Here is a 115,343-nt window from a genome sequence, read left to right as displayed (position 1 = left end):
GCTTCCTCGACCGGGCGGCGAAATCTGCCAAGGCGCGCAGCCTCAAGCTCGGCATCGAGCCTTGCAACCGCTACGAGACGCATCTGATCAACCGAGGCATCGACGCGGCGCGGATCATCGAGCGCGTCGGCGCCGACAACATCTTCATCCATCTCGACACCTACCACATGCATATCGAGGAAGAGAGCTTTGCCTCAGGGTTCGAGGCGGCGGCGCCCTATCTCGGCTATGTGCATGTGTCGGAGGCCAATCGCGGCGTGCCGGGGCGCGGCATGCTCAACTGGGCGGCCTGCATGAAGGCGATCGCCGACATCGGCTATGAGGGCGCGATCACGCTCGAAAGCATGAACCATGTCGATGTTGACATCGCCGGCGGGCTGGCGGTCTGGCGGCCGGTAGCGGAGGATCCGCGCGACGTGATCGAGGTCGGTCTGCCGTTCCTGCGCGAGGAAGCGAAGAAGGCCGGGCTCACGCTCGGGTAAGCCAGCGTCTCACTTCGCTGGAACACCCCTCATCCGTCTCGGCGCTGCGCGCCGATCCACCTTCCCCCACAAGGGGGGAAGGAAGAATCAGACGGGTAGTGCTGACCCGGATCTTCGATCGTCACTCTGCGTCAAGCGTGGTGCCGCGCTGCCTCGCGGATCGTCTGCAGGAGGATGGTGAAGGCGGGCGAGGGCGCAGTGTCGGTGCGCATGGTCAAGCCCACCGGCCCTTTGGTCTCTTCCGTGTCCACCGGCAGGGCGACAAAGGCACCGCTGGTGATCTCATTGGCGACGACGCCGGCCGAGATGATCCATACCGCATTGCTCTGCCGCATGAAGGAGCGGCCGAAGGAATCGGAAACGGTTTCGATCTCCGTGGCCGGCGCGGTCATGCCATTGGTGATGAAGAGCCAGTCGACGAAAGGCCGGATGACGGATTCCCGTGTCGGCATCAGGACGGGAAACTCGTCCAGCCGCGCGAAGATGTCCGCACCCGGTTCTGTCAATGGATGACCGTCACGCACGACGAACAGCACCTGTTCGGAATAGAGGTGCTCGAAGAAGAAGCCAGTCATATGCTCCGGCATCGCGAGGCGGCCGACGACGAGGTCGAGCGCGCCGACGCGCAACTGCTCGAGCAGCACCGCGTTCTCGCCGGTGACGATCTTGAGCGCGGCGCCGGTGTTCTCTTCGAGGAACAGGTTCATGGCAAGCGGCATCACACGCGCCGATACGGTCGGCAGCGCGCCGATGCGGATCGGGTCGCGGTTGACGGCGCCGTCCTGGCGCACGGAATCGACGCCGCGCTTCAGCGCCGATATCGCCGAACCGGCATGTCCAAGAAAGATTTCGCCGAGGCGCGTGACACGGATGCCGCGCCCGTCGCGCTCGACCACGGCGACGCCGAGCGCTTCTTCCAGCTCGCGCAAAGTCTTGGTCACGGCAGGCGCGCTGACATGCAGGAAGTCGGCGGCGCGCGCGACGCTGCCTTGCCGCGCGACTTCAAGAAACGCCTGCAGATGGCGGAAGCGGATCCGGCTTTCGGCCATGGTTCGATAACCTCAGAGTTAATGAAACGCCGCAAAATATCATTTTACCGAACCAAACAGCTCGTGCAATGTGGCTTTGGAGGATCGAAACCGTGCCATTCGTCAGCATAGGCGGCGTCGCGCTGCATCACCGCCATATCGAGGCGACCGGCACGTCGCGACCGATCGTCTTCATCAATTCGCTGGGCACCGATTTTCGGATCTGGGACGACGTCCTCGCAAAATTGACGGGCGAAATGTCGATGCTGGTCTACGACAAGCGCGGTCACGGGCTGTCTGATATCGGCGCCGGCGTGCGCTCGATCGACGATCATGTCGATGATCTGGTCGCCCTCATCGACCATTTCGGTTTCGGCAAGGTCGTGCTCTTCGGCCTCTCCGTCGGCGGTATGATCGCGCAGCGGCTTTATACCCGCCATCCGAAATGTGTAGAAGCGCTGATCCTCAGCGACACGGCGCATAAGATCGGCACCGCTGAAAGCTGGAACACGCGCATCGCAACCGTGGAGCGCGACGGCATCGAGGCGATCGCCGACGGCATCATGAAGGTGTGGTTCACGCCGGATTTCCATGCCGCGCGCGCGGCTGAACTCGCGGGCTGCCGCAACATGCTGCTCAGGCAGGCGCTGCCCGGTTACATCGGCACCTGCATGGCGGTGCGCGATGCCGATTTCACCGACAGCGCGCGGCGCATCGCGGTGCCGACGCTTTGCATCGTCGGCGATCAGGACGGCTCGACGCCGCCGGATCTCGTCCGCTCGCTGGCCGATCTGATTCCCGGCGCGCGCTTCGAAGTGATCCGCAATGCCGCGCACATCCCGTGCATCGAGCAGCCCGAAGCGCTCGTCACTTTGATCCGCGATTTCGTCGCCTCGTTGCCTGAGGGAAAGCCTGCTCATGGATGATGTCACGAAGAACCGCTACCGGACCGGTCTCGAAGTCCGCCGCTCCGTGCTGGGCAGTCCGCATGTCGACCGCGCCGAGGACGCCGCGACCGATTTCGACCGGCCGTTCCAGCAACTGATCACCGAGGCTGCCTGGGGAACGGTGTGGGCGCGGCCTGACTGGTCGAAGCGCGAGCGCTCGATCGTGACGCTGGCGCTGCTTGCGGCGCTCGGTCATGACGAGGAAGTCGCCATGCATGTGCGCGCCACCGCCAATACGGGTGCTACAAGAGACGACATCTGCGAGGCCTTCCTGCATGTCGCGATCTATGCCGGCGTGCCGGCGGCCAACCGCGCCTTCAAGATCGCCAAGGAGGTGTTCGCGCAAATGGATGGAGCCAAGACTGCCCATGGCTGAATCCGGCTCGAACCGCGCTCCGGAAACCGGCGCCTTCTTCCAGCGCGATCGCCAATGGCACCCGCCGGCATTCACGCCGGGCTACAAAAGTTCGGTTCTGCGATCGCCGCGCAAAGCGTTGCTGTCATTCGACAACACGTTGTCGGAGTTGACCGGTCCGGTATTCGGACACGCGATGCTCGGCGAGTTCGACAACGACCTGATCCACAATTTCGCCAAGCCCGGCGAGAGCGCCATCGGCGAGCGCATCATCGTCCATGGACGTGTGCTGGACGAGCGCGGCAAGGGCGTGCCGGGCGTGCTGCTCGAGTTCTGGCAAGCCAATGCCGGCGGGCGCTACCGCCACAAGAAGGACGGCTATCTTGCCCCGCTCGATCCTAATTTCGGCGGCTGCGGCCGCGCGATTACCGGCGAGGACGGCGGCTACGCGTTTCGCACCGTCAGGCCCGGGCCCTATCCGTGGCCGAACGGCCCGAACGACTGGCGGCCGGCACATATCCATTTTTCGGTGTTCGGCCACGGCTTCGCGCAGCGGCTGATCACGCAGATGTATTTTGAGGGCGATCCGCTGATCTGGCGCTGTCCGATCGTCGGTGGCATTTCCGACAAGGCTGCGGTCGAGGCACTGATCGCCGCGCTCGACATGCACTCGACCATCCCGATGGACGCGCTCGCCTACAAGTTCGACATCGTGCTGCGCGGGCGGCGCTCGACACTGTTCGAGAACAGGCCGGAGGGCAATTGATGGCGCAGTCGCTCGACCGGCTGAAGGAGAGCCCTTCGCAGACCGCCGGACCCTATGTGCATATCGGGCTGACGCCGAATTTCTGCGGCATCGGCGGTGTCTATGCGAGTGACCTCGGCTCGACGATGGTCAACGACCAGACCAAAGGCGAGCGGATCGAGCTGCGCATCCGCGTGCTCGACGGCACCGGCACACCGCTAAAGGATGCGCTGGTCGAGATCTGGCAGGCGGATGCCGCCGGGCTCTACAATTCGCCCGCAGAATTGCGCGGCACGGCCGATCCGAATTTCCTGGGATGGGGCCGGCAGCCGACCGACATGGAAACGGGCGTCTGCCTGTTCCAGACAATCAAGCCCGGCCGCGTGCCATTCCGCGACGGGCGCCTGATGGCGCCGCATATCACGTTGTGGATCGTGGCGCGCGGCATCAATGTCGGCCTCAACACCAGGCTCTACTTCTCCGACGAGGACAAGGCCAATGCCGAGGATCCGATCCTTGCGCGGATCGAGCATCGCCTGCGCGTACCGACGCTGATCGCGGAGCGCCAAGGCGACACCTACGTCTTCGACGTCCATCTGCAGGGCGAAAAGGAGACGGTCTTCTTCGACAGCTGACCGGCCACGATATGACCGTATCGCCTTTCGATCATCCGCTGCTTTCCGGCCTGCTCGGCGACGAGGAGGCGGCGAGGCATTTTTCGGTGGAAGCCGACATCGATGCGATGCTCACCTTCGAGCGGGCGCTGGCGGAGGCGGAAGCGGAGCGCGGCGTGATCCCTCGTGATGCCGAAGCGGCGATCATCGAGGCGCTGGCGTCGTTCCGGCCGGACACGGCGAAGCTGCGCGCCGGGGTAACCAAGGATGGCGTCGTGGTGCCGGAGCTGGTGCGCCAGATCAAGGCGATCGTCGGCGAGCAGTATCGCGAATTCGTTCATTTCGGCGCGACCAGCCAGGATGCCTTCGACACGTCGTTGGTCCTGCGCCTGCGGGAGGCAGTCGAGCATATCGGGCTGCTGCTCAGTGAAAACATCGTGCGTCTCACGGGGCTCGAAGAGGAGTTCGGGGGTAGAACGCTGATGGCGATGACGCGCATGCAGCCGGCAATCCCGATCACTGCGGCGGACCGCATCGTGTCCTGGCGCGCGCCGCTCGGACGTCATCAGGAACGTTTGAAAGAGCTCTCCGTCCGGTTGCTGGCGGTGCAGTTCGGCGGTGCCGCCGGCACGCTGGAAAAGCTCGGCGACAGCGCGGCGGCCGTACGCGCGGCGCTCGCCGCCAAACTCGGTCTTGCCGACGCGCCGCAATGGCACAGCCAGCGCGATGCGCTTGCCGAGTTCGCCGGCTGGCTGTCGCTCGTCACCGGCGGCCTCGGTAAATTCGGTCAGGATGTCGCGCTGATGGCGCACGCTGGAATCGACATCGAGCTGTCCGGCGGTGGCGGCTCGTCGGCCATGCCGCACAAGCAGAACCCGGTGAAGGCGGAAGCACTGGTGGCGCTCGCGCGCTTCAACGCCGTGCAGCTTTCCGGCATGCACCAGGCGCTGGTGCATGAGCAGGAGCGCTCGGGTGCGGCCTGGACGCTGGAGTGGCTGATCCTGCCGCAGATGGTCGTTGCGACAGCCTGCGCGCTCAGGCTTGCCGCTGAGCTGGCCGCGCAGATCGAGAGCCTCGGCCACTGATGCACGCGCAGGTCCTCATCGTCGGATCAGGCCCGTCCGGTCTGCTGCTCGGCCAGCTGCTTGCCTCCATCGGTGTCGAGACAATCATCCTCGAACGATCCAGCCGGGAACATGTGCTCGGGCGCGTTCGCGCGGGCGTGCTCGAACAGGGCACGGTCGACCTGCTCGGCGAAGCCGGCGCTGCGGACAGGCTGCATGCCCAGGGCCTGCAGCATGCGGGCATCTCGCTCGCCTTCGACGGCCGCGCGCATCGCATCGATATGACCGCGCTCACCGGCGGCAAGCATGTCACCGTCTATGGCCAGACCGAAGTGACGCTCGATCTGATGCAGAAGCGCGAAGCCTCCGGGCTCGTGACCGTTTTCGAAACGTCGAGTGTCGAGTTGCATGATTTCGACGGAGCCACGCCCTTCGTCACCTACGACAAGGACGGCGCCACGCATCGCATCGATTGCGACTTCATCGCCGGCTGCGACGGCTATCACGGCGTCAGCCGCCGATCGGTGCCGGCGGGCGCGCTGAAGACTTTCGAGCGGCAGTATCCGTTCGGCTGGCTGGGCGTGCTGGCCGAGGTGCCACCGGCCGACCGTGAGCTGGTCTATGCCAATCACGAACGGGGCTTTGCGCTGTGCTCGATGCGCTCGCCGCAGCGCAGCCGCTACTATGTGCAGGTTCCCGCCGACGAGCGCGTCGAGGCCTGGTCCGACGACCGCTTCTGGGACGAGTTGCGTCGCCGCCTGCCGCCGCAGACGGCGGCGGCCGTCACCACCGGGCCATCGTTTGAGAAGTCGATCGCGCCGCTGCGCTCCTTCGTCGCCGAGCCGATGCGCTTCGGCCGGCTGTTCCTTGTCGGCGATGCCGGCCATATCGTGCCGCCGACCGGCGCCAAAGGGCTCAACCTCGCTGCCAGCGACGTGCGCTATCTGTTTGCCGGGCTTCGCGAATTCTATCGCGAGAAATCAGACACCGGCCTCGACGCCTACTCGGCCAAGGCGCTGGCGCGTGTCTGGAAAGCGGTGCGCTTTTCGTGGTGGATGACGACGATGCTGCACCGTTTTCCGGAGACGGGCGAGTTCGGCCAGCGCATCCAGGAAGCCGAGTTGGATTACCTCGTGCATTCGAAAGCCGCGTCGACCGCGCTGGCGGAAAATTACGTCGGGCTGCCTTACTAGAGCAATTCCAGGAAAAGTGTGAGCGGTTTTCCGTCCGGAATTGCGTCAAAACAAAGAGATAGAGCGGTTCGCCGTTTCCGTGAAACGGTGAAACGCTTTAGATTGGGGTGCGTGGTCTTGCGCTCAGCTGAGTTCCTGGGCGAGTCCGATGAGGAGCCCTTCAGGCCCGCGGATGTAGCAGAGCCGATATGCGTCTTGATACCGGACCACTTCGCCCACGAGCTGCGCGCCGTGCTTGCGGAGCCTTTCGAGCGTCTCGTCGATGTCGTCCACGGTGAACATCACGCGGAGGTAGCCTAGCGCATTCACGGGGGCGTTGCGGTGATCCGCGACGACAGGCGGCCTGAGGAAGCGCGATAGCTCGAGCCGGCTGTGGCCGTCCGGCGTGCGCATCATGGCAATCTCGACGTGCTGGTCGCCCAGTCCAGTGACACGTCCGGCCCATTCTCCTTCGATCGTGGCCCGCCCTTCGAGCTCGAGGCCGAGCTCGCGAAAGAAATCGATCGCCTCTGCGAGGTCGTCGACGACGATTCCTACATTGTCCATCCGTTTGAGCGCCATGCGCCCAACCTACAAGGTGCCGTCAAGTCTAACAACGGCATTTCCGACTTGGGCCTCAATCTCGGCGCATCCTGGCGTTCGCCTGTCGATCTCAAACCCGCTCCAGCGCGATGGCAATGCCCTGGCCGACGCCGATGCACATGGTGGCCAAGGCCAGCTTGCCGCGGCGCTCGCGCAGCTCGAGCGCCGCCGTGCCGGTGATGCGCGCGCCGGACATGCCGAGCGGGTGTCCGAGCGCGATGGCGCCGCCATTGGGGTTGATATGCTCCGCATTCTCGGAAATTCCGAGCTGGCGGAGCACGGCAATGCCTTGGGAGGCGAAAGCTTCGTTCAATTCGATGACATCGAATAGCTCGGGTGTCAGACCGAGACGCGCGCAGAGCTTCTTCGTGGCCGGTGCCGGGCCGATGCCCATGATGCGCGGCGACACACCGGCGACGGCGCCGCCGAGGATGCGGGCGATCGGCGTCAGGCCATGCTTCTTCGCCGCCGCTTCCGAGGCGACGATCAGCGCTGCGGAACCGTCATTGACGCCCGACGCATTGCCTGCAGTCACCGTGCCGCCCTGGCGGAACGGAGTCGGCAATTTGGCCAGCGTCTCGATGGTCGTTCCGGCACGAGGATGCTCGTCTTTCGAGACAATGATTGCATCGCCCTTCTTCTGCGGGATGGTCACCGGCGTGATTTCCTTCGCCAGCCGGCCATTGGCCTGCGCGGCCACCGCCTTGTCCTGGCTGCGGACGGCGAAAGCGTCTTGGTCGGCTCTGCTGACGGAAAAATCCTCGGCGACGTTCTCGCCGGTCTCCGGCATGGAATCGACGCCATATTGCTTCTTCATCAGCGGGTTGATGAAACGCCAGCCGATGGTGGTGTCGTAGATCTCGGCATTACGCGAGAAAGCGGTGTCGGCCTTCGGCATGACGAAGGGCGCACGGCTCATCGATTCGATGCCGCCGGCGATCATCAGCTCGGCTTCGCCCGATTTGATGGCGCGCGCGGCGATGGTGACGGCATCCATGCCCGAGCCGCACAGACGATTGACTGTCGAGCCAGGGATGTCCTGGGGAAGGCCGGCAAGCAGCAGGGCCATGCGCGCGACGTTGCGGTTGTCCTCGCCTGCCTGGTTGGCGCAGCCATAGACGACGTCATCGACGGCGGCCCAGTCGACGCCCCGATTGCGCTCCAAGAGCGCTCTCAACGGGATGGCGCCGAGATCGTCGGCGCGCACGGAAGACAGCGAACCGCCAAAGCGACCGATCGGGGTACGGATGTAATCGCAGATGAAGGCTTCGGTCATTTATGCTTTCCCCTTGGCGATACCCGCATGCGCCGCCTTGGTGCGGGCCTGCAGGTCGCGCAATGTCTTCAGCTCGAGTTCCGTCGGCGCCGGCGTCTCGTCAAGGGCCTCCGCGAACTTGACCGTCCAGCCACAGGTTTCCTGCACCTGCTCACGGGTGACGCCAGGATGCAGCGACACGACGGTGAATTCCTTGGTCACCGGGTCCGGCTTCCAGATGGCGAGGTCGGTGATCAGAAGTGTCGGGCCGGCCGTGTCGATGCCGAGGCGCTCGCGGTGGTCGCTGCCCTCGCCATGGCCGAAGGAGGTGAAGAAGTCGATCTTCTCGACCATGCCGCGCTTCGACTGGGCCATGGTGATGTAGACCTGCCTGGACGAGGTGGCAATTTCCGGCGCGCCGCCACCGCCGGGCAGCCGCGTCTTGGGATGCGCATAGTCGCCGATGACCGTGGTGTTGATGTTGCCGAATTTGTCGAGCTGGGCGGCGCCCAGGAAGCCGATCGAGATGCGGCCGCCCTGCAGCCAGTAGCGGAACATTTCCGGCACCGCGACGGTGGTCACCGCCGTCTCGCACAATTCGCCGTCGCCGATAGACAGCGGCAGGACGTCGGGCGCGGTGCCGATGGTGCCGCTCTCGTAGATCAGCGTGATGTCGGGCGCATGGGTCAGCCGCGCAACATTGCAGGCGGCCGATGGCGCGCCGATGCCGACGAAGCAGACGTCGTCGCTTTTCAACGCGCGGCTGGCGGCAATCGTCATCATCTCGTTCGGGGTGAAACCCGGATCGTCAGCGTCGCTCATGCGGCTTTCCTCAGATGCTCGACGCGGCCGGCAAAGTCGTCGGCGCTGCTCTCAATGACGTTCTTCTTAATCCACGCCTGGAAGCGGTCGCGGTCCGCGGCGATCTCATCCCATTCGAGATAGGCAGCGTTGTCGCGCTCGTAATAGCCATGCGTGTAGGAGGGGTGCGAGCCGCCCGGAACGACCGAGATCGCCGCGATCGTCCAGCTTGGCAGCACGGTGAGGTTGGGGTGGAGGTCATCGAAATTGTCGACCACTTCCTCGACCGTCACGACAGCGCGCCTGGCCGCCAGCACGGCCTCCTTCTGGATGCCGATAATGCCCTCGACCAGCACGTTGCCTTTGCGGTCCGCCTTCTGCGCGTGGATGAAGGTGACGTCCGGGCGGATCGCCGGGACGGCGGCCAGCACTTCGCCGGTGAACGGGCAAGTGACGGATTTGATGTTCGGATTGACCGCGGCAAGACCGGCGCCGCGATAGCCGCGAAACACTGCGCATGGCAGGCCGGCGGCACCCGCCTCATAAGCATTGGCCATGCCGGCGTGGCTATGCTCTTCCACGTCTATCAATCGCGGAAAACCGTTCTCGATCGCGTCGCGGGCGCGCCTGAGCAGACCGACGCCCGGGTTGCCGACATAGGAGAAGACGATCTTCTTCGCCATGCCCAAGCCGATCATCTGGTCGTAGATCAGGTCGGGCGTCATGCGGATCAGCGTTAGGTCGCGAAAGCCCTGGCGGATCGCTTCATGCGCGGCGGCGGTCGGGATCAGATGGGTAAAGCCCTCGAAGGCGACCGTATCGCCGTCATGGAGATTCTCCGCGACCGCCTCTTTCAGCGACAGGAACTTGACCATCTCCAGGCTCCGTAGACTAAGAAAGTTCGCATTGCGAACATATGTTTTATATGGGATACTTCTTAATCTGGCCTGAACTTGGAGTCAACTTGATGGAAGCGGTCGCGGAAGAAGAGACCGGCTCGCGCGACCATGTCGGTTCGTTGGAGCGCGGCCTGGCAGTGATGGAAGTCCTCGCCCGCCATCCGTCCGGCATGACGCTGACCGAGATGGCGGAGGAGGCGGGTCTGACCCGCGCGGGCGCCCGGCGCTTTCTGCTGACATTGGTTGCCACAGGCTACGCGACCCAATCCGGCCGGCTGTTTTCGCTGTCGCCACGTCTTTTGACTGTAGCACGGACCTGGCTCGGCGGTGCATCGCTCTGGACCTTCGCGGCGCCCATCATGCGCGAGGTGGCTGGGAAATTCGACGAGGCCTGCAACGCGGCGGTGCTGTCGGGCGAGGATGTCGTCTACGTCGCGCGTATTCCCGGACGGCGCATCTTGAGCGTGGCGCTCGATGTCGGCACGAGACTGCCGGCCTATTGCACGTCGATGGGACGGGTGCTGCTTTCGGGTCTGGCGGCGGATGAATTGAAGACCTTCCTGGCGCAAGCGACCATCGACCGGCGCACGCCGAAGACGATCACCGGCCGCGCCGCGCTCGGCAAGGCCATCGACAAGGCGAGGGCGGACGGCTTTGCCATCGTCGACGAGGAACTGGAACTTGGTCTGCGCTCGATCGCGGTGCCGATCGTCGATCGCGCCGGCCGCACCGTCGCGGCGATCAATATCTCGACCCAATCGGCGCGGTTCTCGGTCGAGGCGATGGAGCGCGACATCCTGCCGGTGCTGCGGAAGGCCAAGCAGCGCGTCGAGGAATTCTTCTTCGTTTGAGTGGTCGGCCAATTGTCTGAGTTGGCCATCATTGCTGCCGATCACCTATCTCAGTGGTAATCAAAACAATCGGATATGACAGCGCCAGCCCCCTCTCCGTCTCGGCTTCGCCGAGCCACCTCTCCCCCATTTCATGGGGGCGAGGAAACGCCAATCTCTGAGGCTGCGACCTTAAAAAGCTTGAGTTCCTCGCCCCCACAAAGTGGGGGAGAGGTGGCTCGGCGAAGCCGAGACGGAGAGGGGGGCACCCTATGCGACTGCTCCGCAGCGCGTAGAAAAAGGCAGGGTGAGAGGCAGCTTGATGGTGGAAAGGAATCCCGTTGACCTGGTGTCAAAACTCCAATATTGAACAGGACTATACAGGTTCATTGAACAGGTATTGATATGGCCCGTCGCGTGATGCAGCTTACTCCCGGCACGGGCAAGCCCGAGCAGATCGCGACGGTTCTGGAGCATGAGATACGCTCCGGCCTGCTCGGCTTCGGCGACCGCCTGCAGAGCGAAAACGAGCTCGTCCAGCGCTTCTCCGTCAGCCGCAACACAGTCCGCAAGGGGCTCGAAGAACTGTCGAGCCGGGGGCTCATCACCACCAAGGTCGGCATCGGCTCCTTCGTGACCTTCGACGGCAAGCCGGTCGATGATGCGATCGGCTGGTCGCGCGCGCTTGCCAATGCGGGCGCCAATGCTGAGACCCGCACGTTGCGGCTGGAAATCATCGAGGACGCGGAACTGGCGGCCAGGCTCGGGGTCGAGAGTTCGTCCTTCATCGCCGTCGACCGCGCTCGCACCAATGCCGACGACGGCCATGCCATCTCGATCGAGCGCAGCCGCCTGCCGCTGTCACCCGAGTTGGAGGACATACCGCTGCGCGGCTTGCGCGAAGGCACGCTTCACCAGACGCTGCGCGGAGCAGGGCTTGTTCCCGACCACGGCGAAGAGTGGGTCGACATCGAGATGCTGAGCGCCGCCGATGCCGCGATCCTCGGCTGCGCGCCCGGCACGCCGTTCCTGCGCACGCGACGCCTGACACGCGCCGCCGACGGCCGCGCCATCGAATTCGTCACCAGCCTGCTCAACCCAGCGCATTTCGCGCTGCATCTGGAGTTCTGAGCGTGGCCGAGGAGGCGAGTGATAGGGCGATGGGTGCGCTGATTGGCGGGGCGCTTGGCGACGCGCTGGGCATGCCGACGCAGCTTCTGTCGCCGGCCCGCATCGCAGAGCTCTACGGCCACGTCGCGGATTTCGTCGCGCCTGCCGCCGATCACCCGGTGTCGAAGGGGCTGCCGGCCGGCGCGATCACCGACGACACAGAGCAGGCGCTGCTGCTCGGCCGCATCCTCGTGGAATCCGGAGAGCGTTTCGATCATGCGCGCTGGGTCAACGCGCTGCTCGACTGGGAGCGCGACGTCAAGGCACGCGGCAGCTACGACCTGCTCGGACCGTCGACCAAGCGTGCCATCGACGCCATCAACAGCGGCGTGCCGGCCGAGGAGGCCGGGCGTGGCGGCGACACCAATGGCGCGGCGATGCGCATCGCGCCGGTCGGCATCATGATGCCGCCGGAGCCACTCGCAGCCCTTGTCGCCAAAGTGGCGGAAACCTGCCGGGCCACGCACAACACCTCGATAGCCATCGCATCGGCCGCCGCAGTCGCTGCCGCGGTCAGTCTCGGTGTCTCGGGTGGCGACTGGCGGGCCGCATCCGGCCATGCAGTCATGGCGGCAAGACTTGGCGCCGCGCTCGGCCATTGGGTCACCGGCGGCGACATTGCCGCGCGCATTGTCTGGGCGCAGGAGCTCGTTCGCGGCAAGACGGAGAAAGAAGCAATCAAGCTGATTATCGACCTGGTCGGCACCGGCGTCGCCAGCCAGGAATCGGTGCCGGCGGCATTCGCCGTGCTGGAGGTCGCGCAAGGCGATGCATGGCGGGCCGCCGTCATTGCGGCCAATCTCGGAGGCGACACCGATACGATCGGCGCCATCGCCGCCGGCATGGCGGGGGCCTGTTCAGGTCTATCGTGCCTGCCACAGGACCGCATCGCGAGGCTGCAGGGCATCGACCTCGCCGAGGTTCGCGCGCTGGCTGCTGATCTGGTCGCGGCACGCGACTCCAAGTCCGGCCCAGGCAAGGAGGACGCCGCATGAGTGGTCGGCTCGTCCATGTCGGCAGCGCCGTGGTCGACTATGTCTACCGTATCGATGCCTTGCCGGCGGCCGGCACGGAAAAGACCGCGACAACTTACGCGCGGGTCGCCGGCGGCGGCTTCAACATGATGGTCGCGGCAAGCCGCACCTGCATGAAGGTGGTGTTCGGCGGCCAGCTCGGCACCGGGCCGGACGGCGACTTCCTGCGCGCCGCTTTGGCGACCGAAGGCATCGAGACGCTGACCCCGCCATCGCCTTTGATGGACAGCGGCAACTGCGTCGCGATGATCAGCAGCGACGCCGAACGCACCTTTGTCTCCTGGCCGGGCGCCGAGAGCGTGCTCACGCCGGACATGATGGCGCCTGTCCAAGTCGTTGCGGGGGACTGGGTTTTCGCCTCGGGCTACACACTGAGCTACCCTGGCAGCCGTGATGTGCTCGCCGCCTGGATCGAGGCGCTGCCGGCCGACATTCCTTTCGTCTTCGACCCTACACCGGTGATCGCCGACATTCCGCGGCCGATCCTGGACAGGGTGCTGGCGCGCACGACCTGGCTGAGCTGCAACACCAACGAGGCCGCCGAAATCGCCGGCGCGGGCGATGCCCAGACCGTCGCTATCCGATTGCTTGCCGAGCATTGCCCCAAGGCCGAAGGCGTCGTCATCCGCGCCGGCGCGCGCGGCTGCCTTGTGCGCATTGCCGATGGCGGCACCCGCGCGGTGCCCGGTTTCGACGTCGAAGCCGTCGACACGAACGGGGCCGGCGACACGCATATCGGCGCCTTCGTCCGCGGCCTTTCGCGCGGTCTGCGCCCTTGCGACGCGGCACGCTATGCCAATGCGGCTGCCGCGCTTTCGGTTACCCGCCATGGCGGATCCTCGGCGCCGACCGACACGGAAATCCAGGAATTCCTGAGCCGGCACGGCCAAGCAACGACCGCGCATGGCCGGGAGGAGGCGACTGCGACTTAACAAGCCCATCAACCGGGCAAACAATGAGAGGAACAAAACATGCGCATGCCCAGACTGACCGCTTTCGTGGCGGCGACCGCCGTCTTCGTCTCAGCCTTCACGCCGGCAGCACAAGCAGCCGAGGAAGTGCATGTGCTCAACTGGAAGGGCTACGGCGCCGACGAGCCTTGGGCGGTCGCCAATTTCGAGAAGGCGAGCGGCTTCAAGGTGGTCAACGACTTCTTCAATTCCGAACAGGAGATGCTGACCAAGATCCGCACCAATCCCGGCCTCTACGACGTCGTCATGATCAATGCCGCCTTCAACGACCAGGCGATGGCCGGCAAGCTGATCCAGCCGATCGATGTCTCGAAGCTCTCCAATTATGCCGACATCGCCAAGGACAAGGCCGGCTCGCCGATGCTCAACCATGACGGCAAGGTCTATGGCGTGCCGTGGGTCTGGGGCCTGACTGCCCTTGCCATCAACGACAAGTCCTTCGACAAGCCGCCGACAAGTATCGCCGAAATGTGGGACCCGGCGCATAAGGGCCGTGTCATCATCCGTGACGACGCCGTCGAGGCGGTGCAGTTCGGCGCGCTCGCATCGGGACAGAACATCAACGACATCAAGGACATGGACGCGGTCAAGGCGAAGCTCACCTCGCTGATGCCGCAGATCAAGACCTTCTGGAGCTCGGAGAACGACTGGAACCAGATGGTCGCCTCCAATCAGATCGACATCGGCACCTATTGGAGCGGCTCGGCCGATCGCGCCAAGACGCATTTCAAGCTGCCGGTCTCGCTGGTCATCCCGCAGGAAGGCTCGGTTGCCTGGCTTGACGCCTTCTCGATTCCCGTCGGCTCCAAGAACGTCGCCGGCGCCGAGGCCTTCATCAACTACATGATCGACCCGAAGTTCTATGTCGAATGGGTCACCAAGGTGGGCGCACCGGTTTCGGCCAATATCAAGGCGGTCGATGCCCTGCCGGAGGACGCCTTCAACCGCAAGGTCATGGGCAGCCCCGAGGTCGCCAAGCGCATCCAGTTCCAGGCGCCGATCACCGACGATCAGCGCGAGAAGTATCTTGCGCTGTGGCAGGAGCTGAAGGTCAACGTGAAGTAGCAGGTGTCTTCGGGACGAGAGGCAAAAATGGCTGACCAGCTTGCGGTCGCTTCGCGGCGCGGACTACGGCCGGCCCTGCCGCTTCTGCTTCCAGCCTATCTGTGGCTGACGGTGGCGATCTTCCTGCCGCTGTCGGCCATGGTCTTTTTCTCCTTCATGACCGACCTGCCGCTGGCCGGGAAGGAATGGGCCTTCACGCTCGGCAATTACGCTGCTTTCTTTTCGCAAAGCATCTATTCGACACTGCTGCTCGCATCGCTGCGGCTTGGCCTCGAGGTCACGCTGTGGTGCGTCGTCATCGGCTATCCGGCGGCCTATGTGCTGGCCAAGGTGCTCAAAGGGCGCAGCCGCGAGGCGATCTTCCTGCTTGTCATCCTGCCCTTCTGGTCGAACGGACTGGTGCGCATCTTCTCCTGGGCCATGGTGCTGCGCGAGGGCGGCATCCTCGACACCGCGCTCAACGCCGTGCTGCCGTTCAAGATCAACATCGACCTGATGTATTCCTATCCGGCGGTCATCATCGGCCTGGTGCACTCCTATGTGCCCTACATGGTGCTGACCTGCTACCTGACGCTGCAGGCCATCGACGACTCGCTGATCGAGGCCGGGCGCTCGCTCGGCGCCTCGCGGCGGCAAGTGCTGTGGCGGGTGATCATTCCGCTGTCGATGCCGGGTCTGATCGCGGGTGCGGCGCTGATCTTCGTGCCGGTCGTCGGCTCCTTCATGGAGCCGCGCATCCTCGGCGGCCGCACTGGCACCTTCTACGGCACCGTCATCGAGGACCAGTTCGTCGCCGTCTTCAACTGGCCGCTGGGTGCGGCGCTCTCCTTCATCCTGCTCGCCGTCGTGCTGATCATCCTGGCGCTGGCTGCGCCGGTCCTGCGGAGGGCCGGTTGATGGCGACGACGCGCATCCTCGAATGGCTCGGGCGCTTCTACATCGTGCTGCTGCTCAGCTTCCTCTACCTGCCGATCGTCATCATGGCGGCGATGTCGTTCAATGCTTCGCCCTTCTACCAGCTGCCGTTCGAGTGGACGACGGACTGGTATTCATCGCTCTGGCAGAACGACCAGCTGATCGTTGCGACCTGGAACAGCATCGAGATCGCCGTCATCACAACGATCATCTCAACGATGCTGGGCTCGATGGCGTCGCTGGCGCTTTACCGCTACGAATTCCGCGGCAAGAGGTTCCTGCAGGCGCTGCTCTTCCCGCCGATCGCCATTCCGTGGCTGATCACGGGCACGGCGATGCTGATCTTCTTCTTCGGCGTCGGCATCGGCCGCGGGCTTGTCGCCATCCTGCTCGGCCATGTCGCGCTGGCGCTGCCTTACGTGATCGTCGTCGTCTCCGCCCGGCTGCAGACCTTCGCGCCGGAGCTGGAAGAAGCGGCGCGCTCGCTCGGCGCCAACCAGTGGCAGGTGACCATGCGTGTGACCTTGCCCTGGATCATGCCCGGCGTGATTGCCGGCGGGCTGTTCGCCTTCGCGGTATCGTTCGACCAGTTCGTCGTCTCGTATTTCCTGTCGACGCCCGGCCAGACGACGCTTCCGGTCGAAATCTATGCCGCGATCCGCAAGGGTTTCACGCCCGAGATCAACGCGGTCTCGACAATCATCATCGTGGTGTCGATGGCACTGATGCTGCTCACGGCACGCTTCTTCAAATTCGGCGGAGAAAAATAATGGCAGGCGTCCAGGTGGCGAACGTCTCCCGCAGCTTCGGCGCCCACAAGGCGCTGGACGACGTGTCGATCGATTTCGCCGATGGCGGTTTCTACGCACTGCTCGGGCCGTCGGGCAGCGGCAAGACCACACTGCTCAGGCAGATCGCCGGCTTCGACTTTCCCGACGCCGGCCGGATCGCCATCGGCGGCGAAAGCGTCGAGCGCGTGCCGGTCGAGAAGCGCTGCATCGGCATGGTGTTCCAGAACTACGCGCTGTTTCCCAATATGAGCGTCGCCGACAATGTCGCCTTCGGCCTTTCGGTGCGCGGTGAGCCGAAGGCGGCGATCGCAGCGGAAGTGCAGCGCGCGCTCGACCTCGTCCAGCTTGGCAAGCTCGGCGGGCGCCGGCCGCATCAGCTCTCCGGCGGCCAGCGCCAGCGCGTGGCCTTGGCGCGCGCCATCGTCACCAAGCCGCGCGTGCTCTTGCTCGACGAACCGCTCGGCGCGCTCGACAAGGCGCTGCGCGTCGATATGCAGATCGAGCTGAAGCGCATCCAGCGCGAGATCGGCATCACCACCATCTTCGTCACCCACGACCAGGAAGAGGCGCTGACGATGAGCGACCGCATCGGCATCCTGCGCGACGGCAGGCTGGTGCAGGAAGGGCCGCCGGAAGAGATCTACGACCGGCCGCAAAGCGAGTTCGCTGCGACCTTTCTCGGCGACGCCAATATCTTTCGTGGCGACGCGACCGGCAACGGGATCATGCTGCAGGATGGCACGACGATCAATGCCGCCTCAGGTGCATCGGTACCGGCCGGCGCCAAGGCGAGCTGCGCCGTTCGGCCGGAGCGCATCCAGATTTCGACAGGCGCGGCAAAGCCCGGTTCAGCCGATGCCAACACGCTGAAAGGGCAGGTCTCGAAACGCATCTTCGCCGGCAACAGCAGCACCTATTTTGTCGATCGCGATGGGCAGACGCTGAAGGTAATCGTGCAGAACACCGGCGCCGAAAGATTGGTCGAAGGCCAGGACGTGGTGTTGCGCTGGTCGCCGGACAGCACGGTGCTGATCGGGGTCTGAGGCCACCGATCCTCGGAGCCGAGCCGAGATCGCTCAAATCTCCGGGATGCTCTCGCGGAAGATGACCTGCAGCCGCGGCTGGTGGAGCTCGTAGGGCAGTCTCCGGACCGCGTGGGTCAGAGTGTTCAGCGCCTCTCTGGCCTCGACGCGCGGGTTCTGGTCGATCACCGCATCCAGCGTGCCGTCAAGCAGAAGTTCCTTCGTGCCATCCGTCACCTCATGGCCGAGGAAGATGATCTCCTTCGCGCGTCCGCGCTCCCTCAGCGCGCGAGCGATGCCGGTGTTGCCGGCGCCGACATTGTAGATGGCGGCGAGATCGGGGTGGCGCTCGAGCAGCGCGGAGGCTTCCGAATAGGCCTTCTCGCGGTCGTCGAGCATTTCGCGCATCTCGACGATCTCGAGATTGGGAGATTCCTCGGCGAGAATGTGGCGAAAGCCCATCTCGCGCTCCTCATGGCCGCGATAGGCGAGCGAGCCGGCGAACAGCGCGACCTTGCCCGGGCGGCCGGCGCCCATGAAGCGGTTGAGCAAATAGCCCGCAAGCCGCCCAGCAGCGCGGTTGTCGATGCCGATATAGGCGACCCTGGGCACGTGCAGGATGTCGGAGGCGATGGTGACGACCTTGATGTCGCTGGCCGACAGCGAGCGGATCGCCTCGCGTACCGTCGGATGGTCCAGCGCGATGACGCCGACGCCTTGCGTCTGGCCATGCAGGTCCTGCAGCAGGCGGGCGAGCCGGTCGGGGTTGAAACCTTCGATGGTCGTCACGCGGACATCCAGATCGGGCCGCGCCAACGCCTGCGCCTCGATATGCCGGTGCAGTAGCTTGATGAAGGAGTTGGTGCCGGCCGGCAGCGCGAAGTCGAGCCTGATCGTCTGGCCCGGCACGGCTCGCGGCGGCGCGCCGTTGGGCGTTTCGGCTATGTAGCCCAGGCGTTGCGCCATCTCGATGACGATCTCGCGCGTGCGGGCCCGCACCCCCGGCCGGTTGTTGAGCACACGGTCGACCGTGGCCGGAGAAACGCCGGCTTCCCGGGCTATGTCTGTCAGGGTTGACCGCACGTCGAGCACCTCATCGCAAGCATCAAAATCACGCAGCTTCCAATCCGTTTCGGAAAACCGCTCAGCCGCAGCAGCGATTCTGATGTGAAATGATGTAACCGCCCTTGGCCCGCACGCAAGCCGGCGCGTTACATAGGGCAAAGAAGGTCGGGGAAAGTCGGCCGGATCGACACAAAAGTCCCTCAAATCCAAGCAGTGGGTGCGACGTGGGAAGCTCGGTGAACTGCATTTTCTCCCTCATTTGCGATCTTATGACGTGTTTTGAGTATTTATGATGTTGACAGGCTTCACGCACTGTCGTCAATATCCCTCACGAGGGCCATGGAGGAACAGGCCCCGAGGGAGGAATTCGATGTCTCAATTGATCCGCATGTCGCGGCGCCGCCTGCTGGCGTCCGGAGGAAAGGCCGCGGTGTTCGTCGCCGCGACTGGTATTGCACCGCAGTTCATTCGTCCCGGCCGCGCCTTCGCGGCGGATGCGCTGGCGCCCGGCATGATCGGCGGGCCGACCGGCTTCGACGGCGCCGAGCGCTACCAGTATGGCCCCGACACGCCGGAAGGGCGCGCTATCGAGGCGGCCAAGGCCTTGAAGGCGGCCGGCAAGGCGCCGGCAAAGATCGTCCTCGGCCTGTCCGACGGTTCGATCGGCCAGTTGACCAAGCCTTTCCCGGCCGGCGCGCCTTCGATCAAGGACCTGTGGGAGAAGGAAACCGGCATCCAGATCGAGATCGTCGGCCTGCCGAACGGCCAGGAATTCACCAAGACGATGCAGGACATCTCCACCAAAGGTGGGGCCTACGACATCTACTCGACCGAGTGGAACCGCCTCGGCGATCTCGCCGAAACCGGCGGCATCGCCAAGCTCGACGACTTCGTCGCCCAGCACAGGCCGGAATGGGACGACCCGAAGCAGGGCTACGTCAACGGCGCCAAGGGCGTGTCGCTGCTCAACCAGTATCGCGGCTCGACCTATGGCGTGTCGCTCGACGGCGACTTCCAGACCTGGGTCTACCGCACGGACCTGTTCGGCGATGCCGCCGAGCAAAAGGCCTTCAAGGACAAATACGGTTACGACCTTGCGCCGCCAAAGACCTGGAAGCAGCACGGCGAGGTCGCGGCCTTTTTTCAGCGGCCAGACAAGGGCCTGTTCGGCTCGACCGACCTGCGCAACCAGGGCTGGGGCTACACCAACTGGTACCAGCGCTATGTCTCGATGGCGTCGCCCAACCAGTTCCTGTTCGGCGACGACGGCAAGCCGCTGATCAATTCCGAGCAAGGCATCGCGGCGACCAAGGAATACATCGATTCCCTGGCGCATCATTCGCCCGACGCGATTTCGTGGGGCTGGCCGGAGCAGTATGGCAATTTCGCCAAGGGCGGTGCGGCGATGACCTGCGCCTTTTCCAACTTGCCGAAATTCCTCGACAATGCCGGCAACAAGGATTCCGCCGTCACCGGCAAGATCGGCTCAATGCTGCCGCCGGGACGCGAGGTCGACGGCAAGCTAATCAGCCGCTCCGTCCTGTGGTTCTCGCTGACTGGCATGGTGTCGTCGCAGTCGAAGAATCCGGAAACCGCATACCTGTTGCTGCAGTGGCTCGGCTCGGCCCGGATCTATGCCTGGATGAGCGCGAACCCCGGCGGCTATCTCGATCCGTTCCGGCTCTCGGACTTTGCTGATCCGCTGGTCCGCCAGACCTACCATGCCTACCACATGGACGTGGTGCGCGAGACGGTGGCGCGCACGGTGCCGACGATCAACTATCCCGGCGCCACCGCCTTCCACAACGCGCTCGACGAGAACCTGATGGCCTCCCTGACCAAGGCCAAGACGCCCGAGCAGGCGATGGCCGACACCGAGCGCGAGTGGAAAAAGATCGCGCGGCGCATCGGCGAAGACAAGCTCAACGAAGCCATCAAAACCAACAAGGAGGCCTGGCCGACCGTTCTCGATCCGATCAGCTGATCCGTCTCCCTGGATCAAAAAAGGAGGGGAGGGGCGACTGCTCCTCCCCTTCGCCAGCAGCGCCACCAGCAAAGCAGCCAGATGAAGCGTTCCGTTCCCTTCGAGATATTCCGCTACGCCGCGATCTTTGCGGCGCTGGCGGTGACGCTGGTGCCGATCCTGTGGATGGTGTCGATGGCCTTCAAGCCGATCGGCGAATGGTCGGCGACCGGCGCCGACCTGACCTGGTGGCCGAAGCATCCGACGCTTGCCAATTTCCAGTTCGTCTTCGGCCACTCCGCCAACGACCTGATCGTCGCGCTCGACCACACGGCGCTGAAGCCGATCCTGTCGTCGCTGCTTTCGGCAGTGTTCGGGACCGCCATTGCCATGTCGGCAGGCACCGCAGCGGCCTACGGCCTGTCGCGCTTCGGTTCCGGCCAGAACCTGCCGCTGGCGCTGATCCAGCTCAGGCTGTTTCCGCCGATGGCCGTGATGATCCCGGTGATGATCATGTGGGCATTCCTCAATCTCAACGACACATGGTGGGGGCTGGCGCTGATCTACGGCATCGTCACGCTGCCTTTCGCCTTCTGGCTGATGAAGACCTTCTTCGACGACATGCCGCGCGAGATCGAGGAGGCGGCACTCGTCGAGGGCTGCTCGCGGCTGCGCGTCTTCACCCGCATCACCTTGCCGATGATGCGCGGGCCGCTGGCAAGTGCTGCGCTCTTCGTGTTCATCCTCAACTGGTCGGATTATCTGATCGCGCTGCTGCTCACCACGCGCGAATGGGTGACGATCCCCGTCTACATGGCGTCGCTGTCGTCCTCGATGACCGGGCAGCTCTATGGCGCCAAGGCGGCGCTCGGCCTGATCGCGGCGGTGCCGCCGGTCATCATGGGCATCGCCATCCAGCGCCACCTGGTGCGCGGGCTGACCTTCGGAGCGCTCAAGCAATGAGCGCTGTGACGGCGACGATTTCGGAGGACAAGATGGGCACCGCGCGCGCCAGGCCGGCCATGCGGGACGAGGGCGCGCGGCTGGGTTTTCGGCTGACCCTGCCGGCGCAGCTCCTGGTGCTGTTCATCTCGGCGTTTCCGCTGCTCATGCAGCTCTACATCAGCGTCACCGACTGGTCGCCGCTTTCGGGCGTCGGCTGGTGGAGCGCCTGGGAGATGTGGAACAGTTTTGCCAACTACACCGACCTTGCCGCCGACACCCGCTTCTGGAGCGCCCTGCAGCGCACGGCGGTCGTCATGCTGGTCTGCGTGCCGGCGGAGTTCCTGCTGGGCTTGGCGCTGGCGACACTGTTCGCGGACGATTTTCCCGGCAAACGCATCTTCTATTCGATCCTGCTGATGCCGATGATGGTCGTGCCCGCGGTCGCCGGCTACATGTTCTTCATGCTGTTCCAGTCCGGTGGCCCGGTGAACGACATCCTGTCCACCATCACAGGTACACGCGTCACCATTGCCTGGCTGTCGGACCCGACACTGGCGTTGATCGCGGTGATGGTCGCCGATATCTGGCAGTGGACGCCGCTAATGTTCCTCATCCTGCTTGCCGGCCTTGTCGGCGTGCCGGAGGACCAGATCAAGGCGGCGACGTTGCTCGGCGCCAATCCATGGCAGCGTTTCGTCACCATCGTGCTGCCGAAGATGAAGACGATCATCATCATCGCGCTGGCGATACGTGTGATCGAGAATTTCAAGATCTTCGACACGCTCTACATCATGACCGGCGGCGGCCCCGGTGTCGCCACCGAGACGATCTCCGTCTACATCTACAAGGTCACTACACAGGACCTGATCTGGGGCTATGTGGCTGCCATCGCTCTCGCCATCCTGATCGTGCTTTCGATCGTCGCGGTCTACGCCATGAAGCGCATGGCGAAGACCCGGGAGATGCCGGCATGAGCGCGATCCATCTTCAAAACCTGGTCAAAAAGTTCGGCGACTTCACCGCGCTGAAGACGATGGACCTCGAAATCGCCGATGGCGAGTTCATGGCGCTGCTCGGGCCTTCAGGCTGCGGGAAGTCGACAACGATGAACATGATCGCCGGCATGGAGGAGCCGACCGGCGGAAAGATCCTGTTCGGCGAGCGCGACATGGCGGGCGTGCCGATGGGACGGCGCGGCGTCGGCTTCGTCTTCCAGAACTATGCGATCTTCACCCATATGACGGTGCGGCAGAACCTTGCCTACGGACCGAAGATGCGCGGCGCTGCCAAGGCCGAGATCGACCGCCGTGTCGGCGCGATTGCCGAGATGCTGCAGCTTTCGCCACTGCTCGACCGCAAGGCGGACCGGCTCTCGGTCAACATCCTGCAGCGCGTGGCGATCGGCCGTTCGGCGATCATGGAGCCGGCGATCTTCCTGCTGGACGAGCCTTTGTCCAATGTCGATGCGGCCTTCCGGGCGGTGATGCGCACCGAGCTCAAGCAGCTGCAGCGCCAGTTCAGGCAGACGATGGTCTATGTCACGCACGATCAGCTCGAAGCGATGACCATGGCCGACCGCATTGCGGTGATGGACCATGGCGTGCTGCAGCAGGTCGGCACGCCGCTTGAAGTCTACAACAATCCGGCCAATGTCTTCGTCGCCCGCTTCATCGGCGCGCCGGGCATGAACCTTCTCAAGGGGAGGCCTGCCGAAAGCGATCGCGGGCTGGTCATCGATCTCGGACCGCTCGGCGTCACGCCGCCCTTACCGGAAATGCTCGCTCCTGCGGTGAGGGCGGTGCGCGGCGAGGTGCTTTACGGCTTCCGTCCGGAACAGGTGGCGCTTGCCGAGCGCGGGCTTTCGATGCCGGTGACTTTCGTCGAGCGGATCGGCGCGCGCACCATCGTCCATCTCGGCGAAGGCGAGAGCGCGGTGAAGGCGGTGTTCGAGAACGATATCGGGCTGTCGATCGGGCAGACGGCGATCGTCGCGCCGCCGGCTTCGTCGGTGCGCGTCTTCGACGCCACCACTGGCCTCGCAATGAAGGCGGGCTGAGACATGGCCGATATCGTTTTCCGCAACGTCACCAAGCGCTACGGCGCAACACTTGCCGTCGACGACGCTTCCTTCACCGTCAACGACAACGAGTTCTTCTGCTTCTTCGGCCCGCCGCTTTCCGGCAAGTCGACGATCCTGCGCCTGGTGCTCGGATTGGAAATGCCGGATCAGGGCGAGATACTGATCGGCGGCAAGCCGGTCACCAGTGTCTCGCCGGCCGAGCGCAACGTCGCCATGGTGTTCCAGAATCTGGCGCTATTCCCGCATATGAGCGCTCGAGACAATGTCCGCTTCCCGCTGGTCGAGCGGAAGGTCGCGGAAGCCGAGATCGAAAAGCGCCTCGCCGACGTCGCGGCCAAGCTGCACATCGGCCACATCCTGCACAAGCCGCCGGCGCAGCTCTCCGGCGGCGAGCGGCAGCGCGTGGCGATCGCGCGCGCCCTGGTCCGCGACCCGGCCGCCTATCTGATGGACGATCCGATCTCGGCACTCGATGCGCGGCTGCGCGAGGAGACGCGCGTCGAGCTGAAGCGCATCCAGCGCGAGCTCGGCAAGACGCTGATCTATGTCACGCACGACCAGGAAGAGGCGATGTCGGTTGCCGACCGCATGGCCATCCTGGAGAACGGCCGCATCCGCCAGATCGGCGCGCCGGCGGAGATCTACGATCGGCCGGCAAGCGCCTATGTGGCGCGCATGCTCGGCTCGCCGATGATGAACATCCTGCCGTCGGTGCGTGGCGCGGGCGGGATCGAAGCGGCCGAAGGCGCAATCCGCATTGCCGATGCCAAGGCGCCGGCCGAGGCGATCGAGATCGGGCTCAGGCCGGAAGACATCAAGGTTAGGCCCTGGACAGACAACGGAACGGCGGAAGGCCGCCCGGCGCGGGTGTTCGAGGTCGAGCCGCTCGGCGGCTATACCGTGGTGACTTTAGAAGCCGGGCAGGCGCGGCTCAGGGCCCTGCTGCGCGGCCAGCCCGACATCAGGCCGGACGCGATGGTGGCGATATCCTGCGAGCCGGGTCGCGTGCATTACTTCGGCCAGGATGGAGGCGCGCTGTGACGGCGGCCGCCAGGGCAGAATTTCGGGAGGAAGAGATGGCAAGCAAAGGCTTCGAACCGGACGTCAAGGTTCGCACCAGGGATTACAAAATCGGCTGCGTCGGCGCCGGCATGATCATGGCTGAGTGCCATCTCGCGGCTTACAAGGAGGCCGGCTTTCCGGTGGTGGCCATCGCCTCGCGCACCAAGGCGAATGCCCAGAAGGTCGCCACCCGCTGGGGCATACCGACGGTGCACGACACGCCGGAACAGCTGATCGAAGATCCCAACGTCGACATCATCGACCTGGCCTTTCCGCCGGACCAGCAGCCGGCGCTGATCCGCCACGCGCTGAAGCAGAAGCACATCAAGGCGATCCTGGCGCAGAAGCCACTGGCGCTGTCGGTGGAGGAAGCCGTCAAGCTGCGCGACGAGGCAGCCAAGTCCGGCAAGATCCTCTCGGTCAACCAGAACATGCGCTACGACCAGTCGATGCGTGTGCTCAAGCAGATCATCGACAGCGGCGCGCTCGGCGACATCGTCTTCGCGCAGATCGACATGCACGCGATCCCGCACTGGCAGACTTTCCTCGAAGGCTACGACCGGCTGACGCTCGCCAATATGAGCGTGCATCACCTCGACGTGCTGCGCTTCTTGTTCGGCGACCCTGACGAGATCACGACGCTGACGCGCAAGGACCCGCGCACGCGCTTCGACCATTCCGACGGCATCACGGTGTCGACGCTGCGCTTCCCGTCGGGCGTGCTCGCGGTCTCGCTGGAGGATGTGTGGTCCGGTCCGCGCCAGGAAGGTTATCGCGACGACCAGCACATCAACTGGCGTGTCGACGGCACCAAGGGTGTCGCCAAGGGCACGATCGGTTGGCCCACGGGCGCGGCCTCGACGCTGACCTATGCCTCGGCCGAGACGACCGGCGGCGAATGGGTGAGCCCAAGCTGGGAGACGATGTGGTTCCCGCATGCCTTCATCGGCGTGATGGAGCAGCTCCAGCATGCCGTGAAGACCGGCGCGCCGCCCGCGCTTTCCGTCGCCGACAACGTCAAGACCATGGCGCTGGTCGAGGCGGGCTACCGCTCGATGGCATCGGGCCGCACGGTCAAGCTCTCCGAGATCGCCATCTGACCATTGGCAGCCAAAACAACCTAATCAACTGAATCGCTTACAGGGAGGAATTCACATCATGATGCAGGCAGGTATTTTCACGGGCTATTTTCCGTACGGCCTCGAAGAGACGGCGCAAAAGATCCGCGGCCTCGGTTTCAACACGGTGCAGCTCGACCTGCACTTCAAGGACGTCGATCTCTCGGCCGGCCAGATCACCAAGGATAAGGCGAAGAAGGTGCGCGACACCTTCCGCGACCACAATCTGCCGGTGTGCTGCGTGTCGGGCTACACCAACATCATCCATCCGGACAAAGCCGAGCGCGAGAAGCGCGTTGGTTATCTCAAGGAGATCATCCGCAATGCGCGTCATTTTGGCTCGCCTTACGTGATCTCGGAGACCGGCACCTACAACACCGAGTCCGACTGGGTGCATCACCCGAAGAACAAGACCGAAGAAGGCTTTGAAGAATGCCGCAAGGTGATCGCTGACCTTGCCCAGACGGCTTACGACCATGGCGCGGTCTTCCTGCTCGAAACCTATGTCAACAACGTCGTCGGCTCGGTCGAGGAGACGGTGAAGATGTTCGCGCAGGTCGACCATCCCGGCCTCGGCCTGCTGATGGACCCGACCAACTATTTCGAGACCCACAACATCGACCGAATGGACCAGATCCTGAACCAGGTCTTCGACACGCTGACCGACAAGATCAAGATTGCGCACGCCAAGGACGTCAAGCGCTCCGGCGGCGACAAGTCCGAGAAGCACGCCGACATCGGCGACGAGGATGCGCTGGAGAGCCACACTTTCCGCGGCGTCGGCGAGATCGAGCTCCCGGCGCCCGGCCTCGGCTCGCTGAACTACGACCTCTACCTCCAGCGACTAGCTGAGAAGCACCCGAACATCCCGGTCATCATCGAGCATCTGTCGGAAGACGACGTGCCGCGCGCCAAGAAGTTCCTCGACGGGAAGTTCCGCGCCAACGGCCTGTGATGGCTCCAAAACAAAGGGAGGAAACGAGATGTTGAAATTCGCATTGAAACTGGCGGCCGCGGCGACCGTGCTTGCCGGCGTTGCGTTCGGCTCGACCGCGCAGGCCGCGGACGGCCAGAAGACGTTCTACCTTTTGTCGCATGGCGGCCCGTCCGACGCTTTCTGGATCGACTGGAATGCCGGCGCGACCAAGGCCTGCGACCAGCTCAAGGTCACCTGCAAGATCTCCTTCAGCGGCGGCGACATGGCGGCGCAGAAGGAGGCCTTCAATTCGGCGCTTGCCGCCAAGCCCGACGGCATCGCCACCACCTCGGCGCAGCCCGGCCTGTGGACCGAGGAAGTGAAGGCGGCCAAGGCCGCCGGCATCCCGATCGTGTTCTTCAACACGGACGACCCGGCGACCGGACGCCAGGCATATGTCGGCGCCGACCTCAAGGAAGCCGGCGCCATCTGGGCGAAATATCTTGTCGACCACAAGATGGTGAAGCAGGGCGACAAGGTGTTCCTGCCGGTCGAGGTCCCCGGCGCCAGCTACCAGCAGCTCGAGACCGAAGGCATCGCCGGCGTCTTCGATCCGCTCGGCATCAAGTATGACGTGGTCGACTGCGGTACCGACCCGGCCGGCATCATCGCCAAGATGACCGACTATATGGTCGCCAACAATCCGCCGGCCATCATCGCGCTTGGCGATTCTGTGGCCGCCAGCGTCAAGCGGGTGTTCGATGGCGCCGGTATCCCGGCCGGCAAGATCCCGGTCGTCGGCTGGGGCAATTCGAAGGAGACGGCGCAGGCGGTCAAGGACGGGTTCGTCAACGCCGCCGCCTGGCAGTATCCTTCGGCGCAGGGCTTCATGCCGGTCGCGCTGCTCGGTCTCGCGGCTTCCGGCGAGCCGATCGGCTACGACATCCACACATTCGGCCTCTACGACGCGTCCAGCGTCGAACCGATCCTGAAGCTCTACGACAAGAAGTAAGCAAATCGGTGCCCGCCGCGCGAGCGGCGGGCGCTATGAACAAGCATGGTTCAGCAAGTCATGGTTCAGCAAGTCGGGGCAATAACTGTGGAAGACGGCGCAGGAAGGGCCAAGGGCAGGTCGAGGCTGATGCGCTCGCCGCAATTCTCCTCCTTCGTCATTCTCGTCGTGCTGCTCGTGGTGTTCGGGGTCGCCGACGGCAATTTCCTGTCGCCGCTCAACATCTCGAACATGATGGCGTTCCTGCCGGAGCTCGGCATCATTGCGCTTGGCATGACGCTGCTGCTGACCGCCGGCGAATTCGACCTCTCGGTCGGCGCGGTGTTCGGCCTGGCGCCTGTCGTGGTGATGCTCCTGGCGCAGAACGCCGGGGTCGACATCGGCGTGGCGCTGCTGGCCGGGCTTTTGCTCTGCATCTCGATCGGCACGATCAACGGCGTGATCGTCACCAAGATCGGCATCTCGTCCTTCCTGGTGACGCTGTCGATGCTGCTTATCGTGCGCGGTGCGGCGCTCTACATCACACAAGGGTTTCCGTTGAAGTCCTGGGACCAGCCGGGTTTCTTCGTCACGCTGCTCGCCGGCAGCTTCAACATCGGCGCGTTCCGTTTCTACACCTCGCTGTGGTGGTTCATCGGCCTGTCGCTGCTCGCCGTCTACGTGCTGCGCTACGCCAAGCTCGGCAACTGGATTAGCGCCATCGGCTCCAACCGCAACGCGGCAGTGGCGCGCGGCGTGCCGGCCGATGCCGTCAAGATCTGGCTGTTCATCGCGACTTCCGTGCTTGCCGGGCTCGCCGGCATGATCAGCGCCTTCCGCATCTCGGCGGCTTCGCCTGTCGCGGGCACAGGCTATGAGCTGGAAGTGATCGCCATGGTGGTGGTCGGCGGCACGGCGCTGACCGGCGGGCGCGGCACCATCCTCGGCACCATCGTCGGCGCGCTGATGCTGCGCGCGATCCGAAACGGCATCGTGCTCGTCGGCGTGCCGGGCCTCGCTTACAACATCTTCGTCGGGGTCATCATCCTCGCCATGCTCATCCTGCACGCGCTGCTGCAGAAAAACGCCGCAAGGAGCTGACGATGATGCAGGAAGTGCTCCGGCTGCAGGGCCTACAAAAATCCTTCGGCAGCGTGCGCGCGCTGAAGAACGCCTCGCTGACGCTCAAGGAGGGCGAGGTGGTGGCGCTGCTTGGCGACAACGGCGCCGGCAAGTCGACGCTGATCAAGGCGATCTCAGGCGTCTTCCCGATTGATCGCGGCGATATCTATGTGCGCGGCGAAAAGGTCTCCATCCGCTCGACGCGCGAGGCGATGGATCTTGGCATCGAGACCATCCACCAGGACACCTCACTCGCGCCGGATCTCAGCATCGCGCGCAACCTGTTTCTCGGCCGCGAGCCGGTCAATCTCAAATGGCTGGGCGTCTTCGCGCCGCTCGATCTCGCCAAGCTGCGCGATGCGGCCTCGGCGCTGCTGAAGCGGGTCGGCATCTCGAAGAAGCTCGACGCCGACGCATTGGTCTCGACGCTGTCCGGCGGCGAGCGCCAGTCGATCGCGATCTCGCGGGCCATGCAGTTCGCCGCCAAGGTGATCATCCTCGACGAGCCGACCAACAATCTCGGCGTCGAGGAGACGCATGGCGTGCTGCGCTTCGTCAAGGAGATGCGCGACGCCGGGCATTCGGTGCTCTTGATCACGCACAACATCCATCACGTGTTCGAGGTCGCCGACCGCATCATCGTCATGCGCCGCGGCGAGATCGTCGCCGAGCAGACGGTTGCCGACACCGACCTCCTGACGGTGGAAAGCCTGATAACCGGCGCCGATCTGTCGGCCCTGATGAAAAGGGCGCAGTGACGGCATGGTGAAGCTCTACGGACAGACGCTTTCGCGCCGGCAGGTTGCCGAGCGGTCCGGCATGCTGTCGCAATTCGCCGGAGTGCGGCTGATGACGCTTGGCGACGGCGTCGAGCGCGGCATCCGCATGCTCGAGTTCCGCACCGGCTCCGGCCTGCGCTTCACGGCGCTGGTCGACCGCGCGCTCGACATCGCCGATTGCGAGTATAAGGGCCAGGCGATCGGCTGGCATTCGCCAAGCGGTTTTCGCAACCCGGGCCTGCATGATTATGAGGGCGAGGACGGCTTTGCCTGGGGGCGGTCCTTTTCCGGCCTGCTGGTCACCTGCGGCCTCGACCACATTCTCGGCCGCAGCGAGGTGCCGGCCGAGAACTACAATTATCCGGGCCGCGAGACGGTGACGCATTCGCTGCATGGGCGTATCGGCACCATTCCGGCGCGGCTCACGGGCTATGGCGAGGCCTGGGACGGCGACCGCTGCGTCTTGTGGGCCGAAGGCATCGTCCAGCAGGCCAGCGTGTTCGGCGAGGACCTGCATCTCATCCGCCGGATCGAGGCCGATGTCGGCGGCAGCGAGATCCGGCTCTCGGACCGCGTCGTCAATCATGGCTTCCATCGCACGCCGCATATGTATTTCTACCACGTCAATGTCGGGCATCCGCTGCTGGACGAAGGCTCGCGCTACCTGGCGCCGATCCGCGACGTGGTCTGGGCCGCGCATGCCGGCGAGCGCTACGAAGCCCAGAAGGTCGGCTACCGCACAGTTCCCGAGCCGCAGATCGGCTTCAGCGAACAGGTCTGGCAGCATGAGCTTGGCGCCGACGCAAAGGGCGAAGTGCCGGTCGCCGTGGTCAACGACCGTCTCGGGCTTGGCTTCGAGGTCGTCACCCGCAAGGACCAGTTGCCTTGTTGTTACGAGTGGCAGAATTTCCAGGCCGGACAATATGCGCTTGGCATCGAGCCCTCGACACACCATGTGCTCGGCAATCTTGCCGCGCGCGAGCGTGGCGAGATGATCTGGCTGGAGCACGACGAAACCCGCACCTATGACGCGGTGTTCCGCATCCTCGACGGCAAGGAGGCGATCGCCGGCGCCGAAGACAGGATCGCGGCCATCGCCCGCCAGCCCAAGCAGGATTATCCTCGGCCCTCGGGTAATTTCCCAAGACTGGCGGGCAGGCCATGAGCGTGACAATTATCCATAGCAAGCCCTCCGGCCGGCGGACCGGATTGCCAGCGCTGCGTGAAGATTGGAGGTCGATGTGACGATGGCAAAGAAGCGCGACTACAGCCTCGTCGGCGAAAGCACGCGCCGGGCGATCGAGACCGGACTTGCCTCGGCCGAGTGGTACCACACTGACGTGGCGCGCAAGACCATGAAGGAGTTGATGCAGCGCACCGACGGGCCGGCGATCCGCGACACCATCATCTGGTTCGCCGCGATCCTGGGCTCGGCCGCTGGCATCGTCTGGTTCTGGGGCAGCTGGTGGGTCGTGCCGTTCCTGTTCGTCTATGGCGTGCTCTATGGTTCGTCGAGCGACTCGCGCTGGCACGAATGCGGTCATGGCACGGCGTTCCGCACGCGCTGGATGAGCGATGTCGTCTATCACATCGCCTCGTTCATGCTGATGCGCAATCCGGTCCAGTGGCGCTGGAGCCATGCACGCCACCACACCGACACCATCATCGTCGGCCGCGACGCCGAGATCGCCGTGATGCGTCCGCCGGACCTCATCAAGGCGGCATTGGCTTTCACCGGCATCCTCGACTTCCGCTATTCGCTGCCGACGCTGGTGCGCCAGGCCTTCGGCAAATTGTCGGACGACGAGAAGAGCTACGTCCCGGAGATGGAGCAGCACAAGGCGGTGATCGCGGCGCGCTGGCACATGGTCGTGTATGCCGCGACGATCGCTGTCGCGATCGCGCTTGGATCATGGATACCGCTGGTGCTGATCGGTCTGCCGCGCCTCTACGGCACCTGGCACATGGTGACGACCGGCCTCTTGCAGCATATCGGGCTGGCCGACAACGTCACCGATCACCGGCTGAACACGCGCACCGTCTACATGAACCCGATCAGCCGCTTCATCTACTGGAACATGAACTACCATGTGGAGCATCACATGTTCCCGATGGTGCCCTATCATGCGCTGCCGAAGCTGCATGAATTGATCAAGCACGACCTGCCGGTGCCGAACCCGTCGATGTGGCACGCCTATCGCGAGGTGTGGCCGGTGCTGCTCAGGCAGCTGAAATACGAGGACTATTATCTCAAGCGCGAATTGCCGCCGACGGCCAAGCCCTATCGCGGCGAGTTCCACGATCTCGACATAACGGCCGCGGCCGCTGAATAGGCGTCGCGTGCCAATCCAGAGAGATGATGGCCGGAGAAAGAAGATGGCGGAGTGGATTGAAGCGTGCGCGGTCGATGACGTGGATGAAGAGGACGTGATCCGCTTCGACCATGGCGGCCGCACTTTCGCGATCTACCGCTCGCCGGACGACGAGTTCTTCGCGACCGACGGCTTCTGCACGCATGAAAAGGCGCATCTGGCCGACGGGCTGGTGATGGACGACATCATCGAGTGCCCCAAACACAATGGCCGCTTCAACTACAAGACCGGCCAGGCCAAGGGCGCGCCGGTCTGCGTCAATCTCAAGACCTATCCGGTCAAGGTCGAGGCCGGTAAGGTGATGATCGATATCGGCTGAAAGCCGTCCGACAGACAAAACAGGGATTTGCCGATGAGCCGAAAGAGACCGACCGTTGCCGATCTGCGCGCCATGAAGGGCAAGCGGCAATTGACCATGCTGCGTGTGCTGACGCTGGAAGAAGCCGAGGCCGCCGAGCGGGCAGGGGTGGATATCGTCTCGGTGCCGCCGGAGCTGGTGCTCAATCCGCAATATCGCGATGCGGCGCCCAGCCTCTTCACCATGCCGGGCGACAACTTCTTCGAGATCGGCACGGCCGACGATTTCATCCGCTGGTCGTTCCGGCTCTACAAGGCCGGCGCCGACGCCGTCTATTGCAGCGCCGGCTACGCCACGATCAAGCGCATGGCCGACGATGCCATCCCGGTTATCGGCCATGTCGGCCTAATCCCATCCCGTGCGACCTGGACTGGTGGCTTCAAGGCGGTCGGCAAGACCGCGGATGCCGCCATGCAGGTGTTCGAGGCGGTCAAGCAACTGGAGGCCGCAGGGGCCATTGGCGCCGAGATCGAGGTGGTTCCGGTGGAGGTGGCGAAAGCGATCTCCGAGCGCACCTCGCTGATCATGCTGTCGATGGGCGCGGGCACGGGCTGCGACGCGCAATATCTGTTTGCCGAGGATATTCTCGGCACCAATCGCGGTCACATGCCGCGCCATTCGAAAGTCTATCGCAACTTCGCCGCCGAATATGACCGGCTGCAACAAGAGCGCATCGCGGCGTTTTCCGAATATGTCGCCGACGTCAACAGCGGCGCCTATCCGGAAGACAGGCATATCGTGCACATGGATCCGGACGAGCTCACCTTCTTCATGAAGAAGATGGGCGCAAAGCCCTGAGCGGCCAGCGTTGAGCTGTCGCTAGGCTCGCCAGGTCCCATCGGCGAGCGCGGCGTGGAGCGCGTCGGCATTGGCGCCGAGCGGCCTGTCTTCCTTGAGCGTCGCGACATGAGCGCGGACGGCCGCGTGGATTACCCCGGTCGCCGGCGCCAGCACCAGACCTTCGCGCAGGTCGATGGCCTGGGCCGCCGCCATCAACTCCAAGGCGACCAGACGCCGCCACAGCGCGATCATCTCTGCGCATTTGGCGATAGCCAGCGGTGTCTGCGTGGCGTGATCTTCAACGCCCTCGGAAACCGGCAAGAAGTCGAGCATCACCGGATTGGCCTTGTGACGGATCGCGGCCAGGATTGCCGTCACCGTTTTCTGCAGCGGCACGAAGCCCGCGGAGGCGCCGCCGACCGGCGACAGATATTTGGGCAGGCCATTGCGGCCCGAGCCGGTCAGTTGGATGAAGCGGGCGGCGCAGGCTGCCGCACACTGGGCGATCGCGAGGCCAAGCGTCTCAAAAGCAAGCGCCAGCGACGTGGTGTGGAAGTTGCCTGTCGACAGCACGAGCGCGTCTTCTGCAAGCACTAGCGGGTTGTCGGCGGCCGCGTTGAGCTCGATCTCGACCGCGAGTCTGGCATGGTCGATCGCCTGGATCAGCGCGCCGTGGATCGAGGGCATGCAGCGGATCGAGAGCGGATCCTGAATGGTGGTTGGCGCGAGTTCCTTGTCGCGAGCGAGCAACTCGCGCAGCGCCTTTGCGGCCAGCAGCTGGCATGCCGCGGGGCGCGAGACATGCAGGCGCGCGTCGAGAATGGTGCGGTTCGCGCCAAGCGCTTCCATGGTCAGCGCGCCGGCCTGTTGCTGCTGCTCCATTGTCGACAGCGCGTCCACAAGCGCCAGCGCGCCGGTGCCGGTGGAGACCGCCGAGGCGTTGATCAGCGACAGCCCGTCCTTTGGCGCCAGGCTGACCGGAGCAAGACGCGCCATCATCAGCGCCTTGGCAGAAGGCATGCGACGGCTCTGGTAATCGGCATCGCCTTCGCCGATCAGCGTGTGTGCGATCGGCGTCATCATCACGAGGTCGCCGGCGCCAATCGAGCCGAGCGACGGCATGACTGGATGAACGCCGGCATTGAGCGCCTCCACGAGCGCGGTGAAGACGTGCGGCGAGAGGCCGGAGCCGCCTGCCGAAAGCATGGCGACGCGGGCAAACATCGCCGCTCGTACGATCTGGATTGGCAGGGCTTCCCCTACAGCTGCGCCGCGTCCATCGAGTAACTGGCGCTGGAAAGCGCCGACATCGCCTTCCACCGCTGTGCCGAGATTGGCGCCGAGACCGGTGTTCAGCCCATAGATCTGCTGCCCGCCCGCGGCCGCTTCATCGAGCACATTGCGCGCCTTGGCCAGGTGCTCCATGACGGTAGGCGTGACCTCGACCTTGACCGCATTGCGCGCAACGGCGGCCACATCTTCGATGCTGACGCCGGCGCCGGTGAGAACGAGCGGGCTCATGCGAAGCGCAGCCGCTGGCCGATGCCGTTTTCGCCGGCCTTGGCGAGCATGGCCTTGCCGAGCGCGATGTCGGACAGCGAGAGACCGCGATGCCAGAACAGGATCGTCTCGCCATCGCTTTGCCGGCCTGCCTTGAGGCCGGCGGCGATCTGGCCGAGCTCGGCGTGCAGTGTCTCCTCGCTCAGCCGTCCCGTCTCGACATGAGCGCGCAGCGAGCCGAACTTGCCGCCCTTGCACTGACCCCAGTCGTCAACGACGATCTTCTGCATGATGTCGGTGAGCGACAGCTCGACCGCGCTCATCGTGCCGTAAGGCACCACCAGCGCGCCGCGCTTGATCCATTCGGTCTTGAGCAGCGGCTGCGGTTCCGGCAGCCGCGAGGCCTCGACGACGATGTCCGCGCCTTCGACGCAGCTTTTCCAGTCGGCCACGGCCGCGACCGGCTTGCCGAGGTCGGCGGCGAGCTTCGCGGCAAAGCCGTCGCGGCTTTCCGGCCGGCGCGAATGGACGCGGATCTCGTCGAAGTCGAAGAGGTGGTCGAGCAGGCGCACGTTCCAGTAGGCGGTGCCGCGCGCGCCGATATGGCCGAGCACCTTCGAGTTCTTCTTCGCCAGATGCTTGGCGCCGATGGCGGTGACCGCGCCGGTGCGCATGTCGGTGATGACGGTGGCGTCAAGGATGGCGCGCGGCGTGCCGGTGCGCGGATCGAAAAGATTGAGGATGCCGAATTCCGACGGCAGGCCGTGCATATAGTTGTCGACATAATCGCCGACGATCTTCACGCCGGCAGCGTCGAGCGGCGCCACATAGCCGCGCAGCACGTTGAAGTGGCCGTGGAAGGAGGGGTCGGGCTCAAGATGGACGCGCGGCTCGATCACCGTTTGGCCGTTGCCCTGCGCGACGAGCCCTGCTTCGACGGCTTCGATGATCTCGGCGTCGGTCATGGCAAGCGCTTCGATGTCGAGAGCATTGAGGTAGTCGATATAGATGGGCTTCATGCATTTTCCTCGGCCATCCCGCGCTCATCCATAACAGGCGATCGGCCCGCACGGAAGTTTGTTGGATAAGCTCTGGACTGGATCGGGCTTATGCTGTTCAACCACCGCGTCATGACCTGCATCCCCGACAACGAGGCCGTGTTCAAACCGGCAAATGCCGGAGCCGAGGTTTCGGGCCATTCGACGAACAATTGACGCCGAGCCGGACGCATTTTGCGGACGTAAATTGCGCCGGCCTCGCCGTCGTCGAGCAGGCTCTTGCGCTGACCACGCGATCGCTGCGACGGATTGCCAAAAGCCTAGGAGTTTCCGACTATTGCGCCAGTTTCGGCAATCGATGCGTCCACTTGTCCTTTAGCAGTACAAGCCTGGCTGTTGAACGCGGATTCATTTGACGAGCCTGTGTTGAGCCGATTAGCTTTCGTCCGGGATGCAGGCCCGGCCAAAGGCCTGTGCGCAGGGGCGAAAGACACAAGCGATGAATGCGATCGGCTGGCCGAACTGGAGGCGCCTCAATCAGGAAGGCATCGTCTTTGCCATCGCCATCTTGCTGTTTGCCGCCGCGGCCATCGGCCTGCCGGGGTTCCTGACCGCCGACAATCTGGTGGCCATCGTCCGCTCGGTTTCCGTCCTGGGCATTCTCGCGCTCGGCATGGCCGTCGTCATCATCGGTCGCGGCATCGACCTGTCGGCCGTGGCGATCATGGCGATGTCGGTCGCCTGGTACCTGCAACTGGTCAACACCGGCACCTCGGACGGGCTCGCCTTTGGCTATGTGCTGGCAGGCGTTTTAGCCATCGGCCTGCTCAACGGCTTTCTCGTCGCCTATGCCGACGTGCCGGCGATCTTCGTGACCTTAGCCACCGGCTCCTTCGTGTTCGGCTATGTGCGTTCTCAACTGATCACGCAGGATGCCGTGCCGGTGCCTGGGGGTCACTGGGTCGAGCTGCTCGGCGGCGTCCGCTTCCTCGATATTCCGGTCGAGGTGTTCGTCTTCGCCGGACTTGCCTTGCTGTTCTTCCTGTTCCTGCGCTACACCAAATGGGGCCGCTTCATCTATTTCGCCGGCGACAATCCGGTCGCCGCCCGCAACATCGGCGTTCCGGTGCGGCCCATGCTGGTGCTGCGCTATATGCTGTCGGCTTTCGTGGCCCTGATCGCCGGTCTGCTGACCGCGGCCAGCCTGCATTCGATCAACACGCGCATCGTCAACTCGACGCTGCTCTACGATATCGTGCTGGTGGCGGTGATCGGCGGCATCGGGCTGTCGGGCGGCAGGGGCGGGGTGCGCAACGTGCTGGTGGGGGCGGCGCTGATCGGCATCCTGCTCAACGCCATGACCATCATCGACATTCCGCTGCTCTACCAGAACCTGATCAAGGCGGCGATCCTGCTCGGCGCCATCATCGTCGACGGCATCATCAATCCACGCGACGAACAGACCGCGCAGCAAGGCGACATTTAGAGCAGATGGGCCAGCCCATCTTGCTCTCGGGTACCCGGGGTGATCGCGACGATCGGCCGGCAATGAAAACCGAACCAGAGGACGTGACATGAAATTATTCAGGACATTGATGGCGGCGGCCACGGCGCTCGCCGTTACCGCCTTCGCGGCGCCGAGCTTCGCCGCCGACGATCCGGGTCCCGCTGCCTATGCCAAGTCGCTCAACGGAAAGCGCGTCATGCTGGTGCCGCTGGCGATGGGCTTCGACCTGGCGCAGGGCTGGGCGCACTATTTGAAGAAGGAAGTCGAAGCCTGGGGCGGCACGTTCGAGACCCGTGATCCGAACTGGGTCGTCGATGCCGGCGCGCAGGCGATCACCGACGCCATCGCTTCAGACACCAGGCCCGACGTGCTGATCATCCACGCGCCCGACCTCAACTCCTATTCGAAGCTGATGAAGAAGGCTCAGGCCGCCGGCACCTATGTGCTGCTCGTCGACAATCCGGCCAACTTCCCCGCCGACGCCTTTGTCGGCAGCGACTGGGACAAGCTCGGCCAGCTCGAGGCCGAAGCGGCGATCAAGGGCTGCGGCGAGAATTCGTCGAAGAAGATCGGGCTGGTGCAGGGCGACCAGGCGAACTCGTCCAGCCTCTACCAATATGCCGGCATCATGAAGGTGCTGGAGAAGCATCCCGACTTCCAGGTCGTCGCCAAGCCGGATTCCAACTGGGATGCGACGACGTCGCGCAACGTGACGACGACGATGCTGCAGCAGCATCCCGACATCTGCTCGATCATCGACTTCTGGGACGGCGACGCCACCGGCGCCTCGGCAGCGATCCGCGACGCCAAGCTCGATGGCAAGGTGTTCCTGGTCACCACCGGCGGCGGCGAGAAGGCGGCCGATTGCGACAAGCTTCAGGACGGCACCTACGGCGCCGTTGTGATGACCGATCTTGCCCGCCAGTCGGGCGACATGAACGCCATCATCAAGTTCCTGCTGCAGAGCGGGCAGCCGGCCGGCACCTCGCACACCTACATTTACACGCTGGAGAAGGCGACGACCAAGGCTGACCTCAAGCCCGACAGCTGCTGGGACCTGAAGGCGCTGCAGGCCGAAGCGGCGGCGAAGTAAGACATACGCGACTGATATCAACGAGGTGGCCGGATTGTTCCGGCCGCCTCTTTCTCTTGAATGACAGCAGCAGCCGATGAATTTTCGTGAACGCCTCCAGGCCTGGCGCTACAATCTTGTGCCCGATCATCTGGTCGGCGAGATCCTGACCAAGCGCTGGACCGACAACGCCATACCCTTCCTGGCGCTGGTGGCGACGCTTGGCGTGTTCGGCTCGATCATTCCAGGGTTCTTCAAGCTCACCTCGCTGCAGGAATCGACGCGGCAGCTCGGTGAGTTCTCCCTGGTCGTCATCGGCATGACCGTGGTGATGCTCGGCGGCGGCATCGATCTTTCGGTCGGCTCGATCTTCGCGCTGTCCTGCTTTTCCGCCGTCTATGTCTTCTTCATCCTCGAACAGTCGGTGTGGCTGGCGCTGGCCGCGGCGCTGGCTACAGGGCTCGTCTTCGGCGCCATCAACGGTTACCTCGTCGGGTATCTGAGACTGCGCGCCTTCCTCACCACGCTGGTCACCTTCATCTTCGGACGGGCGCTGTTCGACATCCTCGTCACCACCTATGCCGCCGACGTGCAGCTTTCCCAGGCCAGCTCCGATGTGCTCGACTTCATCGGCGACGGCACTTTCTGGGGCCTGTCGGTCTCGGTCTGGCTGGCCATTATCCTCGCCATCGTCACGCACATCGCGCTGACGCGATCGCGTCCTGGCTGGCACGTGCTGGCGGTCGGCGGTTCCCGACGCTCGGCGCACAATGCCGGCATCCGGGTGCGCCGCACGGTGTTCATGACCTATGTCTTCTCAGGCTTCTGCGCCTCGATCGGCGGTTTCCTCATTGCCTGCCGCTTAAGCGGCGCAGGGCCGGGGACCGGGCTTAATCTGGAGATCATGGCGCTGACGGCGGCGGTGGTCGGCGGCGTCAGCCTCGGCGGCGGGCGTGGGTCGGTGATCAAGGGGCTGATGGGCGCCATCATCGTCTTGACCATGACCAACGGGCTGATCCGGCTGGGCTACGGCACCGGTACCAACCAGATGGTGCTCGGCATCATGCTGGCGGTGGCCGTCACCATCGACATCCGCTGGCTGAAGAACCGCCACAAGGTGCTGAACGAGGTCTATGTCGCGCCGGTCTATCTCAAGATGGGCGAAACGCAGTCGGCCGCGCCCGGTTCCGGCACATCCTACGAGCTCGACAATCGGCTGTCGGCCGCGGACCATATCGGGCTTGGCGAGCTCGAAGGACCAGAGGACGTCATCCTCGACCGCGACGACCATCTCTATTGCGGCACCCGCCATGGTGAGATCGTCCGCTTCTTCGCGCCGGACTATGTCAAGTCGGAAGTGTTCGCGCATATCGGCGGCTTTCCGCTGGGGCTCGCTTTCGACCGGGACGGCAACCTCATCAGCTGCGTCGGCGCCATGGGGCTCTATTCCGTCTCGCCGGACCGGGAGGTGAAGCGCCTGTCGGCCGAGACGTCGCGCTCCTGGACCTCGATCGTCGACGACGCGCGGCTGCGCGACCCCAATGACTGCGACATCGCGCCGGACGGCCGTATCTATTTCACGGATTCAACGAAGCGCTACGATGCCCATGATTGGGCGCTGGACTCGATCGAGAACCGCGCCACGGGCCGCCTGCTGGTCTATGACCCGAAGGATGGATCGACGAAGACGCTGCTCGACGGCTACCGCTACACCAACGGCGTGTGCATGGCGCATGACGGCAAGTCGCTGTTCTTCGCCGAAAGCTGGGCCTGCCGCGTGCATCGCTACTGGCTGGAAGGGCCGAAGGCCGGCACCGCCGAATGCGTCATCCGCGACATGCCTGGCTATCCCGACAACATCAACCGTGCGTCCGACGGCAATTACTGGATGGCGTGGCTCGGCATGCGCACGCCGAGCTTCGACCTGTCGTTGCGCCATCCCGATATGCGCAAGCGCATGACGCGGCGGCTGCCGCAGGACGAGTGGCTGTTTCCCAACATCAACACCGGCGGCGTGGTGAAGTTCAACGAGAAGGGCGGCATCGTCGAGGCGATGGGCGATCTCTCGGGCGATGCGCATCCGATGGTGACCTCGATGCGCGAGCACAAGGGATATCTCTTCGTCGGCGGCATCCTCAACAACCGCGTCGGCCGCTACAGGATCGAGGACGCCGACCCGAACTGGACCAGCCCTGCTTCCTATTGGGGAGGCAAGCCATGATCCTCGATCCGATCCTGGATGTCTTTCGCGGCAAGGCGGTGACTATACCGCCGCTCGACGGTGCATTCCGTCCCAACACCCGATTGGATGACGCGCCGGCCTTCGCCGAACTGAGCTCGCCGGACAATCTGCTGCCGGCTGCCGGCCGGCTGTTTGTCTCCAGCGGTAATGCCGTCTTTGCGATTGCGGCCGGTTCCGAGCCCGTCGTGGTCGAGACTTTTGCGTCCACCGTCACCGCGCTCGCGCTGTCGCCATCGGACGAACTGACGGTCGGGCTGGAAAGCGGCAAGCTGCTCATCGCCGGCAAGGAGATTTCGCTGCCGGCCGAAATCCGTTGCATCACCGCACTCGCCTATGCCGATGACGGCACGCTGTGGCTGGCCAACGGCTCGGCGCAGCACCTGCTGTCGCAATGGGCGGCCGACCTGATGAAGAAAGGTGCTTCCGGCTCGCTTTGGCGGCTCGGGCCAGGGGGTATCGGTTTCCAGAAGACCGCTGGCGACATTGCCTTTCCCTATGGGCTTCACCCGACCGGCAGCGATGTGCTGGTGAGCGAAAGCTGGCGTCATCAGCTTGTGCGCTTTGACGGCTTGACCGGCAACCGGTCGACCGTGCTGACGCATCTGCCCGGCTATCCCGCCCGCCTGTCACCATCCGCCGACGGCGGCGCGTGGCTGACGCTGTTTGCGCCGCGCAACCGGCTGATCGAGTTCGTGCTGCAGGAAACGCATTATCGCCGAGACATGATCGACCAGGTGCCGCCGGCCTACTGGATCGCACCGGCGCTGGCCTCCAACCGCAGCTTCCTCGAGCCGCTGCAATGCGGTGGCATCCGCACCATGGGCATCCACAAGCCGTGGTCGCCAAGCCGCTCCTACGGTCTGGTGGTCAGGCTCGACAACACCATGCAGCCGCAATTCAGCCTGCACAGCCGCGCCAACGGCACGCGCCACGGCATCTGCAGCGTAGCGGAACAGGACGGTCAGTTGTTCATCGCCTCAAAGGGAGGCGACTGCGTGCTTTCCGTCGATCTCGCTTCGGGAGGTTTCTGATGGAACCGATCGTCAGTCTGGAAAACGTCACCAAAAACTATCGCGGCGTGCCCGCGGTGAAGAATGTCAGCTTTGAACTGCGGAAAGGCGAGATCCACGCGCTGCTCGGCGAGAACGGCGCCGGCAAGTCGACGCTGACCAAGATCATCGCCGGCGTCGTCGACGCGACCTCCGGCAAGATGTTCCACAAGGGCGTCGAGACGGCATACGCCTCGCCGCATGCCGCGCTGGAAGCCGGCATCGCCATGGTGTTCCAGGAGACCAGCCTGGTGCCGTCGATGACGGTGGCGCAGAACCTTTATCTCGGCACCGAGAAATTCCTCAACCGGCTGCGCGGCACCTACATCTCGGCGCAGCAGTTCCTGCAGTCGCTGAATTTTCCGGTCGATCCGAACGCGATGGTGGCCACGCTGGGCGCCGCCAAGCGGCAGATGGTGGAGATCGCGCGCGCCGTCCACCATAATGCCGAGATCATCATCTTCGACGAGCCTACGGCGACGCTGACGCCGGAGGAAAAACGCCATTTCTTCGCGCTGATCCGCCGGCTGAAGGCGCGTGGCGTGTCGATCGTCTTCATCAGCCACGCGCTGGAAGAGGCGCTGATGATTGCCGACCGCATCACCATCCTGCGCGACGGCGAGCTGGTGATCACCGACGACACTTCGGCCTTCGACCGCGACAGGATCGTCGCCGCCATGGTCGGGCGCTCGCTGTCGGGGCAAATCTACCGCCAGCGCGACGAGGCGAAGCTGCGCAGGGCCGGCAAGAAAGTGCTCTCGGTGCAGGACATCTCGATGAGCAACATCGTGCGCAACAATTCCTTCTCGATCTTCGAGGGCCAGATCACAGGCGTGTTCGGGCTGATCGGCTCCGGCCGCACCGAGACATTCAAGATCGTGTCGGGCATCTATAAGCGCGATTTCCTGCGCGGCGGCGCGATCGAATTGGATGATCGCCCAGTGCGCTACCTCGTGCCGAGCGAGGCGGTGGCCGACGGCATCGTCTACGTCACCGAGGATCGCAAGAGCGAGGGCATTTTCGAGACGATGGGCATTGCCGAGAACCTGTTCGGCGGGCTGCTCGCCGCGGGGCGCGAGAAGGCCTGGGTGATCAACCAGCAGGAGATGCGGCAGCTCTCGGCTGAATGGACGAAGACGCTCAACATCAAGGCGATCAACGACAATGCGCGCGTGGTCGAGCTTTCCGGCGGCAACCAGCAGAAAGTGGTCATCGGCAAGGGGCTGGTGCAGCAGCCGCGCATCGTCATCTTCGACGAGCCGACGCGCGGCGTCGATGTCGGCGCCATCGCCGAGATCCACCAGATCATCAACCGGCTGGCCGACGAGGGCCTCGCCGTCGTCGTCATCTCATCCTACCTGCCGGAGATCATGAACCTTTCCGATCGCATCCTGGTGTGCCGACAAGGCCGTATCGTCGAGGAATTCTCGCCGGCGGAGGCGACGGAGGAGAAGATCATGTACGCGGCCGTGCACTAGCTGGCGGGGTAGAGGCGGATAATCGCACCGTTGAATCGTCACCCATGGAGATTGGCCGAGGCGCTCGTCATTTCGTCATCCACGGGCGGAGCAAGGAGCGGAGCGACGCGCGCAGACCCTAGGATCCATGCCGCGACTGTTAGGCGCCGCTGCGGTTCAGAATTCTGCTCCGCTGCACCTCTCGCGCGAGGTCACGGAATGGATTCCAGGGTCTGCGCGCGTCGCTTCGCTTCTTGCTCCGCCCTAGAATGACGAGGCTAAGGTGCTTCGGCCAACCTCCGCGGCAGTGCGCTGTTCCGAGCCAAAAATTGAATCGGATAAGCCGGTTAGCCGTCTATGCGGAACACTTGATACAACGACCTTGCCCATCGGTCCAAACGAAAGGAAACACCATGGCCACCACAAAACTCCTGAGCGACGCCGAGGTCGAGAGAATCCCGGCGGTGAAGGCCGTGTTCGACGACATCCGCGCGACGCGCAAATCCGATTTCGTCAACAATTTCTGGCGCGGACTTGCCAACGATCCGGCCTCGCTGAAGCGGGTGTGGGAGCAACTCAAGGCGGTGATGGTCGCCGACAGCGCCATCGATCCGCTGACCAAGGAAATGATCTACATCGCCGTGTCGACCGCCAACGGCTGCTCCTACTGCGTCCACTCGCACGCCGCGGCAGCGCGGGCCAAGGGCATGACCGAGGAACAGCATAGCGAGCTGGTGTCGATCATCGGGCTGGCCGGCCAGACCAACCATCTTGTGACGGCGATGCAGATTCCGCTCGATCCGCAGTTCGAGGTGAAGTGAGGCGCCGGCTTTTCCTTCTCCCCTTGCGGGAGAAGGTGGCCGCGCTATACCGGCCGGTAAACCTTCTCGGCCGTGTTCCAGAAGATATTCGCCTCGGCTTCCGCTCCGTGGCGGGCGACCGCCGCGCGGTGCGCCTTGATCAGTTCGGCATGGCTGGTCCACAGTTTCTCGATCGGGAAATTCGAGCCGAACATCAGCCGGCCGCTGCCGAGGATTTCGATAGCATTGTCGACGATATAGGCGATGAGGTCGGGGTCGTTGCGATGCACGAAGGTGCCGAAACCCGATAGCTTGGCGTAGAAATTGGGCGCCGCCGAGAGCGTGCGGAGACCCGCTTTCCAGGCATCGGTGGTTTCGGGCTCCATTCCCGTCAACATGCCGGCATGGGTCAGGATGAAATTGGTTTGCGGGTTCTCGCCGACCAGTGCCAGTCCGTCCTTCATCTGCGCGGGAAAGAGCTGCAGGTCGAAGGAGAGGCCGTAATCCTTCAGGCACGCCACGTTTTTCCGCACCATGGGATCGATGACCTGATCGGCCGAGGCGGCGAAGCGGAAGGCGGGCGTCTCGTGCCAGTGAAGCTGCATGCGCACGCCGCGCAGCAGCTTGTATTTGATCAGCCGGTCGATCTGCGGGCGGACGTCGTCGACCGTCATGTCGGCATAGCCGACGATGGCGTGCGGCCAGCCGGTCTCGTCCGCGGTTTTCTGCAGGAAGGCGACCTCCTTCTCGAAATCCTCCTTGGCCCAGTTGGTCTGGACATAGACCGCCTTCTCGACGCCCGAGCCTTTCTGGTCTTCGAGGAACTCCGCGATCGGATAGTCGCGGCGGATCGGCTCGTAAGGGCCGAAGATGCGCGGCACCATCGGCCCAACCAGCCAGGGCTGGTCCTGTTGGCGCCAGATATGGAAATGCGCGTCGATGGCTTTCTGCATCACGATACCCTTTTCCAGATGGTTTTTGCCGCCGGAGCGGGGCGGGCGAGTGACAGGATGAAATCGGTGAGGCTCTTCAGCGACGAGCCGTCGACCAGGTCGTCGAGCGCCGGCAGGATGGCGCGAAGCGCTGCCGTCGCCGGGTGGAAGCGTGGATCGCCAGCGAGCGGCGTCGCCAGCGAGAGCCGGAAGGCGCGGGCGCTCAGGCGCCGGATCGCTGTTTCGAGATCGGAATGACCGCCCCGCTCCAGCGCGTCCGATAGGATCACAACGCAGGCGCCGCGCGCGAAGGCCGAGAAGCGTGGCACCGAAAGGAAGGCAAGCAGCGTCGGCCCCATGCGGGTGCCGCCGTCCCAATCGTCGACCTGGGCCGCGGCGCGGGCCAGAGCCTGCTCGCGGTCACGGATGCGCAACGCAGAGGTGATGCGGGTGAGCCGCGTGCCGAAGGTGAACACTTCGGCACGGTCCGCGCCTTGCACCGCGGCATGCGCCAGCTTCAGGTAATCGGCCGTGTGCAGCTTCATCGAGCCGGAGACGTCGATGAGCAGGAGCAGTTTTCGCGATACGGTCTGCCGGCGCCGCAGCAGCGGCGCCGGGATGTCGCCATCGGCGCTGACGATTTCGCTCAGCGAACGCCTGAGGTCCAGCGTGCCCCGCGAGCGGGTGCGGGCTGTTCGGAAAGAACGGCGCGCGGGCAGGGCGGACGCAAGCTTGCGGCGGAACGGGCCAAGGCCATCGGCGTCGCGCTGGAAATCGCGGCTGCTCAATTGTTCGAGCGCCGAGGACAGTTCGCCGCCTTTCTCCTGGCGTGGGGTGCGGTCCTCTTCCTCGTGCGCGCCTCGGTCGTCCTTGATGCGGGTCTCGTCGTCCTCTTGGCCTTCGATCGAAGGTTTGGCGTCGCCGTAGAAATAGAAGCTGAAATGCGCCTCGAATTCGCCTCGGCGGTCGGGCGAGGGGGCCAGCGTGGCGAGTGCCGCCTCGCGGATATCGTTCATCGAGCGAGGACCGAGCAGCGTGATCGCTTGCATGAAACTGGTGACCTGCTCGGGCGCAATGGCGAAGGCATGATCACGAAGCAAGCGGGCAAAGCCCAGGAACGGCGCGGCGGGGCGGGGCAAGCCATCCTCTCCCCGTTCACGGGGAGAGGATGCCGGCAGGCAGGTCAGGGGCTGCGCCGACGTCGGAGGTTGGCGCTGCCCCTCATCCGCCCCTTCGGGGCACCTTCTCCCCGTAAACGGGGCGAAGGGGTTGTCGAGGTCACGCATCACGCCAGCACCTCCTCGACAATCCTCCCCAGCTCCGGCGCGATCGAGGACAAATCCTCCTCGTCCTTGATCAGCACGCCGATGGCGCGGCGGAAGGCTTGCGGCCATGGGCTGCCGCCTTTTTCGAGGATTGTCGCGGCATTGGCCCATTCGACCGCTTCGGCGATGCCCGGCGGCTTGGCCAGAGGCCTCGCGCGGATCTGCTGCACGGCATTCGCCACCGCGCGCGCGGTGGCCTCGGCGACATCACCCGCGCGCAGCATGATGATCTCGGCCTCGCGGGCGGCGTCGGGATAGCCGATCCAGTGATAGACGCATCGCCGCCTAAGCGCTTCGGCCAGCTCGCGGGTGCGGTTCGAGGTCAGGACGACGATCGGCTGCGTTGCGGCGCGGATGGTGCCGCGTTCCGGAATGCTGATCTGGAAGTCGGAGAGGAATTCCAGAAGCAGCGCCTCGAACTCGTGATCCGAGCGGTCGATCTCATCGACCAGGAGCACACGCTGTTCAGGCGCGCGCAGCACCTGCAGCAGCGGCCGGGCGATCAGGAAGCGGTCGTCATAGATGTCGATCTCGTGCTCGCCGGCATGCCGGATGGCGAGCAGCTGGCGCTGGTAGTTCCACTCGTACAGCGCATGCCCGGCGTCGATGCCTTCATAGCATTGCAGCCGCACCAGCTCGCGCCCGAGCAGTTCGGCGACCGCCTTCGCCGCTTCCGTTTTGCCGACGCCCGGCGCGCCTTCGAGCAGCAGCGGCTTGCCCAATCGGATCGCCAGGAAGATCGCGGTGGCGAGACTGTCGTCGGCCAGATAGCGCGACGCGGCAAGGCGCACGGCGACCGTCTCCGGGGAGGCGGCGACATCCGTTGCATCGGCGCGGGCCATCTTCCCGCTCAGCCCGCGGCCTGCGCCTTCAGCGCGCGCAGGATGCGCTCGGGCGTGATCGGCAGCGTGTCGACGCGCACGCCGACGGCGTCGAAGACAGCGTTGGCAACAGCGGGGATCTGCGGGTTGGCGCACATCTCGCCCGGGCCTTTGGCGCCGAAGGGGCCGTCGGCGGAGGGGCGCTCCAGCACGATGATCTCGGTTTTTGCGAGATCGCCCGGGCCCGGCATTAGATACTGATTGAAGTCGGTGCCGCCATGGTCCCGGTTCGGGTAATAGGGCTCGGTCGTCTCGTAGAGCGCGTGGCTGATGCCCATCCAGGAGCCGCCGACCAACTGCTGCTCGACCATTTTGGGGTTCAGCGCACGGCCGATCTCGAAGACGTTCTTCACGGCGAGCACCGTCACTTCGCCGGTCTCGTCGTCGACCTCGACCTCGGCCACCGTGCAGGCATGGGCATAGCAGGTCGACGGCTTCATCGCGCCGGTCTCCTTCTCCGGATAGGAGCGCGGGATCAGGAACATGCCGCGCCCGGAGATCGAGCGGCCGCGCTTGAAATGCGCCGAGAGCGCGACATCGAAGATCGAGATCGATTTCTGCGGCGCGCCCTTCACCTGTATGTTGCCCTGGCCATCGGTCTCGAGGTCCGACGCATTCACTTCGAGCTCCTCGGCGGCCACTTCCAGCATCACCTGGCGGGCTTCCTTGGCCGCCTGGATGACGGCATTGCCGGCGCGGTGGGTGCCGCGCGAGGCGAAAGTGCCCATGCAATGCGGGCCGGTGTCGGTGTCGGCGGTGTCGATGACGACGCGGTCGGTCGGCACGCCGATCGTCTCGGCGCAGATCTGCGCCATGATCTGCTTCATGCCTTGGCCAAGATCGACGCTGGAGAGCGTCACCATGAAATTGCCGGTCGGCGTCGAATGAACCAGCGCCTGTGTCGGATCGCCGCCGAGATTCATCCCGGTCGGATAGTTGATCGCGGCGACGCCGCGTCCACGCCGGATCGCCATCTCAGGCTTCCTTCCTGTAGGAGGACATCGCCATGTATTTCTCCGCCACCGGCCAGTTGGCGGCGCGCGAGGCTTCCTGCATGCATTCGATCAGTGCTGCCCCCTCCGTCGGCTGGCGGTGTGCCTTCATGTCGCCGTCGCGATAGGCATTGATGAAGCGGAACTCGAGCGGATCCATGCCGATCAGCCGCGCCAGCTTGTCCATCTGCACTTCAAGCGCGAAGTCGCCGATGGTGACGCCGAAGCCGCGCATGGCGGAGGAGGGGGTGCGGTTGGTGTAGACGCAGTAGGTGTCGATCCAGACATTGGGGATCGTGTAGGGCCCGGGATAGTGCGCCGCGCCCTTTTGCGCGCCGTAGGGCGAGTGGCGCGAATAGGCGCCGGCATCGGTGTAGCCGGTGACCTTGCGCGCGACGATGCGGCCGTCCTTCATCACGCCGTCCTTGATGACGACCTTTTCGGCCGCGCGGGGTGACGAAATCTGCATTTCCTCCTCGCGGCTGTAGATAAAACAGACCGGGCGTCCGGTTAGCTTGGCAGCGAGGATGGCGATCGGCTCGACGATGACGTCGACCTTGCCGCCGAAGCCGCCGCCAACGGTACCGCCGACGAAATGCAGCTTCGAGCCCGGCATCTGCAGGATGATCGAGGCGTTGTCGAGCGTGAAGAACATCGCCTGCGTGTTGGTGTAGCAGGTGAAGCGGTCGTTGCTCTCGGGCACCACCACGCAGCCGGTGGTCTCGGTCGGCGCGTGCTCGATGGGCGAGGACTGGTAGCTCTGTTCGAGGATGTGATCGGCGCCGGCAAAGCCTGCCTCGACATCGCCGAAGCGCACCTTGCGGCATTCGCCGCTGTCGTAGAGATAGTAATTCTGGCCGTGATATTCGTTGACGAGCGGTGCGCCGGGCTTCAGTGCCTCCTCCATGTCGAAGACGGCGGGCAGCACCTCATAGTCCACCTTGACCTTGGCGGCGGCTTCCTGCGCCGCGCGCTCTGTCTCGGCCAGCACCGCCACCACGGCCTCACCCTTCCAGCGCACCTTGCCGTCGGCAAGCACTGTCTCGTCTTCCGGTCCGATCTGGATCAGGATCAGGATGGTGTAGACATTGTGCGGCACGTCCTTGGCGGTGAGGATTTTCACCACGCCCGGATGCTTTTCCGCCTCGGATGTGTCGATCGAGCGGATGCGAGCATGGTGGTGCGGGCTGCGCACCATCTTCAGATGCAGCATGCCGGGGAAATTGCGGTCGGCGAAATAGGCGGTCTTGCCGGTGACATGTCCCGGCGAATCGAGCCGCGGCCGCGGCTGGCCGATCTCGTGCAGACCGTCCTTGCGGACATCGGCGAAGTAATCCTTGCGCAGTTCCATGGCTCGGTCCCCCTCAGGCGGCGTTCTGGGAGTTGGCGCGCGCCGCAAGCAGCACCGCCTGGATGATCGGCTCATAGCCGGTGCAGCGGCAGATGTTGCCGGACAGCGCCTCGACCACGTCCTCGCGGCTGGGGTTCGGCGTGCGGTCGAGCAGAACCTTGGCGGCCATGATCATGCCCGGCGTGCAGAAGCCGCATTGGGTGGCGAAGGCATCGAGGAAGGCGCGCTGCAGCGGGTGCAGCACGCCGCCTTCGGCGAGGCCGGCGGTGGTTTTGATATCGGCGCCGATGCAAGTCTCGGCCAATGTCAGGCAGGAGAGCCGCAACTCGCCGTCAATGATGACCGAGCAGGCGCCGCAGGTGCCCTGGTGGCAGCCACCCTTCGGCGATGTGTCGCCGATCTTGTCGCGCAGCGCGTTGAGCAGCGTCGTGCCGCTTTCGACGAACTCGGCTTTCTCCGAGCCGTTGAGCATGAATTGGACAGGTACCTTCGCCATTTTTCCTCCCTGCGCGCCTGCCTGGACGGACCGGACGGACGCGCGTCCCCAACGGGTTTTATTGTGACAGCAACCGCCCGAGATGCACCGGCAGGACCTCGGCGCGATACCAGGCGCTGGCGATCGGGTCGGTGATCGGCGTGATGCCTTCACCCGCGGCGGCGAGCGCCGGCGCGATTTCCTGCGGCGTGAGCTTGGAACCCAGCAGCGCCTTCTCTGTGGCTAAAGCGCGTATCGGCCGGTCGGCCATGCAGCCCAGCGCGATCCGCGCCGAAGTTACCGTGCCGTCGGCCGTGCGCTGCAGGAGTGCGGCGATGCTCAGCACCGACACACCCTTCGGCTTGACGCGCGACACTTTCAGGAAGCGGAAGCTCTCCATGCTGGGCAATGAAAAGCCGACAGCGGTGACGATGACGCGACTGGTGTCGCGGCCGGTCAGGAAGGTCTCGATCGGCATTTCGCCGTCTTCGGTGAAGACGGTCGCGTCCAGCGCCAGAAGCGCCACGGCGAAATCGCCGTAAGGGGCAGGGGCGAACAGGTTGCCGCCGACGGTCGCCATGTTGCGGATCGCCGGTCCGCCGACGGCGCGCGCGGCTGGCGCGAGCGCGGCAAGCTCGGGATGGCGGGCAATCGCCGCCATGGTGGCGGACGCGCCGAGCCGGACCTTGCCGCCCGAAACCGCGATCCGCGAAAGGCCGGGATCGGCGACGCGGACCAGGCTGGAGACGGAAACATCGCCTTCATTGGCGGCGCGCACCACCAGCGTGCCGCCGCCAAGATAGCGGGAGCCGGCCGCCTGCAAGGCTGCACTGGCGTCTTTCACGGTCGAGAAGGTCTGCAGCGCAAGCGACATGGCGCGCTCCCCGATTTAGCTATTGCCGGCGAAATGGCTCTTCAGGGCATTGAAGCCGCCCTGGAAGACATTGGCGCCCATGCCCTCGGCCAGCTTGTCGGCTTCCTCGGGCGCAGCGTCGAAGCTTGCGCTCCATTCGGCGTAGGTGCGGTTGCCGTCGGTGACGCGCCGCAACTGCAGCGTCGCCTTGTGGTTGGTCAGTGGCTGCGGCGTTTCCAGGATCGAGTAGCTGACCAGGAAATTCTCATCCGAGAAGTCGAGCAATTTTTCGCGCAACCGCGCGCCGCTGGCCAACTGGAAATTGCGCACGCAGCCGATCGTGGTGGCGACCTTGCCGTCCTCGATGTGGCTTTCCACCATGCGCGGATGCCAGCTTGGCAGGCCGTTGAAGTCGCGGATGCGCGCCCAGACCTGCTCGACCGGCGCGTCGATGACGCTGGAAATGGTGACTTTCGCCATAGACTGGTTCCCTTGCAAAGATCGGACAAGGTTAGGGCGGCCGAAGAGCCGGCGCTTATCAATGCGTCTTGAGCGCGTATCAACCAGTCGGAAAAAGCGGCGGCGGATCAGCCCGCAAACGCGCTCACGACATGGCTCGCGCCGCTTCGCGATAGAGCGTCGGCGGCACGCCGACATGGTCGCGGAAGAAGCGCGAGAAATTGCCCTGGGTGGTGAAGCCGAGATTGCAGGCGACCGAGATCAGCGGTGCCTCCGACCACTGCAGCTGGCGCACGGCCTCCTCCATGCGCAGCGTGTTCCAGTAGACATTCGGGGTCAGGTTGGTCTGTTCCTTGAAGAGCGCGAAGAAGTGGGGCCGGGACAGGCCGACCGAACGGGCGACGTCATCGAAGGAAATGCGCTCACAGACATTGGCCTTCATCAGCTGGATCGCCTTGCGGACGCGGAAATCGAGCATCGTGTTGACGCGGGCGCGGGCTATCTGCGGCGCGGAGGCGTCCGCCGCGTCGAGCACCGAGTCGATGAAACGCTCGATCTCGTAATTGGCGACGTCGTCGATGCTCTCATTGTCGGTGAGGTGATCGAGCAGGTTCGCCGCCGCCTGGTGCAGCCAGGGCTCCAGCGTGATCGCGGCTTGCGTGAACAGCGGCGCCGAAGAGGGCAGGTCACGGCGCCGGCGCGCCCAATCGGGATCGATGTAGAAGGCGAGGAACAGGCCGGGCCTGCCGTCGCGGGAAAGGGCGTGGCTGTGCGGCTGGAAGGAATTGATGCCGGCCGCGGTGCCCGGTCCAAGCCGCACCGTCTCGCGGCCGATCGTCATTTCCCCTGCCGTGCCTTCCAGCCAGATGATGAGATGCGCCTCGCCATGGGCATGGGTGACGAAGTCGTTGGCGACATTCAGCACGGAAACATGTCCGAACCGGCCCCAATAGAGCCTGATCGCGTCCGTCATGGGTATCGTTCCTCCCGCAGGCGACTGGCCTCCCTTCGCCTGCCGCAGGATAGTGCGGCCGGGGTGCGGTTGCGTCAAGGCGCCCGGCCGCGGCGGGTTTCGTTGGCGCCACGTGGCAGCGGATTTTCAGACTGAGCGATAGGGGCGTTCCTTCTCCCACAAGGAGAGAAGGAAAGTGCACTCAGTCACTGCGGCGGAAGTTGCGGATGCGGTCGAACAGCACCGCAAGGATGATCGCGCCGCCGATGAACGTGCCTTGCCAGAAGGCGTTGATGCCGAGCAGGCCAAGGCTGTTGCGGATCACCTCGATGAGGGCGGCGCCGACGATGGCGCCGAGCGCGGTGCCGACGCCGCCGGCGAGATTGGCGCCGCCGATGACGGTGGCGGCGATGACCTGCAGCTCCATGCCGGTGCCGAGATTGGTGGTGACGGCGCCGAGCCAGCCGGTCTGGATGATGCCGGCAATGCCCGCCGAAAGCGCCGAGATCATGTAGACGGCGACCTTGATCTGCTTGACGGGAACGCCCGTCAGCGTCGCCGCATGCTCATTGCCGCCGATGGCGAAGATGTGCCGGCCGAACTTGGTCCAGCGCAGGATGAAGCCCGTGATCAGCGCCAGGATGATCATGTAGAGCACCGGATTGGCGATGCCGAACAGCCAGGCGCCGCCGCCCAGCGCCAGAAGCTTCTGGTGGTCCGGCCCGAACTGGAAGACCACGGTGTTGTTGGAAGCGACCATGGCGAGGCTGCGCGCCACCGAGAGAACGCCGAGCGTCACCACGAAGGGCGGGAAGCCCAGATAGGCGATGAGCACGCCATTGAACGCGCCGACGGCAAGCGCAGTCGCGATCGATGCCAGGATGCCGATTTCGATCGAATAGCCGGCGTGCATGGTGACCGCTAATATCATCGAGCATAGGCACAGCACCGAGCCGACCGAAAGGTCGATGCCGCCGGTGATGATGACGAAGGTCATGCCGAGCGCGATGATGGCGACGAAGGTGACGTTGCGGGTGATGTTGAAGATGTTCTTCGACGTGGCGAAGGAATCGGTTGCGAAGGACAGGAACAGGCAGGCGAGGACGACCGCGATCACCACCCAGAAGGTCTGGTTGGAAAAGAGCCGCGACAGGAAGGTGTGCTGCTTCTGCGCGATCGTCTGGTCAAGGGTGACTGCCATTATCTACCTTTCCTGGGCGGCCGAAGGCGTGCCAAGTTTCCACGCGACTACGCAACCTGTTCGATGGCGCCGGTGATCAGCCCGGTGACTTCCTCGGGCGAGCTCGACGCGATCTTCTTGTCTGCCACTTTACGGCCGCGCCGCATGACGATGACGCGATCGGCGACGTCGAACACGTCGGGCATGCGGTGGCTGATCAGCACTACCGCGATGCCCTGGTCGCGCAAGTGGCGGATCAGGTTGAGCACTTCGGCCACCTGCCTGACCGAAATCGCCGCGGTCGGCTCGTCCATCAGCACGATCTTGGCCTGCGACAGCATGGTGCGGGCAATCGCCACCGCCTGGCGCTGGCCGCCCGACATCTGCTTGACAAGGTCGCGCGGCCGCGTCTCGGATTTCAATTCGGCGAAGAGCTGGCCGGCGCGCTTGTACATCGCGCCATAGTCGAGGATGCGGAACGGACCGACGCCGCGGCGCAGCTCGCGGCCGAGATAGACATTTGCCGCAGCCGTCAGATTGTTGCAGAGCGCAAGGTCCTGGTGGACGATCTCGATGCCATGCTGGCGCGCATCCGCTGGCTTGTGCAGGACAAGCTCCCTGCCGTCCAACCGCATGGTGCCGTGGCTCGGGTGGAAATTGCCGGCGATCATCTTCACCAGCGTCGACTTGCCGGCGCCATTGTCGCCCATCAGGCCGACGACCTCACCGGCCTCCAGCGAAATCGAGACGTCATTGACCGCCTGGATGGCGCCGAAATGCTTCGAGATGTTTGCGAGTTCGAGAACCGGCACCAGCCTTAAGCCTCCCCATTTGTCGACGCAGCCGCCCGCCGACCTTGCCGGCGCCGCTCGCGTCCCGCTCGTCCATTTCCTCCCGGACGAGCGCGATCCATGCATTTAGGCAAATGCGAACGAGGCGTCAATCAATTGTCAGACGATTAATTTCGAGACTCGACAAAAAATCTGTTTTGTAGGACAAATAGGAATTGACGCTGGCGAAAAGCCGATATTAGCTAAGTCTCGGAGAAGAATTTGCTCCGCGCCCGTCTGTCGACGGAGAGGGGGCAAATGCTTAGATGATCAAGGATCCGGCTGCCAACGTTCGGGCAAACGGATCGGCAAATGCTTATCAGCCCGGTCCAGGATACGAGCATCGGAAAGATTCTCGTCATAGTTCTTGCGCATCCAGGCTGATTGGTGTGGCGGGCACGCGGTGTCCGTCTGTTTCAAGGGAGGACTGATATGAGGAAGACACTTTTGCTTGCCGCCGTCGCCGCCATGGCGTTGGGCGCCGGGCCGGCTTTGGCCAAGAAACAGCTCGTGATCGTCGTGAAAGGTCTCGACAATCCGTTCTTCGAAGCCATCCATCAAGGCTGCGAGAAGTGGAATAAGGAAAACGCCAGCTCGGAATATGAATGCTTCTACACCGGTCCGGCATCGACCTCGGACGAGGCCGGCGAAGCGCAGATCGTGCAGGACATGCTGAGCAAGCCGGACACGGTGGCAATGGCGATCTCGCCCTCGAACGCGCCGCTGATTGCGCAGACGATCAAGAGCGCCAACCCGTCGATCCCGATCATGACGCTCGACGCCGACCTGGCCAAGGAAGACGCCGCCCTCCGCAAGACCTATCTCGGCACCGACAACTACCTGATGGGCCACAAGATCGGCGAATACATCAAGAAGGCCAAGCCGAATGGCGGCACGATCTGCACCATCGAAGGCAATCCAGCGGCCGACAACATCCTGCGTCGCGCGCAAGGCATGCGCGATGCGCTGACGGGCAAGGAAGGCCTTGCGGCACTTGCCGGCGAAGGCGGCTGGACCGAAGCCCCCGGTTGCCCGGTGTTTACCAATGACGACGGCGCCAAGGGCGTGCAGGGGATGACCGACATCCTTGCCGCCAATCCGAAGCTCGACGCCTTCGGCATCATGGGCGGCTGGCCGCTGTTCGGCGCCCCGCAGCCCTATCGCGACCTGTTCAAGCCGATGGCCGACAAGATTGCCAAGAACGAGTTCGTCATCGGCGCTGCCGACACGATCGGCGATGAAGTGGCGATCGCCAAGGAAGGTCTCGTCACCGCGCTGGTCGGTCAGCGGCCGTTCGAAATGGGCTACAAGGCGCCTTCGGTGATGCTCGACCTCGTCGGCAACAAGACGGTCGCCGATCCGGTCTTCACCGGCCTTGACGAGTGCACCAAGGAAACGGCCGACACCTGCATCCAGAAGTAGGCGCCAGCTGCACCCAGAGCCAAATGTCGAAAGGGGCGCCCACGAGGCGCCCCTTTCTTTTCCAGCGCAAGCTTCCGCGATCGAACAGGGCAGGGCGCCTCCCGCTTAAATCTTCTGCTTCACGCCGTCCTTGGAAGGCATCAGGTCGACGCCGTTGAGCTTGCCGATATGGGTGGCCAGCATCGGCACATACTGCTCGGCGGGGCCGGTGGCGAAAGCGGTCGCGAAGGAGTTCTTGGTGGCGTTGCCGAGCGGGTTGGCGATGCCGGCCGCGCCCGCCATCGATTCGAGATAGGTCAGGTCCTTGAAGGCGTTGGCGATCGAGAACTTATGCGCGTCCCGGTCGCCTTCCAGCGTCCAGCGCATGAAGGTCTGGTAGAAGCCGCAATCCATGCGGCCGTTGCGGATGACGCTGTCGAAGCGCGGCGGCGAAATGCCGACCTTCTCCGCCAGCGCCAGTGCTTCCGAGTAGATCGCGGCGTAGCCCAGCGAGATGAAGTTGTTGAGCAGTTTCATGCGGTGACCGTCGCCGGTGTCGCCGATATGGACGATGCGGCCGGCCCAGGTCTCGATCACCGGCTTCAGCCTTGCAAACACCGTATCCGGCGCGCCGACCATGGCGTCGAGCGTGCCTTCCCAGGCTTCCTTTGGCGTGCGGCTGAGCGGCGCGTCGACATAGTCGACGCCGAGCGCCTTGAGTTCGGCGGCCAAAGCCACGGTCGAAACCGGATCGGAGGTCGAGCAGTCGACGACGACGGCACCTCTCTTCAGGCCTTCCTTCAGTCCGCCGGGACCGCGGATGATGGCTTCAACTTCGCGTGAGCCGGTGACGCAGATAAAGACGATGTCGGATGCCGCTGCCACGTCCTTGGACGTGACAACTTCCTGGGCGCCGCGGCCAACCAAGTCTTCGGCGGGCTTGCGGTTCTTGCGGCCGAGGAAGGTCAGCGGATAGCCCTTGTCGACGATGTTCTTGGCGATGCCGTGCCCCATCAGGCCGAGGCCGATGAAACCGATGTTCTCGCGGGCAGCGGTGGTGCTCATGTCGTCTCTCTTCCCTGTCTTCCGTGATGATGGACGACCGCCTCGCGAGCGATCGCCGGGAGGTTTCCGGACATCGCGGTGGCGGTCGATTGCGGAATGCAATATTGTCTGACAATACACATAATACCCGAGCATTGTGGAGAGCAAAATGACGAAGCGGATCATGTTCACCGGCGGCAGTGGCAAGGCAGGCCGCCATGTTGTGCAGTATCTGGTCGAACATGGCTGCCAGGTGCTCAACCTCGACACCAAGCCGCTCGACAATCCGAAGGTGCGCACGCTGATCACCGACATCACCGACAGCGGCCAGGTGTTCAACGCGCTGTCGAGCTATGCGGGGCTGCATGAGTTCGACCCGTCTCTCAGGGCGCAGCCGGTCGACGCAGTGGTGCATTTCGCGGCGATCCCGCGCATCATGATCACGCCCGACAACGAGGTGTTCCGCATCAACGCGATGGGCACCTACAATGTCATCGAGGCGGCGGTGAAGCTCGGCATCCGCAAGGTCGTCATCGCCTCCTCGGAGACGACCTACGGCCTGGTCTTTGCCAACGAGCCGCGCAATCCCACGCATTTCCCGCTCGACGAGGACTATGATGTCGACCCGATGGACAGCTATGCGCTGTCGAAGATCGTCAACGAGAAGACCGCGCGGGCGTTTGCACTGCGCAGCGGCTTCGACGTCTATGCGCTGCGCATCGGCAACGTCATCGAGCCGCATGAATATTCGCTGTTCCCGAAATGGTTCGCCGATCCGGGTTTCCGCAAACGCATCGCCTGGAGCTACATCGATGCGCGCGATCTCGGCCAGATCACCTTGCGCGCCATCGAGAAGGACGGCCTGGGCTATCAGGTGTTCAATGCGGCCAATGACGATACCTCATCCGACCTGCCGACAGCGGAGCTCTTGAAACGCTTTTATCCGGGCGTGCCGGTCAAGGCCGAACTTGGCGAATATGAGACACTGCTTTCGAACCGCAAGGCGCGCGACGTGCTTGGCTTCCGGCCGCAGCACAGCTGGCGCAAATACGTCAAAACGGCGTGAGGCGCAGCCAAATGCCGGTTGATCTGTGCACATCCTCGTGGGTCGCGGCAAAGCGAGCCTGCCGTGCTTGACAGGCTCTGAAAACGGGACTTTCTGGACCATATGCGGTACGCGAAGCCGAACAACGAAAAAGGGCCGACGAAAACGGCAGCCGCGGAGCGTCCCGCCGGCGTTCGCCGGGCAAACGCGCCGCGTATCCCGGGTGCCAGCGTGCATACTTCGCTCGCCAGCGAAATCGGCCTTCGCATCGTGCGTGGCGACTACCCTCCGGGCACTATCCTGCCCAACGAAGCAAAATGGTCGGAGACCTTCGACGTCAGCCGCTCCGCGGTGCGCGAGGCGATGAAGATGCTGATGGCAAAGAGCCTTCTGGCGTCGCGGCCGAAGATCGGCAGCTGGGTCGAACCGAAGGAACGCTGGAACCTGCTCGACCGCGACGTGCTCGCCTGGTACGCGACGTCGCCGGATCGCGAGGTTTTCCTGAGGACGGTGCAGGAGTTCCGCCACATCATCGAGCCCGAGGCGACGGCCTTCGCGGCGATGCGGCGCTCCGACGAGCAGATGGCCGAGATCAGCCAGGCCTGCCGCGAGATGGGCGAGGCCACCAACCTGCAGGAGCGGACCCGCGCCGACACGCGCTTCCACCTCGCCATCCTGCGGGCTTCGGGCAACGATTTGCTGGTGCCGCTTGGCGTGCTGATCGAATCCGCCTTCGACCACCTTTTCGCCTACACAACACGCGAGCTCGACGATTTGCACCATGCCCAGAAGCTGCATGAGGCGATCGAACGGAGCATTCGCCTGCAAAGGCCGGATGCGGCGCGGAACGCGGTCCGCAAGCTGCTGGCCAATACCGACGACGTGATCCAGTCGCGCTAAGGTCCATCGATATTCAGGTGAGGCCGGCTTGCGAATGGCGGCTTCCTGCGCTTCCGGCCTTCGCCGGCCGAAGCATTCGTGGGTGGCGTGGCTTATAAATTAGGCTACGGCCGGCGTAGGCCGGTGCTCACGTACTTTAAGTACGCTCCGCTCCGGTTCTCGGAAGCCACCATTCTCAGCTCGGCCTGACCTGAATCTCAACGGACCTCTCGTTGCAGAACTTAATCCTGCTTTTCGCGGCCGAACGCGGCGCGTAGCTCGTCCTTGGCTTTTTCCAGCACTTCTCTGCGCTCGTCAGGCAGGTTCTTGCCGGCGCGGTTGATGTAGAAATTCAACATCGACATGGCGGATTGGAACGGCTCCGCCTTGCGGCGGTCGCTGTGCTCGGCCGATCGCTTCAACGATGCGGCGATCTTCTTGGCATCGTCGGATTCAAAGACGTGCTCCTCGAGATCCAGCGCATCGCTGTGCTCGGTCACGTCGGCCGACCATTTCTTCGTTGCGGTCATGGCGCACTCCTTCCTTTAGAAAGAACTCCATCGGGTATGGCGGGTTCCGCTTCTGGAGCCACCGATTTGCCCGCCGTGGCGCTGCTCGGCTCGGGAAATGCGCCGATAGTGGCTCAAACACCCGATCTCGAAGAAATCGCGGACAGGAAACACCGGTGACGACAGTCCCAGGAAATGCCGCAAGCAGCGCCGGCGTCGACAGCTTCTACGCATGGACGCGGCTTGGCATTTCCTTGCTGCTGGCGACGATCGGCGGTGTCGGCACCTGGGCGGTGGTCGTGGTCCTGCCCGCGGTGCAGGCCGAATTCGGCGTTGATCGCGCCGCCGCATCGATGCCCTATACCGCGACCATGGTCGGCTTTGCCGCCGGCAACGCGCTGATCGGACGCGCCATCGATCGTTTTGGATACTGGATACCGGCGCTCGCCGCTTCCGTGGCGCTTGGCGCGGGGTTTCTGCTGGCATCGCTCGCCAATTCGATCCTGGGCGTCACGCTTGCTCAAGGCTTGCTAATCGGTGTCGGCTGTTCGGCGATCTTCGGGCCTCTGATCGCCGACGTCTCGCACTGGTTCAACCGCCGCCGTGGCGTCGCGGTGACGGTGGCGGCGTCAGGCAATTACGTTGCCGGGGCGATCTGGCCGACGGTCATGCCTTATGTGATGCAAGGCCATGGCTGGCGCTTCACCTATGCGGCGATCGGGGTCATCTGCCTCGTCACCATGGTGCCGCTGGTCCTGCTGTTGCGACGGCGCGCGCCGCATGAGGGGATCACCGGCGCGTCGCGCGGCCGGCCGGTGCAGCCGATCTCGCTGTCGCCCACGCAGTTGCAGATCCTGCTGGTGATTGCCGGCTTCGGCTGCTGCATGGCGATGTCGATGCCGCAGGTGCATATCGTCGCCTACTGCATGGACCTCGGCTACGGCGTCGCGCATGGCGCCGACATGCTGTCGATCATGCTGGCGGCCGGTGTCATCAGCCGGATCGGTTCGGGGTTCCTCGCCGACCGCATCGGCGCGGTGAAGACGCTGCTGATCGGCTCGGCGCTGCAGTGCCTGTCGCTGTTCTTCTACATCCCGTTCGACGGGCTCGCCTCGCTCCATGTCGTTTCGCTGGTATTCGGCCTGTCGCAAGGCGGCATCGTGCCCTGCTATGCGATCATCGTGCGCGACTATATGCCGGCAAAGGAAGCCGGCCAGCGTGTCGGCATCGTGCTGATGGCGACGATCTTCGGCATGGCGGTGGGCGGCTGGATGTCGGGCTGGATCTATGACCTCACCGGTTCTTATGCCGCCGCCTTCCTGAACGGAATTGGCTGGAACCTCGTCAACCTCGCAGCCATCGCACTGTTGATGTGGAAAGCCAACCGCAGCGCCGTGGCGATTGCCTGACGGATCGGCTCACCTAGGCGCCGAAGTCGGGTTGCTTGACAATGGCGGACGCATGCGCGACCCCAATCGGCAAAGCTGACTGGTGGCGATGACACGGATGCCGATCCTGACGTTGCAGCCGCGCGCCGAAGAAGGGGGGACAAGGCCGTGACCAAGCCGCGCTCCCGCCGTGGCGGTGGCCGCCCAACCATTGCCGACGTGGCGCGCAAGGCCGGTGTCGGCGCGATCACCGTGTCGCGTGCGCTGCGCGAGCCTGGGCGGGTCTCGGAAGACCTTCGCCGGCAGATACAGGCCGCGGTCGCCGAGCTCGGCTACGTTCCTGACCCCAACGCGCGCGCGCTCGCCTCTGCGCGCGCGGAGGTATTCGGCGTGTTGGTGCCTTCGCTTACCAACAACGTCTTCGCCGAAGTGGTGCGCGGCATCTATGACAGCTTGTCGGACAGTCCGTTCCGCATCCAGCTTGGCAACACGCATTATTCCGGGCTGGAGGAGGAGCGGCTCCTACAGGTGTTCGGCCCACAGCGGCCGGCGGCGTTGATCGTGGCCGGCATCGACCAGACGCCAGCCTCGCGAAAACTGCTCGAGAATGCCGGCTGCCCGGTGGTGCAGGTGATGGAGACCGGACCCGATCCCATCGACATGATGGTCGGCTTTTCGCATCTCGACGGCGGCAGGACAGCGACCGAGCACCTGATCGAGATGGGGTATCGCCGCGTCGGCTTCATCGGCGCCCGCATGGATCCGCGCTCGCAGCGGCGCCTGGCCGGCTATCGGACCGCCATGGAAAAAGCCGGCCTGTTCGATCCGCGCCTGATCACCACCACGCCGGTGCCGTCCAGCGTGTCGCTTGGCCGTGAACTGTTCCGAGATGCCCTTGCCAAGGTTCCGACGCTCGACGGCGTGTTCTGCAACAATGACGACATCGCGCTCGGTGTGCTGTTCGAATGCCACCGCGCCGCGATCCATGTGCCGAAGACGATCGGCATCGTCGGCTTCAACGATCTCGACATGATGCAGGTGGCCTTTCCCTCGATCACCAGCATCCGCACTCACCGCTATGAAATCGGCAGGCGCGCGGTGGCCATGGCGCTGGCGGCAATCGCCGGAGGCAGGCCGCAGGAGCGGGTCGTCGATCTCGGCTTCGAGCTCAAGCGCCGCGAGAGCACTGCCCGCTGAGCATCTTAGAGTTCGCTGAAATGAGACTTTACAGCCCTTATTGGTAGCGCTACCATCCCGAGCTCGCGAAAACTCACAAGAGAAGCAATCCTGTTTATTATACATAAGCGACAGAATGTTTCTTGTTTATTATGGATAATATGATAGTTTTCGTAGCCGCTTGAGGGAGCGACGGGGGAGGGGATCAAGTCGGCGTTGACCGCCTGAAACTGCGGCGGGCCAAGGCAGGAGGTGCTTGGGCAAAAGCCTCAATTGTACTGCAGCCAACAAACAAATCAGAACTGCAACTGGGAGGAATATCGATGATCAAGTCACTCGTTGGTGGCATCGTTGCCGCCACTGCATTCGTCATGTTGAGCTCGGCGGCGATAGCCGCGGGCCCCGAAATCGTCAAGGGACCGGCCGCCGAGCCGGACTGCTTTGCGCCCTGGGCCGCCGATACCCAATTCTTCAAGTTCCCCAAGAAGGACGGCCCGTACCGCGTCGCGCTGGCCAACGGCTATATTGCCAACACTTGGCGCATCCAGATGATCCAGACGGCCAAGGCCTACGCCGCGCAGAAGGACGTCGCGGCAAAGCTGAAGGAATTCAAGGTCGTATCGACCGGTGAAGATGTCCCGGCGCAGATTTCGGCGATCAACAACTTCATCGATTCCGGCTACGACGCCATCGTCGTCAACGCGCAGAACCCGACCGCCTTCGGACCGGTGATCAAGCGCGCCAAGGAAGCCGGCGTCATCCTCGTCGCCTTCGACAACATCCTCGACACCAAGGACGCCATCAACGTCAACGTCGATCAGAAGGGTCTGGGCGCGCTGTGGGGCAAATGGCTAATCGACCATATACCGGATGGCGGCAAGATACTTGAAGTGCGCGGCGTTGCCGGCACGTCGGTCGATACCGATCGCCACAATGGTATCCATGAGGCCTTCGATGCCTCGGGCAAGAAATGGGACGTCACCGAAGTCGCCGGCAAGTGGGATGACCCGACGGCGCAAAAAGTTACGGCTGACGCGATCGCCACCAATGGTCCGTTCGTCGGTATCACCGGCCAGGGGGGTGACACCGGCATCGTTCAGGCGATGATCGACGCCAAGCATGCGTTCGTGCCGTTCGGCGGCGAAACCGAGAACGGCTTCCGCAAATTCTGCGCGGCGCATGCGGCGGACGGACTCAAATGCTCATCGGCCGGCACCGGTCCTGCCCAGGTGGCGGTCGCCATCAAGACGGCGATCTCGGCACTTGAAGGCAATGTCGTGCCGCAGTCGGTCAAGCTGCCGCTGGCGATCGTCGAGGATCCCAACTTCAAGGCGGGTCAGGATTTCTTCCCCGATCAGTCCGACAATTTCTTCGTCGGCAATTCCTTCCCGACCTGCGGCATCAATTTCACCGCGCAGGAAATCATGGGCCAGACCAAGGCGGACCAATGAGCTGACCGACTGGCGCCGCGAAGATGCTTCGCGGCGCCGGGTTCCCGCCATCTCGATTGCAAGCTGCCCTGGAGGACCGATGGACGGTGCGGTTCCGCTCTTCCGCATGGAAGGCATATCCAAACGCTACGGTGGCGTGCGGGCGCTGGAAAAGGCCGAGCTTTCGGTCATGCCCGGCAGCATCCACGGCATCCTCGGCGAAAACGGCGCCGGCAAGTCGACGCTGATCAAGGTCATGGCCGGCGTCGTCGCGCCCGATGAGGGCAGTATGATGCTCGACGGAAGCGAGGTGAGCTTCGCTTCGCCGGCCGCCGCCAACCAGGCCGGCATCGTCTGCATCTTCCAGGAACTGTCGCTCGTCCCCGAACTGAGCGTCGCCGACAACATCATCATTTCCAACCCGCCGACGCGTTTTGGCATGATCGACCGCAAGGCGCAGCGGCGCATCGCGGAAGAGGCGCTGGCGCGCGCAGGCGCCGCCGACATCCACCCGCTGGCGCTGGTCAAGGATCTTCCGCTTTCCAGACGGCAGATGGTCGAGATCGCCAAGGCGCTCGCTCGCAAGCCGCGCATCCTGATCCTCGACGAGGCGACCTCGGCGCTGACCGCGGCCGATGTCGCCAAGATTTTCGGCGTGCTGAAGCGGCTGCGGGAGGAGGGGCTGGCGCTGCTCTACATCTCGCACCGGATGAACGAGATCGCCGAGCTGGCCGACCAGTGCACCGTGTTCCGCAACGGCCGCAATGTCGCGAGCTATGCCGCCGGTTCCAAGAGCGACAATGAGGTTGTCGAGCTGATGATCGGGCGCGAATACAGCCATATTTTTCCGCCCAAGCCAGTGCGCCTGCCAGCGGCCATCGCCCCGGTGCTCGAAGCGCGCAAGCTGTCGTGGACAGACCGGCTGGACAATGTCTCGCTGACCGTCGCGGCCGGCGAGGTGGTGGGCCTCGGTGGCCTCGACGGCCAGGGCCAGCGCGAGTTGCTGCTCGCCTTCTTCGGCGTGCTGCGCGGCCTCTCCGGAGAGATCCTGATCGATGGCAAGCCGGTGGCGATCGCCAGCCCGGCGGCCGCGCGCGAGGACCATATCGGCATGGCGCTGATCCCCGAGGACCGCAAGACGGAAGGGTTGATGCTGCCGATGACGGTGCGCGAAAACCTCTCTTTCGCCGCTCTCGACCGGCTGTCCAAAGCCGGCATCATCGACCGCGCCGCCGAACAGCGGCTGATCGACGACGTGGTAGGGCTGCTGGCGATCAAAACGGCGGGCCTCGACATTCCGGTCGGCGCGCTGTCGGGTGGCAACCAACAGAAGGTTGTCATCGCCAAATGGCTGATGCGCCAGCCGCGCATCATCCTACTCAACGACCCGACACGCGGCATCGATGTCGGCACCAAGCAGGAGCTCTACCAACTGATGCGCAAGCTGGCGGATGCGGGTGCGGCGATCCTGTTCTACTCGACCGACTATGACGAGCTGATCGGTTGCTGCGACCGGGTGCTGGTGCTCTATGACGGCGCGGTCAAGCGCGAGCTGGTCGGTACCGGGATCACCGAACGGGCGCTGATCGCCAGCGCCCTCAACATCCATGGCGGCGACGCCACCCCTAGGCACGGAGCGGACGCGTGAAGGATTGGCGCTACTGGCTTGCCGAACAACGCGGAACGCTGCTGGCGCTCGCCATCTTCATCGTCATGTTCGCGATCTACACCGCGAACCATCCGGCGGGCTTTACCGCCAATGTCGTGCAGACGGCCTCCAACAAGGGCGTGCTGCTCGCCTTCGTCGCCATGGCGCAGACACTGGTGGTGATCACCGCAGGGATCGACCTTTCCGTCGGCATGATCTTCACGCTGACCAATTGCCTCGCCTCCTGGCTGGTCATCGGCACCGGTCTCGAGACCGCCTTCGGGGTCGTCGCGGTGCTTGGCACCGGCCTGCTGTGCGGTGCGATCAACGGCGCCATCGTCATCTATGGCCGCCTGCAGCCGATCGTGGCGACGATCGCCACCGGTGCCGTCTATTTCGGCATCGCGCTGCTGCTCAGGCCGTTCCCGGGCGGCTCGGTCAATGAGGATCTGGCCGATGCGCTCACCGGGCGCCTGTTCGGCGTCGTGCCGGCGAGCCTCGTCGCACTGTTCGCCGTGGTGCTGATCGTCTGGGTGCCGTTTAGCCGTTCGGTGCTCGGCCGCGCGGCTTATGCAGCGGGCTCTTCCGAGACGGCGGCCTACATGTCCGGCGTGCCGATCCGGCGCGGCAAGTTCGCCGCCTACGCGCTTGCCGGGTTGCTGGCGGCGATCGGCGGGCTGTTCCTGACCTTCTTCACCTATACGGGCGACGCAGCCTATGCCAGCGGCAACGCCTACACGCTGTTTTCGATCGCCGCCGTCGTGCTCGGCGGCGTTTCGCTGTTCGGCGGCAAGGGCAGTGCCATCGGCGCGATCTTCGGCGCGCTCGCCTTCCGCACCATTGGCGACCTGCTGTTCGTCTTCGATTTCGACCCGCTCTGGCAGCCGCTGTTCCAGGGCGTTATCCTGCTGATCGCGGTCAGCCTCGGCGCCTTCGCCCTGTTTCGGGTCCGCAACCGGCTGGAGTGGTTCCTGTGAGCGAGACGACCATCGGCGGCATCGCCGGGCGCATGCCCAAATTCATCCGCCGCGCCGATCCGGCCGTTGTCACCGCCTTTGCCTGCATCGTGCTGCTGCTCTTCCTCGGCAGCCTCTATTCGCGCAGCTTTCTGTCACCGGAATACCTGCTACAGCAGCTCAAGGTGGCGTCGTTCCTCGGCGTCATCGCCACCGGCATGATGCTGGTCATCCTGCTCGGCCAGATCGATCTGTCGGTGCCATGGTCGGTGGCGGTCGGCGCCATGATGGCGGCCGCTGCCGCGGCCTACGGCCCGGTCGGCGCGGCGCTTGCCATCCCGTTCGGCATCTGCTGCGGTATCATGATCGGCATCGTCAACGGCATCGGCGTCGCCTATCTGCGCATCCCCTCGATGATCGTGACGCTTGCCACCAACGCCGTCGCGCAGGGGCTGATGGTGGTCTACACTGGCGGTTTCTCGCCGCAGGATTCGGCGACCGGCGCCATGCGTTATCTCGCCACCGGCTTTGCCATTCCGGGTGTGCCCAATGCCGTCATCATCTGGGCGGTGATCGGCGCGGCCATGGTGTTCGTGTTGACCCGCACCGGTTTTGGCCGCAGCGTTTACGGCATCGGTAACCGCGAGCGCGCCGCCTATCTTTCCGGCATCGACACCAGGCGCGTGGTGATGATCGCCTTCGCGGTTTCGGGCGGGCTCTCCGCCTTTGGCGGCGTTCTTCTGGCCGGCTATGCCTCCAAGGCGGCCCAGTCGATGGGTGATGCCTATCTCCTGCCGTCGATCGCCGCCGTGGTGCTGGGCGGCACCTCGATCCTCGGCGGACGCGGCTCCTATCTCGGCACGGTGGCCGGCGTGATCCTGATCACGCTCCTGCAATCCATCCTTTCGGTCATGCAGATGCCGGAGGCGGGGAGGCAGATCATCTATGGCGTCGTCATCGTCGCCATGCTCCTGCTCTACGGGCGCGCGCCGGCAAGCCGCTGACCGTGAATGAAGAAAGCGCAAGACAGCAGACCCCAGGGTTTCGCATGAGCGATCTTCGGACGGCGCCGGCTATCGTCGTGATGGGCGTTGCCGGATGCGGCAAGACGGCCGTCGGCGAGGCGCTCGCCAAGGCGCTGGGCGCCGACTTCATCGAAGGAGACAGGTTGCATCCGCCGGAAAACGTGGCGCGCATGGCGCGTGGCGAGCCGCTGACGGACGCGCTGCGCGAGGGCTGGCTCGACGCCGTAGGCGAGCGTATCGCGACCTCCATTGCCGACGGACGGAAAGCGGTGGCGGCCTGCTCGGCGCTCAAGCGCGCCTACCGCGACCGGCTGATCCGCTTCTGCCCCGGCATCGTCTTCCTCTATCTGAAGATCGATCGCGAAACCGCCTGGCGGCGGGTCGCCAGTCGCAAGGGCCATTTCATGCCCGCAAGCCTGGTCGACAGCCAGTTCGCCACGCTGGAAGAGCCTGCCGCGGACGAACGGGCTGTGACGGTCGACGGAACGCGAACGGTTGCCGAGATCGTGAGGGAGACTATCGAGTAGAGCGGTTATTAGACGCCTCAGGCGCCATCGTTGCCGATCGCGGCTTCAGTCGGCCGCTCGGTCAGCCTCACGGCGCTAGACCAGGCCATCATCTGCTCCGGACACAGCTTGATCGTTTCCAGCATATGGTCGCGCTTCGACAGGATGTATCCGGCCTGAACGGCGAGGTTCTTGGCCGTCGTGTCCTTTGCCGGCGGTGCGGGCGCCTGCGGGCCTGCGTTCAGTTCGCTGACGATCGCCCGATACTGGCGGAAGGGGATCGTCTCGATGGTCGCCATATGAAACAGCGCCGCGCCGGCGCGCGCGGCGAAGTTTGCCGGCGCCGAGGCGAGGTGGGTCCAGCCACGCTCGCCCATCGCCGCTTCGGTGAAGGCGGAGCCGGCATAGACGGTGTTGGTCATCAACACCACGCCATTTGCTTTCAGGGTCTTCTGGATGCGCGTGGTGACCTGATAGGCATCGGTACGCTCAAAGACGATCCGGCTTTTCAGGAAGCGGTTCTCGACCTTGACCAGTGGTGGATTGATGACGCGAAAGCCGAACTTGCTTGGCGAGAAGCCGTGGTATTGCGCGCTCACTTGATGGGCATCGACACCGGCCTCATGCAGCGCGCGCTTGCCCATGATCGTCTGCGCCGTGAACTGGTCACACCATATGATGGCGCCGCGCCCTTTGCGCACGGCTTGCTGCAAACCCTCGAGGCCTTCCAGCCGGATCGCCGGCGCCCAGCGCCAGCCTGCCACGAGATGCGCCGCAAGCGACAGCCGCCGGCGGTGAACGGCGGCAAGCTGTGCCTCGAACATTTCTCGCGTGTCGACGGCATCGCCGAGCACGGCCTTCACCGCGACATCGTAACGGGCGAACTCCTTGCGAAAGTGGCGCCTGCGCCTGAGCCTGGAAACCCAGCGGCAGATGGGTCCCCACCAGGAGACAGGCAGCATCGCGGCGACACCGAGATAGAAACAGGACAGCAGGCTCTCGCGCAGGTCCCGATTGGAAAAGCGACGCAATTTGCCAGGGCGGACGACCCTGCGGCTGAAGAAGCGAACGCACTCATTGCGTTCCGGCACCGCAACGTCGGCAGTGATCTCGGTTTGATAGATGTCGCTCGATGATGGTTGCCGGCTGGCCTTGCGGGAATTGCCAAGCCAAGGCAGCCTCATGCGTCAGAGCCCCGTTTCATCCTCCAGCCGCTTTACTGCGTCCGCGGCGGACTGGCAACCGAGGCCGACAAGCCGAGCCGGGCGGCTTCTCTTTCAGCGCAACTCCGGACGGAAGGCTACGGCGAAGTCGCCGGTCCCAACATTTTTCTCGGATCGCTTTAAATCTGGGAAGTGAGCTCCGCCGGGAAATCGTCATTGTCGGCGTCGCGCATGGCGGCGAGGCTGCGGTTGTCGAGCACCTCGGCGATGGCCTGACGCACTTCCAGCATCATGTGGCGGACCTGGCAGGTGGCCTCGTCGCAGTCCTCGCAGCGCTGGTATTGCGTGCGGCTGGCGCAAGGGATCGGCGCCAGCGGCCCATCGAGCACGCGCACGACATGGCCGATCTTGATTTCGGAAGCGGGCCGGGCGAGGCGGTAACCGCCTTCCTTGCCCTTGCGGCTCTGGACGAAACCGGCGTTGCGCAGCTCGCCCAGGATCGCATCCAGGAATTTCTTCGGGATGTTGTTGGCTACCGCGATGTCGTTGACGAATGCAAGCTGGCCAGCCGGTAGGCTGGAAAGATGCACGAGGGCCTTGAGGCCGTATTTGCCTTTTTTGGTCAGCATGCCCGATTCAGTTCATCAAACCCCAATGCGCCTGCATCTGGCGGTTGTTTGTGTGCAAATCATGACAGTTTGACCGCCGAACGCCCTCTGGACCAACAATTTGCCGGTGCAGCTTAGGCATAAACGCGTTGATTCTTCGTAACGTTTTTCACGTTGGGGTCGGGATTTCCCGCGAACTCATGCAGCTTCGCCTGCACGGAAGAAAGCCGGCAAAGCCGGCCTCCTTGCTCTTCCTGATCGTGGAGCCTTTTTCAGCGGCTGCCATAGGCCTGATCGAGCAGCCCGCCGGCGGCGAAATGCTCTTTCTGCACCTTGTCCCAACCACCGAAAACCTCCTCCACCGTCAGCAGCCGGACATCGGGAAAGTCGGCCTTATATTTCGCCGCCACGGTCGCGTCGCGAACCCGCAATCCGTTGCTGGCGGCGATGTCCTGACCCTCGGGCGTGTAGAGGAAGTCGAGATAGGACTTGGCGAGATCGAGGCTGCCGTGCTCGTCGGCGACCTTGTCGACGATCGCCACCGGGAACTCGGCCAGCAGGCTGACCGAAGGCGTGACCTGCTCGAACTTGTCGTCGCCATATTCCTTGCGAATGCCGCGCGTCTCCGACTCGAAGGTGATCAGCACGTCGCCGATCTCACGCTGGACGAAAGTGGTGGTGGCGGCGCGGCCGCCGGTGTCGAAGATCGGCACGTTGTTGAAGAGCTTGGTGATGAACTCCTTCACCTTGGCGTCGTCGCCCTTGAAGGCTTCCTTGGCGTAGGCGGTAGCGGCGAGATAGGTATAGCGCGCATTGCCTGATGTCTTCGGGTTGGGGAAGATCACCTGCACGTCGTCTCGCACTAGGTCGCTCCAGTCCTTGATGTGCTTGGGATTGCCGGCGCGAACCAGGAAGGACGGCAGCGAATAGAAGGGCGAGGCGTTGTCCGGAAAATCCTTCTGCCAATCGGCGGAGACGAGGCCCTTCTTGACCAGGAAGTCGACGTCGGTGACCTGGTTGAAGGTGACGACATCGGCGCCAAGTCCCTCGGCGATGGCGCGTGCCTGCGCCGAAGTGCCGGCATGCGACTGATCGATGGCGACGCCGGGGTGCTTGGCGATGAAGGCCTTGTTGATGTCGGCGAACAGCTCGCGGCCGACGTCATAAGATGCATTCAAAAGCTTGTCGGCCGACCAGGCTTGGGAGGACGCGAGGACGAGACCGGCAACAGCCGCAATGCCGAGCAATAGACGCTTCATGAAAAAAGGCTCCTTGGAAATGGTCGAAGCTATGGCGCGACCATAGTGGGGAAAGCCTGGTCCGACGAGGCACGCGCTCCGAGAGGCGAGCGGAGGCTTGGAAAATATCTCGCCGAAAACGGCCCTTGGTAGGATTTTCTTCCAGGCGGATTCATGGTGGCGCCATCGCTGGACGCCTGAGGGACGTTGGGCGGAAAGATGCGTCAGGAAACCGGAAAAAGCTTCCAGCGCCGCGGCCTGAAAGCGACGCGGCTCTTCTGCGCCGCGGGATGGTCGACCGGCAGTTCGATCTCGACACGCTGCCGCTCGCCGCCGATTTCGAGCTCGACGCGTCTCGTGCCGGCGACGCGACGGCTCGCGGCAACCGTGCCGGCGATGCAGCCGCTGCAGCCGTCGAGCAGTTCGACGTCGTGCGGGCGGAAGTAGAGAACGGCCTCGCCGGGCGGCGCATGCGGCGCCTGCAGCCCGATCGGCCGGTCGGCGATCCAGACCTCGCCGTTCTCGACCTTGACCGGCAGCGAGCTGGATTCGCCAATGAAGGAGTAGACGAAGGGCGAGTTCGGCGTGTCGTAGATATCGTCGGCGGTGCCGACCTGCTCGATGCGGCCCTGGCTCATGACCACGACACGGTCGGCGAGCTCCAGCGCCTCTTCCTGGTCATGGGTGACGAAGACGGTCGTGTGGCCGGTGCGGTCATGGATCTCGCGCAGCCAGCGGCGCAGCTCGCGGCGCACTTGCGCATCCAATGCACCGAACGGTTCGTCGAGCAAAAGAACCCTGGGCTCGATCGCCATGGCGCGGGCCAAAGCCACGCGCTGGCGCTGGCCGCCGGAAAGCTGCGCCGGATAGCGCTTCTCCAGCCCCGACAGCTGGACGAGGTCGAGCAGTTCGGACGCGCGGCGGCGGATCTCCTGCGCCGACGGCCGCGTGGCGCCGTGCCGGACCTTCAGGCCGAAGCCGATATTGTCGGCCACCGTCATGTGGCGGAACAGCGCGTAGTGCTGGAAGACGAAGCCGACATTGCGCTCCTGGATCGACTTCTGCGAGGCGTCCTCGTCGCCGAAGAAGATGGCGCCCCTGGTCGGCCGCTCCAGGCCGGCGATCAGACGAAGCAGCGTCGTCTTGCCGGAGCCCGACGGCCCAAGCAACGCGATGAGCTCACCCGACCTGATGTCGAGCGACACGTCGTGGAGCGCCGGAAACCGCTCAAACTCCTTGCGCACGTTGGCAACGCGAACTTCCATAAATTGACCTCAGTTAGTTGATGCATGTCGTTATCCCAAAACCGCTACACACTTTTGGGCGACATGCATTCAATCAGTTGATGCATGTCGTTGTCCCCAAAACCGCTGACACTTTTGGGCGACATGCATTCAATGTCCGCGTGTCGCGGCGATCTCGGCGCCGTAGCGCATCTCGAGAAGTGTTTTCAAGACCAGCGTCACCAGCGCCAGGCCGGCAAGCAGCGAAGCGACCGCGAAGGCGCCGACGGCGTTGTACTCGTTGTAGAGGATCTCGACATGCAGCGGCATGGTGTTGGTGAGGCCGCGTATGTGGCCCGACACCACCGAGACCGCACCGAACTCGCCCATGGCGCGCGCGTTGCACAGAAGTACACCATAGAGCAGTCCCCATTTGACGTTGGGCAGCGTCACATACCAGAAGGCCTGCCAGCCGGTGGCGCCAAGCGAGAGCGCGGCCTCCTCGTCGCCATTGCCCTGTTCCTGCATCAGCGGGATGAGCTCGCGCGCGACGAAGGGGAAGGTGACGAAGATGGTAGCCAGCACGATGCCGGGCACGGCGAAGAGGATGACAATGCCATGTGCCCTCAGCCACTCGCCGAGCAGTCCTTGCGCGCCGAACAGCAGCACATAGACCAGGCCCGAGATGACCGGCGACACCGAGAAGGGCAGGTCGATGAGGGTGGTCAAGAACGCCTTGCCCTTGAATTCGAACTTGGCGATCGCCCAGGCGGCCGAGATGCCGAAGATGACGTTGAGCGGCACCGAGATCGCCGCCACAAGCAATGTCAGGCGGATGGCGGAGCGCGTGTCGGGGCCGGAAAGGGCTTCCGTGTAGGCGCCTATGCCTTTGGCCAGCGCCTCATGGAACACGACGATCAGCGGCAAAAGCAGGAAGACGGCGAGGAAGACGAAGGCCGTCCCCATCACCACCCAGCGCACCGGCCGGCTTTCGGTCACCGCCGCCGACTGGCTCTCGTGGTGCGGCTCGTAGGATTTGATCTCGGGATCAGCCATAGCGCTTGCGGCTCCATGTCTGGACGAGATTGACGACCAAAAGCATCAGGAAGGACAGCGCCAGCATGATCGCGGCGATCGCGGTCGCCGCCTCGTAATTGTATTCCTCGAGCCTGATTACGATCAGAAGCGGCGCGATCTCGGACTTGAAGGGCAGGTTGCCGGCGATGAAGATAACCGAGCCGTATTCGCCGACGCCGCGCGCGAAAGCGAGCGAGAAGCCGGTGATGATGGCCGGCGCTAGTCCCGGGAAGAGCACGCGGGTGATGATCTGGAAGCGGTTGGCGCCAAGCGTGGCGGCGGCCTCCTCGACCTCCTTGTCGATCTCTTCCATGATCGGCTGAACGGTGCGCACGACGAAGGGCAGGCCGATGAACACCAACGCGATGACGATGCCGAGCGGCGTATAGGCGACCTTGATGCCGAGCGGCATCAGAAGCTGGCCAATCCAGCCATTCGGCGCATAGAGCGTGGTGAGCGCGATGCCGGCGACGGCCGTAGGCAGGGCAAAGGGCAGGTCGACCATCGCGTCGGCGATGCGGCGGCCGGGGAAACGGTAGCGGACCAGCACCCAGGCGACGATGGTGCCGAACACGACGTTGACGGCAGCCGCCAGGAAGGCGGTGCCGAAGCTTATCTTCAGCGCGTTGAGGGTGCGTCGGTCGACGGCGATCGCCCAGAAATCGGCCCAGCCGAGCGCGGCTGAACGCCAGACCAGACCCGACAGCGGGATGAGGATGATGAGCGTGAGGTAGGCAAGCGAGAAGCCGAGCGTCAATCCGAAACCCGGAATGACACTCGGCTGTCTGAATCGCCACCCCGCCTTGGCGGGTGCTGTGGTCATGCTGTTCTGGATCGTCCCTTCTATTCAAACCAGAATGGCTTCGCGCAGTCGCGTTCGGCCGGCATGCCCGTGAGGCTCACCGGCCGTCCGGCCTCACTGCGCCGGCTTGTAGATCTGGTCGAATATACCACCGTCGCCGAAATGATAAGGCTGCGCCTTCTTCCAACCGCCGAATTGCGGATCGTCGATGGTGACCAGCTTGATCGCCGGCAGCTTGGCGAGATCCTCGGCAGGCACTAGGTCGGGCTTGGCCGGTCGGTAGTGGTTCTTGGCGATGATGGTCTGGGCGTCCTTGGAATAGAGCCAGCCCAGATACGCCTCCGCCACTTTGCGCGTGCCCTTCGCATCGACATTGGCGTCGACGACCGCGACCGGCGGCTCGGCCAGGATCGAGGTCGGCGGGTAGACGATGTCGAAATTGTCGGCGCCGAATTCGTCGAGCGCGAGATAGGCCTCGTTCTCCCAGGCGATCAGCACGTCGCCCAGGCCCTTCTGCGCGAAGGTCACCGTTGAGCCACGCGCGCCGGTATCGAGCACCGGGACGTTCGCATAGAGCTTGCCTACGAACTCCTTGGTCTTGGCCTCGTCATTGCCGTCATTGGCGTTGGCATAGGCCCAGGCTGCGAGATAGTTCCAGCGCGCGCCGCCCGAAGTCTTCGGGTTCGGCGTGATCACCTGCACGCCGTCCTTCACCAGATCGCTCCAGTCGTGAATGCCCTTGGGATTGCCCTTGCGCACCAGGAAGATGATGGTCGAGGTGTACGGCGCTGAATTGTTCTCGAACTTCGTGCGCCAGTCCGGGTTGATTTTCTTCGTCTTCGAGGCGATGGCGTTGATGTCGCCTTCGAGCGCCAGCGTCACGACATCGGCGTCGAGGCCGTCGATGACCGCCCGGGCCTGAGCACCTGATCCGCCATGCGATTGCTGGATGGTGACCGTTTCGCCGGTCTCGGCTTTCCAGTGCGCCGCGAAGGCCTCGTCATAGGCCTTATAGAGCTCACGTGTCGGGTCGTAAGACACGTTCAGGATAGTCGTATCGGCAAACGCGAAACCGAGCGTGCCGAACTGGACAGATGTGGCGACCAGCGCGCCGAGCAGTTTCCTGAAATGAGGGTTGGTCATTTCCGTCTCCGTTGAACTGCTGCGAACTCTACCGAGTTTATAGAATTTAGATGCATTGAATGTTGCCTTTTTCACCTCCTCGAAGCAATTTTTCGCCGAGCTTGGTCCGTTTGAGGAAATAACTTCCTCATCCATCGGCCGTGTGGCTCTTCATCAGCCGGCCTAATTAGAAGCGGTCGGGGTCAAGACAAGCCCGGGCGTGTCAGTTGGCAGTGACGGGAAAATCGAAGCGCTGTTTGGGAAACGGCTCTTTCGCCAGGGTGAAATGCCACCATTCGCGCGCATAGTTGCGGAAGCCGGCGGCGCGCATGGCGACAAGCAGCATCTTGCGGTTCGCTGCCGCTTCGGTGGGGAGAGGCTGGTGCGCCGTCTTGCTCATCGGATCGAAGCAGTCGAAACCGGTACCGAAATCGAGCGTGCCGCCGTCCGGCGCACCGCAGGTTGGATGAACTGGACTTTTCTTGCCGGCTTCAGCGACAGCGAGGTCGACCGTCGAGCCGCGCGAATGGCTGGAAAGCTCGCCGACATAGCCCTTAGCGATGAGATCGCCGCGTTCGACCGTGGGATGCCATTGCGGGTCGGGCGGGCCGCCATCTCTTGTCCATCTGCCCATGTCGGCGACCGCGCGCACCGGGCGGTAACAGTCGAAGACGATCAGCGTCAGTCCTTTGGCGGTCATCGCTTTCTGGACGCTGGAAAGCGCCTTCGCTGCCTGCGCGGTCAGGATGCAGACTGGCGCGTCATAGCCATCGGCCTTGCGGTGCAGGAAGTTCTCGAGGCCGGCATAGCGGATGTCCTGGCGGATGGTCGGGTCGATATCGGAGAGCCTGACGAAGCCGGCGGGCAGGGGATCGGCGTTGGCTGGGAGGGCGGTTGCGGATAGGAGAGCCAGCGTTGCAGCCATGGCAGCTCCAGCCAGAGAAGTACGGCGCGAGGCACCCCCCTCTGGCCGGCAGGCCAGAGGGGGGTGCCTCGCGCCATACATCAGGCGGAGAAGCGCAATCCCCTGAATCGCTTGCCGCATCTTATTCGACGAACACCTTCACACTGGCCGCCCGACCAGCGGCATCAATTACCGTCAGCGTCGAATAGCCGGTGCCGTCTGGCTGCCACGTCGCGGTGCGGCGCCGGTCGATGCCGGCGAGCGGCTTGCCGTTGGCGAGCCAGCGGAACGGTGCGCGGCCGCCCTGCAGTTTCAGCACCAGCGGCGTGGCGTCGGCCGAATTGGTGCCGAGATCGACGCGAGCGCCGTTGGGCGGGAAGATGATGGTCGGTGCCGGCTCGGTGGCGGTGGCCTGGACCAGGCCGTCGGCGCCGGCGCCGAAGCGGGCCAGCGTCACCGGCAATTCCTCGCGTTTGGGGTTGAAGACGCCCGGCGGCCGGCTGGGCAGCGGCACGCTGGCAAGGCCGGAACGGACAAAGCCTTCGAACAGGATGGGTGCTGCCGAGACATAGCCCGACAGGCCAGGGACAGGGCCGGCATCGGCGCGGCCCACCCACACGCCCAGCACATAGCGGCCGTCGAAACCGACGGACCAGGCATCGCGATAGCCGTAGGAGGTGCCGGTCTTGTAGGCGATGCCGCGCTGCATGGCGCCTTCCGGCGGCTTCACGCCGGAGAGGATATCGTCGATCTGCCAGGCTGCCTGGTCGTCGAGGATGGTGGCGGTGATGCGCTCGGCATTGGCGGGCTCGGTGCCGTCATGCAGCGTATGCATCTTGCCGCCATTGGCGAGCCCCGTATAGAGCTGCACCAGATCCCGCAAAGTCACACCGACGCCGCCGAGGCCGATTGCCAGGCCCGGCGCCTCGTTGACGGGCAGGATCGGGTTGACACCGGCCTGGCGGAACCGTGCCGTCAGCCGCGCCGGGCCGACCGCATCGAGCACGCGGATCGCCGGCACGTTGAGCGACAATTGCAGCGCCTGGCGGATAGAGACGTCGCCCTGGTAGCCCATGTCGAAGTTCTTCGGACGGTAGCCGCCGAAATCGGCGGGGCTGTCCTCGATGATCATTTGCTGCGCCACCAGCCCCTGCTCGAAGGCAAGGCCGTAGATGAAGGGTTTCAGCGTCGAGCCGGGGGAGCGCACCACCTTGGTCATGTCGATCCAGCCGGAACGGCTGGCGTCGAAGAAATCGGCGGAGCCGACTTCGCCGAGAATGTCGCCAGTGCGCGCATCGGCCATGACCATGGCGATCGAAAGTTTTGGACCGAGCTTCCTGGCGGCATCCCTTGCCACCTGTTCCAGCCCCTGCTGCACGCTCTTGCGAATTGTGAGCTGCAGCGGCTGGCCGGGAACGGCCCTGGGCAGCATGGCGTAGGAGGCGTGTGCGGCCAGCGCCGGCAGCTTGCGGCGCAGGCCGGAAACATCATCCAGCGCTGCGCGCGCGGCTTCGCGTTCGCCGAGCAGGCCGGCCGAGACCATGCGGGTGAGCACGCGGTCGCGCGCGGCATGGGCGGTGTCGAGGTTGCGGTCGGGCCGGCGCTTTTCCGGCAGTTGCGGCAGCGCGACGAGGAGGGCGGCCTCCGAGACGGTGAGCCGCTTGGGCTCCTTGCCGAAATAAGCGAGCGAGGCGGCGCGAACGCCTTCGAGGTTGCCGCCATAGGGCGCCAGCGTCAGATAGCGTTCGAGGATTTCGCGCTTGGACAGCCGCCGTTCGATCTGGATGGCGCGCAGCACCTGCTTGATCTTGGAGCCGAGGCTGCGGCTGTCGCGCGGCTCGATCAGCCGGGCAAGCTGCATCGACAAGGTCGAGCCGCCGGACACGATATGGCCGCTGGTGACGAGCTGGCCGGCGGCGCGGCAGAGCGCCAGGAGGTCGACACCGCGATGGTCCCAGAAGCGCTTGTCCTCGTAGGTGACCAGCATGTCGACGAACTCTCTGTCGACCTGGTCGAGGCGGGTTTCGAGCCGCCAGTAGCCGTCCGGCGTGGCGAAGGCGCGCAGCAGCTGGCCGTCGCGGTCCTGGACCTCCGTCGAGACCGCCAGCTTTGCCGGCAAGGGCGGCGGGAAGGCGCGGTCGAGTTCCCAGAGCGAGGCGATGGAAAGGGCCGCGAAGCCGGCGAGGCTGGCGCCCGCGATCGCGGTTCGTCTGAGGAATGTCTTGGAGAGCATGACGCCGCCCCTCATCCGCCTGCCGGCACCTTCTTCCCGTATAGTGACGGGGAGAAGGGGATTCCGGCGACCTTTCACCACTATTCCGCTTTCACCTCCATCACGCCGGTGGCGGTGCGCGCCGAATATTGCGGCCGGTACATGTCTTCCACCGTCGCCGCCGGATGGGCGTAGGTGCCGGGCGTCACGGCGCGCACGACATAGGCCAGCATGATGTTGCGGTCGCCGTCGCCTTCGTTTGGATTGAAGGCGGCGACGAAGCGGTCGTCGCGGAATTCCAGATGCGCGGCGTCGGTCTGCGCCAGCCAGGAGAAGTTCGACAATTGCGCGCTGGAAACCAGGCCCGGATTGTCGATCTCGAAGCCGGCCGGCAACAGGTCGGTGATCAAGAGCCGCGACGGCCATTTGTTCTGCTCATAGACCTTGAGCACGACCACGTAGCGCTCGTTCTGCCTGGCTTCGGTGACATTGGCCTCGGTGCCGTCGAGCTTGTAGTAGCTGCGCTGGATGGTGAAGCCGTCGCCGCCGGCCGGCAACGGCTCGACCGGCGCGGCCACCGCGGTCACCACCGCCTGCAGCGGCGTCGCGCCGGTGTTGGCGATGGTCAGCGGGCTGTCGACGAGGTCGCTGCCGGCGACCTGGTCGGAATAGCCGCCCGAATGCGGCGCGCCGTTGACGGAAAGCGTAATGGAATCATTGCCTTCCTTCAGCGCCCGCGCGGCGAGCAGCATCCAGGATTCGTCCTGCGTGCTCGTCCAGCGGGCATCGGCGCGTGCCACTCCCACCAGCTTGATCAACTGCGGCATGATGCCGGGCACCGGCTTCGCTTCCGCCGCCAACGCCAGCATCGCCGCGCCGTCACGCAGTCGCGAGCCGTAGTCCGAGCGGTAGTAGTCGTAGTCGGTCTCCGACTGCGCCAGCCGCAGCGCCGTCTGGAAGGTCGCTTCGGAACGCTGCGTGTCGCCATAGAGCGCGAGGCTTGCCGCCAATTGGGCAACCGCCATCGGGCTGGAGAACGCTTCGAGCTGCGTGTCCGCATAGTAGCGCAGATCGCCGATCGAGGCCTTCTTGTTGCGGGCGAGCACGTAGAGCGCATAGGCGATCTCGCTGCCCCTATCCTGGACGTCCTGGTCGTAGCCGAGCGAGTTCTGCAGGTTGTTCAGCGCCTGGTTCATCGCCAGCGCCGGAACGTCATACTTCTGCTCGCGCGCCCGGGTCAGGAACTCGGTGACATAGGCATCGAGCCACAGATCGCCGGAGCCCGGACCCCACAGGCCGAAGCTGCCGCTTGCCGCCTGATAGGACAGCACCTTGTAGATCGCATCCTGGATGCGGCCATGCAGGTCCGGATCGCTTTCCATGCCGATGCTCTTGGCCATGTCGTTGACATAGAGCAGCGGCATGGCGCGGCTGGTGGTCTGCTCGGCGCAGCCATAGGGATAGCGGTCGAGCGACATCAGAAGCGACGGCACGTCGAGCGCGGATGACTGCGAAACGCCGACGCTGACCGAAGCGCCGTCGAGCACACTCGCGGCCAGCAGCTCCTTGTCAACGCGCAGCGAGCCGCCATTGGGCTTCAGGTCGACGACCATGCGGTTGGTGACCGGAAGCTGCGCCGGGCGCACAGGCAGATAGAGCGTCTGCTCGACCTCCGTGCCGTCGGCATGCGCGAGCTTGACGGTGACCGAGGCGTCGCCCGCGGTCTTCGCGACCAGCGGGAAGGTGAGCGACTGCCGCTTGCCCTGGGCGAGCGTCAGCTTCTGAGGCAGGGGCTTGTCGCCGGTCGAAAGATCGCCGGTCGTAGTGACCGACAGGGCGTAGTCGCCGGCCGGGCCATCGGTATCGGCGATGTCGAGGCGCATGGTCGCCGCGTCGCCCGGCGCCAGGAAGCGCGGCAGGCCGGCCGTGATCACCACCGGATCGCGAACGATGACGTCGGTCTGGGCATGGCCGACCGCATCCTTGGTCCAGGCGACAGCCATGACGCGCACGGTGCCGTTGAACTGCGGGATGTCGAAATCGACCCGCGCCTTGCCGTTGGCGTCGAGCTCGACGGGACCGGAGAAGAAGGCGACCAGCTTTTCGGTCGGCGGGCTGCCTTGCGCCTGCATGTTGGCGCCGTCGCCGCCAGTCCGTATTTTGCCCATAGCGCCGAGCGAGCCGTCGATCAGGCGTCCGTAGAGGTCGCGGATCTCGAGACCCAGCATGCGCTGGCCGAAGAACCAATCCTCCGGATCGGGCGCCTTGTAGTTGGTGAGATTGAGGATGCCGACATCGACGGCAGCCACCATCACATAGGCGTTGCTGCCGGCTTGAGCGCCGTTGACGGCGATCGGGATCGACAGCTGCTGGCGCGGCATGGTCTTTTCGGGCGGCGTCAAGGTGACTGCCAGCTTTTTCGAACCGGGATCGACCGCCAGCCATTTGACACCGATGGCGCGGGCCGGCATGCGCGATTCCTGCGCATCGCCGGGTCGGAACAAGGTCGCCGTGACATAAGCGCCGGCGCCCCAGTCGTCGCCGACCGGGATGTCGACGGTGCTGCCGCCGGCCGGCACGGAAGCGGTGACGGTCTTCAAAAGCTTTTCGGCGCCGATGGTGACCAGCAGCTCGCCGGCAAAATGCGGCGAGACCTTCAGTTTGGCGACTTCGCCGGCGGCGTAGTCGTCCTTGTCGAGGGCGATCTCGAGGCCGTCGGGCGTCTCCGTGGTGGTCGAGGCGACATACCAGCCGGCATCGAACTCATAGCTGGTCGCCGGGCCGTCCGGATCGGCGGTCTCGACCTCAAGCCGGTAACGGCCCCAGTCGACGGGCAGCGACACGCTCGCCTCGCCATCGGCCTTGAGGTCGACCGCGCCATTGGCAACGGCCTTGGTGAGGCTCACCGCCTCGTAGTTCCAGGAATTGTTGGAACGGTACCACTGATAATTGCGCTCGACCTTGACTAGCGACCACTGAGCGCCTTTCAGCTCCTCGCGTTTGCCATTCGGGTCGACGGCGATGATGCTGAATTTGGCAGTCCCGCCTTGCGGCACCTCATCGCCCTCGAAATCGGGGCGAATGCCGATGACGTCCCGCTGCGGGCGAACGCCGATGTCGAGCGAGCGTTCGACGGCGCGGCCGCCGGCCTCGCGCATGCGCACGGTGACCTTGGCGTTGACCAGCTTGGTGGTCGACGGCAACTGGTCGATGGTGACCGGGAAGGTCGCCTTGCCGTCATCGCCGACCAAGGGAAGGTTGGCGAGAGGCGTCACGGTCGGCTCGCTCGACTGCTCGTCGGCCAGGCCGAAGGTGAAATCCTTGAAGCTGTCCCAGGTGCTTGTGGTCGACAGCGTCATCTCGCCTTCGAGCGCAAGGCCCGCGGCCGGCGCGCCGTAGAGGAAGCGGCCATCGACGGTGGCGTTGGCGGTCTCGCCCTGGGCGATCTCCTTCTTGTCGGCGGTCAGGTCGAATTCGATGCGATCCGGGACGAAGTCTTCGACCAGGAACATCTGGCTGGCGACGGGCGCCTGCTTGGGATCGGTGTAGATCGACACCGTCCAGGTGCCGCGCATGGCGTTGGCCTCGAGCGGCAGGTCGACGGCATGGCCGCCGGCGGACTCGCCATTGCTGACGATGCGGCGGTTCTCGACGCCGTCGGGACGGGTGAAGATGAAGGTGAGCGGCAGGTTCTCGACCGCCTTGGCGGCGCCGTCGCGGGCAAGGGCTGCGACATGCACATCCTCGCCGGCGCGGTAGATGCCGCGCTCCGTCCAGGCATAGACGTCGAGCGCGCCAGGCGAGGCACGTCCCTCGACGCCACGATCCGACAGATCGAAGCCGGCCTTGGCCATATCGAGGAAGACGAAGTCGTTGTCGCCCTGCTTGGCCATCAGCACAGCCGGCACCATGCCGTTTTCGCCGCGCGTCAGGCCTGGATTGAAGACGGCGTGGCCCTCGGCGTCTGTGGTCGCCGTGCCGAGGATCTCGTTGTTCTTGGCAAGCAGCGTCAATTCGGCGCCGGAAATCGGCTTGGCCGAGCCCAGCGAACGCGCAAAGACGTTGAGGCCGTCCTGGCCGGTATAGGTGGAAAGGCCGATGTCGGAGACGACGAACCACTGCGTGGCGCGCGAACCATAATCGTCGCTCTTGTCATCGACGGGCTGCGCGGTCAGCACATAGACGCCGGGCTTGCGCTGCGGGATCGCCTCATCCACCGGGAAAGAGGTGGTCACTTCCTTGTTGAGATCATTGGCGATTTCGAGCGTGCCGGACCAGACGGCCGAGCCCATCTGGTCGGAAATGGTGGAAATATCGTAGCCGTCGAGCTGATGCAGGAACTGGTAACCCGACAGAAGCTGCGCCAGCGAGCGATCGCCGATACGGTAGAGCGTCATCTTGGCGGCGTTCATGTTGACGGTAACGACCGGAACGCCGCGGCGCGCGCCGGCCGGCAGCACGAAGCTGTCGCCGGTAAAGCGGGCGGACGGAGCGCGGTCCTGAACGTAGATCGACAACACCACGGGCGCGGCGATCGTTTCGCCGACCGCGGCCGGCAGGCCGGCGCGGAAGGTCACGTCATAATGCTGGCCGTGTTCCAGACCTTCGACGCAGATTTGCTTGTCCTTGGCCTCCACGGCCTTGGGCGGGGCGTTGTCAACGGTCACGAACTGCGAATAGTCGACGCCGGCCTTGACCAGTTCCTCGGAAAACTGGGCGCAGATGCGCGGCGAGGAGGAATCGGCATCGACGGTGTGCTCGACGACGCGAAAACCCTTGCGTGCCTTGAGGTCGGCATAGTCGGCCTGCACGGCCGGCGAGCTCACCAGCGCAAGGCTCGCCTCATAGGCCTGCAGCGAAGGCCGGTAGAGATCGCGCTTGTCGAGGCCGGCGGCAAGCAGCGCCAACGCCTCGGCGCGGGTCTTTGCCGTGCGCACCAGCTGGTAGGCGTTGAAGGCCGCCGAGGTGGCGTTCATCGGGAAAGTCGCGGGTTCGGTGGTGTTGGAAGCTGGCTGCACGGCCAGCGTTTCGCGCGCCAGCGCCAGCCACAGCGCGCCGTCATCGGGCAGCACAGAGACCGCGGCCTGGTATTTCTGCATGGCAAGGCGATGATCGCCGGTCAGCGCTGCCTGTTCGGCGGCGGCCTGCAGGGCGGAAAGCCCTTCCGTCGGCTTGTCATAGGCCGGATCGGTCAGCTTGTTGCGGAACTGCTGGGCCTGGTCGGCCATCCAGTTCGGGAAAAAGGCCAGCGCCGGCGGGGCGCCGATATCGGGGTCGCCGTCGACATTGGCGACCTTGCCGGCGACGGCGCCGGTGAAGGATTTCAGCTGGTTATAGTCGGATTTGAGAAAACACCACTTTGCCTTGGTGTTGTAGGTGAAGGCACGGCAAGCGGGATCGCCGAGGCAGGTGGTCTTGCACTGGTCGAGGCTGACATTCTGCTCCGACCGCAGGTCGAAGCCGAAATAGTCGGAATTGTCGGTTGTCACTATCCGCCGGGCTTCGGCCGCAAAAGCCGCCCCGCCCGATGCGAGGAAGACAGGGGCGAAAAAGATAAGGAGAAGGAAAGAGAGACCACGAGCCGCGCGCATTGCCATACCACCCTCCAGCATCGCCAGCGTCCGGGCATGATCAAGCTTCGGACAGGCTTGTCAACGCCGGGGCGCCGCAGGTTTATCACCCGCGAACAGTTTCCACGCCGGCCAAAGGCCGGTATTTCGACAGAACCTCTGTGAGACGGATCACACTTTCTTGCGAAAAGGTAAAAGGTGTGAATTCCAAGCCCGGTCTATTTCAGACAATTGGATTGTGGCCCCTTTACGAACGTTTCGGAACTTCATTCCAATTTTAGTTTTGTCGACTAGGTTGTCTTAATGCCGGCGCATGAAACGCAGATGTCAGGAGGGTTCGCGCCAGGGCGCGGGCTTCCGCGCGCCCTGCTTTTCGCGCTCATCTGCTCGACCGCGCTGGCCGGCGAGATACGGCCGGCAGCGGCTTTCGAGATTTTCGGCATCAAGCTTTGGGGCTCGTCCAAGGACGAGGATGCCGATATTGTCGATCCGTTGCGCTATTCGGTGACCATCGATGCGCCGGACGCCGACAAGGATCTGGTCAAGAGGCTCGAAAGCGCCTCGTCCCTGAAGGGCGACGAGGACCATCCGGTGTCCGGATCGCTCGGCCTGATGGCCAAGGCGCGCGGGGACCGCGAGCAGCTCGTCGCCGCGCTCTATGCCGATGCCCGCTACGAAGGCGTGGTCACCATCACCATCGACGGTAAGTCGATCGACGAGTTGCCGCCGGATGCCGAGTTCAAAGGGCCTCAGCCTATTCCCGTGGTCGTGAGTGTTGCCGCCGGACCGAAATTCACGCTGGGCAACATCCGGCTGAAGGGCGACGCGGCAGGGTTGGCCAGCGCCGACTTCGGGCTGATCGCCGGCGGTGATGCCGGCTCCGGCGCGGTGCTGAAGGCCGAGGCTCTGATTGTGCGGGCGCTGAAGGAAGAGGGCAGGCCGCTTGCAAAGGTCACAGACCGCGAGATCGTCGCCGAACACGCCAGCTCGACGCTGGACGTCACGCTGACGGTGGCTGCCGGCCCGGTCGCCGGCTATGGCGACACGACGGTCGAGGGCACCGAAAAGGTCGACCGGAACTTCACCGAATACATGACCGGGCTGAAGCGGGGCCAGCAATACTCGCCGCAGGAGATCGACGATGCCCGCGACCGGCTGCTCGGGCTCGAAGTCTTCAACAGCGTGACCGTCAAGGAAGGCGACAGCCTCGACGCCAACGGCAACATCCCGATCGATGTCCAGGTCAGCGAACGCAAGCCGCGCTTCTTCGGCATCGGCGGCACCTTCTCGAACACGGAAGGCCTGGGGCTCGAAGGCTATTGGGGACACCGCAACCTGTTCGGCCAAGCCGAGAAGCTGCGTATCGACGGCTCCATCAGCGGCATCGGCAGCAACAGCATTTCCGCGCTCAACTACAATGCCGGCGTCATGTTCGAGAAGCCGGGCGTGCTCGGGCCGACGTCGAAATTCTTCACCGGCATCAAGACGGTGTTCGAACACCCTGACGCCTACGACCATTTCTCGGTCAAGGGCGACGTCGGCGTTTCCTACGACCTCGACAAGAAGCAGCGGGTCTCGGCCGAATTCGACCTCGATTATTCGAGGATCACCGACGCCTTCGGCAAGCATACCTATCTGATCGCCAGCGTGCCGCTGCAATATGTCTATGACAGTCGAGACGACAAGCTCAACCCGACCAGAGGGTTCCGCTTCCTCGCCTATGCCGAGCCGAGCTACGACATACTGAACGGCGCGACCTTCCTGAAGCTGAAGGGCGAGGGCTACACTTACCAGTCGCTCGACACGGCAAGCAGGTTCGTGCTGGCCGAGCGCGCAACGCTGGGCTCGATCGTCGGTACCGGGCTGCAGAACGTGCCGGCCGACCGGCGCTTCTATTCCGGCGGCGGCGGCTCGGTGCGCGGCTATTCCTACCAGGGCATCGGCCCGAAGGACATCGACGGCCAGCCGATCGGCGGCCTCTCCTTCTTCGAAACCTCGGTCGAGATGCGCATCGGCGTCACCGACACGATCGGCATCGTGCCGTTCGTCGATGCCGGCACGGTCTCAACCAGATCCTTCCCCGATTTCTCGGATGTGAAGGTCGGCGCCGGCGTCGGCCTGCGCTACATCACGCCGTTCGGGCCGCTGCGCATCGACGCCGCCGTGCCGCTCAACCGCGATCCGGGCGATCCGCATTTCGGCATCTATGCCGGCATCGGCCAGGCGTTCTGACGATGAAGCTGTTCTGGCGCATCCTCCGTATCTGCCTCTACACGCTTCTCCTTTTGCTGGTGGTGGCGGTCGGCGCGCTTGTCGTGCTTACCGGCACAGAGGGCGGCAGGCAAAATCTCGCCGGCCTGATTTCGAAGATGGCCTCGAGCGAGGACCGCAAGGTGACGGTCAGCGGTATCGAAGGCATCTGGTCGGGCGCGCTGAGGGTCGACCATGTGGTGCTGGAAGACCGCGCCGGCCCCTGGATGGTGGCACGCAATGTGGCGCTCGACTGGTCGCCGACGGCGCTGCTCTCATGGAATTTCAACGCCGACCGCTTTGCCGCCGGGCGCATCGAACTGGCGCGGTTGCCGCAGCCGAGCCAGCAGCCGTCGCAGGGTGGTTCGACGAGCCTGCCGGTGTCGATCGACGTCAGGGAGATCGACCTGCCGGAGATCGCGCTTGGCCAGGAGCTTGCCGGCAGCGGCATTGCCGAACTCGCCGCCAAGGGCTCGCTCAAGGCCGATCCGTCGCCGCTGGCGATCGAGAGCGTGCTCAACGTCTCCCGCCATGACGGCAAGCAGGGCAATGTCGACGCCAAGATCCATTTCGCGCCCGCCGACAACAAGCTCGACCTCGATCTCAAGGCGTCGGAGCCGGCCGGCGGCATCATCGCAAACCTGCTCAAGCTGCCCGATGCGCCGCCGGTCAACATCGTCGTTTCCGGTACCGGGCCTTTAGCAAACTGGAGCGGCATCGGCACCTTCATGGTCGATGGCCGGATCGTCAGCCAGCTGACCGGCCGGCACCAACTCACCGATAAGGGCCACCGCGTCGAGGCCAATGGCGACGGCGAGTTCGAGGAGTTTCTGCCGGAGAAGATAAAGTCGCTGTTTGCCGGCAAGACGAGCTTCGATATCGCCGGAACGGCGACCACAGCAGGTGGGATAGATATCGAGCGGGCCACTATAGAAAGTGGTACGGTGCACGGCACCGCAACCGGCAATGTCGATCCGAAGGGCGCCAGCGACTTGGCCGTCGAGCTCTCCGCCAAGGACAAGCCGGTCACCGTCGATGTCGGCAACAGCGCGGTTCCGATCCTGGTCGCGGTCGAAAAGGCCACGGTGCGCGCCTTCGGCGACGGCAAGGCGCCGATGGTCGATATCGGCACGTCGCTTGCCTCGGTGGCCGTCGGCGGCACGCAGCTCAATACTATTACGGGCGAGATCCATTCCGATGGCTTCGATATCGAGACCCGCAGCGGCCCGGTCAGCATCAAGCTCGCCGCCGCCGGCCTGAAGACCGATGTGGCGACGCTGGCGCCACTGGTGACCGGCAAGCTCGCCGCCGATCTTTCCGGCACGATCAGCCCAGAGACCGTGGCCATCGACAAAGGCACCTTGCGCAGCGATGCGCTCAATGCCGGGCTGACGGCAAATGTGGCGCTTGCCGATCTGTCGATGACGCTGAAGATGAATGCCGACGCCGTCTCGAAGGCATTGCCGCCGCAAATCAGCTCGCTGCTCGGCGAGCGGGTGACGTTTTCGGCAACCGCGACCCGCGATCCTCAGGGCGCGTTCGCCGCCAACTCACTGGAACTTACCTCCGGCTCGCTCAGCGCCAGCGGCACCGCCAGCGCGCAAGGGTCGGATATCCAGGCCGATGTGAAAGGCACGCTGGGCGACGTCTCATCGCTGTCGTCGCTCGCCGGCACGCCGCTTGCCGGCGGGATCAACTTTGCGCTGACCACGAGCGGCCCGCGCTGGGCGCCCGATTTCTCCGTCTCAGCCGACAGCGCCAGCCTGACTGCGGCCGGCCGCACGGTGAAGGACATCAGGCTTTCGGCCAAAGGCAAGGCCGACATCGCCAATCCGTCGGCCGACGTCTCGCTGACCGCCAGCGCCGAGGGCCAGGCGCTCGACATCGCAGCTTCGCTGGTTACCGCCGACGGCAAGCGCTTGGTTAGGGGGCTTACCCTGGCGCTTGGCGACAACAAGGTTTCGGGCGATCTCGCGCTCGACGATCAATACCTGCCGCTCGGCACGCTGACGCTTGCCGTGCCCGACATCGGGCCGCTCGCGGCGCTTGCGGATCAGACGGCAACGGGTGATATCAACGGTACCATCGCCTTCGCCAAGGAGGGCGAGGCGCCGACCGTCACGGTCAACGCGGCCAGCGCATCGATCGCGCGTGGCGAACTGGCGGCGAAAGCCATCACCGTCAACGCGCTGATCGCCAATTACCTGAAGGGGCCGGCGATTTCGGGCTCGATCAAGGCCGACAGCGTGACCTCCGGCAGCACGGTTATCAGCGGCATCGGCATCGATTTGAAGCGCGACGGCGACTGGACCAATTTTACCGGCGGCGCGACGGCGTCCGGCATTCCGGCAACCGCCGCCGGGCGGGTGAAGATCGCCAACGGCACGACAAGCGTGGAAATCGCTTCCGGCGAGGCGACGGTGCGCGGCATCAAGGCGGCCATCGCCGAGCCCTCCAGCCTTTCCATCGCCAATGGCGTGACTTCCATCGAGAAGCTCGCGCTCAATCTCGGTGGTGGTTCGGCGACGGTTTCCGGCAGCGCCGGGCAAACCCTGGACCTGACGGCCAACCTCGCCAATCTGCCGTTGGCGCTTGCCGATGATTTCGTGCCCGGCCTCGACGGGGTAGGAACGCTGGAGGGCACGGCACACGTCACGGGTCCGTCGTCCAACCCCGATGTTCAGTTCAACGCGAAGGTGGCGGGCGCCGAGACCAGCCAGACCCGGCAGGCTGGGCTCGGGCCGCTGGATCTGGATGCCGCCGGCAGCTACACGCTGGCGGGCGGCGTGGCCCTGGACCACGCCACGCTTTTGGGCGAAGGGATTTCCGGCAAAGCCGCCGGCACGCTCAATCCGAACGGCGCTAGTGACTTCTCTCTCGATCTTACATCGTCCGGGCCCAGCCTGCCGTTGACGGTCGGCAGCGCCGAAAGCCCGGTCAAGATCGCGGTTCAGTCGTTGTCGGCAAAGATGGCGGGCGAAAGCACGCAAGCGCGGCTCGATGTGTCCGCCATCCTGCCTTCCATTGCCGCCAGCCAGGCGAAGGTGGACGGTCTCACCTTGATGCTGCATTCGGATGCCTTCGATCTCAAAGGGCGGGCAGGTCCGGTTTCCGGCACGGTCTCGGTGGACAGGATCGGCCTCGACAATCCCATGCTCGCCCCGCTGATCGCCGGCAAGGTCACGGCCAAGGTCAATGGCCGCCTGACGACAGATGCAGTCGCCGTCAACAGCGGCTCCTTCAAGAGCGATGCGCTCAATAGCCAGGTCGCCGGCCGGATATCGCTGGGCGATGGTGCCGTCGACCTCAATCTGACGGCGGATGTTGCTTCTTCCGCCTTGCCGGCGGCGGTGCGCGGCATGCTTGGCGAGAGCGCGCAGTTGAGCGCCGCGCTGAAGCGCGATGCCAATGGCAATGTCAACGTGGACGGGCTGAAGCTCAATTCGGGCGCGCTCAGCGCCGACGGGCAGGCGAGCCTTGGCGACGGGAGGCTAGCCGCCGATATCAGGGGTGCGTTGAGCGATGTTTCGCGGCTCTCGAAAGACGCCGAGGGCGCTATCGCCTTTGCCCTGAACGCGCAAGGCCCGGTCACCGCGCCCGACCTGTCGATGACGGTGAGCAGCGACCGGCTTTCGGTGGCGGCGCGGGAGATCACCGGGCTGAAGCTGACGGCCACCGGCAAGGCCGATGCCGCCAATCCGGCGGCCAATGTGCAGCTCACCGGCAACGTCGCGGGGCAGAAGCTGCAAGGCAGCGCGGTGCTCGCCACGACCAATGGCAGCCGCGCGATCAACGGGCTTTTGCTGTCGCTTGGGCCGAACAGGATTTCCGGCGATCTCACGCTGGACGATGCCTTCGTGCCGGTCGGCACCGTTTCGCTCGATCTGCCCGATATCGGGCCGCTCGCCGCGCTGGCGCTGGAAAAGGCCGAGGGCAATGTGCGCGGCACGATCGCTTTCACCAAGGCCGCCAACGGGCCCAATGTCGCGGTCAAGGCGAACACCTCGGCAATCAAGCGCGGCGATCTTTCCGCCAAGAATGTCGCGATCGACGCGCAGGTCGCGAACTATATGGCAGCGCCCGTCATCGCCGGCACGGTGCGCGCCGAGAGCGTCACTTCCGGTGGCACCGCCGTCACCGGCATCGATGTCGATCTCAAGCGCGACGGCGACTGGACCGGCTTCTCGGGCGGCGCCACCGTCAAGAACATCCCGGCCAAGGCGGCCGGCCGTGTGAAGGTCGCCAACGGCACGACGACCATCGAACTCGCGTCGGGCCAGGCGACAGTGCAGGGCATCAAGGCCGCGATCGCACAGGCCTCGACAGTGACCATCGCCAATGGGGTGACGACGCTCGACCGGCTGGTGCTCAACCTGGGCGGAGGCACGGCGACGGTGACGGGCAAGGTCGCGCAGGCGCTGGATATCAACGCCAACCTGGCCAGGGTGCCGATCTCGCTTGCCAACAGTTTTTCGCCGGGTCTCGACGCGGCCGGCTCGATCTCGGGCACGGTCAAGGTTACCGGCGCGCCGGCGAGCCCGTCGGTCGGCTTCAAGATCGATGCGGCCGGCGTGCAGACCTCGCAGACACGCGGCGCCGGGCTCGGCGGCATGAATGTGTCGTCGTCGGGAACGTTCGCCGGCAACAAGCTCGCTTTCGACACGAATATCAGCGATGGCGCCGGCCTCGGCCTCAAGGGCGGCGGCTCGGTGACGACGGCGGGCGCGCCGGCCCTCGCGCTCGACTTCAACGGCAAGGTGCCGTTCTCCTTCCTTGCCTCGAAACTCGCCGCGCAAGGGCTGGGGCTGACCGGAACCGCCAATGTCAACGTGCAGGTGCGCGGTCCGGCGTCGTCGCCGGTGATCGGCGGAACGGTCAACACCTCCGGCGCCCGGCTGGTCGATGCCCGATCCGGCCTGGCTGTCAACGACATCGCGGCCGACGTTTCGATCGGCGGCGGCGTCGCCAGGATCAACCGCCTGACCGGAACGCTGTCGACGCGCGGCAACCTCTCGGCGAGCGGCACGGTGGGCATCACGCCGGCGCAAGGCTTCCCGGCCGACCTGTCGATCAAGCTTACCGATGGCCGCTATACCGACGGCCGGGTGGTGACCGCCAATCTCGGCGGCGACCTGACCGTCAAGGGGCCGCTCGTGTCGGCGCCGGTGATCGCCGGCACCGTCAACCTGGCGAGGACGGTCATCACCGTTCCGGACAAGCTGCCGGGGTCGCTTTCGGCGCTGGATGTGAAGCACAGGAATGCGCCGGCATCCGTCCGGGCGCAGGACAAGGCGCTGCGCCCGGCGACGTCCAGCGGCAGCAGCAATGGCGGCAGCGGCATGACACTCGACGTGACGGTCAACGCGCCGAACCAGATCTTCATCCAGGGCAGGGGCGTCGACGCCGAACTCGGCGGCTCGCTGAAATTGACGGGCCAAGCCTCGGCGCCGCAAGCGGTCGGCACGTTCACCCTGCAGCGCGGTCGGCTGACGATACTCTCCAAGCGGCTGACCTTCACCGAGGGCACCGTCGGGTTCCAGGGTTCGCTGGTGCCCTACCTCAACCTGACGGCGACCACGACGACGAGCAGCGCCACGGTCACGATCGTCGTGTCGGGCGAGGCCACCGATCCGAAATTCACGTTCTCCTCGGTGCCGGCGCTGCCCCAGGACGAGGTCATGGCGCAGCTCATCTTCGGCCAATCCATGTCCAAGCTGTCGCCGCTGCAGATCGCGCAGCTAGCGAGCGCCGCCGCGCAGCTGGCCGGGGTCGGCGGTTCGACCTCGCTGCTCGAGAACCTGCAAAGCGCCATCGGCGTCGACGATCTCGACGTGACGACGGACGAGAAGGGCGGCACCGCGGTTTCGGCCGGCAAGTACCTTAACGACCGAACCTATGTGACGATCCAGAAGGGCGACAAGCCAGGCTCCGGCAAGGCGACGATCGACCTCAATGTCGGTCGCGGCGTGAAGCTGCGCGGCGAGGCCAATGATGCCGGCGAAGCCAAGGGCGGCGTCTTTTACGAACGCGAATATTGAGGCCGCGTCACCCTTCCTCGGCCTGCCGAACGAGCTGTCCGGCGCAGGTGCCGGGCCCTTATCTGCATAAAATGTATTGATTTAATCGCCCGCGACGAATTTTTGGGAAATCCGTGTCGCGCTAGCAAATTTGCGTCAAGACTGTCGCTATCACGCGAACCGGGTTGCACTCAAAGATGCACATTCCCTAACATGTTCCTGTTCCACACCGTTTTTTGACAACGCGGTCTGGATGCGGAATGTTAAAAGGCAGAAAGCCAACAATGGGAGTAAGTCATGGCAATCTATAAGAGCAATGGTGATCGTGTTCCGGATCACATCCTGAAAATGGCCGAAGATGCCAAGTCGGGCGGTGTCGACCGCCGCGAATTTCTGGCTTTGGCCAGCGTCTTCGGAGCCTCTACGGCAATGGCCTATGGCATGCTGGGCCTCGCCGCTCCGACCCCGGCCAGGGCCGAGGACGTGCAGGGCAAGAAGGGCGGCGTGATCAAGGTCGCGATGTCGGTCAAGGATCCGAAGGATCCGCGCACCGCCGACTGGTCCGAAATCTCCAATGCCGAGCGCCAGGCGCTCGAGCCGCTGGTGAAGTACACGAAGGAATACACTTTCGCGCCGTATCTCCTGGCGAGCTGGGATATCAACGACGACGCCACCGAATACACGCTGCATGTGCGGCCGGGCGTCGAATGGAACAACGGCGACAAGTTCACCGCCGACGACGTGGTCCACAATTTCACGCGCTGGGCCGACAAGGCCGCGGAAGGCAACTCGATGCCGGGCCGCCTCGGCAGCCTCGTCGACGACACGACCAAGAAGCTGCGCGAAGGCTCGGTCGTCAAGGTCGACGACATGACGGTCAAGCTCAAGCTGACCAAGCCCGACATCGCCATCATCCCGAACCTTTGCGACTATCCGGCGCTGGTCGTGCACAAGACCTTCGACGAGAAGGGCGCCAACTTCAAGAACTGCCCGATCGGCACCGGACCGTTCGAGCTCGTGTCCTACGATGTCGGCCAGAAGGTCGTCTACAAGCGGCGCACGACCGGCAAGTGGTGGCAGGGCGAAGCCTTCCTCGACGGCGTCGAGTTCATCGACTACGGCACCGATCCGGCGGCGACCGTCTCGGCCTTCGAGTCGGGCGAAGTCCAGACCAACCATGAAACCACCGCCGACTACGTCAAGATCATCGCGGACGTCGGTGCTCCGGTTTCGGAAGTCGTGACGGCGGCCACCGTGGTGTCGCGCTTCAACGTCACGCACAAGCCCTATGACGACCAGAAGGTTCGTCAGGCAATGTTGCTTGCCGTCGACAACGCCACCGTGCTGCAACTCGGCTACGGCAATGCCGGCACGCCGGCGGAAAACCACCACGTGGCGCCGATCCATCCGGAATATGTCAAGCTGCCGGAGATCAAGCGCGACATCGCCAAGGCCAAGCAGATGCTGACGGAAGCCGGCGCGATCGATTTCGAGCACGAGCTAATCAGCAACGACGAGGACTACCACAAGAACACCACGGACGCGATCGCGGCGCAGCTGCGCGAGGCCGGCATCAAGGTGAAGCGCACCGTGCTGCCGAGCTCGACCTTCTGGAACGACTGGACGAAGTATCCGTTCTCAGAAACCAACTGGAACATGCGCCCGCTGGGCATCCAGGTCATCGCCATTGCCTATCGCAGCGGCGAAGCGTGGAACGAGACGGCCTATGCCAATCCGGACTTCGACAAGAAGGTGAACGAGGCGCTCGGCATCGCCGATGCGGAGAAGCGCAAGGTGGTGATGAAGGATATCGAGCAGACGCTGCAGGATTCCGGCATCATCATCCAGCCTTACTGGCGCAAGCTCTACATCAACATCAAGCCCGAGGTGAAGAACCACTCGATGCACCCCACCTACGAGCACGACTTCGGCAAGGTCTGGCTCGACCAGGCGTGATCCATGGCGCGATGAATACGAGGGGCGGCAGCCCCTCGTATTTGCAGCTTCGCCGCCGTTGCATATGCTGCAGCGGTGGCGGGGCATCATCAGCTTTTCGCAACAGGGTTGAACCTATCTGACCCCAACCCGGCCGGCAGGGGGCGCGCATGTTCTCATTCATTGCCAGACGCATCGGCACCATACTGCTCACGATGCTGTGCCTGACGCTGGTTGTCTTCTTCCTCGTCAATCTCGAGCCCAATCTAAAGAAACTGGCGATCAGCCAGACCGAGATGCACACGCCCGCCGACCAGCTCGAAAGCTGGCTGGTCAATCATGGCTACAGGCAAAACTTCTTCGTGCGCTACGGCCAGTGGCTTGGCGTGTTTCCGAAGCATCCGATCACCGATCCGGCGACGGGCAAGACGACGCAACGCTTCTCCTTCTGCAACGACCCGGTCGAGTCGACATTCTCCGGCGTTCTGCAGGGCGATTTCGGCTGCTCGACCAAATTCAAGACGACGGTCGCGGCCAAGCTGTTCCCGGCCCTCGGCGCCACCGGATTGCTGATGTTTTGGGTGCTGGCGGTCATGGTGCCGATCTCGCTGCTGATCGGCATTCTCGCAGGCATGCGCGAAGGCTCGCGCACCGATCGCGTGCTGTCCGTGGCCTCGATCGCCTCGACGGCGACGCCTGAATACGTGTCGGGCGTCATCTTCACCGTCATCTTCGCATCATGGCTCGGCTGGCTGAACGGCTCCGCGGCGTCCGCCAGCCAGGGCATCACCTTCTACAATTTCACGCTGCCGGTGATCACGCTGGCGATCTACGGCATCGGCTATATCGCACGCATGACGCGCGCCTCGATGGTAGAGGTGATGACGCAGCAATATATCCGCACCGCACGGCTGAAAGGCCTGTCCTTCAGCAGCGTGGTCATCAAGCATGCGTTGCGCAACGCGCTGATCGCGCCCTTCACCGTCATCATGCTGCAGTTCCCGTGGCTGCTCACCGGCGTCGTGATCGTCGAGGTGATGTTCCGCTACCAGGGTTTTGGCTACACGCTGGTCGAAGCCGCCGGCAACAACGACATCGATCTGCTGCTTGGCTGCTCGCTGGTCTCGGTGTTCATCGTGCTGATCACGCAGCTCATTTCCGACGTCGGCTACGCGTTTCTCAATCCGCGTATCAGGGTTCAGTAGGGGGCAGGGCCGATGCAAACCGAATATATCAGCGCCTTCGACGTCGTTATCGGCGTGCTCTGGCGGTTCTGGCCGGTGTGGGTCGGGCTCATCCTGGTGATGGGCGCCAGCTTTAGCTACAAGAAGCGGCTGGGCCTCTACGGCCAACTCTTCGACAGCGGCGTCGGCATTGCCGGCGTCTTCATCTGCCTGTTCTGGCTGTTCACGGCGATCTTCGCCTCGACCATCTCGCCCTTCGATCCGCTGGCGCAGGTCTCGGTGATGAAGGACACGCTGCCCGGCGCAATCGAACCGGCGTCGAAGCTCGTCTACTATTTCGGCGGCGACAAGCTTGCCCGCGACGTGTTCTCGCGCATGGTCTATGGCAGCCAGATCGTGCTGATCATCGCGCCGGCCGCCACCGGTTTCGCGCTGATGGTCGGCATTACGCTCGGCCTGCCGGCCGGTTACTATGGCGGCAAGATCGACACGCTGCTGTCGTTCCTCGCCAATCTGGTGCTGGCCTTCCCGGTCATCCTTTTGTTCTATCTGCTGGTGACGCCGGGCATCATGGACACGCCGATCCCCTACGGGATGGCGGGCTTGTTCTTCCTGTTCCCGATCATCTTCTTCAGCGTCCTGTTCTGGACCCGCTACAAGAACCGACCGGACCGGCTCTATATCCTGCTCGGCATCACGCTGGTCGTCGGCGGCTGGATCTATACCGGCCTGGTCTTCGACAAGGATCCGCTTAAGATCGTCCACATCGATCCCAACCAGCTCAACATCTTCGTGGCGGTGGTGTTCGCTTCCAGCCCCGGCGTGTTCCGCATCGTGCGCGGGCTGACCATGGACATCAAGACGCGCGACTACGTGGCGGCGGCGCAGACGCGCGGTGAATCGCCCTGGTACATCATGCTGTGGGAGATCCTGCCCAATGCGCGCGGCCCGCTGATCGTCGATGCCTGCCTGCGTATCGGTTACACGACGATCCTGCTCGGAACGCTCGGCTATTTCGGCCTGGGCCTCGCGCCGGAAAGCCCCGACTGGGGCACCGCGATCAAGGACGCCAGCCGCCTGCTGCGTTCCTTCATCCACCCGGCGCTGCCGCCGACGATCGCGCTGATGTCGTTCGTGCTGGGTCTGAATCTTTTGGCGGACTCGCTGCGCGAACAGTCGATGAAGGATTGATGGCAAGGCCTTTGGCCCTAGTTGCCGATACCAAGGATTGGAGCGACCCATGAACGAGGCAGTTCGAGATCCAGCCAAATCGACCGGTCAGCCGATCATCGAGATCGAGAACCTCTCGATCTCCTTCTTCACGCGCAAGGGCGAAATCCCCGCCGTGATGGATTTTTCCTGCACGGTGATGCCGGGCGAAGCGATGGGCATCGTCGGCGAGTCCGGTTGCGGCAAGTCGACCGTGTCGCTCGGCATCATGCGCGACCTCTCCAACATCGGGAGGATCGTCGGCGGACGGATAAAATTCCAGGGCAAGGACATGGGCGAGCTCTCCGAGGAGGAGTTACGCGCCATCCGCGGCAACAAGATCGCGATGATCTACCAGGAGCCGATGGCGAGCCTCAATCCGGCGATGAAGATCGGCCAGCAATTGATGGAAGTGCCGCTGATCCACGACAAGGTGTCGAAGGAAGAGGCGCACGCCAGAGCGCTCGAGATGGTGCGGGCGGTGAGACTGCCTGATCCGGAGCGGATGATGCGTTCCTATCCGCACCAACTGTCGGGCGGCCAGCAGCAGCGCATCGTCATCGCCATGGCGCTGCTATCCAAGCCGGCGCTGCTTTTGCTCGACGAGCCGACCACCGCGCTCGACGTCACCGTCGAGGCCGGCATCGTCGAGCTGGTCAAGGGACTGGGCGAGAAGTTCGGCACCTCGATGATCTTCGTGTCGCACAATCTCGGGCTCATCCTCGAGACCTGCGACCGCATCACGGTGATGTATTCGGGCGAGGCGGTCGAGACAGGCAAGATCGCGGACGTGTTCGACCGGATGCGTCATCCCTATACGCAAGGGCTGTTCCGCTCGATCCCGCTGCCCGGCGCCGACAAGAACTCGCGGCCGCTGATCTCGATCCCCGGCCAGTTGCCGCTGCCGCATGAGCGGCCGAAGGGCTGCAATTTCGGGCCGCGCTGCCACCATTTCGTCGAGGGGGTCTGCAACGCCGCGGAAATCCCGATGATCCCGGTCGACGGCCATGAGGGACATTTCTCACGGTGCGTGCGTTTCAACGAGATCGACTGGGAGGCGCTGCCGCCCGGCGCCAAGAAGGTCAATGAAAAGGTCGAGCCCGGCGCGCCGGTGCTCAAGATCGAGGACCTCAGAAAATACTACAAGGTCGGTGGCAGCGAGGTGTTCGGTTCCAGTGAGGGCCGCGTCGTCAAGGCCAATGAGACGATCTCGTTCATGGCGCGCGAATCCGAGACCGTCGCCATCGTCGGTGAATCCGGTTGCGGAAAGTCGACGCTGGCCAAGGTATTGCTCGGTCTGGAAACGGCAAGTTCCGGCAGTGTGACGCTCGGCAACAAGGAAATCCAGTCGACCGGGATCGAGAAGCGCAGCGTTGAGACGGTGTCGTCGATCCAGATGGTGTTCCAGAACCCGTTCGACACGCTGAATCCCAGCCATACGGTCGGTTCGCAGATCATCCGCACGCTGGAGAAGTTCAATGTCGGCAAGAATGTCGCCGAGCGGCGCAAGCGCATGCTGGAGCTGCTCGACCTGGTGAAGCTGCCGCGGGCTTTCGAGACCCGCAAGCCGCGCCAGCTCTCGGGCGGCCAAAAACAGCGCATCGGCGTGGCGCGCGCCTTCGCCGGCGACGCCAAGGTGGTGGTGGCCGACGAACCAGTCTCGGCTCTCGACGTCTCGGTGCAGGCGGCGGTGACCGAGCTGCTGATGGACATCCAGCGCAAGAACAAGACGACGATGCTGTTCATCAGCCACGACCTGTCGGTGGTGCGGTACATCGCCGACCGTGTCGTCGTCATGTATCTCGGCTACATCGTCGAGCAGGGCACGACCGACCAGATCTTCTCGCCGCCCTACCACCCCTATACCGAGGCGCTGCTCTCGGCGATCCCGATCGCCGACACCAGCGTGGTCAAGAAGCACATCGTGCTCGAAGGCGACATCCCGTCGGCGATGAACCCGCCGACCGGCTGTCCCTTCCAGACGCGCTGCGGCTACAAGAAGCTGGTGCCGGACAATCTGTGCGAGACGAAAGTGCCGCCGGTGAAGAACCTTGGCGACGGCCATATGAGCCTGTGCTGGCTCTCGGACGAAGTGCTGGCAACGATGGAGCCGGTAATCAAGTTCGACAAGGAACATGCCGCTCATGAAGGCGTGCCGGACGACGCGCCGCATGGCGAAGGCCCGGGATTTACGGGTTCACCGCCGAAGCGTCCGAGGGGCAAGAAGGCTAGCGCGGAAGCCGATGCGGCCGGAAAGCCTGGCGAGGATGCGGACGCCGTCTTGCGAGCCCGTCGCCACGAAGTCCGCGACGAGATTTCCGAAACCGGCGTTCCGAAGCCGAAAGACACGACAAGGCGGCATTAAAGCGCGCAGAACCTCAGCTGCCGCACTGTCGCAATTGCGCGGCGTAATCCTGCGCCATCTTGTCGGTTGCGCGGGCATAGCTCTGCACACCGGCGTCGCCGCGATTGCCGCGGCCATAGGCGGTCCAGCCGAGATAGTAGGCCAGATAGAGATTGTAGGTGTCGTTGCGGGCGACGCCGAAGGTATCGGCGGTCTTGGAGTGGTACCAGCCGACGAAATCGACGGCATCGGCAAATTTTGTCCGCCGCGCGGCCCAGTTGCCGGTCTCGCTCTGATATTGCGACCATGTACCATCGAGCGCCTGTGAAAAACCGGTGGCGCTCGAGACATGTGTCCACGGGATGAAGCCGAGCAGCTTGGTGCGCGGCGGGCGGGCGTTGCTCTTGAAGCCGGATTCCTTGCGCACCGTGGCCATCAGCACGGGAACGGGAATGCCATATTTCTGCTCGGTCCGCTCGGCGGCGGACTGCCAATTGTCGAACCAGCCGTCATTCTGGTCGAAGACGGCGCAGACATTGTTGATGTGGCTGGGCGCCGTCGCGCAGGCGGAAAGCGCCAGCAGCACAGAGACAGATACAATTTTACTAAAACTCGACCTACGCATTGGAAGACGAATAGGCCGAAATCATAAAAGGAGTCTTGCGCGGTTCCTTAACGCCGATGCGCAGGTCGCGAAAAATCGAGTATCGATATTGCGACTATCTACGTCGGTATTCTCTTCGTCGATTTTGAAAAATGCCGCCTTGGCTAAAATCACGCCGGCAAACGGCGAATTCCTGACAGCTCGCGTGCGACGCCGGCGCTCTGATGGGCGCATGAGCGAACCAAGACGCAAGCGCGGCGCCGAGCGCACCAGCAACCGGGGACCTGCCGCCATTCCGCAACTGCCGCCGCGGCGGGTGGAGAATCCCTATCCGCCGATGGCTCTGCTGTCGGTCGACCAGATCGAGGCCATCCACCAGGCATCGATGCATATACTGGAGAATTTCGGCATCGAGGTGATGAGCCCGCGGGCGCTCTCGCTGTTCGAGCGCGCCGGCGCCAAGGTCGACCACGGCTCGATGAATGTGCGCGTCGATCGCGGCATGGTCGCGGAGGCGCTGAAGTCGACGCGTTCTGCCTATACGCTGACACCTCGAAACCACGATCATGCGATCCATCTTGGCGGCAACACAATCAACTTCACGCTCGTTGCCGGGCCGCCCAATGTGCACGACATGGAACGCGGCCGCCGCGCCGGTAACCTCGCGGACTACTCGGATCTCGTCCGGCTGGCGCAGCATTTCAACTGCATCCATATGCTCGGCAACCAGGTCTGCGCTCCGGTCGAGCTGCCGGCGAACACAAGGCATATGGACACCTATTTCGCCAACCTGACGCTGACCGACAAATGCTTCCACGTTTCGGCGATCGGCCGGGGCAGGGCGCTGGACGGCATCGAGATGATGGCGATCTCGCGCGGGCTGACGCTCGACGAGATGCGGGACGATCCCGGCATCACCACCATCATCTCGGTCAACTCGCCGCGCCGCTTCGACGAGATGATGGCGGAAGGGCTGATGACGATGGCCGAATTCGGCCAGTCGGTGGCGGTGACGCCGTTCACGCTGATGGGCGCGATGAGCCCGGTGACGCTGGCCGGCGCGCTGGCGCAGCAGAACGCCGAGGCATTGTTCGGCGTGGTGCTGACGCAGTTGGTGCGGCCGGGCGCGCCGGTGATGTATGGCGCCTTCACCTCCAATGTCGACATGAAGTCGGGCGCGCCGGCCTTCGGCACGCCGGAAAACACCAAGGCCAACATCGCCTCTGGGCAGTTGGCGCGGCGCTACAATTTGCCGTACCGCACGACGCCGGGCTCGGCCTCCAATGCCGCCGACGCGCAAGGCGCCTATGAGACGCTGATGGCTTTGTGGGGCGCGGTGCTCGGCCACGGCAATCTCGTCTACCACGCCGCCGGCTGGCAGGAGGGCGGGCTGACGGCCTCGTTCGAAAAGCTCATCATCGATGTCGAGATGATCCAGCACATGATGGAATTCCTGCGGCCGATCGTCGTCGATGAGGCGGAGCTTGCGGTGGAGGCGCTGGGCGCGGTGCCGACAGGTGGCCATTTCTTCGGCGAGCCGCATACGCTGGAGCGCTACGCCACCGCCTTCTACCAGCCCATGCTTTCCAACTGGCAGAATTACGAGGCCTGGCAGGAGGCCGGCGGGTTGGACACGACGGCGCGCGCGACGCGGCTTTGGAAGAAAGCGCTGGCAGAGTATGTCCAGCCGGCGATGGATCCCGCCGTGCGCGAAGCGCTCGAAGCCTATATGGCGCGCCGCAAGGAAGCGATCGGGCAGGGCGAGCCGTGATTTTAGCGTTGGCGCGAGACACCCCCCTCTGCCCTGCCGGGCATCTCCCCCTCAAGGGGGGAGATTGGCTGTCACGTTTTCCTTCGCCAATCACCAGCGTTGAAAAGAATTCGGCGGCGTTGCCGCTGCTGATCTCCCCCCTTGAGGGGGAGATGGCCGGCAGGCCAGAGGGGGGTGCCTGGCGCTGCCTTTCTGATTCACTTTATCTCTCCAACTCACTGATATTAGAGAAGAACCTATGAAGTCGCATGCAGAGGTCGTGGTCATCGGCGGCGGTGTCGTCGGCTGCTCGGTGCTGTTCCATCTTGCCCGCCATGGCTGGACCGACGTGGTGCTTCTGGAGCGCGACGAGCTGACGTCGGGCTCGACCTGGCATGCTGCCGGCGGCATGCACACCATCAATGGCGACCCCAACGTCGCCAAGCTGCAGAAATACACGATCTCGCTCTACAAGGAGATCGAGGAGCTGTCGGGACAGGCGACCGGCGTGCACCTGACAGGCGGCGTGCTTCTGGCGGCGACCGAGGCGCGGCTCGACTGGCTGCGCGGCATGGTATCGAAGGGCCGCTATCTCGGCATCGACCTTGAAGTGATCTCGGCCAAGGAAGCGGCGGAATTGATGCCGCTCATCGATCCCAGCCAGTTCGTCGGCGCGGTGCGCAACAAGGAGGACGGCCACCTCGATCCGTCCGGCGTGACGCACGCCTATGCCAAGGCCGCGCGGAAACTCGGCGCGGAAGTCGAGCGCTTCACCAAGGTCGAGGACATCGTGCGCCGCCCGGACGGGCTGTGGCGCGTCATCACCAACAAGGGCGATATCATCGCCGAGCATGTCGTCAATGCCGGTGGGCTGTGGGCGCGCGAGGTCGGCCGCATGGTCGGGCTGGAACTGCCGGTTTTAGCCATGGAGCACATGTACCTGATCACCGAGGACATGCCCGAAGTTGCCGACTGGAACAAGAAGACCGGCACCGAGATCATCCACGCGGTCGATTTCGACGGCGAGCTCTATCTGCGCCAGGAGCGCGGGGGCATGCTGATGGGTACTTACGAGAAGGCCAACAAGGTCTGGTCCGAATTCTCCACACCCTGGAATTTCGGCCACGAGCTGCTGGAGCCGGACATCGACCGCATCGCGCCGTCGCTGGAGGTGGGCTTCCGTCACTTCCCCGCCTTCCAGAAGACCGGCATCAAGCAGATCATCAATGGCCCCTTCACCTTCGCGCCGGACGGCAACCCGCTGGTCGGGCCGGTGCGCGGCCTGCCTGGCTTCTGGGTCGCCTGCGGTGTCATGGCCGGTTTCAGCCAGGGCGGCGGCGTCGGGCTGGCGCTCTCCAACTGGATGATCGAAGGCGACCCGGGCGCCGACATCTGGGCGATGGACGTGGCGCGCTACGGCGACTGGGCGACGATGGCCTACACCAACGCCAAGGTGCGCGAGAATTATTCACGCCGCTTCTCGATCCGCTTCCCCAACGAGGAACTGCCGGCCGGGCGTCAGCTCAAGACGACGCCGGTCTACGACACGCTTGCCGCCAAGGGCGCGCAATGGGGTGTGTCCTATGGGTTGGAAGTGCCGCTCTGGTATGCGCCGGACGGTGTCAAGGACGAGTTCTCCTGGCGGCGTTCGTCCGACTTCGACCATGTCGGCAAGGAAGTCGCGACGGTGCGCAACGGCGTCGGCCTGTCGGAGATTTCGAACTTCGCCAAATACAAGGTGACAGGCGAGGGGGCGGCCGCCTGGCTCGATCGCATGCTTGCCTGCAAGCTGCCCAAGCGTGGCCGCATGACGCTGACGCCGATGCTGAAGGACGACGGCAAGCTGATCGGTGATTTCACGCTTGCCAATATCGACGACAATGAGTGGTTCATCGCCGGCTCCGGCATTGCCGAGCAGTATCATATGCGCTGGTTCGAGGCGCATCTGCCCAAGGACGGCTCGGTGCATATCGAGGCGCTCGGGCAGAAGCTCACCGGCCTTGCCATTGCCGGGCCGAAAGCGAGGGAGGTTCTGGCCAAGGTCTCCCGGACCGACGTTTCCAATACGGCGTTCCCGTTCATGGCGGTGGCCAGGATGGATATCGGCATGGCGCCATGCCTGCTCGGCCGCGTCAGCTATACCGGCGACCTCGGCTACGAAATCTGGGTGGCACCGGAATATCAGCGCGCCGCCTATCAGGCGCTGATCGCGGCGGGTGAGGAATTCGGCATCGGCCTGTTCGGCTCGCGCGCGCTCAATGCGCTGAGGCTGGAAAAGAATTACGGCTCATGGGCGCGCGAATACCGGCCGATCTACGGGCCGCTGGAGGCCGGGCTCGACCGCTTCGTCGCCTACGGCAAGGAGGCGGACTTCATCGGCAAGCAAGCAGCGCTGGCCGAGCGCAGGGAGGGCGGCAGGCTTCGGCTGCGCAGCTTCATTGTCGATGCCACCGATGCCGATGTGATCGGCGACGAGGCGATCTGGCATGACGGCGTCGTGCGCGGCTGGGTGACCTCGGGCGGCTACGCGCACAATTCGAAGAAGTCGGTCGCCTTGGGCTATGTGCCGAAGGAAATCGCCGACAGGCCGGACGGTTTCGAGATCGAGATCCTCGGCAAGCGCCATGCGGCGCGCGTCCAGGCGGCACCGCTGTTCGACGCCAATTTAGAGCGGATGCGCGCCTGAAGCGCTGCGGCTTCGCCGATGCGCTTCAGATTCTTGATTTGTTCATGTCGTTATCCCAAAACCGCCGAGCACTTATGGGCGACATGCACTGGCTGCGCATCCTTTGTCAGGCGCGGCGGTTGTCCAGCGCGAAGGCGCCGGAGCCGGCGAAGACCAGATAGAGGAAGATGAAGCAGAAGGAGATCGCCAAGTCGCCGCCATTGTTGACGGGGAAGAAGTCACGCGGAAAGTGCGCCATGAAATAGGCGATCGCCATTTCGCCGGCCAGAAGGAACGCGACCGGGCGGGTGAAAAGGCCAAGCGCCAGCAGGATGCCGCCGGCGAATTCGAGAATGCCGCCAGCCGTCGTCAGCCCGGTGAGGGCGTGCGGTTCTGCGCTGACCGGGAAATTGAACAGCTTCTGCGAGCCGTGTTCGATGAACTGCAAGGCGGTCATGATGCGCAACACACCCAGCGCCTGCGGCCGGTACTGAGCAAGGCCTTCGAAAAGCTTCATCTAAAACTCCATTTTACCCCCCGGTCGGGGATAAATTGTCCTCCGGCAATCGACCACTCACTTCCCATGGGCCTGCCATCAACAATCGGTGAGTGGAAATCGTTTCAATCCCCATATTTTATTCTCGCCATGGTTGCATATTTATCCTTATGGTTGTATCGATATTGGAGGTAGTCAAACCATACGGGTCCGCTTTGCCATGAAAAAAGTCGTCATCAGCCTATTCGCAATCCTTGCAGGCACCAGCTTCGCCGCGGCGGCGGATACTGGCTGCGATGCCTTCAAATGGCCGGTTGCGCGCGAGCAGGCCCTGTTCCCGGCGGCCGCCGCTGCGCAGTCCGGCGCCGCCCTCACCATCGGACAAGCGGTGGATTTCTCGCTCGCGGCGGTCGACACGATCAGCTTTGAAGTGCCGCCGCAACGTGCACCGGCAGCCGGCACGTTCGGCGCGACGGCCAACGTGACCGTACCGCCTGAAGGCGAACTTCAGTTCAGCCTGTCCGACGAGGCCTGGATCGATATCGTCCAGGACGGTCATGCCGTGAAGTCGGCGGCTTTCAGCGGCGTGAAGACCTGCCCGGGCATCCGCAAGAGCCTGCGCTTCAAGCTGTCCGCCGGTCCGGCCACCGTGCAGCTCAGCGGTGCGAAGAAGCCCGATCTGAAAGTGGCGGTGCTGACGCCGGAGTGATCCGGCGCCAGCCGATCGAGTGAACGTGCTACCGCACCGGGGCGAGCAATGCGAAATGCGCGCCTTGTGGGTCCTGGCACTGGATGATCCACTGGCCGCTCGGCACGTCCAACGGTCCCATCAGCACCTTGCCGCCATTGTCGGTGACGCGCTTGGCGGCGGCGTCGATGGCATCGACGTTGAAATAGAACTGCCAGACGGGGACAGGGATCTGCGGCGGCTTGTTCATGATGCCGCCGCCGGATTCGGGGCCTGCGCCGAAGGTCTGATATGTACCCATCTCGCCCATGTCGAACTGGCCGGCGCTCTGCCAGCCGAACTGGCTTGAATAGAAGTCGAAAGCCGCCTTCCAGTCCGAGGTGTAGAGCTCATGCCAGCCGACATGGCCGAGCGTGGTCGCCGGCACCGGCGGCTGCTCGGGCTGGTTGGGCTGCAGGAACATGAAGGTCGCGCCTTGAGGGTCGGCAACGACGGCGAAGCGGCCGACGCCCGGAATGTCGTCCGGCGCGCGATGGACCGTCCCGCCTGCTTGCTTGAGCGCTTCCGTCGAGGCATCGACATCCTTGGTGTAGATATAGCCGACCCATGCCGGCGGCATGCCCATCTTGGCGGCGTCTTCCGGCAAGGTCATCAGGCCGCCGACGCCGCGCATAGCGGAATTGACGACGATGTATCGGGGCATGCCAGGCGCCTTGTCGAAGGGTTCGGCCTTCCAGCCGACAACGGCGGTGTAGAAGGCCTCGGCGGCGTCGAGGTCTGTGGTCATCAGTTCGTACCAGAAGAAAGGCTTTGGGGCATTCGGCATGGTCGGTCTCCTCACCGGTTCAGGCAGCGATCGCGGTTCGATCCATCTTAGGACGATGCCGGCGACAGAAATCCGACATCTGGGTAATGTCTCAGTTTGATTTCGGCTCCCGACACCAACCGGAAGTTCGAGCCAATCCCGCTTGGTGCCACATGCGGACGTGATACATCGCCTCCATCCGGGCCCAGAACTCTGTGCGCGTCATGCCCGACTCGCCCGAACGCTCAGCCACCAATCATCGGGCCTTCCCATGCACCGACGTATCTCGCTGACGACCCAGCCGGCGTCCGTGAGTGCGGACCGCAGGGCAGGCTCGCGCCAGTACGTCTCGGCATAGCGCCGAGGCGCGGTATCGTCGCCATGTGTGGATACATCCTCGCCATCGCCGTCTCTCACCGAGGCGTGCAGACGGCCGCCGATCCGGGTCGCTTGGGCAAGCCGTCCAAGCACCGTGCCGAAATCTTCGCGCGCGACGTGAATCAGGCAGGCGCAGGCCCAGACCCCGTCATATGGCGTGCCAGGGCGCTGCGGGTCGGCCAGGTCTTCGGTCAGTGGGTCCAACAGGTCGGCCTCGAAGCCACTCTCGCGAAGCAGCTCGACGAAACGCTTCGAAATGTCAGTGCGCCGGACGCTAATCCCCCGCTTCTCAAGCTCAAGTGCGTCTCGCCCGCCAGCGCTTCCGATCTCCAGCACCCTGCCTGAGCCGCCCAGCCCGGCCACGAACGCATCGATCTCTGTCGCGACCCATTCGGGCATCGCCGCGGCCTCGGCGGCGTACTTCGCCGCGACCGCATCATAGGACCGCACGGTGTCCCGGTCGGTGCTCATCCTAGCGCTCCTCCCTCAAGACAAGAGGCCCCGATGAGCGAGAGGCCCATCAGCCTGTTGCGCCCTTCACACTTTTGGCAGTCGGGGACATCGTGGAAGATTTGCTTTCCAGCCATAGCAGAAATTCGATTTGAGACACTACCGACATCTGGGCTCGAATTCGCTCACGGCAAGCCGTTAGGGCCGCGATCTTGCGTGTTCCGCGGTTTTCGACTTTGCTGCCGTGAAAGAGGGGCTTGCGTTTTCCATGCGTCGAATGTCGCTCACGCCTGAGCTTGTGGTCCTGTGCCATCGGGAGGAGGTCGATCCTGGTCCCAGCGGGCAGTGGACGCAGTTGACCGACGAGGACTACGGAACGCTTGCCTCGCGCCTTTCCGGCGAAGCCGATGAGGGGCCGCTCTGGGTGTTCGCCTACGGCTCGCTGATCTGGAAGCCGGCCTTCGAATCCGTCGAGCAGCAGCGCGCCTCGGCCCATGGCTGGCATCGCTCCTTCTGCCTCGACATCGTCCGCTGGAGGGGCAGCGCCGCGCAGCCGGGGCTGATGATGGCGCTGGAACGCGGCGGGCGATGCGACGGCGTCGTCTACCGTCTCCCGGATGGCGAAAAGCCGGCACAGATCGAAAGACTGCTGCGACGTGAGGTCGACGACCACGAGAGCATCGGCTCGGTGCGATGGGTTCCGGTGCGCACGGCGCAAGGCCGGTTGCGGGCACTGGGATTCTGGGTTGGCATGACCGGCAAGGGCACTTCGCCAGGGCAGCCGTTGGAAAAGGTAGCAAAGATATTGGCACGCGCGTGCGGCCATGTCGGTTCCGGTGCGGAGTATCTCTACAACACCGTCAGCCACCTCGAGGCATTCGGCATCCACGACCGCAATCTGTGGCGCCTGCAGGAACTGGTCGCGGGCGAGATTCAGTCGATCCATGGCAACGGGATCAAGGGCAGCGAGCCGTCAGTCGTGGAAGCTGCTTTAACATGAGTATGTTTATCATATTTTTATGCAGGCATTACAGCGACTTGGCCGAAAATTGACCAATTGATAAAAAAATAAAACGTGCTAGCCTTCCCCAAAATGACAACAAGGGGAATTGGAATGGCGACTGGTCATTTCATCGAAGGCATTGCCGGCGGCCGGCTGTCTTCCGAGCAATATGCCGACAATTTTTCCGACCTGCACCCGCCGCTCGACCACCACGAGGCGCTGGTCGAATCCGACCGCTGCTATTTCTGCTACGACGCGCCGTGCATGAACGCGTGTCCGACGTCGATCGACATCCCGCTGTTCATCCGGCAGATCGCGACCGGCAATCCGCTGGGGTCGGCCAAGACGATCTTCGACCAGAACATCCTTGGCGGCATGTGCGCGCGCGTCTGCCCGACCGAGACGCTGTGCGAAGAGGTCTGTGTGCGCGAAGTGGCCGAAGGCAAGCCGGTGCAGATCGGCCGCCTGCAGCGCTACGCCACCGATGTCGCCATGAGCCAGGACAAGCAGTTCTACAAGCGTGCGGAACCGACCGGGAAGAGCATCGCTGTGGTCGGCGCTGGGCCGGCCGGGCTGGCGGCGGCGCATCGGCTTGCCCGCCATGGCCATGACGTGACGATCCTGGAGGCGCAGCCGAAGGCCGGCGGCCTCAACGAATACGGCATCGCCGCCTATAAGAGCGTCGACGATTTCGCCCAGGCCGAGGTCGACTATGTCACCGCGATCGGTGGCATCGACATCCAGAACGGCAAGGCGCTCGGCCGCGATTTCCAGCTTTCCGACCTGATGCGCAACTACGACGCGGTGTTCCTCGGCCTCGGGCTTGGCGGCGTCAACGCGCTGCGCGCCGAAGGCGAGGATGCCGATGGCGTTGCCAATGCGGTGGAATTCATCGCGGAACTGCGGCAGGCAAGCGATCTCTCCAGCCTGCCGGTGGGCCGGCGCGTCGTCGTCATCGGCGGCGGCATGACGGCGATTGATGCCGCAGTGCAGTCGAAGCTGCTCGGCGCCGAAGAGGTGACGGTCTGTTACCGGCGCGGCCAGGAGCATATGAACGCCTCCGGTTTCGAGCAGGATCTGGCCGCCGCCAACGGCGTCACCATCCGCCACTGGCTGCAGCCGAAGCGCGTGATAGCCGAGAACGGCAAGGTGTCGGCGATCGAGCTCGAATACACCGCGATCGATGGCGACAGGCTCACCGGCACTGGCGAAACGCTGCGGCTCAACGCCGACCACGTATTCAAGGCGATCGGCCAGAGCTTCGTGCCGGCACATCTCAACGGCAGCGGTGAGGCTATCGATCTCGAAGGCGGCCGCATCAAGGTCGATGCCGAAGGCCGCACTTCGCTGGCCAAGGTCTGGGCCGGCGGCGATTGCATCTTCGGCGGCGACGACCTGACGGTCTCCGCCGTAGCGCAAGGGCGCGACGCCGCCGAATCCATCCACCGGGCACTGACCTCTAACGGGAGGGCATGAGCATGGCAGACATCCGCAACAATTTCGTCGGCATCAAGTCGCCCAACCCATTCTGGCTGGCCTCGGCGCCGCCAACCGACAAGGCCTACAATGTCGAGCGCGCCTTCAAGGCGGGCTGGGGCGGCGTGGTGTGGAAGACGCTGGGCGAAGAGGGCCCGCCTGTCGTCAATGTCAACGGGCCGCGCTATGGCGCGATCTGGGGCGCGGACCGGCGCCTGCTCGGGCTCAACAACATCGAGCTGATCACCGACCGCGACCTGCAGGTCAATCTGCGCGAGATCAAGCAGGTCAAGAAGGACTGGCCCGACCGCGCCATCGTCGTTTCGCTGATGGTGCCCTGCGTCGAGGAAAGCTGGAAGGCGATCCTGCCGGTGGTCGAGGAGACGGAAGCCGACGGCATCGAGCTCAATTTCGGCTGCCCGCATGGCATGTCGGAACGCGGCATGGGTGCCGCCGTCGGCCAGGTGCCGGAATATATCGAAATGGTGGTGCGCTGGTGCAAGGCCAACACGCGCATGCCTGTCATCACCAAGCTGACGCCCAACATCACCGATGTGCGCAAGCCGGCACGTGCGGCCCTCGCCGGCGGCACCGACGCGGTGTCGCTGATCAACACCATCAACTCGATCACTGGCGTCAACCTGAACAACTTCGCACCGGAGCCGACCATCGACGGCAAGGGTTCGCATGGCGGCTATTGCGGCCCGGCGGTGAAGCCGATCGCCATGAACATGGTGGCCGAAATCGCGCGCGATCCGGAAACGCAAGGGCTGCCGATCTCCGGCATCGGCGGCATCACCACCTGGCGGGACGCGGCCGAATTCATGGCGCTCGGCGCCGGCAACGTGCAGGTCTGCACGGCGGCGATGACTTACGGTTTCAAGATCGTGCAGGAGATGATCGCCGGGCTGGAAAACTGGATGGACGAGAAGGGCCATGCCTCGCTCTCCGACATAATCGGCCGCGCCACGCCCAACGTCACCGACTGGCAGTATCTCAACCTCAATTATGTCGCCAAGGCGCATATCGACCAGGATGCCTGCATCAAATGCGGCCGCTGCCACATCGCCTGCGAGGACACTTCGCACCAGGCGATCACCAGCATGGTGGACGGCGCCAGGCATTTCGAGGTGATCGAGGCCGAATGCGTCGGCTGCAATCTCTGCGTCAATGTCTGCCCGGTTGAGGGCTGCATCACCATGGAGCCGCTGGCTGCCGGCGCGACGGACCAGCGCACCGGCAAGCCGGTGTCGCCGGTCTATGCCAACTGGACGACGCACCCGAACAACCCGATGGCCAAGGTGGCCGCGGAGTAGGATTTCGTCACAAGAAGAGTGCCGAGGGCGCAGCAGCTTCTCTTCTCCCCGTCACTATACGGGGAGAAGGTGCCGGCAGGCGGATGAGGGGCAGCGCGGCCTTCGAGATGATCTGCCCTCCAGTCGCCCCCGAGCCTCCCACGCGTCACTGACGATCTGGCGCAATCGCGCTGTGTGTTCGCACAGGGCGATTTGTATGGTCTCAGCAATTAGATCGCAAAGTTGGTGCTGCCCCTCATTGCCCTGCCGGGCATTTCTCCCCGTATAGTGACGGGGAGAAAGACGCTGCCATCGCCGATTTCGCCAATCACCTACGTATTTCGTTTGACAGCAGAGGATTCTCCATTTTCCTATTGCGGATAAAAAGTATCCACGATAAAAGATATCCATGAATTGGAAAGCCACATCATGAAACTGGGCGAGGGCGTTGAGGCGGCCATCCACTGCGCGGCGACGCTGGCCAGCGTCGACGGCAACAGCACCATGCCGGGCGCCGCGCTGGCGGAGTGTTTTGGCTTGTCGCCGAGCTATCTGCTGAAGCATCTCAACCAGCTGACGGCGGCGCGTATTTTGGAATCGGTGTCGGGGCCGGCCGGCGGCTACCGGCTGGCGCGGCCGGCCGAACGCATCACGCTGCTCGACATCGTGCTGGCGGTCGAGGGCCGCGAACCTGCTTTTCGTTGCGGCGAGATTCGCCGCAACGGCCCCGTCAAGATCGATGCTTCCGCCTATGTCAAACCCTGCGGCATCAACGCCGCGATGCTGAAGGCCGAGCGCGCCTATCGGGCGGCGCTCGCCGAAGTGAAGCTGTCCGACATCGTGGCGGACTACGCGGCCGAGGGCGATCCGCGCTCGTTCGCCGCGAGCTGCGCCTTCGTCGCGCGTCACCAGCGGCCGCAGAAAACCGCTTCAACCAACCAGAATTAACCCGCCAGACAATGTGAAAGGCAAGGACAATGAAACAGAGACTGCAATTTTTCGCCAAGGCACCGGCAATCATGAAGGCGGTGTCGGCGCTCAACGAAGCGGTCGAGAAGTGCGGACTCGATGCGGGCCTGATGCACCTCGTCAAGCTCCGGGCATCGCAAATCAATGGCTGCTCCTATTGCGTCGAGATGCACAGCCGCGAGGCGAGGCGCGACGGCGAGACCGAGACCCGGCTCTATCTCGTCGCCGCCTGGAAGGAATCGCCGCTGTTTTCCGAACGCGAGCGCGCTGCGCTTGCCTGGACCGAGAAGGTGACGAACATTTCCGACAACGGCGTTCCTGACGATCTCTACGCCAGGACGCTCGAGCATTTCTCCGAAGAAGAACTGGTCAAGCTGACCGTCGTGATCGGCATGATCAACACCTGGAACCGGCTTTGCGTGTCGTTCCACGCCCTTCATCCAATGCCGGCCGTCAAGGCTGCCTGAGCATTTTGCCGACGCGCGGGCTTGTTGCAGGCTCGCGCGCTTTCGTTCGCGAGATCAACGACATGCTTGAGAGTTTTCAACACGAGATTCTGTTCGCCGCTCGCCTGCTGCTCGGCGGCGCTTTCGTCTTCGCCGGCCTGCGCAACGTTCAAAACAGAAACCTGGTCGCCTCATTGATGGTCGCACGCGGCGTGCCGCAGGCAATGCTGGCTGTGTGGCTGGGCATCGTTTTGCAAGTCGTCGCAGGCGCGCTGGTGATCGCTGGACTATGGACCGTGCCAGCGGCGGCCTGCCTGATATTGTTTCTGATCGTTGCGACGCCGATGTTCCACAATTTCTGGGACCATCAAGGCCCGGATCGAGCCTCTCGTATCAACGGCTTCGTCGGCAATGTTGCTTTGGCCGGTGGGTTCCTGGAGCTGATCGCGCAGGGCGTATAGGCGGCCGCGCTGCCGCAGCCGCAAGCGTCCGGGTTAGGCCGCGAACCTCAGCCCGCCGTCGCAGGTGAGCACCTGGCCGGTCATGAAGCTGTTGGAGACCAGGAAGGCTATTGCTGCGGCGACGTCCTCGGCGCGGCCGATGCGGCCGACCGGCGTCTTGCCGGCATATTCGGCAAACACCGCCTGCCGCTGGTCGTCGGGCATGAAATCCCACCAGGGCGTGTCGATGACGCCGGGCGCCACGACGTTGACGCGCAGCGGCTTCAGCTCGACCGCCAGGATCGGCGCCACGGTCAAGAGCATGCCGTTGATGGCGCCGATGCCGGCGACACCAGGCGTGGCGAGCTGGGCCGAGACCGCAGAGATGAAGGTGACGGAGCCCGATTTGTTCAGCGTCGGCAAGGCGGCCTGCAGGCAGGACAATTGCGGCCGGATTTTTTCGTCGACCCCGCTGCCGATGTCGGCGAGGTCGAGCGTCGCGAACTGCCCCAGCCCCTTGCCGCCGCTAGCGGCGAGAATGAGATGGTCGAACGGCCCGAGAGTCTCGAAGAACTGCCGGACCTCGTCCGGCTTCGCGGCGTCAAAGGCGGCCTTGCCGACGGTGCCGCCAAGGCTCTTCCACGCGCTCTTGAGCTTTTCCTCGTTGCGGCCGGTGATCGTCACTTTCATGCCGGGGCCGACCAGCCGCTTGGCCGTGGCAAGGCCGATGCCGGATGAGCCGCCGATGATGACGCAATGTTCGATGGTCTCGCTCATGAATGCTGTTCCTTGGATTTGGAGGACGGGCGCTCGATTAGGTCGAGGCTAAGTGCGCGCAGCTGGCGGCGGGCCTTTTCGTCATAGGCCTGGGCGTCAGCGCGCGTTTCCCGCTGGCCGTCGAAATAGCGGCCACTGCGGCCTTCGAGCGCGGGCGAGGTGGCGAGATTGACGATGGCGTCGGCGCCGGTCTCGACCGAGCTCCACGGCGTGACGCCCGCCTGCCGAACCATGGTGGTATCCATATAGCTTGCCGGATGCAGGGCATTGACGGTGACGCCGGTGCCTTCGAGCTGCCCGGCCAGATCGACGGTGAACAGAATCTGCGCCAGCTTGCTCTGGCAGTAGGCGCGCACGCCGCTATAGCCTTGGGTCAGCATGACATCGTCGAAGTCGATCGCCTGCTGGCCGGCCGAGGCGACATTAACGACGCGCGCCGGTGTGCTTGCCTTGAGCAGCGGCAGCAGTTCCGAGGTCAGCAGGAAGCCGGCGAGATAATTGACGGCGAAGCGCAGTTCATAGCCGTCGGCGCTGACCTGCCGTTTGGCACCCTGGCCGCCGGTGCCGACGCCGGCATTGTTGATCAAAACATCGAGCTGGTCGGTCCTTGCGCGCACGGCTTCGGCAACGCGGCGCACTTCGGCGAGCGAAGCGAGGTCGGCGGCGAGAAATTCCGCCTTGCCGCCCTTTGCCTCGATGGCGGCGACTGTCGCCTGGCCGCGGCCTTGGTCGCGGCCATGCACCAGCACGCGCGCGCCGCCGGCGCCGAGCCTCTCGGCGACCACGCGACCGACGCCATCGGTCGAGCCGGTGACGAGAATGGTTTTGTTCCTGAGTTCCATGTTCAGAGCCTCCTTGTGCTGCTCTGAACCAAAAATGGGACAACGCGCGTGCCATAAACAGTTCAAACTTTATCCTGGTACCGGTACTGCTATAATAGGTAGATGGATGCCATCACCCATTCCCCCGAAGACCACCGCCGGCGCGAGCTTGGCGCCTTCCTGCGCTCTCGCCGCGAGAGGCTTTCGCCCGGCATCGCGGCCGGGCAGCGGCGGCGCACGCCGGGACTGAGGCGCGAGGAAGTAGCGATGATCGCCGGCGTCGGCACGACCTGGTACACGTGGCTGGAACAGGGCAGGGACGTGCGGCCTTCGGTCGAGGTGCTGTCGGCGCTCGGCCGGGCGCTGCGGCTCGACGACGCCGAGCAGCGGCACCTGTTCACACTTGCCGGCCGCCAGCAGCCGGAGCGGCGGCGCATCGTGCAGGCAAAGGTCGAGGGACCTCTGCTGCACATGTTGCAGAGCCTTGTCCTGCAGCCCGCCTATGTCGTCGGCCCGCGCTGGGACGTGCTGGCATGGAACGACGCGGCCGTTGCCATTTTCGGGGACTACGGCCTGTTGGAGGGCGATGCCCGCAACATCATCCACGGCGTGTTCACCGATCCGCACAGGCGGCATCTGCTGGTGGACTGGGAACAACTGGCGCGCGCAACCCTTGCCGCGTTCCGCGCCGAGAGCGCGAAATATACCGGCGATCCGGATTTCGAACGGCTGATCGAGCTGATGATGCGCTCAAGTCCGGAGTTCCGCGAGTGGTGGCCGCAGCGCGATGTGGTGCACCGGCTTTCCGGGCTGAAGCATCTGCGGCATCCCGTGGCCGGCGCGATGACGTTCGAACATATGAGCCTTTCGATCGATGACGGTTCGGATATGAAGCTGATCGTCTACACGCCGCTGGCGGAGCAGAATTCGGTAGCCAAACTCAAGAAGCTGCTCGATGGGCTTCCCTCCGAGCGGCGCAGCGCCTGAGGTTCGTTAGCCGAATCCTCTGAGCTTCGTCATCCACGGGCGAAGCGGACGCGGAGACCCGAGGATCCATTCCGTTACCTTGATCGAAGGGCGCAGCGGTGCAGAATTCTGCTCCGCAGCGGCGCCTTGAAGTCACGGCATGGCAACTGTGTTCATGCGAATGCGATTTTATCCCGGATGACAGCGTTGAGGACGACGAGGAGCTTCCTTGCGACGGCGATGATAGCGAGTTTCTTGGACCCTGAGCGGGCGGCAAGTGCGCTGTAGAAGGACTTGAACCGGCCACAGGTTCTGATGGCCGTGAGGGCTGCCATGTAGAGGGCACGGCGCACGCGTGATCGCCCGCCCTGGATCTGGCTCCTGCGGTTGAGCTTGCCGCTCTTGTTGTCGAACGGGGCAAGGCCGGCGAGCGCGGCGATCGCCTTGGGCGAACGCTGGCCGAGCTCGGGCAGGAGCGCCAGCAGGCAGAGCGCGGTGGTCTTGGAGACACCGGGCACGGAGACCATCAGCGCGTGGTCGCGGGCGGTGTCCTGGTTTTGGCGAATGACTTCGGCAATCAGGCTCTCGAGCGCTTTGATGCGGCTGTCGAGGTAGGCGATCGTTTCTTCAAGGTCCGCAATGACGATCGCCTCGAAAGCCTCGGCGAGGTGCTTCTTCAGCGTTGCCCGCGTATCGACCAGGTGATCGCGGTGGCGGGCAAGCGATTGAAGCTGCTCGACTTCTTCGCTCGGCGCCGGCTCGGCTTCAGGCTGATAGCGACGGCCGTAGCCGCTCAGCATCCTGGCGTCGAGAGGATCGGTCTTGGCCCGCCGTCTCGTCGACTTCGCATAGTGGTGGGTATGGGCCGGGTTGTGGCGCGAGAACGGCACGCCGGCCTTGGCCAGCGCATGGCGCAGCAGCCGGTCATGCACCCCGGTCGCCTCCATGACGACAAAATCCCGACTGGGATCAAGGCCCGCCACATAGGCTGCTATCGCATCGGCCTGGTTGTCGATGCGCTGGCACCGACTGCTTGTCTCATCAAAAAAATCGAGCCACTGCTTGGAGATGTCGCAGCCGACATAGTTCTGTACTATCATGTCCACGCCTCTTCCTGTGGTGCGGGGTCTGCTTGGTACAGCCCCGTGCAACTGTTCAGGTTGATGGTTCACCGGTGGGAAGGGACCGGGCCATGCCACGGCCTGTCCGAAAGGACGACCAGGATCCACTCGGTCTCCTTCCCACTTCAACCATACACCGAAACCAACACACAGGATCCT

The 115,343-nt window shown here is 64.2% G+C and carries 99 protein-coding genes (1 of these 99 running past the window's edge); 61 read left to right on the top strand and 38 right to left on the bottom strand.

All coding sequences use genetic code 11. From position 1 onward, the window contains the following. Window positions 1-482, top strand: partial view of a sugar phosphate isomerase/epimerase family protein gene (locus YU3_RS0118620; RefSeq protein ID WP_027167681.1) — the 3' portion only. The gene continues 373 nt to the left of window position 1, outside the view; only the last 482 of its 855 coding nucleotides appear in the window; its start codon lies beyond the left edge, outside the window; the stop codon is at window positions 480-482. A gap of 131 nt (window positions 483-613) precedes the next feature. On the opposite strand, the gene pcaQ is transcribed toward YU3_RS0118620, so the two are convergent. Continuing rightward, the gene (gene pcaQ, locus YU3_RS0118615; protein WP_027167680.1) at window positions 614-1,531 is read right to left on the bottom strand and encodes a pca operon transcription factor PcaQ; all 918 of its coding nucleotides are present in this window, start codon (window positions 1,529-1,531) and stop codon (window positions 614-616) included. 92 nt (window positions 1,532-1,623) lie between these two features. On the opposite strand from pcaQ, the gene pcaD reads away from it, so the two are divergent. The 6 genes from pcaD to pobA are packed head-to-tail and all read left to right on the top strand — an operon-like array spanning window position 1,624 to window position 6,428. Then, a complete protein-coding gene (pcaD, locus tag YU3_RS0118610; protein ID WP_027167679.1) occupies window positions 1,624-2,436 on the top strand; it encodes a 3-oxoadipate enol-lactonase in 813 nt (270 codons plus the stop codon). Next, window positions 2,429-2,833 (top strand): 4-carboxymuconolactone decarboxylase, encoded by a 405-nt coding sequence (gene pcaC, locus YU3_RS0118605; protein WP_027167678.1) that lies wholly within the window; start codon window positions 2,429-2,431, stop codon window positions 2,831-2,833. The genes pcaD and pcaC overlap by 8 nt, the downstream gene beginning before the upstream one ends. Continuing rightward, window positions 2,820-3,578, top strand: a complete 759-nt coding sequence (gene pcaH, locus YU3_RS0118600; protein WP_027167677.1) for a protocatechuate 3,4-dioxygenase subunit beta — start codon at window positions 2,820-2,822, stop codon at window positions 3,576-3,578. The genes pcaC and pcaH overlap by 14 nt, the downstream gene beginning before the upstream one ends. Continuing rightward, the gene (gene pcaG / locus YU3_RS0118595) at window positions 3,578-4,192 is read left to right on the top strand and encodes a protocatechuate 3,4-dioxygenase subunit alpha (protein ID WP_027167676.1); all 615 of its coding nucleotides are present in this window, start codon (window positions 3,578-3,580) and stop codon (window positions 4,190-4,192) included. Before pcaH ends, pcaG begins: the two co-directional genes overlap by 1 nt. Window positions 4,193-4,203: 11 nt before the next feature. Then, window positions 4,204-5,256, top strand: coding sequence for a 3-carboxy-cis,cis-muconate cycloisomerase (locus YU3_RS0118590; RefSeq protein ID WP_027167675.1), 1,053 nt, complete (start codon window positions 4,204-4,206; stop codon window positions 5,254-5,256). Further along, window positions 5,256-6,428 carry a 4-hydroxybenzoate 3-monooxygenase gene (gene pobA / locus YU3_RS0118585; protein WP_027167674.1) on the top strand — a complete coding sequence of 391 codons (1,173 nt, stop codon included), beginning with the start codon at window positions 5,256-5,258 and terminating at the stop codon, window positions 6,426-6,428. Before YU3_RS0118590 ends, pobA begins: the two co-directional genes overlap by 1 nt. Before the next feature lie 123 nt (window positions 6,429-6,551). On the opposite strand, the gene YU3_RS0118580 is transcribed toward pobA, so the two are convergent. The 4 genes from YU3_RS0118580 to YU3_RS0118565 form a co-directional block, all read right to left on the bottom strand. Beyond that, window positions 6,552-6,989: a VOC family protein gene (locus YU3_RS0118580; protein WP_027167673.1), complete on the bottom strand. Its 438-nt coding sequence runs from the start codon at window positions 6,987-6,989 to the stop codon at window positions 6,552-6,554. Window positions 6,990-7,080: 91 nt separating this feature from the next. Continuing rightward, a complete protein-coding gene (pcaF, locus tag YU3_RS0118575) occupies window positions 7,081-8,286 on the bottom strand; it encodes a 3-oxoadipyl-CoA thiolase (protein ID WP_027167672.1) in 1,206 nt (401 codons plus the stop codon). After that, window positions 8,287-9,087 carry a CoA-transferase subunit beta gene (locus tag YU3_RS0118570; protein WP_027167671.1) on the bottom strand — a complete coding sequence of 267 codons (801 nt, stop codon included), beginning with the start codon at window positions 9,085-9,087 and terminating at the stop codon, window positions 8,287-8,289. It abuts the gene before it with no gap. Continuing rightward, the gene (locus YU3_RS0118565) at window positions 9,084-9,941 is read right to left on the bottom strand and encodes a CoA transferase subunit A (protein WP_027167670.1); all 858 of its coding nucleotides are present in this window, start codon (window positions 9,939-9,941) and stop codon (window positions 9,084-9,086) included. Before YU3_RS0118565 ends, YU3_RS0118570 begins: the two co-directional genes overlap by 4 nt. Window positions 9,942-10,033: 92 nt before the next feature. Between YU3_RS0118565 and YU3_RS0118560 the strand changes: the two genes are divergently transcribed. The 8 genes from YU3_RS0118560 (at window position 10,034) to YU3_RS0118525 (ending at window position 17,784) form a co-directional block, all read left to right on the top strand. Further along, window positions 10,034-10,816 (top strand): IclR family transcriptional regulator C-terminal domain-containing protein, encoded by a 783-nt coding sequence (locus YU3_RS0118560; RefSeq protein ID WP_027167669.1) that lies wholly within the window; start codon window positions 10,034-10,036, stop codon window positions 10,814-10,816. A 384-nt stretch (window positions 10,817-11,200) separates the two neighbouring features. Beyond that, complete coding sequence (locus YU3_RS0118555) at window positions 11,201-11,926, top strand: GntR family transcriptional regulator (protein WP_027167668.1); 726 nt, start codon at window positions 11,201-11,203, stop codon at window positions 11,924-11,926. Between the two features lie 29 nt (window positions 11,927-11,955). Next, a complete protein-coding gene (locus tag YU3_RS0118550) occupies window positions 11,956-12,960 on the top strand; it encodes an ADP-ribosylglycohydrolase family protein (RefSeq protein ID WP_156913511.1) in 1,005 nt (334 codons plus the stop codon). Further along, window positions 12,957-13,931, top strand: coding sequence for a PfkB family carbohydrate kinase (locus tag YU3_RS0118545; protein WP_027167666.1), 975 nt, complete (start codon window positions 12,957-12,959; stop codon window positions 13,929-13,931). Before YU3_RS0118550 ends, YU3_RS0118545 begins: the two co-directional genes overlap by 4 nt. 39 nt (window positions 13,932-13,970) lie before the next feature. After that, entirely contained in the window at window positions 13,971-15,035 is a 1,065-nt protein-coding gene (locus YU3_RS0118540) for an ABC transporter substrate-binding protein (protein ID WP_027167665.1), read from the top strand. 27 nt (window positions 15,036-15,062) lie between these two features. Next, window positions 15,063-15,932: an ABC transporter permease gene (locus tag YU3_RS0118535; RefSeq protein ID WP_027167664.1), complete on the top strand. Its 870-nt coding sequence runs from the start codon at window positions 15,063-15,065 to the stop codon at window positions 15,930-15,932. Next, window positions 15,932-16,720, top strand: a complete 789-nt coding sequence (locus YU3_RS0118530) for an ABC transporter permease (RefSeq protein WP_027167663.1) — start codon at window positions 15,932-15,934, stop codon at window positions 16,718-16,720. Before YU3_RS0118535 ends, YU3_RS0118530 begins: the two co-directional genes overlap by 1 nt. Beyond that, the gene (locus YU3_RS0118525) at window positions 16,720-17,784 is read left to right on the top strand and encodes an ABC transporter ATP-binding protein (protein ID WP_027167662.1); all 1,065 of its coding nucleotides are present in this window, start codon (window positions 16,720-16,722) and stop codon (window positions 17,782-17,784) included. Before YU3_RS0118530 ends, YU3_RS0118525 begins: the two co-directional genes overlap by 1 nt. Before the next feature lie 33 nt (window positions 17,785-17,817). On the opposite strand, the gene YU3_RS0118520 is transcribed toward YU3_RS0118525, so the two are convergent. After that, a complete protein-coding gene (locus YU3_RS0118520; protein WP_027167661.1) occupies window positions 17,818-18,846 on the bottom strand; it encodes a LacI family DNA-binding transcriptional regulator in 1,029 nt (342 codons plus the stop codon). Between the two features lie 352 nt (window positions 18,847-19,198). Between YU3_RS0118520 and YU3_RS0118515 the strand changes: the two genes are divergently transcribed. From YU3_RS0118515 to YU3_RS0118450, 14 genes are all read left to right on the top strand, one after another. Continuing rightward, a complete protein-coding gene (locus tag YU3_RS0118515; RefSeq protein WP_027167660.1) occupies window positions 19,199-20,812 on the top strand; it encodes an extracellular solute-binding protein in 1,614 nt (537 codons plus the stop codon). Between the two features lie 81 nt (window positions 20,813-20,893). Beyond that, window positions 20,894-21,754: a carbohydrate ABC transporter permease gene (locus YU3_RS0118510; RefSeq protein ID WP_027167659.1), complete on the top strand. Its 861-nt coding sequence runs from the start codon at window positions 20,894-20,896 to the stop codon at window positions 21,752-21,754. After that, window positions 21,751-22,710 (top strand): sugar ABC transporter permease, encoded by a 960-nt coding sequence (locus tag YU3_RS0118505; RefSeq protein ID WP_027167658.1) that lies wholly within the window; start codon window positions 21,751-21,753, stop codon window positions 22,708-22,710. Before YU3_RS0118510 ends, YU3_RS0118505 begins: the two co-directional genes overlap by 4 nt. Further along, a complete protein-coding gene (locus YU3_RS0118500) occupies window positions 22,707-23,792 on the top strand; it encodes an ABC transporter ATP-binding protein (protein ID WP_027167657.1) in 1,086 nt (361 codons plus the stop codon). Before YU3_RS0118505 ends, YU3_RS0118500 begins: the two co-directional genes overlap by 4 nt. A gap of 3 nt (window positions 23,793-23,795) precedes the next feature. Beyond that, window positions 23,796-24,857, top strand: coding sequence for an ABC transporter ATP-binding protein (locus YU3_RS0118495; protein ID WP_027167656.1), 1,062 nt, complete (start codon window positions 23,796-23,798; stop codon window positions 24,855-24,857). Window positions 24,858-24,892: 35 nt separating this feature from the next. After that, the gene (locus YU3_RS0118490; protein WP_027167655.1) at window positions 24,893-25,978 is read left to right on the top strand and encodes a Gfo/Idh/MocA family oxidoreductase; all 1,086 of its coding nucleotides are present in this window, start codon (window positions 24,893-24,895) and stop codon (window positions 25,976-25,978) included. Window positions 25,979-26,036: 58 nt separating this feature from the next. Continuing rightward, on the top strand, window positions 26,037-26,951 hold the full coding sequence (locus YU3_RS0118485) for a sugar phosphate isomerase/epimerase (RefSeq protein WP_027167654.1): 915 nt from the start codon (window positions 26,037-26,039) through the stop codon (window positions 26,949-26,951). 28 nt (window positions 26,952-26,979) lie between these two features. Continuing rightward, window positions 26,980-27,924: a substrate-binding domain-containing protein gene (locus YU3_RS0118480; protein ID WP_027167653.1), complete on the top strand. Its 945-nt coding sequence runs from the start codon at window positions 26,980-26,982 to the stop codon at window positions 27,922-27,924. 87 nt (window positions 27,925-28,011) lie between these two features. Continuing rightward, complete coding sequence (locus YU3_RS0118475) at window positions 28,012-29,004, top strand: ABC transporter permease (protein WP_245273536.1); 993 nt, start codon at window positions 28,012-28,014, stop codon at window positions 29,002-29,004. A gap of 2 nt (window positions 29,005-29,006) precedes the next feature. Then, window positions 29,007-29,783, top strand: coding sequence for an ATP-binding cassette domain-containing protein (locus YU3_RS0118470; protein ID WP_027167651.1), 777 nt, complete (start codon window positions 29,007-29,009; stop codon window positions 29,781-29,783). A 4-nt stretch (window positions 29,784-29,787) separates the two neighbouring features. Beyond that, a complete protein-coding gene (locus YU3_RS0118465; RefSeq protein WP_027167650.1) occupies window positions 29,788-30,969 on the top strand; it encodes an aldose 1-epimerase family protein in 1,182 nt (393 codons plus the stop codon). An 82-nt stretch (window positions 30,970-31,051) separates the two neighbouring features. Next, window positions 31,052-32,137, top strand: coding sequence for a fatty acid desaturase family protein (locus tag YU3_RS0118460; RefSeq protein ID WP_027167649.1), 1,086 nt, complete (start codon window positions 31,052-31,054; stop codon window positions 32,135-32,137). A 43-nt stretch (window positions 32,138-32,180) separates the two neighbouring features. After that, the gene (locus tag YU3_RS0118455) at window positions 32,181-32,495 is read left to right on the top strand and encodes a MocE family 2Fe-2S type ferredoxin (protein ID WP_027167648.1); all 315 of its coding nucleotides are present in this window, start codon (window positions 32,181-32,183) and stop codon (window positions 32,493-32,495) included. A gap of 33 nt (window positions 32,496-32,528) precedes the next feature. Further along, window positions 32,529-33,332, top strand: coding sequence for a 3-methyl-2-oxobutanoate hydroxymethyltransferase (locus YU3_RS0118450; protein WP_027167647.1), 804 nt, complete (start codon window positions 32,529-32,531; stop codon window positions 33,330-33,332). Between the two features lie 21 nt (window positions 33,333-33,353). Here the strand turns inward: YU3_RS0118450 and hutH are convergent, their stop codons facing one another. Together hutH and YU3_RS0118440 are read right to left on the bottom strand one after the other, a co-directional pair. Beyond that, window positions 33,354-34,835, bottom strand: a complete 1,482-nt coding sequence (gene hutH, locus YU3_RS0118445) for a histidine ammonia-lyase (RefSeq protein ID WP_027167646.1) — start codon at window positions 34,833-34,835, stop codon at window positions 33,354-33,356. Next, the gene (locus tag YU3_RS0118440; RefSeq protein WP_027167645.1) at window positions 34,832-35,833 is read right to left on the bottom strand and encodes an ornithine cyclodeaminase family protein; all 1,002 of its coding nucleotides are present in this window, start codon (window positions 35,831-35,833) and stop codon (window positions 34,832-34,834) included. Before YU3_RS0118440 ends, hutH begins: the two co-directional genes overlap by 4 nt. A gap of 478 nt (window positions 35,834-36,311) precedes the next feature. On the opposite strand from YU3_RS0118440, the gene YU3_RS0118430 reads away from it, so the two are divergent. The 6 genes from YU3_RS0118430 to YU3_RS0118405 all read left to right on the top strand — a co-directional run bounded on the left by YU3_RS0118430 (window position 36,312) and on the right by YU3_RS0118405 (window position 43,960). Continuing rightward, on the top strand, window positions 36,312-37,298 hold the full coding sequence (locus YU3_RS0118430) for an ABC transporter permease (protein WP_027167644.1): 987 nt from the start codon (window positions 36,312-36,314) through the stop codon (window positions 37,296-37,298). Window positions 37,299-37,386: 88 nt separating this feature from the next. Then, window positions 37,387-38,412, top strand: a complete 1,026-nt coding sequence (locus YU3_RS0118425) for a sugar ABC transporter substrate-binding protein (protein WP_027167643.1) — start codon at window positions 37,387-37,389, stop codon at window positions 38,410-38,412. Between the two features lie 76 nt (window positions 38,413-38,488). Continuing rightward, window positions 38,489-40,612, top strand: a complete 2,124-nt coding sequence (locus YU3_RS0118420) for an SMP-30/gluconolactonase/LRE family protein (protein WP_027167642.1) — start codon at window positions 38,489-38,491, stop codon at window positions 40,610-40,612. After that, window positions 40,609-41,664 carry a hypothetical protein gene (locus tag YU3_RS0118415; protein ID WP_027167641.1) on the top strand — a complete coding sequence of 352 codons (1,056 nt, stop codon included), beginning with the start codon at window positions 40,609-40,611 and terminating at the stop codon, window positions 41,662-41,664. The genes YU3_RS0118420 and YU3_RS0118415 overlap by 4 nt, the downstream gene beginning before the upstream one ends. Next, a complete protein-coding gene (locus tag YU3_RS0118410; RefSeq protein ID WP_027167640.1) occupies window positions 41,664-43,160 on the top strand; it encodes a sugar ABC transporter ATP-binding protein in 1,497 nt (498 codons plus the stop codon). The genes YU3_RS0118415 and YU3_RS0118410 overlap by 1 nt, the downstream gene beginning before the upstream one ends. A 392-nt stretch (window positions 43,161-43,552) precedes the next feature. Beyond that, window positions 43,553-43,960, top strand: coding sequence for a carboxymuconolactone decarboxylase family protein (locus tag YU3_RS0118405; protein ID WP_027167639.1), 408 nt, complete (start codon window positions 43,553-43,555; stop codon window positions 43,958-43,960). Between the two features lie 44 nt (window positions 43,961-44,004). Here the strand turns inward: YU3_RS0118405 and YU3_RS0118400 are convergent, their stop codons facing one another. The 11 genes from YU3_RS0118400 to YU3_RS0118350 form a co-directional block, all read right to left on the bottom strand. Next, window positions 44,005-44,892 (bottom strand): amidohydrolase, encoded by an 888-nt coding sequence (locus YU3_RS0118400; protein WP_027167638.1) that lies wholly within the window; start codon window positions 44,890-44,892, stop codon window positions 44,005-44,007. Continuing rightward, entirely contained in the window at window positions 44,892-46,010 is a 1,119-nt protein-coding gene (locus tag YU3_RS0118395) for a VWA domain-containing protein (RefSeq protein WP_027167637.1), read from the bottom strand. The genes YU3_RS0118400 and YU3_RS0118395 overlap by 1 nt, the downstream gene beginning before the upstream one ends. A gap of 146 nt (window positions 46,011-46,156) precedes the next feature. After that, window positions 46,157-47,038 (bottom strand): MoxR family ATPase, encoded by an 882-nt coding sequence (locus YU3_RS0118390; protein ID WP_027167636.1) that lies wholly within the window; start codon window positions 47,036-47,038, stop codon window positions 46,157-46,159. A gap of 8 nt (window positions 47,039-47,046) precedes the next feature. Then, entirely contained in the window at window positions 47,047-48,051 is a 1,005-nt protein-coding gene (locus YU3_RS42125; protein ID WP_027167635.1) for a molybdopterin cofactor-binding domain-containing protein, read from the bottom strand. 1 nt (window position 48,052) lies between these two features. Further along, window positions 48,053-49,420, bottom strand: coding sequence for a xanthine dehydrogenase family protein molybdopterin-binding subunit (locus tag YU3_RS42120; RefSeq protein ID WP_027167634.1), 1,368 nt, complete (start codon window positions 49,418-49,420; stop codon window positions 48,053-48,055). 13 nt (window positions 49,421-49,433) lie between these two features. After that, window positions 49,434-49,916, bottom strand: a complete 483-nt coding sequence (locus YU3_RS0118375) for a (2Fe-2S)-binding protein (RefSeq protein ID WP_027167633.1) — start codon at window positions 49,914-49,916, stop codon at window positions 49,434-49,436. Between the two features lie 58 nt (window positions 49,917-49,974). Next, window positions 49,975-50,769: an FAD binding domain-containing protein gene (locus YU3_RS0118370; protein ID WP_027167632.1), complete on the bottom strand. Its 795-nt coding sequence runs from the start codon at window positions 50,767-50,769 to the stop codon at window positions 49,975-49,977. A gap of 15 nt (window positions 50,770-50,784) precedes the next feature. Continuing rightward, window positions 50,785-51,228, bottom strand: coding sequence for an SRPBCC family protein (locus tag YU3_RS0118365; protein WP_027167631.1), 444 nt, complete (start codon window positions 51,226-51,228; stop codon window positions 50,785-50,787). Between the two features lie 124 nt (window positions 51,229-51,352). Next, a complete protein-coding gene (locus YU3_RS0118360; protein ID WP_027167630.1) occupies window positions 51,353-52,180 on the bottom strand; it encodes an AraC family transcriptional regulator in 828 nt (275 codons plus the stop codon). Window positions 52,181-52,361: 181 nt separating this feature from the next. Continuing rightward, window positions 52,362-53,360, bottom strand: a complete 999-nt coding sequence (locus YU3_RS0118355) for an ABC transporter permease (protein ID WP_027167629.1) — start codon at window positions 53,358-53,360, stop codon at window positions 52,362-52,364. 47 nt (window positions 53,361-53,407) lie between these two features. Continuing rightward, on the bottom strand, window positions 53,408-54,151 hold the full coding sequence (locus YU3_RS0118350) for an ATP-binding cassette domain-containing protein (protein WP_027167628.1): 744 nt from the start codon (window positions 54,149-54,151) through the stop codon (window positions 53,408-53,410). A 450-nt stretch (window positions 54,152-54,601) separates the two neighbouring features. Between YU3_RS0118350 and YU3_RS0118345 the strand changes: the two genes are divergently transcribed. Then, the gene (locus YU3_RS0118345; RefSeq protein WP_027167627.1) at window positions 54,602-55,591 is read left to right on the top strand and encodes a sugar-binding protein; all 990 of its coding nucleotides are present in this window, start codon (window positions 54,602-54,604) and stop codon (window positions 55,589-55,591) included. Window positions 55,592-55,696: 105 nt separating this feature from the next. On the opposite strand, the gene YU3_RS0118340 is transcribed toward YU3_RS0118345, so the two are convergent. Continuing rightward, on the bottom strand, window positions 55,697-56,770 hold the full coding sequence (locus YU3_RS0118340) for an NAD(P)-dependent oxidoreductase (protein WP_348631177.1): 1,074 nt from the start codon (window positions 56,768-56,770) through the stop codon (window positions 55,697-55,699). 13 nt (window positions 56,771-56,783) lie between these two features. Here YU3_RS0118340 and YU3_RS0118335 point away from each other — a divergent pair, with 13 nt between their 5' ends. Together YU3_RS0118335 and YU3_RS0118330 are read left to right on the top strand one after the other, a co-directional pair. Further along, window positions 56,784-57,680, top strand: a complete 897-nt coding sequence (locus YU3_RS0118335) for an NAD(P)-dependent oxidoreductase (protein ID WP_027167625.1) — start codon at window positions 56,784-56,786, stop codon at window positions 57,678-57,680. Between the two features lie 102 nt (window positions 57,681-57,782). Further along, a complete protein-coding gene (locus tag YU3_RS0118330; protein WP_027167624.1) occupies window positions 57,783-58,559 on the top strand; it encodes a FadR/GntR family transcriptional regulator in 777 nt (258 codons plus the stop codon). A gap of 221 nt (window positions 58,560-58,780) precedes the next feature. Here the strand turns inward: YU3_RS0118330 and YU3_RS0118325 are convergent, their stop codons facing one another. Then, window positions 58,781-59,068 carry a DUF3175 domain-containing protein gene (locus tag YU3_RS0118325; RefSeq protein ID WP_027167623.1) on the bottom strand — a complete coding sequence of 96 codons (288 nt, stop codon included), beginning with the start codon at window positions 59,066-59,068 and terminating at the stop codon, window positions 58,781-58,783. Window positions 59,069-59,223: 155 nt separating this feature from the next. Here YU3_RS0118325 and YU3_RS0118320 point away from each other — a divergent pair, with 155 nt between their 5' ends. From YU3_RS0118320 to YU3_RS36740, 7 genes are all read left to right on the top strand, one after another. Then, window positions 59,224-60,456, top strand: a complete 1,233-nt coding sequence (locus tag YU3_RS0118320) for an MFS transporter (protein WP_027167622.1) — start codon at window positions 59,224-59,226, stop codon at window positions 60,454-60,456. Window positions 60,457-60,603: 147 nt separating this feature from the next. Then, entirely contained in the window at window positions 60,604-61,632 is a 1,029-nt protein-coding gene (locus YU3_RS0118315) for a LacI family DNA-binding transcriptional regulator (protein WP_027167621.1), read from the top strand. 302 nt (window positions 61,633-61,934) lie between these two features. After that, window positions 61,935-63,062: a sugar ABC transporter substrate-binding protein gene (locus YU3_RS0118310; protein WP_027167620.1), complete on the top strand. Its 1,128-nt coding sequence runs from the start codon at window positions 61,935-61,937 to the stop codon at window positions 63,060-63,062. 79 nt (window positions 63,063-63,141) lie between these two features. Continuing rightward, window positions 63,142-64,689, top strand: a complete 1,548-nt coding sequence (locus tag YU3_RS0118305; protein ID WP_027167619.1) for a sugar ABC transporter ATP-binding protein — start codon at window positions 63,142-63,144, stop codon at window positions 64,687-64,689. Beyond that, the gene (locus tag YU3_RS0118300) at window positions 64,686-65,666 is read left to right on the top strand and encodes an ABC transporter permease (protein ID WP_027167618.1); all 981 of its coding nucleotides are present in this window, start codon (window positions 64,686-64,688) and stop codon (window positions 65,664-65,666) included. The genes YU3_RS0118305 and YU3_RS0118300 overlap by 4 nt, the downstream gene beginning before the upstream one ends. Then, the gene (locus tag YU3_RS0118295; RefSeq protein WP_027167617.1) at window positions 65,663-66,649 is read left to right on the top strand and encodes an ABC transporter permease; all 987 of its coding nucleotides are present in this window, start codon (window positions 65,663-65,665) and stop codon (window positions 66,647-66,649) included. Before YU3_RS0118300 ends, YU3_RS0118295 begins: the two co-directional genes overlap by 4 nt. 44 nt (window positions 66,650-66,693) lie before the next feature. Beyond that, window positions 66,694-67,197 (top strand): gluconokinase, encoded by a 504-nt coding sequence (locus tag YU3_RS36740; protein ID WP_036258857.1) that lies wholly within the window; start codon window positions 66,694-66,696, stop codon window positions 67,195-67,197. A 17-nt stretch (window positions 67,198-67,214) separates the two neighbouring features. On the opposite strand, the gene YU3_RS0118285 is transcribed toward YU3_RS36740, so the two are convergent. The 10 genes from YU3_RS0118285 to YU3_RS0118240 all read right to left on the bottom strand — a co-directional run bounded on the left by YU3_RS0118285 (window position 67,215) and on the right by YU3_RS0118240 (window position 83,122). Next, window positions 67,215-68,360: a hypothetical protein gene (locus tag YU3_RS0118285; RefSeq protein WP_027167616.1), complete on the bottom strand. Its 1,146-nt coding sequence runs from the start codon at window positions 68,358-68,360 to the stop codon at window positions 67,215-67,217. A gap of 158 nt (window positions 68,361-68,518) precedes the next feature. After that, window positions 68,519-68,968: an Rrf2 family transcriptional regulator gene (locus tag YU3_RS0118280; RefSeq protein ID WP_027167615.1), complete on the bottom strand. Its 450-nt coding sequence runs from the start codon at window positions 68,966-68,968 to the stop codon at window positions 68,519-68,521. A gap of 251 nt (window positions 68,969-69,219) precedes the next feature. Further along, window positions 69,220-70,206, bottom strand: a complete 987-nt coding sequence (locus YU3_RS0118275; protein WP_027167614.1) for a sulfate ABC transporter substrate-binding protein — start codon at window positions 70,204-70,206, stop codon at window positions 69,220-69,222. Window positions 70,207-70,409: 203 nt separating this feature from the next. After that, complete coding sequence (locus tag YU3_RS0118270; protein WP_027167613.1) at window positions 70,410-71,450, bottom strand: sulfate/molybdate ABC transporter ATP-binding protein; 1,041 nt, start codon at window positions 71,448-71,450, stop codon at window positions 70,410-70,412. A gap of 129 nt (window positions 71,451-71,579) precedes the next feature. Further along, a complete protein-coding gene (gene cysW / locus YU3_RS0118265; RefSeq protein WP_036258853.1) occupies window positions 71,580-72,464 on the bottom strand; it encodes a sulfate ABC transporter permease subunit CysW in 885 nt (294 codons plus the stop codon). Further along, complete coding sequence (gene cysT, locus YU3_RS0118260; RefSeq protein ID WP_027167611.1) at window positions 72,457-73,308, bottom strand: sulfate ABC transporter permease subunit CysT; 852 nt, start codon at window positions 73,306-73,308, stop codon at window positions 72,457-72,459. The genes cysW and cysT overlap by 8 nt, the downstream gene beginning before the upstream one ends. A gap of 93 nt (window positions 73,309-73,401) precedes the next feature. Beyond that, entirely contained in the window at window positions 73,402-74,430 is a 1,029-nt protein-coding gene (locus tag YU3_RS0118255; protein WP_027167610.1) for a sulfate ABC transporter substrate-binding protein, read from the bottom strand. 202 nt (window positions 74,431-74,632) lie between these two features. Beyond that, window positions 74,633-75,334 (bottom strand): M15 family metallopeptidase, encoded by a 702-nt coding sequence (locus tag YU3_RS0118250; RefSeq protein ID WP_036258850.1) that lies wholly within the window; start codon window positions 75,332-75,334, stop codon window positions 74,633-74,635. A gap of 121 nt (window positions 75,335-75,455) precedes the next feature. Then, window positions 75,456-77,546 carry a penicillin-binding protein 1C gene (gene pbpC, locus YU3_RS0118245; RefSeq protein WP_027167608.1) on the bottom strand — a complete coding sequence of 697 codons (2,091 nt, stop codon included), beginning with the start codon at window positions 77,544-77,546 and terminating at the stop codon, window positions 75,456-75,458. Window positions 77,547-77,626: 80 nt separating this feature from the next. Next, on the bottom strand, window positions 77,627-83,122 hold the full coding sequence (locus YU3_RS0118240; protein ID WP_027167607.1) for an alpha-2-macroglobulin family protein: 5,496 nt from the start codon (window positions 83,120-83,122) through the stop codon (window positions 77,627-77,629). 276 nt (window positions 83,123-83,398) lie between these two features. On the opposite strand from YU3_RS0118240, the gene YU3_RS0118235 reads away from it, so the two are divergent. The 6 genes from YU3_RS0118235 to YU3_RS0118210 all read left to right on the top strand — a co-directional run bounded on the left by YU3_RS0118235 (window position 83,399) and on the right by YU3_RS0118210 (window position 98,055). Then, window positions 83,399-85,327, top strand: coding sequence for an autotransporter assembly complex family protein (locus YU3_RS0118235; RefSeq protein ID WP_027167606.1), 1,929 nt, complete (start codon window positions 83,399-83,401; stop codon window positions 85,325-85,327). A gap of 2 nt (window positions 85,328-85,329) precedes the next feature. Next, the gene (locus YU3_RS0118230) at window positions 85,330-91,383 is read left to right on the top strand and encodes a translocation/assembly module TamB domain-containing protein (RefSeq protein WP_027167605.1); all 6,054 of its coding nucleotides are present in this window, start codon (window positions 85,330-85,332) and stop codon (window positions 91,381-91,383) included. A 276-nt stretch (window positions 91,384-91,659) separates the two neighbouring features. Further along, complete coding sequence (locus YU3_RS0118225) at window positions 91,660-93,318, top strand: ABC transporter substrate-binding protein (RefSeq protein ID WP_027167604.1); 1,659 nt, start codon at window positions 91,660-91,662, stop codon at window positions 93,316-93,318. A gap of 149 nt (window positions 93,319-93,467) precedes the next feature. Further along, on the top strand, window positions 93,468-94,502 hold the full coding sequence (locus YU3_RS0118220) for an ABC transporter permease (protein ID WP_027167603.1): 1,035 nt from the start codon (window positions 93,468-93,470) through the stop codon (window positions 94,500-94,502). Window positions 94,503-94,514: 12 nt separating this feature from the next. Next, entirely contained in the window at window positions 94,515-95,672 is a 1,158-nt protein-coding gene (locus YU3_RS0118215; protein ID WP_027167602.1) for an ABC transporter permease, read from the top strand. A 49-nt stretch (window positions 95,673-95,721) separates the two neighbouring features. After that, a complete protein-coding gene (locus YU3_RS0118210) occupies window positions 95,722-98,055 on the top strand; it encodes an ABC transporter ATP-binding protein (RefSeq protein WP_027167601.1) in 2,334 nt (777 codons plus the stop codon). Window positions 98,056-98,068: 13 nt separating this feature from the next. On the opposite strand, the gene YU3_RS0118205 is transcribed toward YU3_RS0118210, so the two are convergent. Then, window positions 98,069-98,659 (bottom strand): transglycosylase SLT domain-containing protein, encoded by a 591-nt coding sequence (locus YU3_RS0118205; RefSeq protein ID WP_027167600.1) that lies wholly within the window; start codon window positions 98,657-98,659, stop codon window positions 98,069-98,071. 211 nt (window positions 98,660-98,870) lie between these two features. Between YU3_RS0118205 and YU3_RS0118200 the strand changes: the two genes are divergently transcribed. After that, the gene (locus YU3_RS0118200; RefSeq protein ID WP_027167599.1) at window positions 98,871-100,409 is read left to right on the top strand and encodes a trimethylamine methyltransferase family protein; all 1,539 of its coding nucleotides are present in this window, start codon (window positions 98,871-98,873) and stop codon (window positions 100,407-100,409) included. 238 nt (window positions 100,410-100,647) lie between these two features. Then, entirely contained in the window at window positions 100,648-103,074 is a 2,427-nt protein-coding gene (locus tag YU3_RS0118195) for an FAD-dependent oxidoreductase (protein ID WP_027167598.1), read from the top strand. Window positions 103,075-103,180: 106 nt separating this feature from the next. On the opposite strand, the gene YU3_RS0118190 is transcribed toward YU3_RS0118195, so the two are convergent. Then, window positions 103,181-103,570 carry a DoxX family protein gene (locus tag YU3_RS0118190; protein ID WP_027167597.1) on the bottom strand — a complete coding sequence of 130 codons (390 nt, stop codon included), beginning with the start codon at window positions 103,568-103,570 and terminating at the stop codon, window positions 103,181-103,183. 199 nt (window positions 103,571-103,769) lie between these two features. On the opposite strand from YU3_RS0118190, the gene YU3_RS0118185 reads away from it, so the two are divergent. Beyond that, window positions 103,770-104,258, top strand: coding sequence for a hypothetical protein (locus tag YU3_RS0118185; RefSeq protein WP_027167596.1), 489 nt, complete (start codon window positions 103,770-103,772; stop codon window positions 104,256-104,258). 28 nt (window positions 104,259-104,286) lie between these two features. Here YU3_RS0118185 and YU3_RS0118180 read toward each other — a convergent pair whose 3' ends face one another. Then, a complete protein-coding gene (locus YU3_RS0118180; protein ID WP_027167595.1) occupies window positions 104,287-105,063 on the bottom strand; it encodes a VOC family protein in 777 nt (258 codons plus the stop codon). Between the two features lie 201 nt (window positions 105,064-105,264). After that, window positions 105,265-105,891, bottom strand: coding sequence for a class I SAM-dependent methyltransferase (locus YU3_RS0118175; RefSeq protein ID WP_027167594.1), 627 nt, complete (start codon window positions 105,889-105,891; stop codon window positions 105,265-105,267). A gap of 247 nt (window positions 105,892-106,138) precedes the next feature. On the opposite strand from YU3_RS0118175, the gene YU3_RS0118170 reads away from it, so the two are divergent. The 6 genes from YU3_RS0118170 to YU3_RS0118145 all read left to right on the top strand — a co-directional run bounded on the left by YU3_RS0118170 (window position 106,139) and on the right by YU3_RS0118145 (window position 111,520). Further along, window positions 106,139-106,870, top strand: coding sequence for a gamma-glutamylcyclotransferase (locus YU3_RS0118170; protein ID WP_027167593.1), 732 nt, complete (start codon window positions 106,139-106,141; stop codon window positions 106,868-106,870). Window positions 106,871-106,984: 114 nt separating this feature from the next. After that, window positions 106,985-108,349 (top strand): NAD(P)-dependent oxidoreductase, encoded by a 1,365-nt coding sequence (locus YU3_RS0118165; protein ID WP_027167592.1) that lies wholly within the window; start codon window positions 106,985-106,987, stop codon window positions 108,347-108,349. Window positions 108,350-108,351: 2 nt separating this feature from the next. Then, window positions 108,352-109,665: an NAD-dependent dihydropyrimidine dehydrogenase subunit PreA gene (preA, locus tag YU3_RS0118160; RefSeq protein WP_027167591.1), complete on the top strand. Its 1,314-nt coding sequence runs from the start codon at window positions 108,352-108,354 to the stop codon at window positions 109,663-109,665. A gap of 408 nt (window positions 109,666-110,073) precedes the next feature. Beyond that, window positions 110,074-110,592 (top strand): Rrf2 family transcriptional regulator, encoded by a 519-nt coding sequence (locus YU3_RS0118155; RefSeq protein ID WP_027167590.1) that lies wholly within the window; start codon window positions 110,074-110,076, stop codon window positions 110,590-110,592. Window positions 110,593-110,621: 29 nt separating this feature from the next. Continuing rightward, window positions 110,622-111,080, top strand: a complete 459-nt coding sequence (locus YU3_RS0118150; RefSeq protein WP_027167589.1) for a carboxymuconolactone decarboxylase family protein — start codon at window positions 110,622-110,624, stop codon at window positions 111,078-111,080. 62 nt (window positions 111,081-111,142) lie between these two features. Next, the gene (locus YU3_RS0118145; RefSeq protein ID WP_027167588.1) at window positions 111,143-111,520 is read left to right on the top strand and encodes a DoxX family protein; all 378 of its coding nucleotides are present in this window, start codon (window positions 111,143-111,145) and stop codon (window positions 111,518-111,520) included. A gap of 33 nt (window positions 111,521-111,553) precedes the next feature. Here YU3_RS0118145 and YU3_RS0118140 read toward each other — a convergent pair whose 3' ends face one another. Both YU3_RS0118140 and YU3_RS0118135 read right to left on the bottom strand, forming a co-directional pair. Beyond that, entirely contained in the window at window positions 111,554-112,276 is a 723-nt protein-coding gene (locus YU3_RS0118140; protein ID WP_027167587.1) for an SDR family oxidoreductase, read from the bottom strand. Beyond that, on the bottom strand, window positions 112,273-113,118 hold the full coding sequence (locus tag YU3_RS0118135; RefSeq protein ID WP_027167586.1) for an SDR family NAD(P)-dependent oxidoreductase: 846 nt from the start codon (window positions 113,116-113,118) through the stop codon (window positions 112,273-112,275). Before YU3_RS0118135 ends, YU3_RS0118140 begins: the two co-directional genes overlap by 4 nt. Window positions 113,119-113,220: 102 nt before the next feature. Here YU3_RS0118135 and YU3_RS0118130 point away from each other — a divergent pair, with 102 nt between their 5' ends. Further along, window positions 113,221-114,084, top strand: a complete 864-nt coding sequence (locus YU3_RS0118130; protein ID WP_027167585.1) for a helix-turn-helix transcriptional regulator — start codon at window positions 113,221-113,223, stop codon at window positions 114,082-114,084. Between the two features lie 152 nt (window positions 114,085-114,236). On the opposite strand, the gene YU3_RS0118125 is transcribed toward YU3_RS0118130, so the two are convergent. Then, a partial coding sequence (locus YU3_RS0118125) for a transposase (RefSeq protein ID WP_210163528.1) occupies window positions 114,237-115,343 on the bottom strand: 1,107 nt, incomplete at its 5' end.

This window comes from Mesorhizobium sp. WSM3224 (assembly GCF_000427725.1).
In the GTDB taxonomy this organism is placed as follows: Bacteria; Pseudomonadota; Alphaproteobacteria; order Rhizobiales; family Rhizobiaceae; genus Mesorhizobium.
This window is presented reverse-complemented; position numbering and strand designations above follow the sequence as displayed.

What these genes read in the sequence shown, in the direction of transcription:
- pcaQ (WP_027167680.1), bottom strand. Translation starts at nt 1,531, where the DNA reads ATGGCCGAAAGCCGGATCCGCTTCCGCCATCTGCAGGCGTTTCTTGAA.
- pcaC (WP_027167678.1), top strand. Translation starts at nt 2,429, where the DNA reads ATGGATGATGTCACGAAGAACCGCTACCGGACCGGTCTCGAAGTCCGC.
- pcaG (WP_027167676.1), top strand. Translation starts at nt 3,578, where the DNA reads ATGGCGCAGTCGCTCGACCGGCTGAAGGAGAGCCCTTCGCAGACCGCC.
- YU3_RS0118590 (WP_027167675.1), top strand. Translation starts at nt 4,204, where the DNA reads ATGACCGTATCGCCTTTCGATCATCCGCTGCTTTCCGGCCTGCTCGGC.
- pobA (WP_027167674.1), top strand. Translation starts at nt 5,256, where the DNA reads ATGCACGCGCAGGTCCTCATCGTCGGATCAGGCCCGTCCGGTCTGCTG.
- YU3_RS0118580 (WP_027167673.1), bottom strand. Translation starts at nt 6,989, where the DNA reads ATGGCGCTCAAACGGATGGACAATGTAGGAATCGTCGTCGACGACCTC.
- pcaF (WP_027167672.1), bottom strand. Translation starts at nt 8,286, where the DNA reads ATGACCGAAGCCTTCATCTGCGATTACATCCGTACCCCGATCGGTCGC.
- YU3_RS0118570 (WP_027167671.1), bottom strand. Translation starts at nt 9,087, where the DNA reads ATGAGCGACGCTGACGATCCGGGTTTCACCCCGAACGAGATGATGACG.
- YU3_RS0118565 (WP_027167670.1), bottom strand. Translation starts at nt 9,941, where the DNA reads ATGGTCAAGTTCCTGTCGCTGAAAGAGGCGGTCGCGGAGAATCTCCAT.
- YU3_RS0118560 (WP_027167669.1), top strand. Translation starts at nt 10,034, where the DNA reads ATGGAAGCGGTCGCGGAAGAAGAGACCGGCTCGCGCGACCATGTCGGT.
- YU3_RS0118555 (WP_027167668.1), top strand. Translation starts at nt 11,201, where the DNA reads ATGGCCCGTCGCGTGATGCAGCTTACTCCCGGCACGGGCAAGCCCGAG.
- YU3_RS0118550 (WP_156913511.1), top strand. Translation starts at nt 11,956, where the DNA reads ATGGGTGCGCTGATTGGCGGGGCGCTTGGCGACGCGCTGGGCATGCCG.
- YU3_RS0118545 (WP_027167666.1), top strand. Translation starts at nt 12,957, where the DNA reads ATGAGTGGTCGGCTCGTCCATGTCGGCAGCGCCGTGGTCGACTATGTC.
- YU3_RS0118540 (WP_027167665.1), top strand. Translation starts at nt 13,971, where the DNA reads ATGCGCATGCCCAGACTGACCGCTTTCGTGGCGGCGACCGCCGTCTTC.
- YU3_RS0118535 (WP_027167664.1), top strand. Translation starts at nt 15,063, where the DNA reads ATGGCTGACCAGCTTGCGGTCGCTTCGCGGCGCGGACTACGGCCGGCC.
- YU3_RS0118530 (WP_027167663.1), top strand. Translation starts at nt 15,932, where the DNA reads ATGGCGACGACGCGCATCCTCGAATGGCTCGGGCGCTTCTACATCGTG.
- YU3_RS0118525 (WP_027167662.1), top strand. Translation starts at nt 16,720, where the DNA reads ATGGCAGGCGTCCAGGTGGCGAACGTCTCCCGCAGCTTCGGCGCCCAC.
- YU3_RS0118515 (WP_027167660.1), top strand. Translation starts at nt 19,199, where the DNA reads ATGTCTCAATTGATCCGCATGTCGCGGCGCCGCCTGCTGGCGTCCGGA.
- YU3_RS0118510 (WP_027167659.1), top strand. Translation starts at nt 20,894, where the DNA reads ATGAAGCGTTCCGTTCCCTTCGAGATATTCCGCTACGCCGCGATCTTT.
- YU3_RS0118505 (WP_027167658.1), top strand. Translation starts at nt 21,751, where the DNA reads ATGAGCGCTGTGACGGCGACGATTTCGGAGGACAAGATGGGCACCGCG.
- YU3_RS0118500 (WP_027167657.1), top strand. Translation starts at nt 22,707, where the DNA reads ATGAGCGCGATCCATCTTCAAAACCTGGTCAAAAAGTTCGGCGACTTC.
- YU3_RS0118495 (WP_027167656.1), top strand. Translation starts at nt 23,796, where the DNA reads ATGGCCGATATCGTTTTCCGCAACGTCACCAAGCGCTACGGCGCAACA.
- YU3_RS0118490 (WP_027167655.1), top strand. Translation starts at nt 24,893, where the DNA reads ATGGCAAGCAAAGGCTTCGAACCGGACGTCAAGGTTCGCACCAGGGAT.
- YU3_RS0118485 (WP_027167654.1), top strand. Translation starts at nt 26,037, where the DNA reads ATGATGCAGGCAGGTATTTTCACGGGCTATTTTCCGTACGGCCTCGAA.
- YU3_RS0118480 (WP_027167653.1), top strand. Translation starts at nt 26,980, where the DNA reads ATGTTGAAATTCGCATTGAAACTGGCGGCCGCGGCGACCGTGCTTGCC.
- YU3_RS0118470 (WP_027167651.1), top strand. Translation starts at nt 29,007, where the DNA reads ATGATGCAGGAAGTGCTCCGGCTGCAGGGCCTACAAAAATCCTTCGGC.
- YU3_RS0118465 (WP_027167650.1), top strand. Translation starts at nt 29,788, where the DNA reads ATGGTGAAGCTCTACGGACAGACGCTTTCGCGCCGGCAGGTTGCCGAG.
- YU3_RS0118460 (WP_027167649.1), top strand. Translation starts at nt 31,052, where the DNA reads ATGGCAAAGAAGCGCGACTACAGCCTCGTCGGCGAAAGCACGCGCCGG.
- YU3_RS0118455 (WP_027167648.1), top strand. Translation starts at nt 32,181, where the DNA reads ATGGCGGAGTGGATTGAAGCGTGCGCGGTCGATGACGTGGATGAAGAG.
- YU3_RS0118450 (WP_027167647.1), top strand. Translation starts at nt 32,529, where the DNA reads ATGAGCCGAAAGAGACCGACCGTTGCCGATCTGCGCGCCATGAAGGGC.
- hutH (WP_027167646.1), bottom strand. Translation starts at nt 34,835, where the DNA reads ATGAGCCCGCTCGTTCTCACCGGCGCCGGCGTCAGCATCGAAGATGTG.
- YU3_RS0118440 (WP_027167645.1), bottom strand. Translation starts at nt 35,833, where the DNA reads ATGAAGCCCATCTATATCGACTACCTCAATGCTCTCGACATCGAAGCG.
- YU3_RS0118430 (WP_027167644.1), top strand. Translation starts at nt 36,312, where the DNA reads ATGAATGCGATCGGCTGGCCGAACTGGAGGCGCCTCAATCAGGAAGGC.
- YU3_RS0118425 (WP_027167643.1), top strand. Translation starts at nt 37,387, where the DNA reads ATGAAATTATTCAGGACATTGATGGCGGCGGCCACGGCGCTCGCCGTT.
- YU3_RS0118420 (WP_027167642.1), top strand. Translation starts at nt 38,489, where the DNA reads ATGAATTTTCGTGAACGCCTCCAGGCCTGGCGCTACAATCTTGTGCCC.
- YU3_RS0118415 (WP_027167641.1), top strand. Translation starts at nt 40,609, where the DNA reads ATGATCCTCGATCCGATCCTGGATGTCTTTCGCGGCAAGGCGGTGACT.
- YU3_RS0118410 (WP_027167640.1), top strand. Translation starts at nt 41,664, where the DNA reads ATGGAACCGATCGTCAGTCTGGAAAACGTCACCAAAAACTATCGCGGC.
- YU3_RS0118405 (WP_027167639.1), top strand. Translation starts at nt 43,553, where the DNA reads ATGGCCACCACAAAACTCCTGAGCGACGCCGAGGTCGAGAGAATCCCG.
- YU3_RS0118400 (WP_027167638.1), bottom strand. Translation starts at nt 44,892, where the DNA reads ATGCAGAAAGCCATCGACGCGCATTTCCATATCTGGCGCCAACAGGAC.
- YU3_RS0118390 (WP_027167636.1), bottom strand. Translation starts at nt 47,038, where the DNA reads ATGGCCCGCGCCGATGCAACGGATGTCGCCGCCTCCCCGGAGACGGTC.
- YU3_RS42125 (WP_027167635.1), bottom strand. Translation starts at nt 48,051, where the DNA reads ATGGCGATCCGGCGTGGACGCGGCGTCGCCGCGATCAACTATCCGACC.
- YU3_RS42120 (WP_027167634.1), bottom strand. Translation starts at nt 49,420, where the DNA reads ATGGAACTGCGCAAGGATTACTTCGCCGATGTCCGCAAGGACGGTCTG.
- YU3_RS0118375 (WP_027167633.1), bottom strand. Translation starts at nt 49,916, where the DNA reads ATGGCGAAGGTACCTGTCCAATTCATGCTCAACGGCTCGGAGAAAGCC.
- YU3_RS0118370 (WP_027167632.1), bottom strand. Translation starts at nt 50,769, where the DNA reads ATGTCGCTTGCGCTGCAGACCTTCTCGACCGTGAAAGACGCCAGTGCA.
- YU3_RS0118365 (WP_027167631.1), bottom strand. Translation starts at nt 51,228, where the DNA reads ATGGCGAAAGTCACCATTTCCAGCGTCATCGACGCGCCGGTCGAGCAG.
- YU3_RS0118360 (WP_027167630.1), bottom strand. Translation starts at nt 52,180, where the DNA reads ATGACGGACGCGATCAGGCTCTATTGGGGCCGGTTCGGACATGTTTCC.
- YU3_RS0118355 (WP_027167629.1), bottom strand. Translation starts at nt 53,360, where the DNA reads ATGGCAGTCACCCTTGACCAGACGATCGCGCAGAAGCAGCACACCTTC.
- YU3_RS0118345 (WP_027167627.1), top strand. Translation starts at nt 54,602, where the DNA reads ATGAGGAAGACACTTTTGCTTGCCGCCGTCGCCGCCATGGCGTTGGGC.
- YU3_RS0118340 (WP_348631177.1), bottom strand. Translation starts at nt 56,770, where the DNA reads ATGCTCGGGTATTATGTGTATTGTCAGACAATATTGCATTCCGCAATC.
- YU3_RS0118335 (WP_027167625.1), top strand. Translation starts at nt 56,784, where the DNA reads ATGACGAAGCGGATCATGTTCACCGGCGGCAGTGGCAAGGCAGGCCGC.
- YU3_RS0118330 (WP_027167624.1), top strand. Translation starts at nt 57,783, where the DNA reads ATGCGGTACGCGAAGCCGAACAACGAAAAAGGGCCGACGAAAACGGCA.
- YU3_RS0118325 (WP_027167623.1), bottom strand. Translation starts at nt 59,068, where the DNA reads ATGACCGCAACGAAGAAATGGTCGGCCGACGTGACCGAGCACAGCGAT.
- YU3_RS0118310 (WP_027167620.1), top strand. Translation starts at nt 61,935, where the DNA reads ATGATCAAGTCACTCGTTGGTGGCATCGTTGCCGCCACTGCATTCGTC.
- YU3_RS0118305 (WP_027167619.1), top strand. Translation starts at nt 63,142, where the DNA reads ATGGACGGTGCGGTTCCGCTCTTCCGCATGGAAGGCATATCCAAACGC.
- YU3_RS36740 (WP_036258857.1), top strand. Translation starts at nt 66,694, where the DNA reads ATGAGCGATCTTCGGACGGCGCCGGCTATCGTCGTGATGGGCGTTGCC.
- YU3_RS0118285 (WP_027167616.1), bottom strand. Translation starts at nt 68,360, where the DNA reads ATGAGGCTGCCTTGGCTTGGCAATTCCCGCAAGGCCAGCCGGCAACCA.
- YU3_RS0118280 (WP_027167615.1), bottom strand. Translation starts at nt 68,968, where the DNA reads ATGCTGACCAAAAAAGGCAAATACGGCCTCAAGGCCCTCGTGCATCTT.
- YU3_RS0118275 (WP_027167614.1), bottom strand. Translation starts at nt 70,206, where the DNA reads ATGAAGCGTCTATTGCTCGGCATTGCGGCTGTTGCCGGTCTCGTCCTC.
- YU3_RS0118270 (WP_027167613.1), bottom strand. Translation starts at nt 71,450, where the DNA reads ATGGAAGTTCGCGTTGCCAACGTGCGCAAGGAGTTTGAGCGGTTTCCG.
- cysW (WP_036258853.1), bottom strand. Translation starts at nt 72,464, where the DNA reads ATGGCTGATCCCGAGATCAAATCCTACGAGCCGCACCACGAGAGCCAG.
- cysT (WP_027167611.1), bottom strand. Translation starts at nt 73,308, where the DNA reads ATGACCACAGCACCCGCCAAGGCGGGGTGGCGATTCAGACAGCCGAGT.
- YU3_RS0118255 (WP_027167610.1), bottom strand. Translation starts at nt 74,430, where the DNA reads ATGACCAACCCTCATTTCAGGAAACTGCTCGGCGCGCTGGTCGCCACA.
- YU3_RS0118250 (WP_036258850.1), bottom strand. Translation starts at nt 75,334, where the DNA reads ATGGCTGCAACGCTGGCTCTCCTATCCGCAACCGCCCTCCCAGCCAAC.
- pbpC (WP_027167608.1), bottom strand. Translation starts at nt 77,546, where the DNA reads ATGCTCTCCAAGACATTCCTCAGACGAACCGCGATCGCGGGCGCCAGC.
- YU3_RS0118240 (WP_027167607.1), bottom strand. Translation starts at nt 83,122, where the DNA reads ATGGCAATGCGCGCGGCTCGTGGTCTCTCTTTCCTTCTCCTTATCTTT.
- YU3_RS0118235 (WP_027167606.1), top strand. Translation starts at nt 83,399, where the DNA reads ATGCCGGCGCATGAAACGCAGATGTCAGGAGGGTTCGCGCCAGGGCGC.
- YU3_RS0118230 (WP_027167605.1), top strand. Translation starts at nt 85,330, where the DNA reads ATGAAGCTGTTCTGGCGCATCCTCCGTATCTGCCTCTACACGCTTCTC.
- YU3_RS0118225 (WP_027167604.1), top strand. Translation starts at nt 91,660, where the DNA reads ATGGCAATCTATAAGAGCAATGGTGATCGTGTTCCGGATCACATCCTG.
- YU3_RS0118220 (WP_027167603.1), top strand. Translation starts at nt 93,468, where the DNA reads ATGTTCTCATTCATTGCCAGACGCATCGGCACCATACTGCTCACGATG.
- YU3_RS0118215 (WP_027167602.1), top strand. Translation starts at nt 94,515, where the DNA reads ATGCAAACCGAATATATCAGCGCCTTCGACGTCGTTATCGGCGTGCTC.
- YU3_RS0118210 (WP_027167601.1), top strand. Translation starts at nt 95,722, where the DNA reads ATGAACGAGGCAGTTCGAGATCCAGCCAAATCGACCGGTCAGCCGATC.
- YU3_RS0118205 (WP_027167600.1), bottom strand. Translation starts at nt 98,659, where the DNA reads ATGCGTAGGTCGAGTTTTAGTAAAATTGTATCTGTCTCTGTGCTGCTG.
- YU3_RS0118200 (WP_027167599.1), top strand. Translation starts at nt 98,871, where the DNA reads ATGAGCGAACCAAGACGCAAGCGCGGCGCCGAGCGCACCAGCAACCGG.
- YU3_RS0118195 (WP_027167598.1), top strand. Translation starts at nt 100,648, where the DNA reads ATGAAGTCGCATGCAGAGGTCGTGGTCATCGGCGGCGGTGTCGTCGGC.
- YU3_RS0118190 (WP_027167597.1), bottom strand. Translation starts at nt 103,570, where the DNA reads ATGAAGCTTTTCGAAGGCCTTGCTCAGTACCGGCCGCAGGCGCTGGGT.
- YU3_RS0118185 (WP_027167596.1), top strand. Translation starts at nt 103,770, where the DNA reads ATGAAAAAAGTCGTCATCAGCCTATTCGCAATCCTTGCAGGCACCAGC.
- YU3_RS0118180 (WP_027167595.1), bottom strand. Translation starts at nt 105,063, where the DNA reads ATGCCGAATGCCCCAAAGCCTTTCTTCTGGTACGAACTGATGACCACA.
- YU3_RS0118175 (WP_027167594.1), bottom strand. Translation starts at nt 105,891, where the DNA reads ATGAGCACCGACCGGGACACCGTGCGGTCCTATGATGCGGTCGCGGCG.
- YU3_RS0118170 (WP_027167593.1), top strand. Translation starts at nt 106,139, where the DNA reads ATGCGTCGAATGTCGCTCACGCCTGAGCTTGTGGTCCTGTGCCATCGG.
- YU3_RS0118165 (WP_027167592.1), top strand. Translation starts at nt 106,985, where the DNA reads ATGGCGACTGGTCATTTCATCGAAGGCATTGCCGGCGGCCGGCTGTCT.
- preA (WP_027167591.1), top strand. Translation starts at nt 108,352, where the DNA reads ATGGCAGACATCCGCAACAATTTCGTCGGCATCAAGTCGCCCAACCCA.
- YU3_RS0118155 (WP_027167590.1), top strand. Translation starts at nt 110,074, where the DNA reads ATGAAACTGGGCGAGGGCGTTGAGGCGGCCATCCACTGCGCGGCGACG.
- YU3_RS0118150 (WP_027167589.1), top strand. Translation starts at nt 110,622, where the DNA reads ATGAAACAGAGACTGCAATTTTTCGCCAAGGCACCGGCAATCATGAAG.
- YU3_RS0118145 (WP_027167588.1), top strand. Translation starts at nt 111,143, where the DNA reads ATGCTTGAGAGTTTTCAACACGAGATTCTGTTCGCCGCTCGCCTGCTG.
- YU3_RS0118140 (WP_027167587.1), bottom strand. Translation starts at nt 112,276, where the DNA reads ATGAGCGAGACCATCGAACATTGCGTCATCATCGGCGGCTCATCCGGC.
- YU3_RS0118135 (WP_027167586.1), bottom strand. Translation starts at nt 113,118, where the DNA reads ATGGAACTCAGGAACAAAACCATTCTCGTCACCGGCTCGACCGATGGC.
- YU3_RS0118130 (WP_027167585.1), top strand. Translation starts at nt 113,221, where the DNA reads ATGGATGCCATCACCCATTCCCCCGAAGACCACCGCCGGCGCGAGCTT.